Raw genomic sequence first — 87,283 nt, forward strand, 5'->3', positions numbered from 1 at the left:
TGGCAGTACGGATCCCCATCTTACGACCGCATGTCGGGCAATCAATACTGGTAAGCACCATCTGATTCGGGCGCATCCCACCTTCATCCGGATCTCTTTCCGCCTGGTCAAGCTGACGGGAGAAATCACCGAAGAAACTGTCCAGTACTTTCTTCCATTCCGCTTCGTGGTTTGCCACCTGGTCGAGACGGTCTTCCATCTGGGCGGTGAAATCGTAATTCATCAACTCACGGAAATTCTCTTCCAGACGGTCGGTAACAATTTCACCCATTTTTTCCGCATAAAAACGACGGTTTTCCACGCGCACATAGCCACGGTCCTGAATGGTCGAAATGATCGACGCATACGTCGACGGACGGCCAATGCCACGTTTTTCCAGCTCTTTAACCAGTGACGCTTCACTAAAGCGTGCAGGCGGTTTCGTGAAGTGCTGAGCAGGTGTCAGGTCGATAAGCGAAAGTACATCACCTGTGTTAACCGCAGGCAGCGTACGGTCTTCATCGCCTTTACGCAGTGCAGGCATGACTTTCGTCCAGCCATCGAACCGCAAAATGCGCCCGCGCGCTTTCAGGCGATAATCACCCGCGCCCACGGTTATGGTGGTGGAGTCGTATTGCGCCGGCGTCATCTGACAAGCGACAAACTGGCGCCAGATCAGCTGATACAGTTTCTGCGCATCAGTTTCCATATCTTTAAGGGCGTCAGCCTCAACACCAACATCGGAGGGGCGAATCGCTTCGTGCGCTTCCTGAGAGTTCTCTTTGCTGGCGTACTGGTTGGCGCTTTCCGGCAGGTATTTTTTGCCGTATTTTTCACCAATAAAGGTGCGCACCATGCTGACCGCATCCTGACTCAGGTTAGTAGAGTCAGTACGCATATAGGTGATATAACCCGCTTCGTACAAACGCTGGGCCATCATCATGGTTTTCTTCACGCCAAAGCCCAGACGGGTACTCGCCGCCTGCTGCAATGTAGACGTAATAAATGGTGCGCCCGGTTTGCTGCTGGTCGGCTTATCTTCCCGCTCAAGCACTGTATAGCGGGCTTTTTCAAGCAGGCTAACGGCCGCCATGGTTTGTTCGCGGTTAACCGGACGGAAAGGTTTATCCCCTTCGTGCGTCACCTGGAGCGGCAGAGAATCGCCACCGGGCGTTGCGGCATTGGCATCGACTTCCCAGTACTCTTCCGGAACGAAGGCTTTAATTTCGCGTTCACGCTCAACCACCAGACGCACCGCCACCGACTGTACCCGGCCGGCAGACAGGCCACGGGCTATCTTCTTCCACAACAGCGGAGAGACCATGTAACCCACTACACGGTCCATAAAGCGCCGCGCCTGTTGAGCATTCACACGGTCAATATTCAGCTCGCCCGGCTTTTCGAACGCCTGACGAATCGCATTTTTGGTAATTTCGTTAAATACCACGCGGCTATAGCGCGTTTCATCGCCGCCAATCACTTCCCGCAGGTGCCATGCAATGGCTTCCCCTTCGCGGTCAAGGTCGGTTGCGAGGTAGATATGGTCGGCTTTTTCAGCGAGCGATTTAAGCTCAGAAACCACCTTCTCTTTTCCGGGCAGCACTTCATAGTGCGCATCCCAGTTGTGCCATGGGTCAATGCCCATGCGATTGACGAGAGCGCCGCGTTCATCCTTTTTAGGCTTCTTAGCCGTTTTGGTGGAGGCAGAGTCAGCGCTCTTTTTAGGTGCTGAGCCACTGGTCGGCAAATCGCGGATATGGCCTACGCTGGATTTCACCACGTAGTCATTACCCAGATACTTATTGATCGTTTTGGCTTTTGCCGGGGACTCAACGATGACGAGAGCTTTACCCATATTCACCTTTACCTAATAAAATTCTTCCAGGAATACGTCGCACATTGATTCACCTTCCGCTGGCGACGAGCCAATGATATTGCGGTGGCGACAATGGATATCAACCCTTTTCTTGACCATAAGCGAAAGTAATCGCTAGCAGATGATTGAGTTAACAGGTTTTTTCGCTAGTCTGCGATACAGCACGACGATTTTATGGTCGAATGTCAAGCAAATCTGTTGCCAGATTGACGAAAGGGTCACACTGTACCTGATAAAATTTGTTACGCAACTTTATTAGCATGCAAAATCGAATCGCGCCAGCACTACCGTAACGGTAAACCCCTTGCCAGCGCAGGGAAAATTTGCCCCTGGGCCTTGTGGGGCGTAAACTTGTTAAATTTTTAAGGAGGGGCGAAATGGAGCCGAATAAGCAACCTATCGATCGTCAGTCTCTGCTTGAGCTGGCAAACCAACTCATTCGCGATCACGAAGACACGCTGTCCGGTATTGAAGCCACCGGCGTAAGCCAGCGCAACGGGGTGCTGGTATTCAGCGGAGAGTATTTTCTGGATGAACAAGGTCTGCCGACCGGGAAAAGCACCGCGGTATTTAATATGTTTAAATATCTGGCGCATGAACTGTCTGAAAAATACCATCTGATCGATTAAATAAAAAAGCGAGGCCGCAGCCTCGCTTTTTTATTTGTACTTGCGTTTACATCAGCGGTTTTTGTCCGCGCTGCCACCAGCGCATCAGCAGTCGGTCTGCACTCTCCGCGGCACTTCCAGTCAGACGATCAATGAGTTTTTTGCGCTGCTGATAGCGTAAGCCGATCACCTCATGGCTCTCAAACAGCCCCAGCAACAACTCGTCGCTGGTACCTACCGCGTCGACCAGCCCTTTTTCCAGCGCCTGTGAGCCATACCAGTGCTCGCCGGTCGCCACCTCTTCGATGTCCAGTTGCGGGCGCATCTGATGAACAAAACCTTTAAACAGGTCATGCGTTTCATTGAGGCTTTCGCGGAATTTCTGCCGCCCCTCTTCGGTGTTTTCACCCAGCAGCGTCAGCGTACGTTTGAACTGCCCGGCAGTATGCAGTTCGATATCAATCTCTTTGCTTTTCAGAAAGCGGTTAAAGTTAGGGATCTGCGCCACAACGCCAATCGAGCCAATAATAGAAAAGGGTGCTGCAACAATTTTGTCTGCCACACAGGCCATCATGTAACCACCGCTGGCGGCGACTTTATCGACCGCGACAGTCAGCGGAATCTGCTTGTCGCGCAGACGTTGTAACTGAGATGCCGCCAGCCCGTAGCCATGAACAACACCGCCAGGACTTTCCAGACGGACGACAACCTGATCTTCTGGCTTCACCAGCGTCAACACTGCGGTGACCTCTTCGCGCAGGGCGCCAACTTCATGGGCATCCATGCTGCCTTTGAAGTCCAGTACCCAGGCGCGTGGTTTATCAACCAGGGCCGTATCCCCGGACTTTGCTTTTGCTTTGGCCGCTTTCGCGTCCTGTCTGGCTTTTTTCTTTTGGGCTTTATGCCACAGTTTCTGCTGGTGGTTGTCCAGCAAGGCCACGGCTACCTCTTCCTGCATTTCCTTATATTGTTCACTCATGCGGGTAATGTGTAATTCCCCCCGCTGACGTTTGCGCTGTGTCAGATTAACAATAAGAATTGCGACTACCGCAATCGCGACCACAACAGTCGCAATTTTAGCCAAAAACAAACCATATTCAGACAGTAATTCCACGCATTCCACCTTGGTTCAGCCACTTAACGATCGCATCCAGTGTACATGAGCCTTTCTGGCACGTCTCGCATTGCCCCCCTTTCTGACAATCAGTCGACCAGTTTCAGCACATTCCGCTATACATTATGTCGGCTCACGCGAGACTCTCTGCCAGACTGATTGAAATCGCTTTCTGTTTCAGGCATAAAGCCAACACGATTTAAAAACGGGTTGAGACCAAGGAGTTAGCGTGCATTACCAGCCACAACGCGACCTGTTGCGAAACCACATTATTCTGGTCACCGGCGCCAGTAACGGCATCGGTAAAGAGGCGGCGCTAACCTATGCCCGCTACGGCGCACGCGTCATCTTGCTTGGGCGTAGCGAAGACAAACTGCAGTCGGTTGCCGCACAGATAGCATCAGAGGGCGGCCAGGCCGCCAGCCTCTTCACGCTGGATATGGCTATCTGTACGCCAGCAGATTGCCAACATCTCGCCGACAGGATTGCTGAACTCTATCCCCGACTGGACGGCGTACTGCACAACGCCGGCGTGCTGGGTGATGTGTGCCCAATGAGCGAACAGCAGCCTGCGGTCTGGGATAACGTTATGCAGGTTAACGTCAACGCCACCTTCTATTTGACCCAAGCGCTCCTTCCTTTATTACTCAACGCGGAAAGCGGCTCACTGGTGTTCACATCCTCAAGCGTTGGCCGCCAGGGGCGCGCAAACTGGGGTGCGTATGCCGCGTCGAAATTTGCCACCGAAGGTATGATGCAGGTACTGGCTGAGGAGTACCAAAACCGATTACGGGTCAACTGTATCAATCCGGGTGGTACCCGGACGCAGATGCGCGCCAGCGCATTCCCGAGCGAAGATCCGCAGAAATTAAAAACACCAGCCGATATTATGCCGCTCTATTTATGGCTGATGGGCGATGACAGTCGCCGCAAAACAGGCATGAGCTTTGATGCACAGCCAGGGCGAAAACCGGGGATATCACAATGAGTGAAGAACGTTACCAGCAACGTCAGCAGCGGGTCAAAGAAAGAGTCGATGCACGCGTGGCGGCAGCACAGGAAGAACGAGGCATCATTATCGTTTTTACCGGCAACGGTAAAGGGAAAACCACTGCCGCATTTGGCACGGCTGCACGTGCCGTAGGCCACGGAAAGAAAGTCGGCGCAATTCAGTTTATTAAAGGCACCTGGCCTAACGGTGAGCGCAATTTGCTGGAACCGCACGGGGTCGAATTTCAGGTGATGGCAACCGGGTTTACCTGGGACACACAAAACCGCGAAAGCGACACTGCCGCCTGCCTTGAGGTATGGGCACATGCACAGCGTATGCTGGCGGACGAATCGCTGGATATGGTGGTACTCGACGAATTGACCTATATGGTGGCTTACGATTACCTGCCACTGGAAACCGTGCTTGATGCGCTGGAAAATCGCCCAAAAAACCAGACAGTTATCATCACCGGACGCGGCTGCCATCGTGATATTCTGGAGATTGCCGATACGGTCAGTGAATTACGTCCGGTAAAACATGCTTTCGAAGCCGGCGTGAAAGCTCAGATCGGTATCGATTATTAAGACATCACTGGCTGCAGCCAGGCGATGAGCTGCAGCCTGGCTGTGATTTATCCACCGAGTCATCAATCTTCCAGCGTGACACTGTCACAGTCTTTCGCCACGCACAGTCTTTTCTGACATACAGCGGAAATTAGCTCACGCGGGAAAAGAGAAGACGTTTCCGGGGGAACTAACCGGAAACGTCAGAGGATTAGCCGTTGTTGTTACGACCACCGGAACGACGGTTGCCGGACGCCTGACGATTACCGGACACCTGACTGTGACGTTTCACCGCACGACGAATCTGATTGGCTTTCATACGACGACGATCTTTTTCGACTGCCACTTTTGATGCCGTTTCCGGCGGCAGCCCTACCAGCTCACGCAGGTAGTTGGTTTGGGCCAGATCCAGCTCAGTATAACCACCGCGCGGCAACCCTTTCGGCAGTGGAATGTCACCGTAGCGCACACGAATAAGGCGACTAACCTGTACGCCAACCGCTTCCCACAGGCGACGTACCTCGCGGTTACGCCCTTCTGTCAGGGTTACGTTATACCACTGGTTAATCCCTTCACCACCGCTGAACTTGATGGTTTTGAACGCTGCCGGGCCATCTTCGAGCTGTACGCCACGTGACAGTTCGCGCACTTTTGCCTCTTCAATCTGGCCGAATACACGCACCGCGTATTCACGTTCTACTTCACGGCTTGGATGCATCAGGCGATTCGCCAGTTCACCATCGGTTGTAAACAGCAACAGACCACAGGTGTTAACGTCAAGGCGACCAACCGCAATCCAGCGTGCGCCACGCAGTTTTGGCAGACGGTCAAAAACGGTCGGACGGCCTTCCGGATCGTTACGCGTACACAACTCGCCTTCTGGTTTGTAATACGCCAGTACGCGACAGATTTGTTCAGCGGACTCTTTCACCGAAATAAGATGCCCGTCGATGCGAATTTTCAGCGCCTGGGTAACTTCAACACGGTCGCCAAGCGTGGCAATTTTGCCGTCTACGCTCACTCTGCCTGCTTCGATGATGGTTTCAATCTCACGGCGGGAACCGTGGCCAGCTCGCGCCAGCACTTTCTGTAATTTTTCGCTCATAGAGCTTCCTCGGGTGTCGCCTTCACAGGCGTCGAATAGGGTCATCAGGCCACTGCGGCGCCTGTGAAATGGCCGCGTAGTATAGCGGCTTGCTTCATTATAGGAAAGGTTTAACGTCGCCAACGCCTTCACGGATAACGACCGGGGAATCATCCGTAAGATCAACCACCGTTGTCGGTTGCTGCCCCAGATAACCGCCATGGATAATCAAATCCACCAGCTTTTCCAGACGGTCTTTAATTTCATCAGGATCGGATTCGGTAAATTCGCTGCCAGGAAGCATTAACGAGGTAGAGAGCATCGGCTCGCCAAGGGTATCGAGTAATGCCAGCGCAATCGGATTCGCCGGAACACGCAGGCCGATGGTTTTACGTTTTTCCTGCAACAGGCGACGCGGAACCTCTTTCGTTCCTTTCAGGATAAACGTGTAGTTGCCTGGGGTGTTGTTTTTAATCAGACGAAAAGCCACATTATCGACGAAAGCGTAGGTCGACAGCTCAGACAAGTCGCGGCACATCAGGGTAAAGTTGTGACCATCCGGCAACTGACGGATACGGCAAATACGCTCCATCGCCCCTTTGTCTTCAATTTTACAGCCTAAGGCATAACCGGAATCGGTAGGGTAAACAATTACTCCACCTTTACGGACAATCTCAACGGCCTGGGTAATCAGGCGCGGCTGCGGATTATCCGGATGAATATAAAAAAACTGACTCATACTTCCCTCTCTTCACTGTTTTGCGGCTGCTCCCACTTGCTCCAGACGCCCTCCACATTGGCCGGTAACCACAGTTTGCGCCCCAGCTCAATCCATGGACATGGCTGATGGAAATCCGATCCCTGCGAGGCCAGTAAACCGAACTGGCGGGCATACCCGGCGAGTTGTTGACGTTCATTGGGAGCCTGCTGGCATTGGGCAACTTCCATCGCCTCTCCGCCGCCCTGGGCAAAATGCGCCAGCAGCCTTTTCAACCATTTAGCGGAGAGATCATACCGCCCCGGATGGGCCAGGACTGCTGTTCCGCCAGAATGATGAATCACTTCAATAGCTTGTTCTATTGTACACCACTGTGGTGGAACATATCCGGTTTTCCCTCGCGCAAGATATCTTTTGAAGACATCCGCCATATTGGAAGCTTTACCGCACTCCACCAGAAAGCGGGCAAAATGGCCGCGCGTGACGGCCGCGCCCTGCGCCAGTCGCTGCGCGCCTTCCCATGCCCCCGGAATATTAGCCTTTTCCAGTCGTTCGGCAATGAGTCTGCCGCGCTGCTGGCGCCGCTCATGCTGATCCTGTAAAAATGAACATAACGCCGGGTTTTCAATATCAATATTCAGGCCCACGATGTGGATCTCGTGATTTTCCCAGACGGTGGAAATCTCCACACCCGTAATCAATGTAAGTGCCAGTCCGGCGCGTTCAATTTCTTCACGCGCTGGGGGAATTGCGGCTGTTGTATCGTGATCGGTAATCGCCAGGGTCCCCACACGCATCGCAACCGCGCGGTGGACCAGTTCTTGTGGAGTCAGGACGCCATCGGAGGCAATAGTGTGGCTGTGCAGGTCATAAATAATCGCGTAATTCGTGTCGCTCAAAAGCGGCTCCCGTGGCCGATAAAACAATAACTGTGCCCTATCATAACGTTCTACGGCGATTTTCTGAAATCGAGGGTTGACTTTCCTCGCGCGAACCAGTTAACTAGTACGCAAGTTCACTCCACGAGGTATCCCTGATGAATATGCATTTTTCCGTAAACCGCTGGTGGCGCACTCCCTGACGTTGGGCAGTGTTTCACGTGCATATTCAGCACACCGATACCCGGCCCGCCAAATGAGCGGGCTTTTTTTTGAACATATTTATGAGAGCAACTATGCAAACGCAAAAACCGACACTCGAATTGCTCACCAGCAACGCGCTGTACCGGGAGAACCCGACCGCGTTATTCCATCAACTGTGTGGTGCGCGCCCGGCAACGTTGTTGCTGGAATCTGCCGATATCGACAGCAAAAACGATTTAAAGAGCCTGCTACTGGTGGATAGCGCGCTGCGTATTACCGCTTTAGGTGACACTGTCACAATCGAGGCACTGACCCCAAACGGTGCGTCCCTGCTGCCGCTGCTGGATGCCGCGCTTCCCGCAGGCGTTGAGAACACCATCCAGACCGATTCCCGCGTATTACGTTTCCCGCCTGTCAGCAACCTGCTCGATGAAGATGCGCGCCTGTGTTCACTCTCTGTTTTCGATGCCTTCCGTCTGTTACAGGGGCTGGTCACTGTCCCGGCTGATGAGCGCGAAGCGATGTTCTTCGGCGGCCTGTTTGCCTACGATCTGGTGGCCGGGTTTGAAAATTTACCCGCACTGAGCCATGACCGTCGCTGTCCGGACTACTGCTTTTATCTGGCAGAAACCTTACTGGTGATCGACCATCAGAAACGTCACACCCGCATTCAGGTCAGCCTTTTTTCCGCCGATGCCGATGAAAAAGCGCGCCTGACTCAGCGTATTGAAACACTGCATCAAGAATTAAACTTGCCACCTGCGCCATTGCCGGTTGAATCCGTCAGCAATATGCGCTGTGAATGTAATCAGAGCGACGAAGAGTACGGTGCGGTGGTGCGCCGGATGCAAAAAGCGATTCGCGCCGGTGAGATTTTCCAGGTCGTTCCGTCCCGCCGATTCACCCTGCCGTGCCCGTCACCGCTGGCCGCATATGAGGTGCTGAAAAAGAGCAACCCAAGCCCGTATATGTTCTTCATGCAGGATAACGAGTTCGCCCTGTTTGGCGCATCGCCGGAAAGCTCGCTCAAATATGACGCCACGTCACGCCAGATTGAAATCTACCCGATCGCAGGAACTCGCCCACGCGGCCGTCGCGCCGACGGTTCTCTGGATCGTGACCTGGACAGCCGTATTGAACTCGAAATGCGTACCGACCATAAAGAGCTTTCCGAGCATCTGATGCTGGTTGATCTCGCGCGTAACGATCTGGCGCGAATTTGTACACCAGGCAGCCGCTACGTGGCGGATCTGACCAAAGTCGATCGCTACTCCTTCGTTATGCACCTGGTGTCCCGTGTGGTGGGCGAACTGCGTCACGATCTGGATGTGCTGCACGCCTATCGCGCCTGTATGAACATGGGTACGCTCAGCGGAGCGCCGAAAGTACGCGCTATGCAACTTATTGCGGATGCGGAAGGCTCCCGTCGTGGCAGTTATGGCGGTGCGGTAGGCTACTTCACCGCCCATGGCGACCTGGATACCTGCATTGTGATTCGTTCCGCCTGGGTGGAAGACGGTATTGCCACCGTTCAGGCAGGTGCTGGCGTAGTACTGGATTCAGTACCGCAGTCCGAAGCCGATGAAACACGTAATAAAGCCCGCGCGGTTCTGCGCGCCATTGCTAAAGCGCATAACGCTCAGGAGATTTTCTGATGGCTGACATTCTGCTGCTCGATAATATCGACTCATTTACCTATAACCTTGCCGATCAGTTGCGCGCCAGCGGGCACAACGTGGTGATTTACCGTAACCATGTGCCGGCACAAACCCTGATTGACCGCCTGGCGACGATGAAAAACCCGGTGCTGATGCTCTCGCCAGGACCGGGGGCACCGTCAGAAGCGGGTTGCATGCCAGAATTGCTGACGCGCATGCGCGGCAAATTGCCGATTATCGGCATCTGCCTGGGGCATCAGGCAATAGTGGAAGCCTATGGCGGCTATGTCGGTCAGGCGGGAGAAATTTTGCACGGCAAAGCCTCCAGCATTGAACATGACGGTCAGGCAATGTTTGCCGGGCTGGCGAACCCGCTGCCAGTGGCACGCTACCATTCACTGGTCGGCAGCAATATTCCGGCAGGGTTAACCATTAATGCGCACTTTAACGGCATGGTGATGGCAGTGCGTCACGATGCGGATCGCGTCTGTGGATTTCAGTTCCATCCGGAATCCATTCTGACCTCTCAGGGAGCCCGTTTGCTGGAACAAACACTGGCCTGGGCGCTGCAGAAACTTGAGCAGACCAATACGCTGCAACCGGTGCTGGAAAAACTCTATCAGGCGCAAACCCTGAGCCAGCAGGAAAGCCACCAGCTCTTCTCTGCTGTGGTGCGTGGCGAACTGAAACCTGAACAACTGGCCGCAGCGCTGGTCAGTATGAAAGTGCGTGGCGAACACCCGAATGAAATCGCCGGGGCGGCCACGGCGTTACTGGAAAATGCCGCACCATTCCCACGTCCGGACTATCCGTTTGCTGATATCGTGGGCACCGGTGGCGACGGCAGCAACAGTATTAATATTTCAACCGCCAGTGCTTTTGTGGCGGCGGCCTGCGGTCTGAAAGTCGCAAAACACGGTAACCGCAGCGTCTCCAGCCGTTCCGGCTCGTCCGATTTACTGGCAGCCTTTGGCATTAATCTGGATATGAATGCTGATAAATCCCGCAGTGCGCTGGATGAACTGGGTGTCTGTTTCTTATTTGCACCGAAGTACCACACCGGGTTCCGCCACGCGATGCCGGTGCGCCAGCAGCTCAAAACGCGCACCTTATTTAACGTTCTGGGTCCACTCATTAACCCGGCGCACCCGCCGCTGGCGTTGATCGGCGTTTACAGCCCGGAACTGGTGTTACCCATTGCTGAAACCCTGCGCGTTCTGGGCTATCAGCGTGCGGCCGTTGTGCACAGCGGTGGAATGGATGAAGTTTCTCTCCATGCCCCGACGGTAGTGGCCGAATTGCGCGATGGCGAGATCAAAAGCTACCAGCTTACCGCTGCCGATTTCGGTCTGACGCCCTATCATCAGGAGCAACTGGCAGGCGGCACACCGGAAGAAAACCGTGACATTCTGACACGCTTACTACAAGGTAAAGGTGAAGCCGCCCATGAGGCCGCCGTCGCTGCAAATGTCGCCATGTTGATGCGTTTACATGGTGAAGAAGATTTGCAAGCTAACGCGCAGAAAGTTATGCAGGTGCTGCACAGCGGCGCCGCCTATGACAAAGTCACCGCACTTGCGGCAAGAGGGTAAAGAATGCAAACCGTATTAGCAAAAATCGTCGAGGATAAGGCGATTTGGGTAGCCGCCCGCAAGGAGCAGCAGCCGCTGGCCAGTTTTCAGAACGACGTGGTGCCGAGCACCCGTCGCTTCTACGACGCCCTGCAGGGTACGCGCACCGCGTTTATCCTAGAATGCAAAAAAGCCTCCCCGTCCAAAGGGGTGATTCGCAATGATTTCGACCCGGCGCGTATCGCCGGGGTATACAGGCATCATGCGTCGGCGATCTCTGTGCTGACTGACGAGAAATATTTCCAGGGCAGTTTTGATTTTCTCCCTGTCGTGAGCGGCATCGCGCATCAGCCGATTCTGTGCAAGGATTTTATTATTGACCCTTACCAGATTTACCTGGCGCGTTTTTACCAGGCCGATGCCTGCCTGTTAATGCTCTCGGTACTGGATGATGAGCAATACCGCCAGCTTTCTGCCGTAGCTCACAGCCTGAACATGGGCGTACTGACCGAAGTCAGCAACGAAGAAGAGCTGGAACGCGCTATCGCGCTCGGGGCAAAAGTGGTCGGTATCAATAACCGCGACCTGCGCGATCTGTCCATTGATCTGAACCGTACTCGTCAGTTAGCACCGCGCCTTGGCGCTGGGGTAACGGTCATCAGCGAATCGGGCATTAATACCTATGCCCAGGTACGTGAACTGAGCCATTTCGTCAATGGTTTCCTTATTGGTTCCGCGCTTATGTCTCATGACGATCTGGACGCCGCCGTTAAACGCGTTTTGCTTGGCGAGAATAAAGTCTGCGGCCTGACGCGTCCGCAGGATGCCCGGGTTGCTCATGAAGCGGGGGCGATTTACGGCGGCCTGATCTTCGTTGCCTCTTCCCCGCGTGCCGTCGACGTCGCACAGGCCCGCGCAGTGATGGCAGGCGCGCCGCTCCAGTATGTGGGGGTATTCCGTAATGCCCCTGTCGAAACCGTGTCGGCAAACGTGGAGCAACTGGGGTTAGTCGCCGTACAGTTACACGGCAGTGAAGACCAGCACTATATCGACACGCTGCGTAAGCAGCTGCCGGACAGCGTGCAAATCTGGAAGGCGCTGAGTGTGGGCGATACCCTTCCTGCTCGCAATCTGAACCACGTTGATAAGTATGTTTTTGATAACGGCCAGGGCGGCAGCGGTAAGCGTTTTGACTGGAACCTGCTGTCTGGACAAGCGCTGGACAACGTACTGCTCGCGGGCGGACTTGGCGCAGATAACTGCGTGGAAGCAGCCAAAACCGGCTGTGCCGGACTCGATTTTAATTCAGGCGTAGAGTCTGAACCCGGGAAAAAAGACGCCGATAAAGTGGCCTCGGTATTCCGAACTTTACGCGCTTATTAAGGAAGAAAAACCATGACGACATTATTAAATCCGTATTTTGGTGAGTTTGGCGGCATGTATGTGCCGCAAATTCTGATGCCTGCACTGCGTCAGCTGGAAGAAGCCTTTGTCAGCGCGCAAAAAGATCCTGAATTTCAGGCACAGTTCACCGATTTACTGAAAAACTATGCCGGTCGCCCGACCGCGCTCACCAAATGCCAGAACATTACTGCGGGAACCAACACCACCCTCTACCTTAAGCGTGAAGATCTGCTGCACGGCGGCGCGCATAAGACCAACCAGGTGCTGGGTCAGGCACTGCTGGCGAAGCGGATGGGTAAAACTGAAATCATCGCCGAGACGGGTGCTGGTCAGCACGGTGTTGCATCGGCGCTTGCCAGCGCCCTGCTCGGACTGAAATGCCGCATTTACATGGGTGCGAAAGATGTTGAGCGGCAGTCACCGAACGTTTTCCGCATGCGTTTAATGGGCGCAGAAGTGATCCCGGTGCATAGCGGCTCCGCCACTCTGAAAGATGCCTGTAACGAAGCGCTACGCGACTGGTCTGGCAGCTACGATACCGCACACTACATGCTCGGTACTGCCGCAGGTCCACACCCCTTCCCGACCATTGTGCGCGAATTCCAGCGGATGATCGGTGAAGAAACTAAAGTGCAGATCCTCGAAAAAGAGGGCCGCCTGCCGGATGCCGTCATCGCCTGCGTGGGCGGCGGTTCGAATGCGATCGGCATGTTTGCCGATTTCATTGAAGAGACCAGCGTCGGCCTTATCGGGGTCGAACCTGCCGGACACGGCATCGAGACCGGCGAACACGGCGCACCGCTTAAACATGGCCGCGTGGGGATCTATTTCGGCATGAAATCCCCAATGATGCAGACCGATGAAGGCCAGATCGAGGAATCCTATTCTATCTCTGCGGGTCTGGATTTCCCGTCAGTTGGCCCGCAGCACGCTTATCTGAACAGCACCGGTCGTGCGGATTATGTCTCCATCACCGATGACGAAGCGCTTGAGGCCTTTAAGACGCTGTGCCGCCACGAAGGGATTATTCCGGCGCTGGAGTCCTCCCACGCCCTGGCCCATGCGCTGAAAATGATGCGTGAAAACCCGGAAAAAGAGCAGTTGCTGGTGGTTAACCTGTCTGGCCGTGGAGATAAAGACATCTTCACCGTACACGATATTTTGAAAGCGCGAGGGGAAATCTGATGGAACGCTACGAGACACTTTTTAAGCAGTTGAAGGAACGCAAGGAAGGCGCATTTGTTCCCTTTGTCACGCTGGGCGACCCGTCACCAGAACAATCGCTGAAAATCATCGATACCCTGATTGAAGCTGGTGCGGATGCGCTGGAATTAGGGATTCCGTTTTCCGACCCACTGGCAGACGGCCCGACCATTCAAAACGCAACGCTGCGTGCCTTTGCCGCAGGCGTAACGCCGGGCCAGTGTTTTGAAATGCTGTCCGCGATTCGCCAGAAACACCCGACGATCCCTATCGGCCTGCTGATGTACGCCAACCTCGTCTTTAGCCGCGGTATCGATGAGTTCTATGCCCAGTGCGAGAAAGCGGGTGTCGACTCTGTACTGGTTGCCGACGTGCCGGTAGAGGAGTCTGCACCGTTCCGCCAGGCCGCGCTGCGTCATAATGTCGCGCCGATTTTCATCTGTCCGCCGAATGCCGATGACGATCTGTTACGGCAAATTGCCTCGCACGGTCGCGGCTATACCTACCTGCTCTCCCGCGCCGGGGTAACCGGGGCTGAAAACCGTGCCGCGCTGCCGCTCCACCACCTGGTCGAAAAACTGACCGAGTACAATGCCGCGCCGCCATTACAGGGGTTTGGCATCTCCGCACCGGATCAGGTAACTGCGGCAATTGACGCCGGTGCTGCCGGGGCGATTTCAGGTTCGGCTATCGTTAAGATTATTGAGAAGAACGTGGATAAACCTGCCGCGATGCTCGAAGAGCTTGGCGCGTTTGTGCGGGCGATGAAAGCCGGCACTCGTCAGTAATGCCTCCTGGCGCCCGGCACGTCGCCGGGCGTTTTACCCGCGAGCTATATGTGCAGCTATTTCTCCACCTGCCAAAGCAGCATCCATACATCCCGCGCCGCCCCATTCCATAGATGCTCCTTTTATCCGCTGATGCGTCTGTCTTTCTTATTCGTTTTGCACCGGGCTGTGGTTTTCCTTTTTTCACCTGACGGCTGGCTTTTAACTGCAACACAATCTTGATTCGCGGCGGCTGTCCCGGGGCGATTCTCCATTGCCAGGCCAACGTTAACACTTAATAATGTCGCGGATATGCAGGACACGGATGACAAGTATGCTCATCATCCGTCAGACGCTAATGTCTTTAATGGGAAGGATGTCCATATGCTTAATAGAGCCGCGTTAATAAGAGGCTGGTTTACCGTTGCGACTATTTTTACCTGCTTCACCCTTGGTAATTATATCGGGCATTACTATTTTGCCGGTTCACGTATTCCCTGGCTTATAGGGGTTATTGCCGCGATGGCTATCAACTGGGGAGCGTATGGCGTGTTGAAAAAGCTGACATGATCGAATCGTTGATAAAACTGGCCACTTGTCGGGCCAGTTTTATATTGCAGAAATCAGAAGCGATAACCTGCAGAGAACATAAATACCCACGGGTCGAGACGTGTACTTACACTTTGTTGCGCGCCTCCCGCTTTAAAGCGAACATCCGTATCAATATCCATGTACCAGACCGAGGCGTTAATAAGCCAGTTACGGTTTATCAAATAATCCAGCCCAACCTGTCCTGCCGCGCCCCAGGAGTTTTTGAGACTCAAATCAGAAAGGCCAGCTGATTTACCCGTATCGTTGAATTTCTCATCAAAGAACATGGTGTAATTGATACCCGCGCCAATATACGGGCGAACTTTACTGTTGGCATCACCAAAATACCATTGTGCCATCAGTGTCGGGGGTAAATGGTGAACGGTCGCGATATCACCGGTTGGGCCTGTTCCTACTTTATGACGAAACGGTGTTGCTGCCAGGAGTTCCACACCAACGTTATCCGTCGCCATATACGTCATGGTCAGGCCAAGCTGGGTATTATTATTGACGTGAAAACTTCCCAGACTCCCTAATACATTATCCGATCCCTCCGTCGGCCTGACGGTTGCGGAACCGGCACGCATGAAAAATTCACCAGCTTCATGCGCACAGGCGGCGCCCGCGGAAAGACTACTCAGGATCAATGCTGCCACGGCTAATTTATTCATATCCACTCCATGTATGTGGTTTTTCATAGGCGCCGTGAATATACCTATAAAAGAGTACATCGTGATCCAATCTGGATCACATTACATTCGCTAATTTAACATTTATTGATCTGAGTTAATTTTGGCTGTCATTTCCGATACTTAATTTTTGTATTTACATCAATTTTATCCTTTAAACGTGCCAAAAATATCGTCATCGCTCCCTCTTGCGGACACGTGCCAGTGGGTCTAATTTAATGAACTCCTATGAATTGATGCGTAGTGATTGCAGGTGTGTCATGAGTGATCTCAACCCGTGCATGTCGTGCGGAGCCTGTTGTGCTTATTTTCGTGTCTCTTTCTACTGGGCCGAGGCGGATGACGCTGGCGGCACTGTTCCGGCTCAGCTTACCGAGCCTGTCACCCCATTTTTACGCTGTATGCGCGGGACCAATCAGAAGCAAAGCCATTGCGTCGCGCTGGAAGGCGTTCCGGGTGAATCAGCGCGTTGCCGCATTTATGAGCAACGACCATCCCCATGCCGTGAATTTATGATGTCGGGGGAGAATAACGAGGCCAATGAGGCCTGCGATCGCGCCCGTGCGTATTACGGATTACCGCCGCTTTACAAAGATATGCTTTTCCATACATCCACGGAGGCTGCCACCGATGAGTCTTTCAGGGTACAATTGTGATGAATTTAACATTGCAGAACTCAAGGAGAGTGCATGTCTATCACGGCGAAATCCGTTTACCGTGACACGGGGAATTTTTTTCGTAATCAGTTTGTTACTATTTTGCTGATTGCACTTCTATGCGCGTTTATTACAGTACTGTTAGGACGTCTCTTTTCACCCAGTGACGCCCAGCTTGCGATCCTGAGTGAAGGCGATAACCTGGCGGGAAGGACAGATTTGTTCGATCTGGTCCGTAATATGACGCCGGAACAGCAACAGATTTTATTGCGTACCTCAGCGGCTGCCACATTTTCTGGTTTGATCGGGAATGCTATTTTGGTGGGCGGCGTATTGATGATGATCCGCATGATCTCAGCAGGCCAGCGCGTCAGTGCGCTTCGCGCTATTGGTGCCAGCGCACCTGTACTGCCTGCGCTGTTTATCCTGATTATGCTGACAACCCTTTTGGTTCAAATCGGCATCATTCTCATCGTACCTGGCGTGTTAATGGCCATTTTGCTGGCATTCGCGCCAGTAATGATTGTTCAGGATCGCGCGGGTGTTCTTTCGGCGATGCGCGGCAGTATGCGTCTGGGCTGGAATAATATGCGTCTGGTCGCGCCTGCGGTCATCGCCTGGTTGCTGGCAAAAATCGTACTGCTGATGTACGCACACAATTTAGCATTTCTCACGCCGGAAATCGGTGCAGTGGTCGCCAACACGGTGAGTAACATGATATCTGTAGCTTTGCTCATTTATCTGTTTCGCCTGTACATGCTGATACGTCAGTGATTTTTCGCCTGCGAAAGCAGGCAACTTAACGGAACCGTAGAATGAAGCAGTTTCTTGATTTTCTCCCACTGGTAGTATTTTTCGCTTTTTACAAGCTGTATGACATTTATGCAGCGACAACGGCCTTAATCATCGCTACGGCTGTTGTCCTGATTTACAGCTGGGTGCGTTATCGCAAAGTCGAAAAGATGGCGCTTATTACTTTTATACTGGTAGCCGTTTTCGGTGGGCTGACGGTTTTCTTCCATAATGACGAATTCATTAAATGGAAAGTCACGGTCATTTACGCCCTGTTTGCAGGCGCTTTGTTGTTTAGTCAGTGGGTAATGAAAAAACCGCTTATCCAGCGCATGCTTGGTAAAGAGCTCACACTGCCGCCGCTAGTCTGGGAGCGTCTCAATCTTGCCTGGGCACTGTTTTTCATCCTTTGTGGCCTGGCAAATATCTACATTGCCTTCTGGTTGCCGCAGAATATCTGGGTGAATTTCAAGGTATTTGGTTTAACCGCGTTGACGCTTATCTTTACCGTATTAAGCGGCATCTACATTTATCGCCACATGCCTCAGGACGATAAATCCTGAGTGGTGCATAAAAAGCCGGGCGCTGTCCGGCTTTTTTTTCCCACAGACCAGCTTATCTAATTGTTTTCAGCTATAAATCCATAGTAGCATCCCGCCAGAATTCCCCTTCTTTATTGATGAGATAATCATGTCTAACACTCAGGATGCACCGCAGGGCGAACTTGTCCTGCGCACACTGGCGATGCCGGCAGATACCAATGCAAACGGTGATATTTTTGGCGGCTGGCTGATGTCGCAGATGGATATGGGCGGTGCAATTCTTGCTAAAGAGATAGCTCATGGACGCGTGGTCACGGTCCGCGTCGACGGTATGAGTTTTCTGCGCCCGGTAGCAGTGGGCGACGTGGTGTGCTGTTATGCGCGTTGCGTGAAGCGCGGTAATACGTCGATTACCATTAACGTCGAAGTCTGGATTAAAAAGGTCGCCTCAGAACCTATCGGTCAACGTTATAAGGCTACAGAGGCACTGTTTATTTATGTTGCCGTAGATAACGACGGTAAGCCGCGGCCGCTGCCCGCGCAGGCATAAAAAAAGCCTCCATCAGGAGGCTTTTTTGCTTAATCCATTGTCGCGCCACCCTCCAGGCGGAAGATAATATTGACCGTGATACCGGTGCCCGGTTTGCCCGGTTCATAACGCCATTTACGCATGGCCGTTTTCACATCACGCTCAAACATATTCGCCGGTTGGGCTGAAAGTATCTCCACGTTGTCGATACGCCCGTCCGCTAATACGTCAAATTTCACGCGAACACGTCCTTCAATACGCAACGTTTGTGCACGCGGCGGATATAGAGGCTGGGGGCGGCTTAATGCTCGCGGGGCTGCCGGAACCGACGGCGCCGGTTTGCTGGCGACGGCTGGAGCGCTATTCATCACCTGGCGCGGTGGAGCATTACTTTCGACCGGTGCCGCCGGGCGGGGTTCTGCCGGTTTTGCTTCGCGCTTAGGCTGCTCAACTTTTTTCTCCGGTTTCGGCTTCGGTTTAGGTTTCGGCTTCGGTTCAGGTTTGTGGATCACCACCGGTGCCTCTTTTGGCGGCTCGGGGACAGGTTCCGGCTCGGGTTCAGGCTCAGGCTCTGCTACCGGTTCGGGTGGTGGCTGCACCGCCTGCGGCGGTTCCAGTTCTGCGGGAGTCACCATGGTCACCGTGATCGGCGAAGCAGGTGCAGGTAATTCAATAACCTGATGTACCGAGGCATACAAGATGGCGGCCACAACAGCGCCATGCATACCGACGGACAACAGTGTCGGCCAGGGAAAGCGACGGGGTAAATCGAGGGCCATTGAAGTCATAATCGTTTCAGTTGAAAAAGCAAAGCTAGATTCTAAATGCAAATAGCAATCATATTCAACCAGCCATCGCACCTGTCGGAGTTTTTGCGCGTATACGGTTAAAAAAAGCACTCACGAAATGGGGATATTCGCTCACCATCATCTTTGCATTGCAGCCATTTATGGATTCACATAACGTAGTGGTTTTCTCATGATGAAGGAGCCCTACCCGTGCTTTACGTTATTTTCTCGCAGGACGTTGCTGATTCTCTCGAAAAACGCCTTTCCGTGCGCCCGGCTCACCTGGCCCGCCTGCAATTGCTGCATGATGAAGGGCGCTTATTAACGGCAGGTCCAATGCCAGCCGTAGACAGTAACGATCCGGGTGCTGCGGGTTTTACCGGCTCTACCGTTATCGCGGAATTTGAATCTCTGGAAGCGGCGCAAGCCTGGGCCGATGCGGACCCGTACATTGCGGCTGGCGTTTACCAGCACGTCATCGTCAAGCCGTTTAAGAAAGTGTTCTGACTGTCAGAAATAATAAGGGGTAAAGTATGAATACCCCTTTATTTTATAAGCGTTTAATGAGCAATCGTTTTTGAGAACAAATTAATAATAACCACACCTGCAATAATTAACCCCATCCCCAGCATGGCCGGAAAATCGAGTTTCTGCCCGTGAATAATCCAGGCAACGGCACCAATTAATACAATCCCTACGCCGGACCAGATTGCGTAAATCACCCCCGTAGGTATGGTACGCATTGGGATAGTCAGACACCAGAATGCAATACAATAGCCGAGAATACTGATAACGCCGGGAACCAGACGGGTAAAGCTATCGGAACTTTTAAGCGCAGTGGTCGCAATCACTTCACTGACAATCGCCAGGGCGAGAAAAATAACTGCTTCTTTATTCATGGTTACCCACTATTGAAATTAACGTTTACTTAGCGCAAGGCGAGTTGCAAAGAGCAAAAATAGCACACCGGTTGTGCGATCCATCCAGCGTATAACGGCTTCTTTACGTAAAAATAAAGACAACGGGCGCGTCGCCGCGATTAGCAGAGTTGACCATATGGTTCCCAGCACCACATGAATCATCACCAGGCCAAAAGTCCAAATAATGAGAGGCTGCCCATGCGGAATAAACTGCGGCAAAAAAGAGACGTAGAAAATCCCCATTTTCGGATTCAGCACATTGCCTGACATGCCACGAATAAACCAGTTCTGCTTTTTCTCTTTTCCAGCAACAGAGAAAACAGCGGTACGTGGGCGAATGAGCATATTCAGTCCCAGCCAGCATAAATAGGCAGCGCCACAATATTTGAGAATGGAGTAGGCCAGTTCCGACACCGCAACTAATGTCCCGAGTCCGAAGGCAACGGCAGCCCCCCAAATGAGACAACCGGTATTAATACCGAAGGCGGCTTTAAATGCCTGACTTCGCCCCTCCACCGCGGCAGTACGCAAAATTAGCGCGGTATCGAGACCGGGAGTGAGCGTCAGGAGTGTCGCGGCAAGGGTAAAAGCAATCAAACTATCGATAACAGACATTCAGCGTTCACCCTTTAAGTCATAACCAGATAAAAAAACAATGGGCACCATAAAGATGCCCTGGACCATCAGAACCCGTAAAAATCAAAAACTAACGCATTACGATGCCGATTAAGGATACATTTTCTTATCGAGTGGATACGCATATTGCGACGGGACTGTCCTTCCAGCCAGCGCGCCTTGCGACGACTGGCCTGTCGGGACATACGCCAGCGCCCCACTTCCGTTCTACTACGCTTCATTTTTACGACTCTTTCCTGAAACAGAAGCCCCATTATAAACCCTGGTCGCCACCAGACCACCCCTTTTCAGCGCCGTTTTTATTTGCCAGATGAGTCCTTATGCGTAAACTCCTTATATCAGATTTTCAAAAGGATTTTTTGTTATGACAACCTTCTACACGGTTGTGAGTTGGCTGATCATTTTGGGCTACTGGCTGCTTATCGCAGGTGTGACGCTTCGCATCCTGATGAAGCGCCGGGCGGTTCCTTCTGCCATGGCATGGCTACTGATTATTTATATTCTCCCTCTGGTGGGAATCATTGCTTATCTGTCCGTTGGGGAACTGCATCTTGGCAAGCGCCGGGCAGAACGCGCTCGTGCGATGTGGCCATCCACCGCCAAGTGGCTAAAAGACCTTAAGACGTATCACCATATTTTCGCTACTGAAAACAGCAGCGTTGCCACTTCACTGTTCAAGCTCTGCGAACGGCGCCAGGGCATTGCGGGCGTGAAAGGTAATCAGCTCCAGCTTCTCACCTCCTCAGATGACGTTATGCAGGCATTAATCCGCGACATTCAGCTTGCCCGGCATAACATTGAGATGGTGTTTTATATCTGGCAGCCGGGAGGAATGGCCGATCAGGTCGCTGAATCCTTGATGGCGGCCGCGAGGCGCGGTGTGCATTGCCGCTTAATGCTTGACTCAGCAGGCAGCGTGGCTTTTTTCCGCAGTCCATGGGCCGATATGCTGCGCAATTCAGGTATTGAAGTCGTCGAATCGCTAAAAGTTAATCTGATGCGTGTATTTTTGCGTCGGATGGACCTGCGCCAGCACCGTAAGATGATCCTTATTGATAATTACATCGCTTATACTGGCAGTATGAATATGGTGGACCCCCGCTTCTTTAAACAGGATGCTGGCGTCGGTCAATGGGTCGATTTGATGGCTCGCATGGAAGGACCGGTCTCCACCGCTATGGGGATTGTCTACTCCTGCGACTGGGAGATAGAGACCGGTAAACGCATCCTCCCGCCGCCACCGGACGCCAATATCATGCCGTTTGAGCAGGCCAGCGGACACACCATCCACACCATCGCCTCGGGGCCCGGGTTCCCGGAAGACCTTATTCACCAGGCGTTGTTGACCGCGGTATATGCCTCGCGCGAATACCTGATCATGACGACACCTTATTTCGTCCCCAGCGATGACCTTCTGCATGCCATTTGTACCGCCGCGCAGCGAGGCGTTGACGTCAGCATTATCCTGCCACGCAAGAATGACTCAGTGCTTGTTGGCTGGGCCAGTCGGGCCTTTTTCACTGAACTGCTGGCGGCCGGTGTAAAAATCTATCAGTTTGAAGGTGGGCTTTTGCATACGAAAAGCGTGCTGGTCGATGGCGAGTTAAGTCTGGTGGGAACAGTGAACCTTGATATGCGTAGTCTGTGGCTAAATTTCGAGATTACGCTGGTTATCGACGATACCGGATTTGGCAGCGATCTGGCCGCTGTACAGGATGATTATATTTCGCGTTCTCGCTTACTGGACGCACGTTTGTGGGTTAAACGCCCATTCTGGCACCGGATTGCAGAACGACTGTTTTACTTCTTTAGCCCATTGCTGTAAAACGTGCCCAAACGATATTAAACAGGTAGTCATTATGGATATGGATCTGAACAACCGCCTGAGCGAAGACGAAACGCTTGAGCAGGCTTACGATATTTTTCTCGAACTTGCGGCGGATAATCTCGACCCGGCAGATATCATTCTGTTCAATCTTCAGTTTGAAGAGCGTGGCGGTGCGGAATTGTTTGATCCCGGCGAAGACTGGCAAGAGCATGTTGATTATGATCTGAATCCGGACTTTTTCGCGGAAGTAGTGATAGGCCTGGCGGATACCGATGGCGGCGAAATCAATGATGTATTTGCCCGCGTACTGCTTTGTCGAGAGAAAGACCATAAGTTGTGCCACATTCTCTGGCGCGAGTGAGGGTAAAAGAAAAGGCTGACTTTCGTCAGCCTTTTTTATTCAGAGCGGGTCGACCTTAAGACAGGAGACCGCGTGACGGAAGCTGCCTTCGAGAACCGGGCGCGTTTGCGCGCACTCGGGTCCGGCAATCGGACAACGAGTGCGGAACACGCAGCCCGATGGCGGATTGATTGGCGAAGGCAAATCCCCTTCCAGCAACTGAATCTGCTTGTTCTTTTCCAGATCCGGGTCCGGAATCGGCACGGCAGACATCAGCGCTTTGGTATAAGGGTGCTGCGGATTATGGTACACCTCGTCATAGGTACCCAGCTCTACAGCATGACCAAGATACATTACCAGTACACGGTCGGAGATGTGCTTCACCACCGCCAGATCATGGGCGATAAAGATCAGGGACAACCCCATTTCCCGCTGCAGTTTTTGCAGCAAGTTGACCACCTGCGCCTGGATAGACACGTCCAGGGCTGAAACCGGTTCGTCACAGATAATCAGCTTCGGTTCGAGGATCAGCGCGCGCGCAATGCCGATACGCTGACACTGGCCGCCGGAGAACTCGTGCGGATAGCGGTTAATCAGGTTCGGCAGCAGCCCCACCTTCATCATCATGGCTTTGACGCGGTCACGCACTTCCTGACGCGGCATTTTCGGATGATACGTTCTCAGCGGTTCCGCAATGATTTCACCAATCGTCATACGCGGGTTCAGAGATGCCAGCGGGTCCTGGAAAATCATCTGGATGTCGCTGCGCACATCGCGCCACTCATCGGGCTTCATACCGAGCAAATCTTTGCCCAGCCAGGCCACTTTACCGTCAGTAGCTTTGACCAGACCAATAATCGCACGGGCAAAGGTCGATTTCCCACAGCCGGACTCGCCCACCACGCCCAGGGTTTCCCCTTCATAGAGACGCAGCGTCACGCCGTGTACCGCTTTCAGTGTTTTGGATGGCTGCCAGAACCATTGCTTACCGTCTTTTATATCGAAATGAACTTTCAGGTCAGCAATTTCAAGGAGTACTTTTCTTTCTTCTGTCACGGCATTCATACCAGTTCCTCCACCGGCTTAAAGCAGGCGCGCAAACGTCCCGGGGCAAACTCCTCCAGCGGCGGAGCACTGTTACAGATTTCCATCGCATGCGGGCAACGGGGCTGGAACGGACACCCTTTCGGCAGCCGCAGCAGGTTCGGCGGGTTACCGGGGATGGTCAACAACTCTTCACCTTCAGCGTCAAGGCGCGGTACCGCATTGAGCAGGCCGATAGAATACGGATGTGCCGGGTGATAGAACACATCGCGTGCCGCACCATATTCCATGGTGCGGCCAGCGTACATGACCAGCACTTTGTCACAGATGCCCGCAACAACACCCAGATCGTGGGTAATCATAATAATGGCGGTGTTGAATTCGCGCTTAAGCTCATTGAGCAACGTCATGATCTGCGCCTGTACGGTCACATCCAGAGCGGTAGTCGGTTCGTCAGCAATCAGCAGCTTCGGTCGACACATTAGCGCCATGGCAATCATCACTCGCTGACGCATCCCGCCGGAGAACTCATGCGGATACATCTTCATACGCTTACGCGCTTCCGGCATTTTCACCGCGTCCAGCATTTTAACCGACTCTTCAAACGCTTCGGCCTTACTCATGCCTTTATGCAGCATCAGTACTTCCATTAGCTGCTCACCGACCCGCATATATGGATTCAGTGAGGTCATCGGATCCTGGAAAATCATGGAAATCTGTTCAGCACGCAGTTTATTCAGCGCATGCTCTGGCAAGTTCAGGATCTCTTTACCATTGAATTTCGCCGAACCACCAATACGGCCATTCGATGCCAGCAGGCCCATCAGGGCAAATGCGGTTTGAGATTTGCCCGAACCAGACTCACCCACGATCCCCAGCGTCTCACCGGCCCGCAGGCTGAAATTCAGGTCGTTTACCGCCGTAACGTCACCGTCAGGGGTTTTAAAAGTCACTCGCAGATCGTTAACATCCAGAAGAATGTCCGAATGCTGCTGCGCCTGTGGCGCCAATGAGGTTTCATGCTTGCTCACAACAGCACTCCTTAACGATCTTTCGGGTCGAGGGCATCACGCAAGCCATCGCCGATAAAGTTGAAACAGAACAGCGTCACCACCAGGAAGCCTGCAGGAAACAGCAGCAACCACGGAGAAACTTCCATCGAGTTGGCACCATCGCTGAGCAAAGCGCCCCAACTGCTTAACGGCTCTTGTGTCCCCAGACCAAGGAAACTGAGGAATGATTCAAACAGAATCATGCTGGGTACTAACAGCGAGGCATATACCACTACCACGCCCAGTACGTTAGGAACGATATGACGAATCACGATATTGCCTGTCGATACACCACCTACCTGAGCCGCTTCGATAAACTCTTTACGTTTCAGACTCAGCGTTTGACCACGGACGATACGCGCCATATCCAGCCAGGAAACCATACCGATAGCCACAAAAATGAGCAGAATGTTTTGACCGAAGAATGTCACCAGCAGGATGACGAAGAACATAAACGGGAAAGAGTTAAGGATCTCAAGCAGACGCATCATCACGGAGTCCACTTTACCGCCGAGGTAACCGGACAGGGATCCGTAAAGGGTGCCAAGGATAACCGCAACCAGCGCGGCTGCAATACCGACCATCAGCGAAATACGTCCACCAATGGCGACGCGCACCAGCAGATCACGCCCGGATGAATCCGTACCAAAATAGTGCCCTGAGGTCGTATCAGGGGCGCTGGACATCATGCCCCAGTCCGTATCGAAGTAACTAAACTGCGACAGCATCGGCGCGAGGGTCACGAAGAGTGCGATAAATAATAAGACAACCAGGCTGGCGACCGCCGCACGGTTGTGCATAAAGCGACGGCGAGCATCCTGCCAGAGACTGCGACCTTCTACTTCCAGTTTTTCACTGAAGTTTTCCAGCGCCTCGCTGTTTTTTTTACTTAACATCATGGCGTACTCCAGTGTTAATAACGAATTTTCGGATCGATAACGGCATACAGCACATCAACAATCGCGTTAAATAAAATAGTCAATGTCCCTACCAGTATGGTCAAACTTAATACCAGCGAGTAATCACGGTTTAATGCGCCATTCACAAATAGCTGACCGATACCCGGCAAACCGTAAATCGTTTCGATAACCATTGAACCGGTGATAATACCAACGAAGGCAGGCCCCATATAGGAAAGCACAGGTAATAATGCGGGTTTGAGCGCATGACGGAAAATAATGCGCCGCATCGGTAAACCTTTCGCCCGTGCGGTACGAATAAAGTTAGAATGCAGCACCTCAATCATCGAGCCACGCGTTATACGCGCAATGCTGGCGATATAAGCCAGAGACAATGCGACCATTGGCAGAATCATGAATTTTGGCGCGCCGCCATTCCATCCCCCGGCGGGTAACCATTTAAGCGTGATAGCGAAAATCATCACCAACAGCGGTGCGACAACGAAGCTCGGTATGACAACCCCGGTCATCGCCAGCCCCATCACGGAATAGTCCCATTTGGTATTTTGTTTCAGCGCGGCGATGACGCCTGCACTCACGCCAAAAATTACCGCCAGTAAAAACGCCGCAGCGCCTAACTTCGCGGATACAGGGAAGCTGGCAGCGACCAGATCATTCACCGTGTAATCTTTATATTTAAATGACGGCCCGAAGTCGCCGTGCGCAAGCTGTTTCAGATAGCTGGCGTATTGGGTCAGAATCGGATCGTTCAGATGGTATTTCGCTTCGATATTCGCCATTACTTCTGGCGGCAGCGTACGCTCACCGGTAAAAGGACTACCCGGCGCAAGACGCATCATAAAGAATGAGATCGTGATAAGAATAAATAGCGTCGGAATCGCTTCCAGACAGCGACGTAGGATAAATTTCAACATTGCCCGTACCTTCTGGCCTGTGCCTTTGTAGTGCGATGAAATAAGACACTGTGGGGCAGGATTATCCTGCCCCACTCATTGCCATTAATGCTTGATAATATACAAGTTTTTAACGTAGATATTATCCATCGGGTCTTTACCGGTATAACCACCCACCCACGGTTTCACCAGACGGGCGTTCACGTAGTAATACACCGGGACGATCGCAGAGTCTTTATCAAGCTGCTGTTCGGCTTTGGTGTAGAGCTCGGTGCGTTGCGCTTCGTCGGTCACTTGCAGCGTGTCGGCAATCAGCTTATCAAATGCCGGGCTCTTATAGTGCGCGGTATTGTTAGAACTGTCAGACAGCATGGTATTCAGGAAGGATGTCGGTTCGTTATAGTCTGCACACCAGCCTGCACGCGCCACATCAAAGGTGCCCTGATGACGGCTGTCAAGGAAGGTTTTCCACTCCTGGTTCTCCAGCTTGACGTCCACACCCAGGTTTTTCTTCCAGATAGAAGCAACGGCAATAGCCAGTTTTTTGTGCAAGTCAGATGTGTTGTACAGCAGGTTGAAGGTCAGCGGCTTGTCAGCCGTGTAACCTGCTTCTGCCAGCAATTTTTTCGCTTCTGCGTTACGTTTATCTTGTGACCACTTGAACCATTCCGGCTCAACCAGTTTTGCGCCGTCAGTATATGGCGGAGTGTAGCTGTAAGCTGGCAAGTCGCCCTGGTTTTTCACTTTGTTGACGATAATGTCACGATCAAGAGCCAGTTTCAGCGCAGTACGAACGCGTACATCAGTGAACGGCGCTTTCTGGTTGTTAATTTCGTAGTAATAAGTACACAGATATGGGTCAACGTGGACTTCTTTTGGAATTTCTTGTTTCAGTTTCTGGAACAGTTCAATCGGCATGTTGTTATAGGTCATGTCGATTTCACCGCTGCGATAGCGGTTAACGTCAGTCACTTCTGAGGAAATAGGCAGATAAGTAACCTGGTTAATCACCGTTTTTGCGTTGTCCCAGTAATTGGTATTACGCTCAAGCACGATACGTTCGTTGACCACCCAATCTTTCAGTTTGTACGCGCCGTTAGTCACGATGTTCGCGGGCTGGGTCCATTTGTCGCCGAATTTCTCGACAACGTTTTTCGGAACCGGGGAGACGGAAGGGTGTACCAACAATTTGTAGAAGTAAGGAACGGGTTCGCTCAGCGTAACTTCAAATGTATTGTCATCAAGCGCCTTTACACCCAGGTCTGAGGTTGGCTTTTTACCGGCGATGATGTCATCGATATTTGCAATGTGACCATATTGCAGGTAGCTGGCGTATGGAGATGCAGTTTTTGGGTCTGCCAGACGCTGCCAGCTATAAACGAAGTCATGTGCCGTAACCGGCGAGCCATCAGACCATTTTGCATCTTTACGTAGATGGAAGGTCCAGACTTTAAAGTCTTTGTTTTCCCACTTTTCAGCAACGCCAGCGCTCGGATGGCCTTCAACGTCAGAGACTAACAGGCCTTCAAACAAATCGCGGCTGACGTTTGATTCCGGCACACCTTCGATTTTGTGCGGGTCAAGTGATTGTACTTCTGAACCATTATTACGAACCAGCGTTTGCTTCTCTGCCAGTTGAACACCTGCAGGAACATCAGCCGCCATGGCTACATTACCTGCAATTAGCGCGGAGAGAATTCCAGCCGCTACGAGACTTTTTTTTGTGATGATGGACATTGTGTTGATACTCCACTCATTATAATTACTGACATTAATGCCAGCCTGTTTTGTCCCCTGAGGGGGCCTGTACAGCGCAGGAGCTTATGGCTGCTGTCAGGCATCGTTTACTGCTTGCTATCACCGACTTTATTTCTACAAGCCGCTCGGATGGCGCCCTTACGTCGATATCGTATACGTCTCCCCTGTCGAGACGTTTGTTTCTTTTGCCGGACGAGATTTTTATTTGAAAATAATTCTCATCTGCGCGTATTCTTATTGCAAATATAGGGCCGGAAAGTACCAAATGGCACATTACGTCGCCAATACAATTTGCAAATTTGTTAACTAATTCTCTTTTATTAGCGCTTTTATCCGCGTAACAAGAACGTCCGAACATGCTTAAAGAAAAAATTAGTCTTTTCAATCAGTCAGATAGATAGTAATTCGTCGTTGTTGTAACATTCGCAATGAGATTGCGCGTTTTTTGCACAAAAAATCAACATTCGATTATTATCTAGCACATTTGTCTGCCTGAGCGACGAAATTACTAATATCATTTCAATTATCTGACAGCAAGCCCCAGAGTATCGTGTGAGGGAAATAACAGTGTTGATGGATGAATTTATCGCCAGATGGCAATGTAACGAAATGTAATTAGTTGAAATTAAAGAACTTATTTAAAGCATGTTGATTTATTATATTTATGGTTTTTTCTGACTTTAGTTATATGATTTGCTGATAATGCTGCGCCTCCAACGCTCTGCGCAGCATTATTTTCACCGCAAGCAAGTTAATGCAGTAAGCCCGGAAATATTCCTTTTACACCTGCAACGATAAATTCAATACCCAGCGCCATCAGCAATAAGCCCATGATACGGGTGATCACGTTAATCCCGGTTTGGCCAAGAAGACGCACCAGCCAGGGGGCGATGCGAAACACGCCCCATGAACAAAAAGCAAAAAGGGCTATCGCGACTGAGAATCCAGCAAGATATTCCACGCTGTGATAGCGCGTCCCCCAGACAATGGTTGAACTGATTGCACCCGGCCCCGCCATTAAAGGTAAGGCTAGCGGCACAACGCCAATACTCTCTCTGATCGCTGTTTCTGATTTCTCCTGCTTATTCTGTTTATCTTCGCCCAGCTTACCGCTGATCATCGACATCGCGATGGTTACTACCAGGATCCCCCCGGCGATACGAAACGAGTCAATCGAAATACCGAACAACTGCAGAATCGCATCCCCCAGAAAAAGCGACGTCCAGAGAATGATGGCAACAGAAAGGTTCGCGGTCAGATTAGTTTTATTCCGCGCCCCGGCAGTTTGATAGCTGGTCATACTGATAAAGACAGGAATAATACCGATGGGGTTTACCAGCGCGAAAAGGCCGATGAAAAACTTAAACCAGGTTGGAAAGTCAAACAGTGTTTGAGTCACAGAGTGCTCCGCAGCAATGCAAGGCAAAGAGTTAAAAAGTACAGAAACAATAAGTCCCTGCTAAATATACGATTATTTGCAGCACAACTCACCCTAAATCCTGTCATATTCCCTACATCCTGGCATGTTATGCATTTGTACTAATTATGATAATGTTAGCTAGCGCCGCCCTTTTATCATTAACATTTGATACAAATGCCCAAAAATAGCCTGCTGAAAGGTGTCAGCTTTGCTGTAACTTGATTTAGATCACGTAATCGGTACTCAGAAGTGAGTACTCTTGGAGACGTCATCAGGGAGTAGAACCATCTGTTTTAATGATGTTTCGTTGAGGCTCTTTCAGTAAATCAGTTAGGTTGGGCATGGCGATAACTACTTGTTTTTCTGTAATTTACGCAACCTGCACCCGGTCTGTCTATACTGTCGTTTCGGACAGCTGGTTTACTAAAAGAGTTTAACATTATCAGGAGAGCATTATGGCTGTTACTAATGTCGCTGAACTTAACGCACTCGTCGAACGTGTGAAGAAAGCCCAGCGTGAATATGCCAACTTTACTCAAGAGCAAGTTGACAAGATCTTCCGCGCCGCCGCCCTGGCTGCCGCTGATGCCCGTATCCCTCTCGCTAAAATGGCTGTTGCCGAATCCGGCATGGGTATTGTCGAAGATAAAGTGATCAAAAACCACTTTGCTTCTGAATATATCTACAACGCCTATAAAGATGAAAAAACCTGCGGTGTCCTTGAGGAAGACGACACTTTCGGTACCATCACTATCGCTGAACCTATTGGTATCATCTGCGGTATCGTTCCGACGACTAACCCAACTTCTACTGCAATCTTCAAGTCGCTGATCAGTCTGAAGACCCGTAACGCTATTATTTTCTCTCCACATCCGCGTGCTAAAGATGCAACAAACAAAGCGGCTGATATCGTTCTGCAGGCTGCTATCGCTGCGGGCGCACCAAAAGATCTGATTGGCTGGATTGACCAACCGTCTGTTGAACTGTCTAACGCGCTGATGCATCACCCTGATATCAACCTGATCCTCGCAACTGGCGGCCCGGGCATGGTGAAAGCAGCGTACAGCTCTGGTAAACCGGCTATCGGCGTAGGCGCAGGCAACACCCCAGTTGTCATTGACGAAACTGCAGATATCAAACGTGCTGTCGCTTCTGTTCTGATGTCCAAAACTTTCGACAACGGCGTTATCTGTGCTTCTGAACAGTCTGTTGTGGTTGTTGATTCTGTTTACGACGCTGTTCGCGAACGTTTTGCGACCCACGGCGGCTACCTGCTGCAAGGTAAAGAGCTGAAAGCTGTTCAGGACATTATCCTGAAAAATGGCGCGCTGAACGCCGCTATCGTTGGGCAACCAGCATACAAAATCGCTGAACTGGCAGGTTTCACTGTTCCGGCAACAACCAAAATTTTGATCGGTGAAGTGACTGTTGTTGACGAAAGCGAACCTTTTGCTCACGAAAAACTGTCTCCGACTCTGGCTATGTACCGTGCTAAAGATTTCGACGATGCGGTAGAAAAAGCAGAGAAACTGGTTGCTATGGGCGGTATCGGTCACACCTCCTGCCTGTATACCGACCAGGATAACCAGCCGGCTCGCGTGCAGAAATTCGGCGCGGAAATGAAAACCGCGCGCATCCTGATCAACACCCCGGCCTCTCAGGGTGGTATCGGTGACCTTTATAACTTCAAACTCGCACCTTCCCTGACACTGGGTTGTGGTTCCTGGGGTGGTAACTCCATCTCTGAAAACGTTGGTCCGAAACACCTGATCAACAAGAAAACCGTTGCTAAGCGAGCTGAAAACATGTTGTGGCACAAACTTCCGAAATCTATCTACTTCCGCCGTGGCTCTCTGCCAATCGCGCTGGATGAAGTGATTACTGATGGTCACAAACGCGCGCTTATCGTGACTGACCGCTTCCTGTTCAACAACGGTTATGCAGACCAGATCACCTCTGTACTGAAAGCTGCTGGCGTCGAAACAGAAGTCTTCTTCGAAGTTGAAGCTGACCCGACGCTGACAATCGTACGTAAAGGTGCAGAGCTGGCGAACTCCTTCAAACCTGACGTGATCATTGCGCTGGGTGGTGGTTCGCCGATGGATGCGGCAAAAATCATGTGGGTAATGTACGAACATCCGGAAACCCATTTCGAAGAACTGGCGCTGCGCTTTATGGATATCCGTAAACGTATCTATAAGTTCCCGAAAATGGGTGTGAAAGCGAAAATGGTCGCTATCACCACCACTTCCGGTACAGGTTCAGAAGTTACGCCGTTCGCTGTTGTAACTGACGATGCTACTGGCCAGAAATATCCGCTGGCGGATTATGCGCTGACCCCGGATATGGCGGTTGTCGACGCGAATCTGGTCATGGACATGCCGAAATCACTGTGTGCGTTCGGTGGCCTGGATGCGGTAACCCATGCGCTGGAAGCGTACGTTTCTGTACTGGCGTCTGAGTTCTCCGATGGTCAGGCTCTGCAGGCTCTGAAATTGCTGAAAGAAAACCTGCCAGCGTCCTACCATGAAGGTTCTAAAAACCCGATTGCACGTGAGCGTGTACATAGTGCCGCTACCATCGCGGGCATCGCGTTTGCGAACGCCTTCCTGGGTGTGTGTCACTCCATGGCGCATAAACTGGGTTCACAGTTCCATATTCCACACGGTCTGGCCAACGCCCTGCTGATCGCGAACGTCATCCGCTATAACGCGAATGACAACCCGACTAAACAGACTGCATTCAGCCAATACGACCGTCCGCAGGCTCGCCGTCGTTACGCAGAAATCGCTGACCATCTGGGTCTGACTTCTGTCGGTGACCGCACTGCCGCGAAAATTGAGAAACTGCTGGCATGGCTGGAAACTATCAAAGCTGAACTGGGTATTCCTAAGTCAATCCGTGAAGCAGGTGTTCAGGAAGCTGACTTCCTTGCTCACGTTGACAAACTGTCCGAAGATGCGTTCGATGACCAGTGTACCGGTGCTAACCCGCGTTACCCGCTGATCTCCGAGCTGAAACAGATCCTGCTGGATACCTACTACGGTCGCGAGTTCAAAGAAGGCGTGGCAGCAGAAGTGAAAGCAGAAGCGGTTAAAACGGATAAAGCAGACAAAAAAGCGAAGAAAACCGCTTAATTGTCCTGTCTGGCATAACCCGCCTGATGGCTGACACCTGTCAGTAAATCAAATGGATCGGTTAAACGATCCGGCGGGTAGAAGATAAAAGCCCCATCAATTTTATGATGGGGCTTTTTTTATATTTGCCGCCCACCCTGGCGTTACCCTGAACTGTGCGGCCTCCTCCGCGCTCCTTTACCCGGTCCTCTGATTCGCCAGAATGACTGTATCAATACCATACCCTTAAGCATAAACGTCCCACAGAACGCGTAGCGTGGCTGATTATGGATATGTGAAACCGCAGATGCTAATACATCTGAGTATGCAGGACACTGCAATAAAGAAGAGATTGTCCGACTGGCGCACTGAAAACCAAACTGCCAGGACGTGTGCTCTGATTGTCGCTGTAACGTCGGATACAGCGTAATTGCGTGACACCACGCGGACAGTGTCCCAGGCGCAGAGTCTGAGGTTTTTATTCTCTGGCCTGGGGGCAGATTCTCGTGCCTGAAATCAATTTGCAGAACACGCAGACGTACAGGAGAGTTACCCTCTTATACGCGCCTGAATAGCAGCCAGAGAGCCTTCTGCAAGCGCCTCTTTATAATGTTTACGGCAAACGGACACATAGCGCTCATTACCGCCAATAACGACTTGCTCGCCCTCATTATATGGACGCCCCGTCTGGTCAAGTCGCAGCACCATACTGGCTTTACGTCCGCAGAAACAGATAGTTTTTAGTTCAACCAGTTTATCTGACCACGCCAGAAGATATTGGCTACCGATAAACAATTCGCCGCGGAAATCTGTTCGTAATCCATAACAGAGCACGGGAATATCAAGTTCATCGACGACATCGGACAACTGATATACCTGCTGGCGGGTTAAAAATTGACTTTCATCAACTAAAACGCAGTGGACAGGCTCGCGCTGGTGCTCAGCATTAATTTCATCTTTAAGGGATGTATTTTGGTTAAAAAGACGCGCCGGCGAGGATAAGCCAATTCGAGAACTTACCTTCCCTGCACCAAAGCGGTCATCAATTTCCGCTGTATAGACCAGAGTCCGCATGCCGCGTTCCTGATAATTGTAGGAAGACTGCAGTAAAGCCGTGGATTTACCGGCATTCATCGCTGAATAGTAGAAATAAAGTTGCGCCATCGCCCGCATGACCCCAATCAAAGTGTGATATTCCTTGTCAGGATTGTATCATATTTTAACGTAGCTCCCGGAATGCCCAATGCACACTTTACTTACCTTCCGTACATGTTTTCATCGATATGCTTCACGCTATTTCCTTTGGCAAGCTGTTGCTGCCAAAGAAACAAACAATAAGCGCACCGCGTCTTACCAGGGGTATAAAAAACAAGAAAATTCAGCGCCAGGCACAAGAAATTATTAATGTTTTATGCAAAACGACGCTGTTGTGAGCCCTAATAAAAAAGGTTGATATTTATCCATCGAAACTATAATTCGCATGAGATTAATCAGTTAAAAATGCCGATTAAACACCTGAGCCGTTCGGGTGATAATGCTTTCAATATGGCTTTTTTGTGCGGTTCTTCAAGAAAAATTTAAGTTAGCGATTTTTAAAAATGAGGTAAATAAAGAGGAAATTTGAATTCCTTACATTCTCACCTATTGCACTACTCAAATTAACGCTCTATTATTAGCTCAACAAACCACCCCAATATAAGTTTGAGATTACTACAATGAGCGAAGCACTTAAAATTCTGAACAACATCCGTACTCTTCGTGCGCAGGCAAGAGAATGCACTCTGGAAACGCTCGAAGAAATGCTGGAAAAATTAGAAGTGGTAGTTAACGAGCGTCGTGAAGAAGAAAGCGCTGCAGCTGCTGAAATCGAAGAACGTACTCGTAAACTGCAACAATATCGCGAAATGCTGATTGCTGATGGTATTGATCCGAATGAACTGCTGAACAGCATGGTCGCAGCTAAAACCGGAACTAAAGCTAAACGCGCTGCTCGTCCGGCTAAATATAGCTACGTTGACGAGAACGGCGAAACTAAAACCTGGACCGGCCAGGGCCGTACTCCGGCAGTAATCAAAAAAGCGATGGACGAACAAGGTAAAAAACTGGAAGACTTCCTGATCCAGGAATAATCCCAAGCCTTTATGAAAAATCCCGCCAATGGCGGGATTTTTTTTAACCACTTTTTTAACCATTGTTGCTAAACATATTGCGTGGGGATGAAGATAAACGTGTATTACTGATGCTATATACTCCCCCACTTTCCCATATCGATATTCCCAATCAGCATAATGATGTTCACGTTCATGGTCAGTCATCCCTGAGATAGCTACTGGCAATAAAAAAGCCGGAGTGATAAGCATCAATCCGGCTTTATTCCCTGCGACTAAAGCAGGTTAGGCTTTAGCGACACCGACCGCGTCTTCCAGCCAGGCTTTAAATTCTTTGCCAAGTACGTTATGGCGAATACCATATTCTACGAAAGCCTGCATATAACCCAGCTTATTGCCGCAATCGTGGCTTTTGCCTTTCATGTGGTAAGCTTCGACGGTCTCTTTCTCGATAAGCATATCGATAGCGTCGGTCAGCTGGATCTCGTCACCTGCTCCCGGAGGCGTTTTAGCCAGTAACGGCCAAATCTCTTCGCTGAGGACGTAACGGCCTACAACAGCAAGGTTAGACGGAGCAACATTCGCTTTCGGTTTTTCTACTACGCCAACCATCGGCACACTGTCACCGGGTTTGAGTTCAGCGCCTTTACAGTCAACAACACCGTATGCAGTCACATCTTCAACAGGCTCAACCATAATCTGGCTGGCACCGGTTTCATCGAAACGCTTAATCATTTCAGCCAGGTTATCCTGTGAAAGATCGGACTCGAATTCGTCCAGAATGACATCCGGCAGAATAACCGCAACGGGCTCGTTACCTACAACCGGATGCGCACACAGCACCGCGTGTCCAAGGCCTTTAGCCAGCCCCTGACGGACCTGCATAATGGTGACGTGCGGCGGGCAAATAGCCTGAACTTCTTCCAGCAGCTGACGTTTCACGCGTTTTTCCAGCATGGCTTCAAGCTCAAAGCTGGTATCGAAGTGGTTTTCGATCGAATTTTTCGACGAATGTGTAACCAGAACAATTTCGGTAATACCCGCAGCTATACATTCATTCACGACATACTGAATTAATGGCTTATCAACCAACGGTAACATTTCTTTAGGAATAGCCTTTGTCGCCGGCAGCATCCTGGTTCCCAATCCCGCAACCGGGATAACTGCTTTAGTCACTCTTGAATTTATGGCAGCCATTGAAAATCTCCTGGTCTGTTCACGCTTTGAGCATGTTCATGAATTAATTCGCATCTGAGTATATCAGTACCAGCGTAATGACCTGGTCTGAAAAGGACGCTATAACGCTTAATTAGGATTAATACGCAAAACTGTGGCGATAGTACCACTCGCCTTAAAAAGGAGGTAAAGCTATCTGCGCAATACGTTGCGATTGCTCATTCCGCAGACAACATTAAACGCAGACGACCACCAGCTCCCCATACCTGACACTGCCAGGCATCGCACCGTTGGCTCAATTGGTTCAGATAAGTATTTCCTAAGGTGCCCAACGGTACACCGTTACTGATTTGAATTTGGTGTTCGCCGGTATTTAATGTGGCATTAAGGCCTGCCGACACTAAAATAAGGTTCTTTAATTCGCTGTGATAATACCCTACCAACAGAGGGAACTGTCCGGGCAAATTTGCCTGACGGAGTAACTGGTTTACCTGTTTAAGTAAACTACCCATCTCGGGAAGTTTTTGATGTTGATGTGACAACTGTTCCTGAAGTAAACCGTTAAACAGCGCACGCAGTAATAATGCAGCCAGAACGCCATTATTCCCTGCCCGCGTCACATCAAGGCAATAAAAGGCCAGATCGCGCGATGATATTGGCGCGATATCAAGCACCAGGCCTGGCTGATCGGCAGAAACTAACTGACGATAATTAACCCGACACCCCGACATTTTCTGCTGAACCGGCGGCTGTAATTCCTGTAAAAGTTTGGCAGCCGCTTGCGGATTTTCTACCAGCGCATCCCAATCCTGAAACAGACGTTCTTCTTCTTCGACACGCGAATTAAACATATTGGGATAGAGACAGGCGAACACGGTCTCTTTAAGACGGTTAAGATCTTTAACTGGCTTAAGTAAAACGTCCTGCACACCTAAACGTAGCGCCTTCGCAATATCTGCCATGTTGTCGGTAGCGGAAATGACGAGCACCGGCATTTGATCGCCTTTATTGCGCAAATGTTCGACAAGCTTAAGACCATTCATTCTCGGCATGGCAATATCGCAAATCATGAGATCAGGGGAGGCATTGTTCAGCTGTTCGAGCGCTGAAACGCCATCATCCGCGACCAGTGTTTCCGCTCCCAGAGATGAGAGCCAGGAATCCAGCAGCGAGCGGAAGACGGGTTCGTCTTCAACGATCAGTATCTGTTTTCCTGCTAACGGCTGCGTCATCTTATCTCCCCTGCCCGACGATAAATAAATAGTGGCATGATCTATCAATAATCGCCTGTCAGAATTTGCTGAACTCGAATAAAAAAAACATACTCAGGCTATTGTCCTTACTAACGGTAGTAGTTCATCAATTTTCTTTTCAACAGCAAGTTGCCCCGCTGCGATTGCTGCCTCTGCCCGATGAAAATCAAGTGTCGAAATTTGTGGACAAATTGGCTGAATTAAAATATCGGGTGGATCGCCGGCCATTCGGTTGCGCTTAAGTCGATTTTCAAGCACCTGAATGGACGTGGACATGATTTCCATGGCTGTAGGTGCAACAACGGTGCGCCGGGCCTTCATTTTACTCAGTCTGTCCCGAAGGCGTTCATGCCAGCGTAAGTCGTCACTCTCTATGCCTTCTTGCGCCTCTTCCATTAACGTTGTCGATACTAAATCCTGCTGCATCAAATGCGCATCATGCTGCAAATCGACCGCAATAACGATATCAGCGCCAAGTGCGCGCGTCAGGGAAACAGGCACCGGATTCACCACTGCGCCATCAACCAGCCAGTAACCATTATGGGCGACGGGCGACATCAGCCCGGGCATGCTGCACGAGGCGCGCACCGCAAGATGAAGATCGCCTTCGGTAAACCATAGCTCCCGCCCGGTGCTGAGGTTGGTTGCTACGGCACCGAATTTCAACTGGCAATCAGTAAACTGCGTATCTGGCAGGACCTGCCGATAGTGGTTAAAAACGCGCTCGCCGCGCAATAATCCACCGCGTCGCCACGATGGATCCATAAGCTTGAGGACGTCCCAGTAACTGAAAGATCGCACCCACGCTTCCAGTTTAGGGAGTTTATTGCAGGCATAAGCGGCGCCCACAAGGGAACCTATTGAGCACCCCGCCACGACGTCAATTTTGATCCCTGCATGTTGCAATGCATTTATCACACCAATGTGTGACCAGCCTCTGGCAGCACCTGATCCCAGCGCCAACCCAATTTTAACCGTTCTCATTACCTGGATTTTTGTCCCCCGGAACGACTGGCGTAGCCACGAAGCTACAGCTCAGTTAACATAACGCTACTCTGGCTTATAGTGCCGTTATTTTTGTACAGGAAGCCGATTTTGTCTCAACTCTGTCCCTGCGGTAGCGCAGTCGAGTATAGCCTATGTTGTCAGCCTTATCTGTCTGGCGCACAGGTTGCGCCAAATCCATCACATCTTATGCGCTCCCGTTACAGCGCATTTGTGATGAAAGATGCCAACTATTTGGTTAGCACCTGGCATCCGGATTGCCATGCCGCCACGTTTCGTCCGGAAATTGAAGCGGGTTTCGACCGTACCCAATGGCTGGGTTTGACGGTGTTCGAACATGCCAGCGGAAAAAACGACACAGAAGGTTACGTCAGTTTTATTGCTCGTTTCAATGAGGATGGCAAAGCGGGAGCAATTATTGAACGTTCCAGATTCTTAAAGGAGAACGGCCGGTGGTATTATATTGACGGCACACGTCCGCAATTTGGCCGTAACGATCCGTGTCCGTGCGGGTCTGGCAAGAAATTCAAAAAGTGCTGCGGGCAATACGCCCAGCGATAACTCATAGCAAACACCATCAACAGGATTTACCCGGCAATGCATTCATTACAACGTAAAGTATTACGCACCATTTGCCCTGACCAGAAAGGTCTGATCGCGCGGATTACCAACATTTGTTACAAACACGAACTCAATATTGTGCAAAACAACGAGTTCGTTGATCACCGTACCGGTCGCTTTTTCATGCGCACTGAGCTGGAAGGTATTTTTAACGACTCTACCCTGCTGGCCGATCTGGACAGCGCGTTGCCGGAAGGTTCTGTTCGTGAACTGAACCCGGCGGGACAGCGTCGCGTGGTGATTCTGGTGACGAAAGAGGCTCATTGTCTTGGCGACTTATTAATGAAAGCCAATTACGGCGGGCTGGATATCGATATTGCAGCCGTGATCGGCAACCATGATACGCTGCGTTCTCTGGTAGAACGTTTTGATATTCCGTTTGAGCTGGTCAGCCATGAAGGACTAACCCGCGAAGAGCATGATGAACTTATGGCGCAAGCCATTGAAGCGCATCAACCGGATTATGTGGTGTTAGCGAAGTATATGCGCGTACTGACGCCGGGTTTTGTCTCCCGTTTTCCCAATAAAATTATCAACATTCACCATTCCTTCCTGCCGGCATTTATCGGGGCGCGTCCTTACCACCAGGCGTATGAGCGCGGGGTAAAAATCATCGGCGCGACGGCACACTACGTAAACGATAATCTGGACGAAGGCCCAATTATCATGCAGGACGTGATTCATGTAGATCACACTTATACTGCCGAAGATATGATGCGTGCGGGTCGCGATGTTGAAAAGAATGTTCTGAGCCGTGCGTTGTATCAGGTACTGGCGCAACGTGTTTTCGTTTACGGTAACAGAACGATTATTCTTTAATCGCTAACGAAATGAATTGATTAGCTTTAATCCGTTACGGATGAAAAGTACGCAAACGATTCAGTTTCGTTGAAGGAAAGCTTTACAGCGGCGCGTCATTTGATATGATGCGCCCCGCTTCCCGTAACGGAGGCCGGCCAGTATAAGCTTTACCCCGTGGTGGGGTTCCCGAGCGGCCAAAGGGAGCAGACTGTAAATCTGCCGTCATCGACTTCGAAGGTTCGAATCCTTCCCCCACCACCATTATTCACCACAGCAATGTGGTAACACCGACAAGTTATGCAGATGTTTGCACTTGCCGGGAAGGGTGAGGAGCAAAGCGACAAATCATCTTCTCCCCTCTTCAAAGCAGTACCCGACAATTTGAATTACCCCTGGTGGGGTTCCCGAGCGGCCAAAGGGAGCAGACTGTAAATCTGCCGTCATCGACTTCGAAGGTTCGAATCCTTCCCCCACCACCATCACTTCATGTAGCACCCAGCCCAGTCAAATCCACACTGTCATAAATTCTTTCGAACAGGGAAGGATGAGAAGCTTCGACTAAGGTTCGATTCGAGCGCAGCGAGAAAGCGTTGCCGCAGGCAACGACCCGAAGGGCGAGGAGCAACGCGACGAGTCATCTTTCCAGCACCACCAACATCATTACACTGGCGGCAAGCGGCGTTTTACCGGCGAGCTTTTCACAATAGAGGTGTTGCACTGGGCGTATTCCGCCAGGCCATCTAATAATGTGTCCAGTTGTTCAATGGAGCGGACCACCAGCCGGATAACAAAACAATCCTCCCCGGTGACCTTATCGCTCTCAATACACTCGGGCATCGCCTGAATGTATTTATCCACCTTCTGTAATAACCCCGGCAATGGGCGAACACGCACCAGTGCCTGCAGGGTATACCCTAACGCTGTCAAATTAACCCGCGCAGCGTATCCTTCAATCACCCCCTTTTCCTCGAGCCGCTTAAGCCTCTCCGCTGTACTGGGTGACGACAGGCCAACACGACCACTCAATACTTTCAGCGACATCCGTGCATCTTCCACCAGACACGCCAGAATGAGTCGATCAATTTCGTCGATAAGGCATTCCATTCTTTTCACCTAATTAATAAACGTTATTCCCGCATTCTACCTTACATCAACCCTGTAAATCCGGCCTGTCATTTTCGACAATAAAGACCACTATTGAGGAGGTGGTTTATGCAAAGCAGGCAAAAAGGCGTCTGGCAGATGAGCCTGGCGATGTTAATTTCCGGTTCCATCGGTGCATTCGTTTTGCTGTCGGGATTACCGGTCACGGAAGTGGTTTTCTGGCGATGCCTGATCGGGGTAATCACCCTGTTTATCTTTATCCGGGCGAGTAAACAGCCCTTTAGTCCATTGACTAAAGTGACGCTGGCATTAGCCATTGCGGGCGGTATTGCCCTGGTCGTCAACTGGTTATTGCTGTTTGCCGCCTATAGCCGTATTTCGATTGGCCTGTCGACTGTGGTCTACAATACGCAGCCGTTCATGCTGGTTTTAATGGGGATGGCGCTGGGCGAGCGGGTCAGTCTGGTGAAATGGGGATGGCTTTTGCTCGCCTTTGTCGGGGTGGTGATTCTGCTCTCCGGTGAGCTTGCATCCGGTCTTTCCGCACAGTGGTTTTCTGGTATCGTACTGGCCCTGAGCGCTGCTTTTTGTTACGCGCTGACTGCTATCATCACCCGTAAACTTACCGGGATCGCACCGCAGCATATTGCCTTTATCCAGGTGTTAACCGGGGTAATTCTCCTGCTACCACTGGCCCGCATACCCACCGTTTCCACGGACTTTCCGTGGCTGATTTTGCTCACGCTCGGAATTGTACACACCGGCGTGATGTACCAGTTACTCTACAGCGCTATTCAGAAATTGCCGACCCCCGTCACAGGTTCGCTCTCCTTTATATACCCCATCGTCGCGATTGTGGTTGATAAACTGGTTTTTGGCCATACGCTCAACGCTACTCAGCTGGCGGGCGGGGTATTGATTCTGTTTGCTGCCGCAGGTAATAACCTGGGCTGGGGGGAGAAAAAACCCCGCGAATGCGGGGCTGAAATCAGAATGCGGAGTTAGCGGCGCGCGCGGACAATCTGGTATTTGCGCGTCAGATATTCAACTGGCGCGCTCCAGATATGCACCAGCCGCGAGAACGGGAACAGCACAAACAGCGTCATCCCCAGCACCAGATGGAGACGATAGATGAATGCCACCCCGTCAAGGTGTGCAGAGGCCCCGCCGTGAAAAGTCACCACGGCCTGCGCCCAGCCCACCAGTTTCATCATTTCGCTGCCATCCATATGCTGCGCGGAGAAGGGGATCGTCAGCAGCCCCAACGCACACTGCACCATCAGCAATGTCATGATCAGAATATCGGCTGCCGTCGAGGTCGCGCGAATACGCGGATTGAAGAGCCGACGTTTCAGCAGCATGATACCGCCCACCAGGCACATCACACCGCTGGCCCCGCCGCCAATCATCGCCATTTTTTGTTTCACCTCAAGTGGCAGGAATGATTCGTACATCCAGTGCGGTGTCAGCATCCCCAGAAAGTGCCCGGCAAAAATGCCCAGGATCCCAAGATGAAACAGGTTCGACCAAATCACCATACCTTTGCGATCGAGCATTTGGCTTGAGCCGGCGCGCCAGCTGTACTGGCCGTAATCATAGCGCAGCCAGCTCCCCATCAGAAAAATCGTCCCGGCAATATACGGGTACATATCAAAGAAGAACATATTCAGGAAGTGCATTATTGCTGTCCTCCGGTTGTGATATTCAGATACTGCGGTGCGACAGCGCCAGCAAAGCGACGTTGATGTGCAGTAATGTCAGATTCGCCACACCCCTGTTCGGCAAAGAATTTCACCTGCTCTTCTTCCCAGACGGCGTCCAGCGCCTGCGGGGTATCATCACGCGCTTCATCGGCGATTTTTTCTGCCACTTTCTGTTGATCGATAGCGGTATTCGCCAGTTCAATAAGTGGGGTAAACAGCATCGCATAGTGACTTTCGCGCTGTTGTAGTCGTGCGCTCAGCAGCGCCAGAATCGGCGCAATATCCTGCAATCCGCCCAACGCCTCTGCCGGTGACAGTTGCGCCAGATACTCCAGATAAAGCGGCAGATGATCCGGTAACTCACGGCTATCAAGCTCAAGCCCTTGCCGGGCGTATTGCGCCAGCAGATCGACCATCGCCTGACCGCGGTCGCGGGATTCGCCATGGACATGCTCGAACAATAGCAATGAAGTCGCACGACCACGATCAAACAGCTCGCTGTAGCTTGCCTGGGCATCCAGCAGATCCTGGGAGGTCAATTGTTGCAGAAATTCGATAACCCCTTGCGACTGAGACGCCGTGAAGTGCGTTGATGATTGCAGTGCCTCCATCAGCTCCTGCTTATGCTGCCACAGGGCAGCATCCGGGTATTCCAGCAGGCGGGAAATAACGACCAGTTCAATCATAGGTGCGGCTCCGTTTTTACCGACACATCAATGGCATCGATTCGGCGGCTGTTGAACAGGTTGAATTTACTGTCTGAACCGTGGCAGCCGTCGCCAAAGGTAAAGCCGCAACCGCTCTTCTCAGGAAATGCTTCGCGCGCCAGTTCGCGATGGCTGCTCGGTACTACGAAGCGATCTTCGTAGTTGGCGATGGCCAGATAGCGGTACATCTCCTGCGCCTGCGCTTCGCTCAGCCCCACCTCTTCCAGCGCGCGGGTATCGACGACGCCGTCGACGGTTTCCGCACGTTTGTAGTGGCGCATTGCCAGCATACGCTTGAGTGCCAGCAGTACCGGTCCGGTGTCCCCTGCGGTCAACAGGTTCGCCAGGTACTGTACCGGAATACGCAGGCTGTCCACGTCTGGCAGAATACCGTTGCGGCCCAGCTCACCCGCATCTGCCGCAGACTGAATCGGTGACAGTGGCGGCACGTACCAGACCATTGGCAGAGTGCGATATTCCGGGTGCAGCGGTAGCGCCAGCTTCCAGTCCATCGCCATTTTATAAACCGGCGACTTTTGGGCGGCGTCGATAACACTCAGTGGAATGCCGTCATTTATCGCCTGCGCAATAACTTTCGGATCGTTCGGGTCAAGGAACACATCCAGCTGGCGCTGATAGAGGTCTTTCTCGTTTTCTGTGCTGGCCGCGTTTTCAATCGCGTCCGCGTCGTATAGCAACACGCCGAGATAGCGGATACGGCCCACGCAGGTTTCGGAGCACACTGTCGGCATCCCGGATTCAATACGCGGGTAGCAGAAGATGCATTTCTCGGATTTTCCGCTTTTCCAGTTGAAGTAGATCTTCTTGTACGGGCAGCCAGTGATGCACATACGCCAGCCGCGGCATTTATCCTGATCGATCAGCACAATGCCGTCTTCTTCGCGCTTGTAAATCGCCCCGCTCGGACAGGTCGCCACACAGGCCGGGTTAAGGCAATGTTCACACAGGCGCGGCAAATACATCATGAAGGTGTTTTCAAACTGGCCGTACATCGCCTTCTGGATGTTTTCGAAGTTTTTGTCTTTTGATAACTTCGCAAACTCGCCGCCCAGGTCATCCTCCCAGTTTGGCCCACGGGTGATCTTATCCATCCGTTGGCCGGTAATCAGCGAGCGCGGGCGGGCGATGGGCTGGTGTTTGCTGTCAGCCGGCGCGGTATGGAGCGTCTGGTAGTCATAATCAAATGGCTCGTAATAATCATCGATGGCCGGCAGATGCGGATTGGCAAAGATTTTTCCCAGCAGCATCGGACGGTTACCCATCCTCGGCTGCAGCTTACCGTTAACTTTACGGATCCAGCCGCCCTTCCATTTTTCCTGATCTTCCCAGTTAGTCGGGAAACCGACGCCTGGTTTACTTTCCACGTTGTTAAACCACGCGTACTCCATCCCTTCGCGGCTGGTCCAGACGTTTTTACAGGTGACTGAGCAGGTATGACAGCCGATGCACTTATCCAGATTCAGCACCATGCCGACTTGTGAACGAATTTTCATTTTACGCTCTCCTGTACCTGGTCATTACCTTCGCCATCTAACCAGTTAATGTTTTTCATCTTACGCACCACCACAAACTCATCACGGTTGGAGCCGACCGTCCCGTAGTAGTTAAAGCCCCAGGACAGCTGCGCATAACCGCCGATCATATGGGTAGGTTTCGGCGTAATGCGGGTCACCGAGTTATGGATACCGCCACGCTGACCAGTGATTTCTGAGCCAGGAATGTTCACGATACGTTCCTGAGCGTGGTACATCATGGTCATCCCGGCGGGAACGCGCTGGCTGACCACTGCGCGCGCGGTCAGGGCACCGTTGCAGTTAAAGACTTCGATCCAGTCGTTATCTTCGATCCCCAGCTCTTTGGCATCCGTCTCACTCATCCAGACAATCGGACCGCCGCGCCCTAAGGTCAGCATCAGCAAATTGTCGCTGTAGGTGGAGTGAATCCCCCATTTCTGGTGCGGCGTCAGGAAATTGAGCGCTTTTTCCGGATTGCCGTTGGACTTCTCGCCCATCACCTCTTTCACTGAACGGGTGTCAATGGGCGGACGATACACCAGCAAACTTTCACCAAAGTCACGCATCCACTGATGGTCCTGATACAGCTGCTGGCGACCGGAGAGCGTACGCCATGGAATGAGTTCATGAACGTTGGTATAGCCCGCGTTATAAGAGACATGCTCATCTTCAAGGCCGGACCAGGTCGGGCTGGAGATAATTTTGCGTGGCTGCGCCTGGATATCGCGGAAGCGGATTTTTTCCTCTTCTTTATTCGTTGCCAGGTGCGTATGGTCGCGACCGGTAAATTCACTGAGCGCCGCCCAGGCTTTTACCGCCACATGGCCGTTGGTTTCCGGCGCCAGAGTCAGGATCATCTCTGCCGCATCGATCGCCGTGTTTAGCATTGGCTGGCCTTTCGCCGGGCCATCTGCTTTGGTGTAGTTGAGCTTACGCAGCAGATCCATTTCGCTCTGGGTGTTCCAGGCAATGCCTTTACCGCCGTTGCCGATTTTCTCCATCAATGGGCCGATAGAGGTAAAGCGTTCGTAAGTCGCCGGATAATCACGCTCAACCGGAATCAGGTGCGGTGCAGTTTTACCGGGGATCAGGTCGCATTCGCCTTTTTTCCAGTCCTTCACCTCCAGCGGCTGCGCCAGTTCAGCGGCAGAGTCATGCAGAATTGGCAACGTCACCAGATCGGTCTCTTTACCGAGATGCCCCACGCAGACTTCGGAGAATTTTTTGGCGATCGCTTTATAAATCTCCCAGTCGCTTTTTGACTCCCAGGCCGGATCAACGGCCGCAGACAACGGATGAATAAACGGATGCATATCCGAGGTATTCATGTCGTCTTTCTCATACCAGGTTGCGGTCGGCAGCACGATGTCAGAATAGAGACAGGTACTGGACAGACGGAAGTCCAGCGTCACCACCAGATCCAGCTTGCCGTCGAGACCGTTATCTTTCCATTCCACCTCTTCCGGCTTCACGCCGCCCTGCTTACCGAGATCTTTACCCTGAATACCGTTTTCCGTACCCAACAGGTACTTGAGCATGTACTCATGGCCTTTACCGGAGGAGCCCAGCAGATTTGAACGCCAGATAAAAAGGTTACGCGGGTGGTTTTTGCCATTTTCGGGCTGCTCCGCCGCAAAATGCAGGGAGCCCTCTTTCAGGGATTTCACGGTGTAATCCACCGCCGACATACCTGCTTTTTTCGCCTCTTCGGCAATACGCAGCGGGTTGGTGCCCAGCTGCGGCGCCGATGGCAACCACCCCATCCGCTCAGCACGGACGTTGAAATCGATAAGGCTGCCGGTGTAGCGTGATTTATCGGCCAGCGGAGACAGTAACTCCTGCGCGGTAACGGTTTCATAGCGCCACTGGCTGGAGTGGTTATAGAAGTAAGAGGTACTGTTCATATGACGCGCCGGACGCTGCCAGTCGAGAGCAAACGCCAGCGGCTGCCAGCCGGTTTGCGGGCGCAATTTTTCCTGGCCAACATAGTGTGCCCAGCCGCCGCCGCTTTGACCGATACAACCGCAGAAGATCAGCATATTGATGATGCCACGGTAGTTCATATCGAGGTGATACCAGTGGTTCATCCCTGCCCCGATAATGATCATCGAGCGGCCATGGGTCTTGTTGGCGTTATCAGCGAATTCGCGGGCGATACGGATAATATTGGCGCGGGAAACGCCGGTGATTTTTTCAGCCCAGGCCGGAGTATAGGCTTTGATATCGTTGTAGTCTGTGGCGCAGTTTTCATCATTAAGACCGCGCTCCAGGCCATAGTTTGCCAGAGTCAGGTCATAAACCGTGGTCACCAGTGCGCTGCTGCCATCGGCCAGTTGCAGACGTTTAACCGGCAGTTTATGCAGCAGAACGTTTTCCAGCTCAACCTTGCTAAAGTGCCCGGTACCTTCGCCGCCAAAATAGGGGAAGCCAACGTCTGCAATCTCATCCTGGCGACCCAGCAGGCTAAGTTGCAGCTGCGTCTCAACACCGGTAGTGCCGTCACGCTGTTCAAGGTTCCATTTGCCCTTCTCGCCCCAGCGGAAACCGATCGAACCGTTCGGTGCCACCATGTCGCCGTTATCAGCGAAGGCGACGGTTTTCCACTGCGGGTTATTCTCCTGCCCCAGTGCATCCACGAGATCAGATGCACGCAGCATACGGCCTGCGGCGTAGTATCCTTCACGCGGTTCCAGCATCACCAGCATTGGCATGTCGGTATAACGACGCACATAATCGGTAAAGTACTGGCTCGGATTATCCAGGTGGAACTCACGTAGCATTACGTGGCCCATCGCCAGCGCCATTGCCGCATCGGTGCCCTGCTTCGGCGCCAGCCACAGGTCGCACAGCTTGGCGATTTCGGCATAATCCGGGGTTACGGCAACGGTCTTGGTGCCTTTGTAGCGGACTTCGGTAAAGAAATGGGCATCCGGGGTACGGGTCTGCGGCACGTTGGAGCCCCAGGCGATAATATAACTGGAGTTATACCAGTCAGCGGACTCCGGTACATCGGTCTGCTCGCCCCAGGTCTGCGGCGAGGCCGGCGGCAGGTCGCAATACCAGTCGTAGAAGCTCAGGCAGGTGCCGCCTATCAGCGACAAGTAACGTGCCCCGGAAGCATAGGAGACCATCGACATAGCCGGAATTGGCGAGAAGCCCGCTACGCGGTCCGGGCCGTACGTTTTTACGGTATAGACGTTAGAAGCGGCAATAAGCTCATTCACTTCCTGCCATGAGGAACGGACAAAACCACCGCGTCCGCGCGCCTGTTTAAAACTTTTGGCTTTCTCTGCATCTTCAATGATCGAGGCCCAGGCATTCACCGGGTCCGGGTGCTGCACTTTCGCTTCGCGCCATATTTTCATAAGGCGTTTGCGCATCAGCGGATATTTAAGGCGATTTGCGCTGTAAAGGTACCAGGAGTAACTGGCACCGCGTGGGCAGCCGCGTGGCTCATGGTCAGGCATATCCGGGCGTGTACGCGGATAGTCTGTCTGCTGGGTTTCCCAGGTGACGAGACCGTTTTTGACATAAATCTTCCAGCTGCAAGACCCGGTGCAGTTTACACCGTGAGTAGAACGCACGATCTTGTCGTGCTGCCAGCGTTGGCGGTATCCATCCTCCCAGTCCCGGTTTGTTTCGAGAAGCTGGCCGTGCCCATCGGCAAAGGTTTCGCCCTTCTGTCTGAAGTAGCGAAATCGGTCCAGGAATTTACTCATCGGGTTTCTCCTGTATGGAGCCTGACGGCTCTCTGATAAATCGACATTGCGCAAATTAGGGGTTACAGCATTTGCGGCGAAAGTAACGCTCTGAAAGGGGGGAAGAATTGATGGCGATCAAGCCGTAACGGCTTCATCACGGGAGCAAAATCATTTTCTACCTCTAAAATGGTAGAATATTTTTAAACATAATTTATTGATAAATAAGCAAATAAATTGAATTAAACGACGAAGAGCGTCAAAAAATACGCTAAGCAGGTATTAAGGAGTATATCCCCCTGTAGACGAGGCTTTTTCGCTGTGGTTAGTGAAAATACCGATAAGTATGTTGTAACTAAATGAAGACAAAAAAAGCGCGGGCCAGGCCCGCGCACAAGGATAATCAACATTTACCTAGTTTTTATTAGAATTCCGTCCGTAGATAGCCCAGGTGATCACCACACAGGCGATGTAAAACACCAGGAAGACTTTCATCGCGCCTGCCGGGGAGCCGGTGAGTGCCAGTGAAGTACCGAAGGCTTTCGGGATAAAGAAGCCGCCAATAGCCCCAATCGCTGAAATAAAGCCCAGCGCGGCAGCGGTTTCGGTTGCCGCCTCGCGCAATGCCATTGATTCACTGCCGCCGGATTTTTTCACGCGTTCCAGCGTCATCTTGCGGAAATTGACTGAGATCATCTGGAAGGTGGAACCACTGCCCAGCCCGGCCGTCAGGAACAGCATCAGGAAGACGCCAAAGAAGGCGATAAAATTCCCGCCTGCGCCATTCGAAGGCAGCGTCAGGAAAAGTAAGGCGCTAAAAATAGCCATCAGGATGAAGTTCACCAGCGTCACGCGTGTCCCGCCCAGGCGATCCGACAGTGCTCCACCAGCAGAACGGGCAAGCGCACCGATGAGTGGACCAAAGAAGGCGTAATGCATAATGACCACGTCCGGAAACTGGGTCTTCGACAACATAGCGAAACCGGCTGAAAATCCGATAAACGAACCAAAAGTTGCCAGATAGAGAAAGCTCATGATCCACATGTGCTTACGCTTTAACACAGGCAGCTGTGCTTTCAGTGACGCTTTCGATGCGGTCAGTTCGTTCATGCCAAACCAGGCGGCCAGGGTAAAGAGTGCCAGCAACGGTACCCATACCCATGCGGCATTGGCCAGGAAGATCATACTGCCATCAGGCTGTGCCACGCCCGTTGCGCCGAATACGGCAAACATCGAAAACGAAATCGCCAGCGGTGCCAGAAGCTGCATCACGCTCACGCCCAGGTTGCCAAAGCCGCCGTTAATCCCTAACGCGCTCCCCTGCTTCTCTTTTGGAAAGAAGAAGCTGATGTTCGCCATGCTGGAAGCAAAGTTCGCCCCGGCAAAGCCACACAACAGCGCGATGACAATGAATGTACTGAATGGGGTTGAGGTATCTTCAACCGCGAAACCCAGCCAGAGGCATGGGATTATCAGAATACCGGTACTGAATGCGGTCCAGCGACGGCCACCGAATACCGGGACCATAAAAGAGTATGGTACGCGCAGCAGTGCGCCCGAAACCGACGGTAAGGCTGTCAGCATAAAGAGCTGGTCGGTCGAAAACTGAAAGCCGACTTTGTTCAGGTTTACGGCAACAGCACTAAATAACATCCACACACAGAACGCCAGTAACAGACACGGGACAGAAATCCACAAGTTACGACTGGCGACGTGGTGGCCCTGGCGTTGCCAGAAAAGCGGATCGTCCGGACGCCAGTCGTTAATAACTCGGCCTGACACCCTTTGGGGGGTAGAAGAGTGGCTCATAGACACCTCTGGTTATTGATTTGACGAGGCCACATTAGTTTTTACAGCGCAAGGTAAGTTGATATAAATCAAAGGAAAAGTCTGCATAACACCGGACAAAAAGCGACCATGCTCATTAGTGAGTAGCTCCCTTTTCTAAAAAAAGTGTGGTTTTTCACCGCCCTGTAGCATTGTGAAAAAGCCCCTCTCCTTTTATGGATAAAGGCAACGATAAAGGGGTACTTCTTTATGAGTATGGGTATACCTCAGGGTATGGCGGACAATGTCGACCACTCTTTGTTTCTGCGCGCCGGAGTCTTGCCATCTATGCTTAAACGCCTCTTTACACCGCTCTCACTGGTCAACCAGGTCGCGTTGACAATGCTGCTGTCCACGGTTATCGGCGTGGCGGGCATGGCGGTTTCCGGCTGGCTGGTGCTTGGCGTTCAGGGCAGCGCCCACGCCATTAACAAAGCGGGATCGCTGCGCATGCAAAGTTATCGTCTGCTGGCGAGCGTGCCGCTGCGCCCGGCAGATGATGCCTTACTCCAGGAGATGGAGCAGACGGCATTCAGTTCTGAACTGGCCGATGTTGCCGAACGTGACGGACAGCAACAGCAGTTACAGGCGTTACAGTATTTCTGGCGCAACGACGTCGCTCCGGCCCTTAAAGAGGCTCAGGAACCGCAGGCCGTCACCGATAAGATTGCTACCTATGTTAATCGGATCGATACGCTGGTTACCGCCTTCGATCACAGCACCGAACAGCGCATGGCTCGCGTCGTGATCCTGCATCGGGTGATGGCCATCTTGCTGGGTTTACTGCTTCTCTTCACCGTCGTCTGGCTTCGTGCCCGCCTGCTCCAGCCATGGGAACAGCTACTGAAAATGGCCCAGGCGGTCAGTCAGCGTAACTTCACCCGACGGGCACAAATCAACGGACGCAATGAGATGGCGACCCTGGGGACAGCGCTGAATAATATGTCGGAAGAGCTGGCGGAAAGTTACGCCGTCCTTGAACAGCGCGTTCAGGAAAAAACCGCCGGGCTTGAGCAAAAAAACCAGATTCTCTCTTTTCTGTGGCAGGCCAACCATCGCCTGTATTCGCGCATTCCGCTGTGCGAACGGCTATCACCGGTACTTCACGGCTTGCAAAATCTGACGTTGCTGCATGATATCGAGTTGCGCGTTTACGACATGGAAGATGAGAAAAACCATCAGGAATTCACCTGCCACTCGGATATCTCCTGTGATGATCGGGGGTGCTATTTATGTCCGCGCGACATCCACCCCACCCCGGCTGGCGGCAGTTCAACACTGAAATGGCGTCTGGCGGATAACCATACGCAGTATGGTTTGCTGCTGGCGCAACTGCCCAACGGCAGGCATCTTAACCATGATCAGCAACAACTTGTCGATACGCTTGTTGAGCAGTTAACCGCGACCCTGGCGCTGGACCGCCACCAGGAACACCTGCAGCAGATGATGGTGATGGAAGAGCGTGCCACCATCGCCCGGGAACTGCATGACTCCATCGCACAGTCACTCTCCTGTATGAAGATGCAGGTCAGTTGTTTACAGATGCAGGGCGGCAGCCTGCCTGAGACCAGCCAGCAGTTGCTGGGGCAAATACGCACCGAACTTAATACCTCATGGGCGCAGTTGCGTGAGCTATTGACGACATTCCGCTTACAATTAACAGAGCCCGGACTGCGTCCGGCACTGGAATCCAGTTGCCAGGAATACAGCGCGCGCTTTGGTTTCAGGGTCCAACTGGATTATCAACTCCCTGCGCGTCTCGTGCCTTCGCACCAGGCAATCCATCTGTTGCAGATTGCCCGCGAAGCATTAAGCAATTCGCTAAAGCATTCTGGCGCGACTGAGGTCATCGTCTCGGTCGTCCAACAGGAAAAACGAGTAATATTGCAGGTTCGCGACAACGGCTGTGGCGTGCCGGAAAACGCAGCGCGAACTAACCATTATGGCTTGATTATCATGCGCGACCGCGCGCAAAGCTTACGTGGCGATTGCCAGGTGCGACGGCGTGAGTCCGGCGGCACCGATGTGACCGTGACGTTTATTCCCGAAAATCTTCTCTCATCTGTACAAGGAGATAATTATGACTAACCAGGAACCGGCTACCATTTTGCTCATCGACGATCACCCGATGTTGCGTACCGGCGTCAGGCAACTTATCAGTATGTCGCCTGAGATCACCGTTGTCGGCGAAGCCAGTAATGGCGAACAGGGTATCGAGCTGGCAGAGGAACTGGACCCGGACCTGATACTGTTAGACCTGAATATGCCTGGGATGAACGGCCTTGAAACGCTGGATAAACTGCGGGAGAAAACGCTGTCGGGTCGCGTGGTAGTATTCAGCGTCTCGAATCACGAAGAAGATGTTGTCACGGCCCTTAAACGCGGTGCCGATGGTTATCTGCTCAAAGATATGGAGCCGGAAGATTTACTCAAAGCCCTCCAGCAGGCTGCGGCGGGCGAGATGGTTCTGAGCGAAGCGTTAACCCCCGTGCTCGCGGCCAGCCTGCGCGCTAACCGGGCAACCTCCGACCGTGACATCAGCCAGTTAACTCCGCGCGAACGCGACATCCTTAAGCTCATCGCGCAGGGTCTGCCCAATAAAATGATCGCCCGTCGTCTGGATATCACCGAAAGCACGGTAAAAGTGCACGTAAAACATATGCTGAAAAAAATGCGCCTTAAATCCCGCGTGGAAGCTGCGGTCTGGGTCCATCAGGAACGCATTTTTTAATTTTCAGGCGCCATCAGATCCCAGCCCGGTGCGGCATCGGAGGTGTCAACCAGCGGTGCCGTCAGTGTCAGCACAATCTCATTGGACGAGACGCGCTGACCCTTTTCATCTTCGGCAATAACCGCCAGATGCCACTCGTTAGTTGCCCCTTCGCTGTTATCCCATTTCGGCATAATAATCGACCAGCCGTCCGTACTACCGGAACGCGCGGGCGGCGTGAGGCTAAGCTGTTGGGTATCCCCCTGCCAGCGTAACTCACGAATTCCGTGCGTACTGCGAATATCGAGTTTCAGAGGCACCGTTTCGCCTGGCTGCAGATCCCAGGGCGGTGTGGCGAGGAATACTGAAAGCGTCTTACGCTGACGGTATTCAAAGACCGGAAGCGTATCCCGCACCGGATTATCATAACGGCTGCCGCGCAAAGACGGCTCTTCTCCCAGTTGGCTGGCGGAAAGTTGTTTCCACAGAGGAACACCAAACCGATAATTCAGTTTTAAACCTAAATCGTTCTGACTTTCGCCGTTTTCCCCCTGTTTATGGTGCGCCGAGAACGTAACCAGGGGAACCGGCGTATAATCAAGCCCCACTTTTACCGCCAGCGGATTACGATAACCGGTTCCGGAGTCGAATAGATCCACGCTCTCACCAAAGTATTGTTCCAGACTGACGCTGGTATCAAGCTGCTGCCAGAAAGGTAAACGCGCCTGAGCGGTAATGTCATAGCCGCGAGCCATACGTTGCTGGAGTGTTGCCGAGCGATATGTCCAGTCGCTGAGCGGCTGATAGTAGTTGGCAGAAAAACGCAGCGATTGCCCCCATACTTCCGCCCCCAGACCTGTGCGGGCAAGGTTTTCATCGATCAGATTGTCATAGAAGGTGTTATAGCCCAGCAGCCAGTCACCGGTAATCCAGCGCTGTCCGATACCCACGTTACCTACCAGGCCGTCGTCCTGTTGTGTCAGGCCAAGCTGACTCCAGCTAAGGTAACGGGAAGTATCCTGTAAAGGGATAAACCAGTCGCCATGGCTACCGTTGAAGCCCCCGTCGTCATCAACTTTGACATCTATAGTCGCTCTGCCCCATGGCGACAGCCAGGACTCCACCTGCTGGTTTACCTCATCGCTCACCACATCACGCAGTTGACCAAAAGCGAACTGGCGCGCCTGCGCCCCCGCATCCAGCCCGTTGTCTGTCATGCTGGCTTCGCCAAAGGCTTTAGCCATTTCGGCCAGGTGTTTTTCACTGTTGCCTTTATCCGGAGCCATACCGAGATCGGGCAACGTATCACCATCATTATCAAACGGATGTTGAGCCTGCTGAACATACCAGGACTGCGGGGAGGTCTGTAAACCACTAACCGCACTTCCCGCCAGCGGCAAGAATAAAAGCAGTATTGGGGAAGAGGAAAACCAGTGCATCACGTTTGTAGGGGGTCGCTCCAGGCTGGAAATGATCGCCAGTCGTTCAGGTTAGCGGCTTTGGACGCCAATTTCAGCTTTTGCGGAAATTTCAGGAAAATCCTTATCCCCCCGCCTCGCCGGACTACATTTAAATAATCGCTGACAAATGAGAAAAAACGAATGACTCAGACACTAAGATGGGCAGTGTGCAGTTCTCTGTTGTTCTGTGCCGTGTCGGCCAGCGCAACCGACATTTTCCAGCTGCAATCTCCGGCCTTCGGTGATAACGCGCTGATGGAAAAAAAATATGCGGGCAACGCCAGCAGCAATCCTAACTGCACAGGAGAGAATGTTTCACCGGCGCTGGTGTGGAATAATCCGCCAGCTAAAACGCAGAGTTTCGCTCTGGTGGTGCATGACCCGGAAGGCGCGATGGGACTTGGCGTGACCCATCTGGTGGCCTATAACATTCCCCCTTCTGGCACCGGTTTTGCCGAAAATGATCTGCGTGACGCAAAAGGCTATACCGGCGGTAAAAATACCCCCGGTACCCTGCAATGGTATGGCCCTTGCCCACCTCCGGGTAGCGGCGCGCACCATTATACTTTCACCCTGATTGCCACCAGCCTCGCACCGGATCTCCCCAAAGGGTTAACCCGGGAAGAACTGTTTGCCAAACTCAAAGGCCACACCCTGGGCGCGGCGGGGCTCATTGGCCGCTTCGGACAGTAGCGCTTTTAATTCGGGCAGACAGGAGCCGCAGTTCGTGCCGCAGCGCAGGGCGTTTCCCAGCGCTGCGGTGCTGTCACAGCCTGCGGCAATAGCGGCGTGAATCGCATTTTCCCCCACACTGTAGCAACTACAGACCGTGCGCCCTGGTGCGGGTGAGCAGGATGGCGACTGCCCTGCCAGCAGGTTATGTCGCGCTTGCGCCGTTGCTGGCGCGGTGATAAATGCCTGCGAAATGACGTCATGCGCAATAACAGGAAGCCGCGTATCGCTCCACCACCCCAGCATTAATTGCCCGTTATCCCAGGCCAGCAGATTTCTCACCGTACCAGCGCGGACAGTCTGCATCTCCCATCCTTTCGTCTGACACCAGGTCGTCAGCCAGGCCACGGCATCACCACTGCCCGCCAGCGTAAAATGGAAAGCGCCGTCCGTCGCTTTGCGTACCCAATAGAGATCAGCGGGTAGTTCCGGCATTTCACGCGCATATAATTCGCCTTGCCAGCCAGGCTGCCAGGCTGCTATGCGCACCGCCGTTTGTTTGCTTTCCGGCTGCCCGGAATGCGGATCGCAAACAGGGGCCACCAGCACGTTAACCTTTCCCTGACGGGCAAAGCAGTGGTTCCAGTGCATCGGGGTGAAGAGTTCGCCTTCGCGCTGCCCGTGGTGAATACGCGCCCGAGCCACCATAACGCCACGGGGAGAGCTAATATGCACAAGATCCCCCTCACACAGCGAAAAACGGGCAGCATCAGCCGGGGAAATCTCGACCACAGGTTCAGCGATATGCTGCATCAACCGTGCAACCGTACCGGTACGGGTCATCGTATGCCACTGGTCGCGGATCCGCCCGCTATTGAGCAAGAGCGGATAGAGCGTCGTCGGTTGCGCCATCGCGCGCACGGGCGATACAGGTACGGTGCGCAGATGCCCGGAAGATCGCCAGCCACGGCGTAACGCTTCCGGGGTAACGCTCCACTGGTGTGGTTCCAGCCTGTCCCACTCCTCAAGGGTTAACCGGGCAAGCTCGCTGATATCAAACGCCCGCATGCCGTTGTTTTCAAAACCGGAGAGCGCCGCGTGCTCTGAGAAAATCTCATGGGGGTGTTGCCAGGCAAACGCGGGGCCGAAACCGAGTCGTTGCGCGATCTGCGCGATTATCCACCAGTCAGCTTTTGCCTCGCCTGGCGGGGGTAAAAAGGCCCGCTGGCGAGAGATACGTCGCTCAGAATTGGTCACCGTGCCATTTTTCTCTCCCCATGCCAGCGCCGGGAAACGGATGTGGGCATAGCGGCTGGTATCGGTGTCGGCTACCACCTCAGAGACAATCACCAGCGGACAGGCCGCCAGTGCGGCGCATACCGCATGGCTGTCCGGCAGCGAGACTGCCGGATTGGTGCCCATTATCCACACCGCTTTCACCTCGCCGCGCCCGATGGCTGCAAACAGGTCCACTGCCATCAATCCCGGCGTTTGTGCCAGTCGCTCCGTCCCCCAGAAACGCGCCACTCTGGCAAGGTCCGCCGCCTCAAAATTCATGTGCGCCGCCAGTTGGGTCGCAAGGCCCCCCACTTCACGCCCCCCCATAGCATTCGGTTGTCCGGTCAGGGAAAACGGGCCGCAGCCTGGACGGGCAAATTTACCGCTGGCGAGATGCACATTAATGATGGCATTACACTTATCGCTGCCACTTGATGACTGGTTAATTCCCATGGTGAACAGCGTCATCGCCCGTGGCGCGGTGATAAACCAGTCATAAAATGTTGTGACAACGTCACGTGGCAGCGCGCAAAATGTCGCTACCACTTCTGGTGGCCACTCATGCGCGGCGGCCAGCGCCGCGTCACCCTCCTCGAAATCAACCAGGGAACCAGTACCCGCAGCGATCATATTTAACAGACCGACAAACAGCGCTGTGTCACTCCCCGGTGCAAGCGGCAGATGGAGGTCGGCAATCGCGCAGGTGGCAGTGACGCGCGGGTCGATAACCACCACTTTCAGCGCCGGGTTATCATGCTTTGCCTGCACAATTCGCTGATAGAGCACTGGATGGGTCCAGGCGGCATTTGACCCCACCAGCACCAGCAGGTCACTCTTTTCAATATCTTCATAGCTGCACGGCACGACATCAGCGCCAAAGGCGCGCTTGTAACCCGTGACGGCAGAGGACATACACAACCGTGAGTTGGTGTCGATATTTGCCGCACCAATAAAGCCTTTCATTAGCTTATTAGCGGCATAATAGTCCTCGGTCAGCAGTTGTCCGGATGCATAAAACGCCACAGCCTGCGGGCCAAATTCGCTGATAATGGCATTCAGGCGCTCCCCGGCAGTATCCAGCGCCGTCTGCCAGCTTACCGTCTGATCATCGACCTGCGGGGCCAGCAGCCGCCCCGCTAACCCGGTGGTCTCCCCGAGCGCAGCCCCTTTCACACACAGGCGGCCATAGTTTGCCGGGTGCGCGCTGTCACCCGCAACGCTCACCCCATTTTCTGCAACGGTCGCAACCACGCCGCAGCCCACACCGCAGTATGGGCAGGTAGTGCGGGTACTCATGACGCCTCCGCGCGCATCAGCAGAACCTGATTGCCGACCCACACTTTTCCGCCTTCCACTTTGACCGGCCAGGCGCGGACCGCCGGTTCGCCACTTTCCGCATAGCAGCCATCACGCAGGCGGATACGCTGTTTATAGAGCGGCGATATCACCAGCGGCTCTCCGTTGGTGTCGCCCAGGATCCCTCGCGACAGGACCTGGGCATTGCTGCCCGGTTCGTGATTATCGAGGGCATAAATGGTTTCGCCAAAGCGGAACAGCGCAATTTGCCGCTCGCCCAGACGTGCGCCAATCCCCGCCTGTTCAGGTATAGCGGCGATATCACAAATAACCTGCCACGGTCGCCACGGCAACTGCCCCTCTGGCTGTTCTGCTGCCAGCGCGAGCTGCGGCTGGTCGCGAACAACCTCACGGTGTACGGTTTCGTCCGGCTTATCACTGTTTACGAACGAGCGGAACAGCGCCAGGCGGTCGGGATCGTTAAGCGTGGTCTGCCATTCACACTGATAACTGTCCACCACCCGCGCCATCTCTTCTTCCAGTTCAGCCGCAATCTCCAGGCTGTCGTTCATAATGACATCACGCAGGTAGTCGATGCCGCCCTCCAGATTATCAAGCCAGGTGCTGGTGCGCTGCAGGCGGTCAGCCGTGCGGATGTAGAACATCAGGAAACGGTCAATGGTACGGATCAGCGTGGCCTCATCCAGATCACTGGCAAACAGATCCGCATGGCGTGGTTTCATGCCGCCATTACCGCAAACATAGAGATTCCAGCCTTTCTCTGTAGCTATCACTCCCACATCTTTCCCCTGCGCTTCTGCACACTCGCGGGTACAACCGGACACCGCCATTTTGATCTTATGCGGGGCACGCAGGCCCTTGTAACGATGCTCCAGCGCCACCGCCAGCCCGGTAGAGTCCTGCACGCCATAGCGACACCAGGTCGAACCGACGCAGGATTTCACCGTACGCAGCGACTTGCCATAGGCGTGCCCGGTTTCAAACCCGGCATCCACCAATTCCTGCCAGATGGCAGGAAGCTGCTCCAGGCGTGCGCCAAAGAGATCGATACGCTGACCACCGGTGACTTTGCTGTAAAGCTGATAGCGTTTGGCTATCTGCCCGATGGCAATCAGCCCATCCGGCGTGACCTCGCCGGCAGGCATACGCGGCACAATGGAGTAGGTTCCGTCTTTCTGAATATTGGCGAAATAACGGTCATTGGTATCCTGCAGCGGCAGGTGCGCCGGTTTGAGCAGATATTCATTCCAGCAGGAGGCCAGAATCGACCCGACCAGCGGCTTACACACCTCGCAGCCCTGCCCGTGACCATAACGGCTTATCAACTGTGCAAAAGTACGAATATGGTTGACGCGCACCAGATGGTGGATCTCCTGGCGCGAGTACGGGAAGTGTTCGCAGATATCTTTTTTCACTTCCACACCCTGCGATGCCAGCTGATGTTCCATTACCTGTTTCACCAGCGCGCTGCAACCGCCACAACCGGTGGCCGCTTTGGTACAACTTTTGATTGCCCCCATGTCGGTGGCACCCGTGCTGACCGCCTGGCAAATATCCCCTTTACTGACGTTATGGCAGGAACAAATCTGTGCGCTGTCCGGCAATGCCGCCACGCCGAGCGCTTTGGGTGCGCTTCCTGCAAGCGCTGGCAGGATCAGGCTTTCCGGCTGCGCAGGCAGGGCCAGCCCGTTGAGCATGGTTTGTAGCAGCGTGGCATAGTCGCTGGCATCCCCTACCAGTACGCCACCGAGCAGTTGTTTGCCGTCTTCGCTGACCACGATTTTTTTATAAATTTGCGCCGGGCCGTCGGTCCACTGATAACTCAGGCAGCCCGGCGTGCGCCCGTGAGCATCGCCGAATGACGCCACGTCAACACCCAGCAATTTGAGTTTTGTGCTCATATCCGCGCCGGAAAATGCCGCCGCTTCGCCGCTAAGATGAGCCGCCACCACTCGTGCCATCTGATATCCCGGTGCCACCAGACCATAGACTTTGCCCTCCCATACCGCGCATTCACCAATAGCGAAGATGTTTTCATCTGAGGTCTGGCACAGTTCATTAATCGCGATCCCGCCGCGTTCCCCGAGGCGCAATTCCCCGCGACGGGCGAGCGCATCTTGCGGACGAATCCCGGCGGAAAACACCACCATGTCGGTTGTCAGGCTCTCACCATCGGCAAAATTAAGTGTCAGCGTGTCGCCGTTCGCCACGATTTCCCGGGTCGCCTTGCTGGTATGAACCTGTACCCCCAGCGCGGTGATTTTTTTGCGTAGCATGGCGCCGCCCTGTTCATCGAGCTGGACTGCCATCAGCGCCGGGGCGAACTCCACCACGTGGGTTTCCAGCCCCAGTTGTTTTAAAGCATTCGCCGCTTCGAGTCCCAGCAGCCCGCCGCCAATCACGACACCACGGGTGGCGCTTTTCGCACGGGCGGCAATCTCATCCAGGTCATCCAGGGTGCGATAGACAAAACAGCCGCTGGCATCATGCCCCGGTACTGGCGGTACAAACGGGTACGAACCGGTCGCCAGCACCAGTTTGTCCCAGCGCGTCTCATGACCCTGCGCGTCCCGCACCACCTGCAACACGCGGTCGATTTCAGTAATGGTCTGGTTAAGACGTAACTCAATGCCATGCTGGTCAAAAAAATCCTCCGCGACCATGGAGAATGATTGCGCGCTGCGCCCGGCAAAATACTCGGATAAATGTACGCGATCGTAGGCGGCATAACGTTCTGCACCGAATACCACGATGTGACAGGATTTATGCAGGTTGCGGCTCACGCACTGTTCCAGAAAATGGTGGCCGACCATACCGTGTCCGACCACAACCAGAGTAGGTTTTGTCATCTTTGAGATCCCGGCAGCCGCTGGCTGCGCTGTAAAGCTGTCGAAAAGCCAGCCCGCCTGCGGCGGTTCCGGCGTATTTAATCGTTCGGTGAGTGCGGCCGCGCTGGCGCAATCGCCCAGCAGCAGTGCGCCGCATAGTCTGTTTTCCCGCACCAGCAGACGCCGGTAATGGACGCTGAGGGGATCGAGGCTGGCCCAGATATCATCGCCATCGTGCGCCTGAATCTCCCCGACGCTGAACAGGTCGATGCCGGTCACTTTCAGTCGCAGCCCACCCGCCTGCCAGTGAAAATCCGTCTCAGGCGTGCCGAGCAGACGCGCGGCGAGAATGTCGGCCTGCTGTAAACAAGGCGCTACCAGCCCCCAGGTTTGCCCGGCGATTTCACAACATTCACCAATGGCGCTCACCCCGGCGATAGCGCTACGCAACTGACCGTCCACGACGATACCGCGCGCACAGGGAATACCGCAGGCCTCGGCAAGAGCTATCGCGGGACGCACCCCGGTGGTCATCACCACACGGCCTGCCGACACAACGCGCCCGTTGGTCAGTGTGACGCTATCGCGGGTGATGTGGCTGATGCTGGCGGACAGTTCGCAATCAATACCGCGTTCGCGCAGGTGCGCCGCCAGCAGTTCCCCTGCCTGGGCGTCAAGCTGTTGTTCCATCAGCCATTCGCCCCGGTTAACTAACGTGACGTTGTCACCGTGACGGCGCAGCGCTGCCGCCGCTTCAACCCCCAGTACGCCCCCACCGAGGACAACAACCGGCCCGCTGCCTGCCAGAATGGACTGCACATCGCTGATACGGCGAAAGCTATGGACATGCGGTAAGTCATGGCCCGGTACGGGCGGGATAACGGGGGTCGAACCGGTGGCAAACACCAGCTCGTCCCAGGCCAGTTCACGTTGGGTGGTGATAACCCGGCGCGCCTGCACATCAACCCGGGTGACCGTCTCCCCAGTCAGTACCCTGATGCCGCGCGCCTGATACCACAGAGCATCATGCAGGAGGGTGTCGCTGAACGTTTTCTCTGCCCCCAGCACCGGCGACAGCTGGATGCGGTTATAGGCATGTCCCGGCTCGTCGCCAATCATCGTGATGGCATAGCGGTCAATGCCCGATTCGCTGAGTTTTTCAACAAGGCGGGTGGCCGCCATGCCGTTGCCAATGATTAACAGTCGCAGGGTCATTTCGCTCACCTCAGGCCGCTTTCGGCTGTTTTTCATAGAGGAAATGGAGGATCTGCTGGCGCAGGTGGTGATAACGGATGTCATCTGCCAGCTGTACCCGATTGCGCGGACGCGGCAGCTTGACGTCAAGTATTTCCCCGACAGTCGCCGCCGGACCGTTGGTCATCATCAGCACCCGATCAGAGAGCAACACCGCCTCATCCACATCATGGGTAATCAGTACGATGGTGGTGTTCAGCGACTGCTGGATCTGCATGACCGCATCCTGCAGATGGGCGCGGGTTAACGCATCAAGTGCGCCGAACGGCTCATCCATCAGCAGCACTTTGGGTTTCATGGCCAGCGCACGGGCGATACCGACACGTTGTTTCATCCCCCCGGAGATCTCTCCCGGACGTTTGTGCAGCGCGTGGCCCATTTGTACCCGATCCAGATTGTGCTCAATCCACTCCCGGCGTTCCGCTTTGTTCATGGTGCGGCGGAACACCTGATCCACCGCCAGCGCCACGTTGTCAAAACAGGTCAGCCACGGCAGCAAAGAGTGATTCTGGAACACGACCGCCCGCTCCGGGCCGGGCCCGGCGATTTCCCGGTTATCACACAGTAACCCCCCTTCGGTGGGGAGCGTGATACCGGCAATCAGATTAAGTAAGGTGGATTTTCCACAGCCTGAGTGACCAATCAGGCTGACCGTTTCCCCTTCATGAATATCGAAAGAGACATTTTGCAGCGCCACAAACTCGCCACCCGCAGTGGAAAAACGCTGGCTCACCGCCTGCACCTGAATAATCGGTTTTTTGCTCATTTTATTTCTCCTGCCAGCTAAAGCGACGTGCCACCAGCATTAGCCCCTGCTCAAGCAGCAGGCCAACGACACCGATAATGACAATGGCGATTAAAATGTTTTCCACATTGAGGTTGTTCCATTCGTTCCAGATCCAGAAACCGATCCCCAGGCCGCCGGTGAGCATCTCGGCTGCGACAATCACCAGCCAGGCGATACCTATCGATAAACGGACGCCGGTGAGCACGGCGGGCAAGACCGCCGGGAACAAAATACGGCGCATGACTGTCCATTCGGACAATTGCAGAACGCGGGCCACGTTGAGGTAATCTTGCGGAATGCGACGCACCCCTTCGGCGGTATTAATCACCATCGGCCAGATAGAACAGATGAAAATGGTCCAGCTTGATGCCGGTTCTGCTTTCTGGAAAAGCAGCAGACCAATCGGCAGCCATGCCAGCGGGCTGACCGGGCGGAGCAGCGCAATCAGCGGGTTGAACATCCGCGCCAGAAAGATAAAACGGCCAATCATAAAGCCCAGCGGGATCCCGACCACTGCCGCCAGACCAAAACCGATAGCGACACGCTGCAATGAAGCCAGCACATTCCAGCCGATCCCCATGTCATTCGGCCCATCCTGGTAGAACGGGTCGGCAAACAACGTCAGTGCCGAATCCAGCGTGCTGAGCGGTGTGGGAAAACCTTTGCTGTTGATTGCCGCCAGTTCCCAGGCGATAAGCAGCAGCCCAAGCCCCAGCAGCGCGGGAACAACACGTTCGGCTACCGCGCGTGTTTTGCGCGACAGGGCTGGCTTGCGGGTGCGTACTTTCACCGGTGGCAAGGTAATCACTTCGCCCGGAATGGACGGTGGCGTAATGCGCTGTGTGTTCTGTTGATGTGTCATATCAGGCCCCTGTTCGTTGAATGTCGAAACGTCTGGCGTAGTGCTCCGGGTCGGTACCGTCCCAGCGAGAGCCATCCATCAGCGTGCTGGTTCGCATAGTCTGCGCAGGCGGCGTGATCCCCCCGATAGCCGTGGCGGCATCTTTCCAGATATCGATACGGTTGATGCGGCTGGCGATGGCGGCATAATCCGGTGCGCTTTTCAGCAGTCCCCAGCGGCGGAACTGGGTTAAAAACCACATGCCGTCGGAGTGCCACGGATAATTCACCTGCCCGTCGCTAAAGAAGCGGATAGCGTGCGCGTCCTGCCAGCGCTTGCCCGCACCGTTGTCGTATTCACCGAGCATGCGCCCGGTCAGATACTGCTCTTTGGTGTTGAGCCACGCCCGACGCGAGAGAATGCGTGCAGTTTCACGGCGATTATCATCAGAAGCATCAATCCAGCGGGCTGCCTCCATCACCGCGCAGACCAGCGCGCGGGCGGTGTGCGGATTTTGTTCGACCCAGGCGCTGCGTGTGCCGAGAATTTTTTCCGGATGATCCGGCCACACGGACTGGCTGGTCGCGGCGGTAAATCCGATGCGGTCATTAATGGCACGGGCGTTCCATGGCTCCCCTACGCAAAAACCGACCATGTTACCGATCCGCATGTTCATCACCATTTGCGGAGGCGGTACCACCACCGTGCGGATATCGGTAAAGGGGTTAATCCCCGCGCTCGCCAGCCAGTAATAGAGCCACATGGCGTGGGTGCCGGTCGGAAAGGTATGAGCAAAGGTGTATGTCCCGGGTGCGCTCTGCCCAATCATTTTTTTCAGGCTTTCACCATCGGTGACGCCTTTATCCAGCAGGTCAGTGGAAAGGGTGATCCCCTGGCCGTTCTGGTTGAGGGTCATCAGGTTGGCCATCGACTGGGTTTTTCCTGCGATCCCCAGTTCCAGGCCGTACAACAAGCCATACAGCACATGTGCGGCATCCAGTTCACCGGAGACAAGTTTGTCGCGCACCGCCGCCCAACTGGCCTCTTTGGTGGGCACCAGGGTGATGCCATATTTTTTATCGAACCCTTTCAGAGCGGCAATGACCAGCGGCGCACAATCCGTCAGTGGAATAAACCCGACACGAACGGTGGTCAGTTCCGGTTTATCGGAACCTGCCGCCCACGCTGCCTGCATCAGACCGGGCATTAGCATCGCACCGCCCAGTGCTGCACCTGCCTGTAGAAAACGCCTGCGCGTTAATGAAACCGATGAATCGCCCATACCCACTCCCGAAGCAAAAAAAAAGCGCCCGTTGATGCTTTCGCACCAATGGACGCCTTTATCCGTATGGTCAGTGAACCGCCGTTGGTTCCCCGCCACTGTTGTAGTCACTTACACCCGATAACAATGCAACCGCTATGCCAGGTCTAAAACCGCTGTTTTTAGCGCTTTTAAAACGTTTTCAGGATTTTTTCGCACTGCTCATGTGCAGGAAATGCCCGCTGAATGTGCAACTACTCCTTAGGTGTTAGAGGCCATAATGCCCGCACAGTAAGCAGCGCGCGGGCGATTTCGACCATGCGCTGATTCTTGTCCATTGCCATTTTACGCAGACATTGCCAGGCCTGTTCTTCGCTCATGTTCTGGTGGTTCATCAGGATGTTTTTCGCTTTATCTATCAGCGTCCGTTCCTCCAGAGAGTCCTGTAGCGACGCCAGTTGCGCACTAAGCTGTTCCAGTTCACGGGCCTGCTGGCGCACCAGGGGCAGGAGTTGTCTGTCGAGCCGCCCGGAAAGATGGTCGCCCGGTGTTTCATCAAGCCAGGTATTGACGTTAACATCGTCATCCTCTTCCAGCATGGACGCCGTGGTATGCATCAGTTCATTGATCAACACCTCTTCCAGCGCACGCAGATGTTCCAGCCTCTGGGTTTGCAGCGCGAACCAGCGTAGCGCCCCTTCTCCGCCATCTGCGGGGGGCACGCGGGTGCAGGCCTGGCGGCGAAGCTGCTCAATCTCCAGCCCGGCGGTGCATTCGCGGGCAAAGATCGCGCCGACATCAGGCGCGGCGAGAGACAAAAAAGCCTCAAAACAGGGCTGCTGACCATCAATTCGGTCCACCAGTGACTGGCGAAGTGCATCGCTAAACGCCGACTGGGTAAAGCCAATCGCCCCCAGCGCACGCTCTTGTCCTACCAGCTCTTTTCCCTGCATAAAGCTATAAAGCGCTACCAGATGTTTAACGATTCTGGGATCGTCCACGCTGTCGTTAAGCTGCGGAATAATGCTTAACAGATGACTAATGGTGCGGATGAATTGCGCCATCGCCTGCTCCGCCGTTATACGCCGGGTTTTTATCTGTTCGCGTAACTGCGGAAGTTGTTCCAGACATCCAACAGCAGCGGCAATACGGTGGCATAATGCGCTACTGGCAAGTGGCCTGAGCGTGGCAAGCAACGGTAAAAACGGCGTGATGTTCTCATCGGCAAGGGCGCTGCTGGCGCGACATTCCAGCGCGTAAAGCTGCCCTTTTGAACACAGCCAGATATTCGATGCACCGCGTTCGCACTGCAGCGTATGGGTCAGATGGCTGATTTTCCCCGCCAGCACGCCAAGCTGGGTGAGCTGGTAAAGCTGTTGTTTCTGGACCTGACGCGCGTAGCGAAACCAGTCGGTGGCGTCGGGTGTCGCATCAGTATAATTAATCATGCTTACTCTCCGTGGCTCTCTGCTGGGGAGAAATAAGCAATAACCATGCCTTATCGAAGGAGTGAAGATGCAAAAGATTGTGATTGTCGCCAACGGCGCGGCGTACGGCAGTGAATCCTTATTTAACAGTTTGCGTCTGGCAATCGCCCTGCGCGAGCAGGAAGCCGACCTCGATTTACGCCTCTTTTTAATGTCTGACGCGGTAACAGCCGGGCTGCGCGGGCAAAAACCCGCCGAGGGGTACAACATTCAGCAAATGCTGGAAATCCTTACCGCGCAAAACGTACCGGTGAAACTGTGTAAGACCTGTACTGACGGCAGGGGTATTACTTCACTGCCTTTAGTGGATGGCGTGGCGATTGGCACCCTGGTCGAACTGGCACAGTGGACGCTGGCAGCCGATAAGGTGCTGACCTTCTAATGCTCGCCTTTCTTTAATACTTTTTTCTTATGGATGTCGCTCTGGCATCAAGTTTGCCTGCTGTGCTGCCGATAGGCATTAGAGACAACACAGCAGGTACTTATAAATATGTTCAGGTCAATTCGTGCTCGTATCATTGCAGCAACGGCGGGCTGTCTCGCTATTGCTCTTCTTCTCAACACTGTTATTAACTACCAGGTAACCAGCCAGCATAATCAGTACGCTCAGCAAGACATCCTCACCAGCACCAGCGGTAGCCACAGCCTCGCCATCAGTGACTGGGTTAGCAGTAAAACAACCGCCATCGCCTCCCTGCAGAAAGTGGCATTAACTGACGATCCCGTTCCGGTATTCACCCAGATTGCGCAGGCTACTGGCTTTATCAACGTCTATGTAGGTTACGCCAGTAAAACGGCCAAATTCTCCAACCCGGACGGTGTGCCTGCGGATTATGACCCGACCATTCGCCCCTGGTATCAGCAGGCCGCTAAAGCTGATGCCCCGATCGTCACCGCGCCTTATGTCGATGCAGGCAGCGGGAAACTGGTGGTCACCTTCGCGGTGCCAGTCAAAGAAAACGGTACGCTTAAAGCGGTGGTCGCAGGTGATGTCTCAATGGACAGCGTGGTGGCCAACGTACAGGGTATTAAACCCACCCCCAACAGCAGCGGGTTGTTACTTAACAGCGATGGCAGTGTGATTGCCGCCAACGATGGCAAACTGACGCTCAAACCGTTTGGCGAGGCCATCAGGGACGTGCAATTTGCCGATCTGCAAGCCGGGAAACCGGTAACTGGCCTCTTTGCCGGCGCAGAAAAAGCGTTTCTTGCCACCAAAGTCAACGGCACCAACTGGCTGTTGGTTGTTGCACTGGACAGTGCGGACTCTACCGCGGGCCTGCGCGCGCAATTAAAAGCCTCTGCCGTTTCGCTGATTGTACTGGTCGTGCTGGCCGGCGCCCTTATGCACTGGATCGTCGCGACTATGCTCAAACGTCTGATCACCATTCGTGACGCGATGAACGCCATCAGCAGCGGCACGGATGACCTGTCACAGCGCTTACCGGAACAAGGTAATGATGAAGTGGCGCAAATCGCCCATGCGTTTAACGCCTTTAGCGACAAACTGTCCGTGGTGATGGTTAAACTGCGCGATTCCAGCAATTCCGTTCAGCAGGCAGCACAAGAAATCGCGGCAGGTAACCAGGATCTGTCAGAACGGACAGAACAGGCGGCTTCCAGCCTGCGCGAGACTGCCAGTGCGGTTGAGCAGATCACCGCCTCAGTTGCCTTGTCGACCGATTCCGCCGCCCAGGCCAACGACCAGGCGCATACCGCCTCTGAGGCTGCATCACGCGGGGGTAAAGTGGTATCGCAGGCAATTTCAACCATGCAATCTATCGAAGTGGCTTCGGCCAAAATCGGTGATATTACCAGCGTGATCGACGGTATCGCTTTCCAGACCAATATTCTGGCGCTAAACGCCTCGGTCGAAGCAGCCCGTGCGGGCGAACAGGGGCGTGGTTTCGCGGTTGTTGCCGGCGAGGTGCGTAACCTGGCCAGCCGCAGCGCGCAGGCGGCGAAGGAGATTAAGTCGTTGATTGATTCGACAACAGACAGCGTCGCAACGGGTTCCCGCTACGTGCGTCTGGCCGGGGAAAGCATGGGGGAAATAGTCTCAAGCATCGACAGCGTCTCGGTCATCATGCGTGAAATCACCGTCGCCACTAACGAGCAGATGAAAGGCATCCAGGAAATCAATCATGCAGTCATCGATCTTGACCGTATGGTGCAGCAAAACGCCGAACTGGTGATCCAGTCAGCTGCCGCCGCAGGTGCGTTGCAGGAGCAAGCGGGCGAGCTTGCTGAAACTGCCGGTCATTTCCGCATTTAATCTTATGTCGGCGCGTTTTTGCCTGAATTTAACGCGCCGACACAATCCCCAGCCGAATTTTGTCATTATTGTTTAATCGTTACGCCATTTTTTGATCAAAGTCAGCATCTGAATCCCTCCCCTTTGGTGTTATGCAACGAGTGAATTGTGAACAAAGTCACGCACGGGATCATCCCGCAGGGAGTGCGTTGTCGATACATACGGGGTTTAAAACAATGGCGTTGGTAAAAACAAGTTTGAAGTTATTTGGTGGGGATACAGTGGTAGTACGTTGTTCTGAGAACTGCCATATTCATCTGATGAGCGAAAAGAGTCAGGCCGCAAGTCAGACGGATGTGTTAAGCGTTCAGGATCGTGCCAGTGCGTATCTGGCGGTGCCTTACAGCGGCATCTGGAATGTGCTGATCGATAGTCACAGCCAGTCGCTGGAACATTCCATCAGTTACGTTCCAGCATAAGTTAGCATCATAATCAGGCGAAACCAGGTTGCATCTCCGGACCTGGTTTTTCTCCCTCCAGCAGCAGACGCACTCTTCCCACCAGCTCGTTCAGGCAATCATCCTGCATACCCAGTTTAATGAGCTCCTGTTCAAGCGAGAACAGATATTGCGCGTTAGTACCGAGCGGGCCGCTCGCAGAGGCAATAAGGGGGGCAATTGTCTGTGCACGGGTATCAGATTCATATAGCGGATGGCGAGGGTCCATAATAAACACCAGCGCATTCACCGTACGCCCGTCATCAAGCTCAAGCTTACGCCAGCTCGGCAGGTAGCAGCCGGTGATCATCTCACGCTTCCACAACAGAGAAAGCTCGTCGTGTAGTGTCGATTCTGCCAGGCGATAGGCCACACCAGTGGTGCGTCCGCCCTCTTTTAGTGCAAGCATACGTCCGGGCTGACAGGCGCTGCCGCGTCCCGCCGTCAGACGTAAACAAAATGCGCGATGCCAGCCGGGAAGTGTCCCCGTACAGGATTCGTCATATTCCAGAGCCGGGTTCCACATCAATGAACCGTAACCAAAAATCCATACCGGGCCGTCATCCGGGCGGCAAGCCAGCGTCGCAGCAAGCGATGCTGCTCGTTGTTCCGCCGACCATAACAGCGATTCCTCAATGTCTCCAAACGCCGTTTTACAATCTGCCTTCATCAAGAAATCACGCGTCAACATCTCTTTCTACCTCCGCCACTGCCCGCTTCCTTGCGACGACTTTACTGCTGCTTCCCTTGCACTTTTCAATGACGATATGCAATTCACAGGCCGTTTTCAAGTGAACTCTACAGGGCGTACGGAGGATGGCGAGAAATTATGTTGGCATTAAAAGAACGCGGCTCGCTATTTCATAGAGTTATCGTTTTTTATGCCATTTATCATCTTCGCCTTTTTCATAATCATTTTTTACCGCCGCCCAGGCCACGCGGTGCGCGGTCTCTTCCCGACTGGCATCACCGCGGCGATCGTCTTTATCTTTATATTGCTCCCAGGCGCTATTAAAGGCTTCTTTATAGATTTCCTGAGCGTGTGCTGGCAGGACATGTTGTACGCTGTCGGGTAAGTCTGATTTCGTTTTATAGGGCATCGTTTATACCTCCTTAAGTAAAAACTTAAGTCTGGTTTATTCTTCCCGTCTTATCCAACTCAATAATGTTTTCAACGCCGAACAAAAATCATCTTTTTGTATATTAAGCATTTTTATGAGAAAACCGCAATAAATACCCGTCTGACATAAGAAGATTCGCATGACGTAAAAAAGCGTAAAAAAGGGATAATGAAAGACGAATGTTTGTTATTTTATGCGCCCTGAATTTCTTTCTATAATTACAAATACCTGCTGGTTGGAGATCAACAATGACAACAACGCACGAGGCGGTTAAAACCCGCCACAAGGAGACTTCGCTCATTTTCCCGGTTCTGGCACTGGCAGCCCTGCTTTATTGGGGAAACAGTCAGTCGCTGCCAGTGATAATCGGAATGAATGCTCTGGCCCTGGTAGGGATTCTTGCCAGCGCATTTAGCGTCGTTCGCCACGCCGATGTTCTGGCTCACCGTCTCGGTGAACCCTACGGCTCATTAATTTTAAGCCTTTCTGTCGTTATTCTTGAAGTGAGTCTGATTTCTGCGTTAATGGCAACAGGCGATGCTGCGCCAACGCTGATGCGCGATACTCTTTATTCCATCATTATGATCGTTAGCGGTGGTTTGGTCGGCTTCTCGTTATTGCTCGGTGGGCGGAAATTTGCCACGCAATATGTGAACCTGTTCGGCATCAAGCAATATATGATCGCCCTCTTTCCGCTGGCCGTAATTGTACTGGTCTTCCCGGTGGCTTTAGAAGGCGGCAATTTCACGACCGGACAATCATTACTGGTCGCCCTTATTTCTGCCGCTATGTATGGCGTCTTTCTGCTGATTCAAACGAAAACGCATCAGAGTCTGTTTGTTTATGAGCACGAAGACGACGGCGACGATGATGATCCGCACCACGGCAAACCGTCGGCGCACAGCAGTGGCTGGCACACCGTCTGGCTGCTGGTGCATTTGATTGCCGTTATTGCTGTCACCAAGATGAATGCCAGTCCGCTGGAAAATCTGCTGACTGAAATGAATGCACCGGTTGCTTTCACCGGCTTCCTGGTTGCGCTGTTGATTCTCTCCCCTGAAGGATTAGGCGCCCTGAAAGCAGTGTTAAATAATCAGGTGCAGCGGGCGATGAATCTCTTCTTCGGCTCAGTTCTGGCGACCATTTCGTTGACAGTACCGGTTGTAACGCTGATTGCCTGGATGACGGGAAATGATTTGATGTTTGGCCTGGGTAAGCCGGAACTGGTGGTGATGCTGGCATCATTGATGCTGTGCCATATTTCGTTTTCAACAGGTCGCACCAATGTACTTAACGGCGCCGCCCATCTGGCGCTGTTTGCGGCTTATCTGATGACAATCTTTGCCTGATGCTGATAAGGGCGTCAGCCAGCAACGGGGCGCTCTTATTATCCTTCTGTGCTGGCCTGGCTTACCAGGTCAGTAACAGCAAGTGACTCATTGGTTTTGAGCGGTACTTGCGCATCACCATTCCAGGCGGTGGCCTCAATTGAGGTGCGCTCAACTCTGTTTTTTGGTCACCAGTGCAGCACAGGCAAATTTCCGTTCACTATTTTCGCTGCCCTCAGTTTCATAAGCTCAACTGTTCACTGCCACATCATCAGGGAAGCAGGCTTTGAGGTAAAAAAGGTAATGAGTTTATAAGAAGAAGAGAAAACAGGGTATTGACGGGAAGGTGATCAGAAATTAACAACACCGTTCACGCAGATGTGAACGGTGTTTTCTACGACATAATTAATTGCTGGTGTCCAGCTCATCGAAGCTTTTCACCAGATCATCAATCGCTTTGATCTGTTTGAGGAAGGGCTCCAGTTTATCCAGCGGCAGTGCGGACGGGCCATCACATTTCGCGTTCGCTGGATCCGGGTGCGCCTCAATAAACAGACCCGCCAGACCTGTCGCCATACCCGCGCGAGCCAGTTCAGCCACCTGGGCACGACGGCCACCAGACGCTGCGCCAAACGGGTCGCGGCATTGCAAAGCATGCGTCACATCGAAAATAACCGGCGAGTTGCCAGAGACCTTTTTCATCACGCTAAAGCCGAGCATATCAACAACCAGGTTGTCGTAACCGAAGTTGCTGCCACGATCACACAGGATAACTTTGTCATTACCGCCTTCATGGAATTTATCCACGATATTACCCATCTGACCAGGGCTTACGAACTGCGGTTTTTTTACGTTAATAACGGCACCGGTTTTCGCCATAGCTTCGACCAGATCGGTCTGGCGCGCCAGAAATGCCGGTAACTGAATCACGTCAACCACATCAGCGACTGGCTGAGCCTGACTGGCTTCGTGAACGTCGGTGATCACTTTTACGCCGAAGGTCTGTTTCAGCTCCTGGAAAATTTTCATCCCTTCTTCCAGTCCAGGTCCACGGTAAGACTTGATGGAGGAACGGTTTGCTTTGTCAAAAGAGGCTTTGAACACATACGGAATACCCAGCTTCTGGGTAACAGTCACGTAGTGCTCACAAATACGCATAGCGAGGTCGCGGGACTCCAGCACGTTCATACCGCCAAACAGAACAAATGGCAGATCGTTCGCAACATTGATGTCGCCAATGCTAACCACTTTTTGTTTCATATAATTCCCTTATCAAGATTCAGTCTATTAATTCAGTTTAGTGCAGTGTAATTTGCTTGTGCGAAATGGTGTTGATTTGCGCACGGATCATCTCGCTGATGGGATCCTCAGGACACTGCTCTACGAAGTAATTCAGGTCGTGCAGCGCAACATGATCGCACTCGAGTTGCGCATAAATTAAGCCACGATCGCGGATCTCATACGGGTCTTCCGGGTTAAACTGCAACAAGGCTTCACTGGCACGCAAAGCCAGTTCCATCTGTTGCTCTTCCATTAACGCGGATTTCAATGTATCCAGCAGCTTACGGATAACCTCCGCGTTATCTGCCTCATCAAGATCCTCATTAAACAACTCAGCAACAGGGCTGATATTGCCCTTGAGCCAGACGTCCAGCGTATGCTCATCCAGCGTGTCGCCATTAAATGGGTTAATCAGCCACATTTCTCCGTCCAGCCACTCAGCGCGCAGAATGAGTTGCGTCGGGAAAATCACCGGCATCAGCGGTATGTCCAGATGCCCGGCCACCCATAGCAGAATGGCGCCCAGCGACACCGCGCTACCCTGTCGGTTTTGCAGGACTTTATCCAGCCACAGCGCATCCGACAGACGGTACACGCCGCGGGTGTCTTTAAAACCCCATTCGCCGTAAAACAGCTCAAGAAGTTTCTCCAGCTGCAAATCCTGCGGTTGAGCCTGACTTATTTCTTCACGCGCCAGACGGATCAGACGCTCAAGTTCGTCGTGCACGAACTGCGAGGGAAAATCATCACGAATCAATTCAGATATCAGGATCATTCCATCGCACAATGGTGCTTTGTTAAATTCGAAATCGGCTAACGACCGCATGTCTTACCCCAGTATCGGTATCTTTGTGGCGGCGAGTTTAATGATGATGTACAGCACCACCAGCCCCAGCAAAAACGCAATAAACCCCGTTTGCTGGCTGCGCGGACGATGTCGCCCCAGCGCAATGAAACCCAAAACGATGTAGATGATAACGCCAAACAGCTTTTCCGTCAGCCATGCGCCATTAGCAGTAAATGGGATATAGCGCGTTACAACGATAAGCCCGAGGCCGCTGAGCAATAGCAGCGTGTCCACTGCGTGAGGCACGACCCGTACCCAACGCGCCTGAATACGGTGATTATTCGTGAAGCGCCACCAGTAACGCAGCACGAACAGGCTAATGGTCAGAACCACCGTGGTCAAATGCAGGCTAATCAGAAATGTAAACGCACTCATCTCCTGTTACTCCTGTAACGGCAGACGCCCGAGCGTCAGACGCTCGTTATCACCATAGTCCCGGCAGGTTTCCACCTGCACATATCCCTGGTCGCCAAACAGCGCGCGTACCGCTTCCCCCTGCTGCCAGCCATGTTCCAGTAACAGCCAGCCACCAGCACGCAAAAAGCGCCTTGATTGTGCGATTATCCACGCCAGGTCCGCAAGTCCTTCTTGTGCCGCAACCAATGCGGAACGCGGCTCAAAGCGTACATCACCCATAGCGAGATGAGGGTCGTGCTCATCAATGTAAGGCGGATTACTGACAATCAGTTCAAACTGCTGCCCTTCAAGAGCACTAAACCAGTGACTGGTCAGAACCGTGACGTTCGCTATCCCTGAATGTTCCGCATTACGCTGGGCCAGCGCGACTGCATCGGGCATCACATCGACCGCAGTGATCTGGCAATCAGGCCGTTCACTGGCCAGCGCCAGCGCGATAGCGCCGGTACCGGTACCCAGATCGAGGATCCGACACGGTTGTTCCGGCAGACATTTTAGCGCCTGTTCAACCAGACACTCGGTATCCGGGCGCGGAATCAACGTCGCAGGTGAGACAAAGAGCGGCAAAGACCAGAATTCGCGTACGCCCACCAGATGCGCGACCGGTTCCCCCCGTTCACGACGAGCCAACAGATCATCAAGCTGCGCAAGTTCACTGTCCGTAAGCTCTGTTTCGCCGAAGGCAAGGATAAAAGTACGCGCTTTTCCGGTCACGAAACCCAGCAGAATCTCCGCATCCCGGCGCGGGCTTTCACTTTGCGACAGCTGACTTGTCGCGCGACGCAACCAGTGCTGATAGTCCATCAATCCTGTCCGGCCAGGGCTGCCAGTTGGTCGGCCTGGTATTCCTGCACAATCGGCTCAATGAGCATATCCAGCTTGCCTTCCATTACTTCGTCCAGACGATAGACCGTCAGGTTGATACGGTGATCGGTCACGCGACCCTGCGGGAAGTTATAGGTGCGATTACGATCGCTGCGATCGCCGCTCCCCAGCAGGTTGCGACGCGTTGACGCTTCCGCCTGCTGGCGTTTGGCAATTTCAGCCGCGCGAATACGTGAACCCAGGACAGCCAGCGCTTTGGCTTTGTTTTTATGTTGAGAACGTTCGTCCTGACACTCCACCACGATGCCTGTCGGCAAGTGGGTAATACGAATGGCGGAGTCGGTGGTGTTAACGTGCTGCCCGCCTGCTCCGGATGAGCGGAAAGTATCAATGCGCAGATCGCTCGGGTTGATGTCCGGCAGCTCGGCTTCCGGCAATTCTGGCATCACTGCCACGGTGCAGGCGGAAGTATGGATGCGTCCTTGCGATTCGGTTGCCGGTACACGCTGCACGCGATGGCCGCCGGATTCAAATTTCAGACGGCCGTAAACCCCGTCACCACTGACTTTAGCAATGATCTCTTTATAGCCACCATGCTCACCCTCATTGGCGCTCATGATCTCTACACGCCAGCGACGCGACTCGGCATAGCGGGTATACATGCGAAACAGATCACCTGCGAATAACGCTGCTTCATCACCGCCAGTTCCGGCACGCACTTCGAGAAAGGCGCTGCGTTCATCATCAGGATCTTTAGGGAGCAGAAGAATTTGCAATTGTTGTTCTAACTGTTCGCTTTTTTCTTTTGCATCGCGTAACTCGTCCTGCGCCATATCGCGCATTTCCGGGTCTTCGAGCATCAATTGTGCGGTTTCGATATCTTCCTGAATCTGTTGCCAGTCAGTAAAACAGCGCGATACGTCGCTTAGTTGCGCATACTCTCTGGATAAGGCGCGGAATCGCTCCTGATCGGCGATGGTTTGCGCGTCACCCAGCAGCGCCTGAACTTCTTCATGACGCTCGTGTAGGGCTTCCAGTTTGGCAACGATAGAAGGCTTCATAGGCGTAAATGCACCCTGTTATTAGAGATTGTTGTGCTACTCCAGCCCGAGGCTGTTGCGCAGAATATGCAGGCGCTCATCATCCCCGTCACGGGCGGCCTGCTGAAGAGATTTGGTTGGTGCGTGGATCAGGCGATTGGTCAGTTTCCAGGCCAGATCCTGCATAATGGCCTGCGCGTCGCCACCTTGTTCAAGGGCGGCCAGCGCTTTGGCAGTCAATTCATCACGAACCTGCTCAGACTGGCTGCGATACTCGCGAATGGTCTCACTGGCGCTTTGCGCACGCAGCCAGGCCATAAATTCGCTTGTTTCCTGTTCAACAATAGTTTCAGCCTGCACCGCCGCCGCTTTTCGTTGCGCGAGGTTGTGTGAAATGATGCTCTGTAAATCGTCAACACTGTAAAGATAGGCGTTCGCCAGTTTACCCACTTCCGGCTCAACATCGCGCGGGACGGCGATATCCACCAATAACATCGGCTGGTTACGACGCGCCTTCATTGCCCGCTCGACCATACCTTTACCAATGATCGGCAACGGGCTGGCGGTAGAGCTGATGACAATATCGGCGTCTTTCAGGCGTGAATCGATTTCGCTGAGGGAGATCACTTCCGCCCCCACTTCATCCGCCAGAACCTGCGCACGTTCACGGGTACGGTTGGCGATGATCATCTTCTGCACTTTATGTTCGCGCAGATGACGCGCCACCAGTTCGATGGTTTCCCCCGCGCCGACCAGCATCACGGTGACCGAAGCGAGTGATTCAAAGATCTGTCGGGCCAGCGTACAGGCGGCAAACGCAACCGAGACCGCACTGGCACCAATGTCGGTTTCTGTGCGTACGCGTTTGGCGACGGAAAAGGACTTCTGGAACATGCGTTCGAGTTCACTGGCCTTCAGATGGCCGCGGTTAGAATCAGCAAACGCTTTTTTCACCTGGCCCAGAATCTGCGGCTCGCCCAGCACCAGCGAGTCCAGCCCGCTCGCCACGCGCATTAAATGGCTGACGGCATCGTTATCATGGTGCCAGTAAAGGCTGTTACGCAGTTCTTCTTCACTGATCTGATGGTAATCGCATAGCCAGCGGACCAGGGATTCGTGAAGGTTTTCCTGCTCTTCAACGCTTAAATAAAGCTCAGTACGGTTACAGGTCGACAACACCACGCCGCCTTGCACCATCGGCTGCGCAAGCAGGCTGTCCAGCGCCTGGTCGAGCGTATCCGGCGAAAACGTAATACGTTCTCGCAACGAAACGGGAGCCGTTTTGTGGTTGATGCCGAGCGCCAGAAGAGTCATGTGAGCAGGAATAGTACCAACGTTGATAAGGTTAGACTGTGCGCATCATACAGGATGCGCGAGGTCAATAAAAGAGAGCGCCTCCTTTTGGAGTAATCGGTAATTTAATGATTTAAGACAACTTGAACGTAGACGCTATCCCTGCCCGGCGCTAGCATTAAGAATATTTACTGTAACGCACCTCAAGGATTCGTCATCATTATGACTTTGCCGGACTTTCGCCTTATTCGTTTGCTGCCGCTGGCAAGCCTCGTACTGACTGCCTGTACCCTCAACGCGCCAAAAGGACCGGGCCAGAGCCCGGATGCCCCTCAGTGGCGTCAACATCAGCAAGAAGTCAGCAAATTGAACCAGTTTCAGACACGTGGCGCTTTCGCCTTCATCTCCGATGAGCAGAAAGTTTATGCCCGCTTTTTCTGGCAACAAACCGGACAGGATCGCTATCGTTTGCTGCTGACTAACCCGTTGGGTAGCACGGAACTGGAGCTTAATGCCCAGCCTGGCGCAGTAGAGCTGGTCGATAACAAAGGCAAGCGCTACACCGCCACCGATGCGGAAGAGATGATTGGTAAACTGACCGGAATGCCCATTCCGCTTAACAGCCTGCGTCAGTGGATTCTGGGCCTGCCCGGCGACGCGACGGATTACAAGCTCGACGACCAGTATCGCCTGAGCGAGCTTAACTACAGCCAGGGCGGCAAAAACTGGAAAGTGGTCTATGGCGGTTATGATAGCGATACGAAGCCTGCACTGCCCTCCAGTCTCGAGCTGAGCGACGGTGGACAACGCATTAAGCTCAAAATGGATAACTGGATTGCGAAATGATGATGCGCTTTCCCGCACCGGCAAAACTTAATCTGTTTTTATACATCACCGGGCAACGGGCTGATGGCTATCACACGCTGCAAACCCTGTTTCAGTTTCTGGATTACGGTGACACCTTAGGCTTTGAATTGCGAACAGATGGCATTATCCGGTTATTAACCCCTGTTGCGGGCGTGCCGGATGAAGAAAATCTCATCGTTCGCGCAGCCCGTTTGTTGATGCGAGAGGCGCAAAAGAGGGGGCGCCTGCCTGAGGGCAGCGGAGCGGACATCCAGATCGACAAACGCCTGCCGATGGGGGGAGGATTGGGTGGCGGTTCTTCAAATGCGGCTACAGTGCTGGTGGCGCTTAATCATTTGTGGCAGTGCGGTTTAACGGTTGATGAGCTGGCAGAGCTTGGATTGACACTGGGGGCGGATGTACCGGTATTTGTCCGGGGACACGCTGCGTTTGCCGAAGGTGTCGGCGAGATACTTACCCCGGCACAACCTGAAGAAAAATGGTATCTGGTCGCCCATCCTGGCGTCAGCATTCCTACCCCGACAATTTTCAGCGATCCGGAATTGCCGAGAAATACACCAAAACGGTCAATAGAAACGTTACTAAAATGTGAATTCAGCAACGATTGCGAGGTTATCGCAAGAAAACGTTTTCGTAAGGTTGATGAGGCGCTTACCTGGCTGCTAGAATACGCGCCGTCGCGCCTGACTGGCACAGGGGCCTGTGTTTTTGCTGAATTTGACACAGAGTCTGCTGCTCTTCAGGTGTTAGAGCAAGCCCCGGCATGGCTGCACGGTTTTGTCGCTCGAGGTGTAAACCTCTCGCCTCTCGCCAGCGCCCTCGCCGGGCAAGCTGAGTACCGGTGACAACGTCACTTGTTCCAGACGTTGCATCGCGCTCTTTAATACACCGCATGGATAGAATTATGTCTGAACCGCACATTTATGGCTTATTCTATCCACCAATGGACGCATGCCTGAGGTTCTTCTCGTGCCTGATATGAAGCTTTTTGCTGGTAACGCCACCCCGGAACTAGCACAACGTATTGCCAACCGCCTGTACACTTCTCTCGGCGACGCCGCTGTAGGTCGCTTTAGCGACGGCGAAGTCAGCGTACAAATTAATGAAAATGTACGCGGTGGTGATATTTTCATCATCCAGTCCACTTGTGCTCCAACGAACGACAACCTGATGGAATTGGTTGTTATGGTTGACGCCCTGCGCCGTGCTTCCGCAGGCCGTATTACCGCCGTTATTCCTTACTTTGGTTATGCACGACAGGACCGCCGCGTGCGCTCTGCACGTGTACCTATCACCGCAAAAGTCGTCGCGGATTTTCTCTCCAGCGTTGGCGTTGACCGCGTCCTCACCGTTGACCTGCACGCTGAGCAGATCCAGGGCTTCTTTGATGTGCCGGTTGATAACGTATTCGGTAGCCCTATTCTGCTGGAAGACATGCTGCAACTTAATCTGGATAACCCGATTGTAGTTTCTCCGGACATTGGCGGCGTTGTTCGCGCTCGCGCTATCGCAAAACTGCTCAACGATACCGATATGGCTATCATTGATAAACGTCGTCCGCGTGCGAACGTTTCTCAGGTTATGCATATTATCGGTGACGTCGCTGGTCGTGACTGTGTGCTGGTTGACGATATGATCGACACCGGCGGTACGCTGTGTAAAGCTGCGGAAGCACTGAAAGAGCGTGGTGCTAAACGCGTATTTGCTTACGCGACTCACCCGATCTTCTCTGGTAATGCGGCAAACAACCTGCGTAATTCCGTCATTGATGAAGTGGTCGTTTGTGACACTATTCCGCTGACGGATGAGATCAAATCGCTGCCAAACGTGCGTACGTTGACCCTGTCTGGCATGCTGGCCGAAGCGATTCGCCGCATCAGCAACGAAGAATCCATTTCCGCAATGTTCGAACATTGATTGGAATCGGCACAAAGACCCGCTGCGGCGGGTTTTTTTATTCCTGTGTTTTATTTGTATGACTAATTAATATTGAGCATACAAATTAGTATTGGTGATATTTGACCAGGGATTAATTATCTGTGAAACGACTTTTTTCTCCACACGTCATGCCATTCAGCGCCATTATCGAAGCTTGCTGGAAGGAAAAATATAGCCTCGCGCGTTTCACTCGCGACCTGATTGCCGGGGTAACGGTTGGCATCATTGCCATTCCGCTGGCCATGGCGCTGGCCATTGGCAGCGGCGTTGCGCCGCAATACGGACTCTATACCGCCGCTGTCGCCGGTATCGTTATCGCCCTGACCGGGGGCTCGCGCTATAGCGTATCCGGCCCCACCGCCGCTTTCGTCGTCATTCTCTATCCGGTATCGCAGCAATTTAGCCTCGGTGGCTTGCTGGTGGCGACATTAATGTCAGGGGTCTTTTTGATTCTCTTTGGCCTCGCCCGTTTTGGCCGCCTGATCGAATACATTCCCGTCTCCGTCACGCTGGGCTTTACGTCAGGTATCGGGATTACCATCGGTACCATGCAGATAAAAGATTTCCTCGGTTTGCAGGTTGCCCATATGCCGGAACACTATCTGCAAAAAGTCGGCGCGCTGGCAATGGCGCTACCGAGTATTAATATCGGTGATGCAGCCATCGGGGTCGTCACTCTCGGTACTCTGATCCTGTGGCCACGTCTGCGCATTCGCCTGCCTGGGCATTTACCGGCACTCCTTGCCGGTTGTGCCGTAATGGCGCTGGTTAATCTGTTGGGTGGTCATGTCGCCACCATTGGTTCTCAGTTTCACTACATTCTGGCAGACGGTACCCAGGGCAACGGCATTCCACAATTGCTGCCACAGCTTGTCCTGCCCTGGGATCTGCCTGGCTCTGGCTTTACCCTGAGCTGGGCCTCTTTGCAGGCGCTGCTGCCTGCCGCATTCTCAATGGCGTTACTTGGCGCCATTGAGTCTCTGCTCTGTGCGGTAGTGCTTGATGGCATGACCGGGACACGCCATAAAGCCAATAGCGAGTTAATTGGCCAGGGGCTGGGTAATATTGTCGCTCCCTTCTTTGGCGGCATCACTGCCACCGCTGCCATTGCCCGTTCAGCGGCTAACGTCCGCGCCGGAGCGTCGTCGCCGGTCTCAGCCATCATTCATTCGGTTCTGGTGATCCTTGCCCTGCTGGTGCTGGCGCCTCTGCTCTCATGGCTGCCATTGTCCGCCATGGCCGCACTGCTGCTGATGGTGGCATGGAACATGAGTGAAGCACATAAGGTGGTCAACCTGCTGCGTCGTGCGCCGACAGATGACATTATCGTCATGCTAATTTGTATGTCGCTGACCGTGCTGTTCGATATGGTTATTGCCATTAGCGTGGGTATCGTTCTGGCGTCGCTATTGTTTATGCGTCGTATCGCGCGTATGACCCGTCTGTCGCCCGTCAATGTGGACGTGGCTGACGATATTCTGGTGCTGCGCGTAATTGGCCCACTGTTTTTCGCCGCTGCCGACGGCCTGTTCACGGAACTGGAGTCAAGAATTGCAGGCAAACGGGTAGTGATACTGAAATGGGATGCGGTACCGCTACTTGATGCGGGTGGGCTTGATGCCTTCCAGCGTTTTGTAAATCGCCTGCCGGAAGGCACCGAACTGCGCGTCAGTAATCTGGAGTTTCAACCGCTTCGCACCATGGCGCGGGCAGGTATCAAACCCATACCAGGCCGTTTGTCGTTCTGGCCAAATCGTGACGCGGCGTTAGCGGATTTATAATGTACCGGATGCCCCGTAGCTCTTGCGCATCAGGGCATCCACCGCCTGCTGCAGCCATTGCAGCAGGTCTGGCGTCACCCAGGTTCCTTTCATAAGATGGGGTTCCTGCTGCATCGACAGGCGAAACTTCTGCTGGGTTTGCGGATCGGTTCCGGCATAAGACTGAAACAGCTCCAGCCATGCGTTTGCCAGCTCCAGCGCCTCTTCTGACTGCGGATCAAGCCCCTCAAGTGCCGCCTGGCGAATCCGACTGACTAACGGCGGCCATTCCATCATTCGTTCAAAATAATGCGCCCGGGTAAACGCCATCTCTTCTGGCGTCAGATAGCGCTGCCAGATAGCCAGCTTGCTTTCACCGAAACTGCGGGTGATGAAATTGATCGTCTCGTCATCAATGCCGGTCTGTTCACGCATTTGCGGCTCAACCAGGTGCATCTCGTTGAGCCGGGTTAAGAATTCCGGCCTGCGGGCGGTATCTTCCTCCAGGCGCGTCATCCAGCGTGTAGCCAGATTCATCGCCTTTTCATCATCAACCGGGCACCCCTGTGCCATCAGCGCTTTGGCTTCCGCCACCATTTTCGCCCATTCGCGGCTGCGTTCTTCGTCATGAGCGGCAAACGGCAGTTCACGCAACTCCTCAGCACTAAACCAACGATCGTACATATTCGTTAACTCCAGAGTCAGTAACCAGGACTCCAGGTCAGGTTCCGCCCCGCTTTCCATTCCACGCTTTAACATAAGCAATTGCTGGCGCAATGTCTGGATCGTGCGCATTTGTGCATCCAGCAGGCTGATTTGTTCATCAAGCAGAACAGATAGCGGACGCGTCTCCCGCGCCAGGTAATCCTTGATTGCTGCCAGCGCCATACCCGCCTTTGCCAGTACCTGGATCATATGCAGGCGCTTCACGTCAGCGAGATTGTATAAGCGGTAACCGGCAGCGCTTCGGGTGGAAGGCGTAAGCAGTCCGATATGTTCGTAGTGGTGCAGTGTACGGACAGTGATCCCGGCACGACGTGCCAGTTCACCTGCTTGAATTAACATAACGGCTCCTTTTCTTCCCCTTGAAATACACTCTCGGGCCTAACGTTACGTAAGGGTCAAGAAAAAAGCCAAAAAAAACGGCTTCCTGAGGAAACCGCTTGCATGTGATGTTATAGGTTAGCTATGGCCGTGTCCGTCACGGCGGCAGCGTTTGTCATAATGGCGCACCCACCAGTACTTATCACAGACTTGTTCATGTCCACCAATGCGTGCACCTGCAAGCCAGAGTACGGCCCCGACAAAAATGCTGAAAATTGCACCGTGGGCGAAGAATTGCGGCAGATTAAGCTGCGGCAACTGATTCAGGACAGAGTACCCCACGCCGACTACCATTACGACTAACCCCAGGCCCATAAGCACATTACCGAGTAACGAAGCGTTTTTGCGTTTCATGGTGTCACCTCCGGAACGATGGGTTGAATGGGAATAACCCCAATGCTTGTGGGTAAAGTATAGACAGGGGGGGTTATGGCGATTGCGTGTACGATCACAATTACACATATTAAGACCACATATATTTACAAATAACTCACTGAACTACTTGTATTTCTAATGGTTCATGTAAGTAATCATTGCCCTTTTCCCCGTTTCGTCCAGAGAACTTTGTCATCATGCGCCACACGACGTAAACTACGCGCCAGATATTGACCTGGTCAGGAATAAAAAGTGACGATTAAACTGATTGTCGGGCTGGCAAATCCCGGCGCGGAATATGCCGCGACACGCCATAACGCAGGTGCCTGGTACGTGGATCTGCTGGCTGAACGTTTTCGGGCTCCGCTACGTGAAGAACCGAAGTTTTTTGGTTATTCCTCACGGATTAATCTGGCGGGCGAAGATGTGCGCCTGCTGGTCCCCACGACCTTTATGAATCTCAGCGGCAAGGCCGTTGCCGCTATGGCAACTTTTTATCGCATCAACCCGGACGAAATTCTGGTGGCCCATGACGAACTGGACTTACCGCCGGGCGTGGCGAAATTCAAATTAGGCGGTGGTCATGGTGGCCACAACGGGCTGAAGGACATTATCAGCAAGCTTGGTAATAACCCTAATTTCCATCGTTTGCGCGTGGGAATTGGTCATCCGGGCGATAAAAACAAAGTTGTCGGTTTTGTGCTGGGTAAACCGCCTGTTTCTGAACAGAAATTGATTGACGAAGCGGTAGATGAAGCGGCACGTTGCACGGAAATCTGGCTGAAAGACGGTCTGACCAAAGCAACTAACCGCTTACATGCCTTTAAGGCCCAGTAACAGATACCATCTGCCATTTTTGCCGCGCGATACAACGGTTACGTGTATAATAGGCAAAGTTATTAACTTTTATGCAATCTGTTTTATATAACGGGTTGATTATTCAGAACTTAAGGTAATCACATCATGGGATTCAAATGCGGCATCGTTGGCCTGCCCAACGTAGGTAAATCCACCCTGTTCAATGCGCTCACCAAAGCAGGTATTGAAGCGGCTAACTTCCCCTTCTGTACCATTGAGCCGAACACCGGTGTCGTACCAATGCCCGATCCGCGTCTGGACAAGCTGGCGGAGATCGTCAAACCACAGCGTATTCTGCCAACCACGATGGAGTTTGTGGATATCGCCGGTCTGGTTAAAGGCGCATCCAAAGGTGAAGGCCTGGGTAACCAGTTTCTGACCAACATTCGCGAAACCGAAGCAATAGGTCATGTAGTACGCTGCTTTGAGAACGACAATATCATTCACGTGAACAATAAAGTGGATCCAGCGGATGATATCGAAGTTATTAATACCGAACTGGCGCTGTCTGACCTGGATACCTGCGAGCGCGCCATTCATCGCGTGCAGAAAAAGGCCAAAGGCGGCGATAAAGACGCAAAAGCAGAACTGGCTGCGCTGGAAAAATGTTTGCCGCAGCTGGAAAACGCAGGCATGCTGCGTGCGCTGAAAAACCTGACCGAAGAGGATAAGGCCGCGATCAAATATCTGAGCTTCCTGACGCTCAAACCGACCATGTATATCGCGAACGTTAACGAAGACGGTTTCGAAAATAACCCCTACCTCGATAAAGTTCGCGAAATCGCCGATGCCGAAGGTTCTGTTGTTGTTGCGGTGTGTGCTGCGGTTGAGTCCGATATTGCGGAACTGGATGATGCAGAACGTGAAGAGTTTATGGCTGAGCTGGGTATTGAAGAACCGGGGCTGAACCGCGTTATCCGTGCCGGTTATCAGTTGCTGAACCTGCAGACGTACTTCACTGCGGGCGTGAAAGAAGTTCGCGCCTGGACTATCCCGGTCGGCGCAACCGCTCCACAGGCCGCTGGTAAAATCCACACGGACTTCGAAAAAGGCTTTATCCGTGCGCAAACCATCGCTTATGAAGACTTCATCACTTACAAAGGTGAGCAAGGGGCGAAGGAAGCGGGCAAAATGCGCGCAGAAGGTAAAGATTACATCGTGAAAGATGGCGATGTGATGAACTTCCTGTTCAACGTCTAAATAAAATTTGTTGTCTCATGAGGTGTCAGAACATCTCATGAAGCTCACAAAACCCGCTAAAATCCACGCACTTGCGTGGATTTTTTTATTCCATATTGTCTCACGTGATCTCATGTAAGCGCAGTCTAAAATGAGTACACAGATGAGTACTGTCCGTTTCCATTACCATTTCAGGTGAGTACCCAGCGGTAAAGCTCGCCGAAGCTCGCGAGAAATGCGAGCAAGCGCGTAAGCAAGTCGCAGATGGAGTTAGCCCGACACAGGCTCGTCAGTTAGATAAGATCCGCAAGGTCAATGACGCTTCTAACACCTTTGAGCTGATCGCCAAAGAGTGGTTGCAGATGAAAGACTGGGCCGAAATTACCAAAAAACGCCGACTGGATATGCTAGAACGTGTGGTTTTCCCCGCAACCGGTAAGCTCCCTGACAGAGAGATCACCCCACACCACATTCTTAAAATTCTTCAGGAAACCGCTAAACGCGGCGCTCCGACTGTTGCCGCTGAAGCGCGACGTACCATTTCATCGGTTTTCGAGTTGGCAGTGGCAACGCTCAGAGCTGACAGCGATCCTGTCTGGCCTGTACGCAAGGCGCTTCCGGCGAATAAGACACAGCATAAACAGGCATTGAATCCACAGCAAATCGGGAAGCTATTAAGCTGTTTTGATAACAGTCGCGGCTCATATCAGGTTAACTATTGCATGTGGCTAATGTGGTGGACGCTGGCGCGGCCAGCCGAAGTCACAGAAGCTGAATGGGCAGAATTCGATCTCGATAATGCACTATGGACCATTCCGGCGACGCGCATGAAAGCTCGCAGGGAACATGTTATTCCCCTCCCCTCCCAGGCCGTCAACATGCTCAGAACGCTACAGGGATTAACCGGGCATCGACACCACCTCTTTCCTAGCCGTGATAACCCGCGTGGCCCGATGACCTCGCACTCGCTGCGTCAGCTACTTAAAAGCCTCGGCTGGAGTGGAACTTACAGCCCACATGCAACCCGAACCACAGGCAGCACACGGTTAAACGAGATGGGCTATCGGCATGATGCTATCTAAGCTCAGCTTGCGCATGCTGATACCAACAATGTTCGCCGCCCGTACAACCCTGCGACCTATCTTGATGAGCGTAAAGTGATGATGCAGGAATGGGCTGATAAGCTTGATGGATGGGTGAGCAGCACTGACATCAGTGTTGATGTTTCATAAACGCTGATGCATTGGTGTTTCTTCATTGATTCATATAATAAATTTTTGATTATTTTAAATAATCTATAACTCTAGCTACATTGCATGTAGAGCATGAATAACAGATGTTGATTAACCTCAATTAAGCATCACTATCAGCCGCCGAAATTTTCACATGCCCTGGCTTGATATTGCTGACAGGAGATATCCAGGCGCTGCGTGGCCATCTGTGTTGTCAGGTGCCGGTCGCCCCCCTGAATGATTTTAAGTCGGTTAAGTTCATTCAAAGTAAAAAACTCCGCTGCATGAGCTGTCATCAGGATCCCTTGAGGGTAAATCTACGTGACGGACATCTTAACTTAGCCCATAACGGACATTACAACTTTGCTACTACATAGATGATGTGCATACTCTGTCTTATGTTAAATTTAGTCCACCACTCATTTAGTTCATGAAACATCCCCACTGAAGATGATGTCCATTTTCAGAAAAAGTTTGAGCTAATACACGTTATCAGTTCAGC

The 87,283-nt window shown here is 52.9% G+C and carries 77 protein-coding genes, 2 tRNA genes, 1 other RNA gene, 2 pseudogenes and 1 other annotated feature (1 of these 83 only partly in view); of the genes and pseudogenes, 38 read left to right on the plus strand and 44 right to left on the minus strand.

What is annotated here, in order from left to right:
- On the minus strand, positions 1 to 1,834 hold the 5' portion of the coding sequence (topA, locus tag AAIG39_RS07475) for a type I DNA topoisomerase (protein ID WP_090084575.1). 764 nt of this gene lie to the left of the window's left edge; 1,834 of the gene's 2,598 nt are visible here — the first part of the coding sequence; its start codon is at positions 1,832 to 1,834; its stop codon lies off the left edge, out of view.
- A 398-nt stretch (positions 1,835 to 2,232) separates the two neighbouring features.
- Between topA and AAIG39_RS07480 the strand changes: the two genes are divergently transcribed.
- Positions 2,233 to 2,484: a YciN family protein gene (locus AAIG39_RS07480; RefSeq protein ID WP_047370485.1), complete on the plus strand. Its 252-nt coding sequence runs from the start codon at positions 2,233 to 2,235 to the stop codon at positions 2,482 to 2,484.
- Positions 2,485 to 2,530: 46 nt separating this feature from the next.
- On the opposite strand, the gene sohB is transcribed toward AAIG39_RS07480, so the two are convergent.
- Positions 2,531 to 3,577: a protease SohB gene (sohB, locus tag AAIG39_RS07485; RefSeq protein ID WP_343193543.1), complete on the minus strand. Its 1,047-nt coding sequence runs from the start codon at positions 3,575 to 3,577 to the stop codon at positions 2,531 to 2,533.
- 229 nt (positions 3,578 to 3,806) lie between these two features.
- Here sohB and AAIG39_RS07490 point away from each other — a divergent pair, with 229 nt between their 5' ends.
- Positions 3,807 to 4,565 carry a YciK family oxidoreductase gene (locus tag AAIG39_RS07490; RefSeq protein WP_249568873.1) on the plus strand — a complete coding sequence of 253 codons (759 nt, stop codon included), beginning with the start codon at positions 3,807 to 3,809 and terminating at the stop codon, positions 4,563 to 4,565.
- Positions 4,562 to 5,152, plus strand: coding sequence for a cob(I)yrinic acid a,c-diamide adenosyltransferase (gene cobO, locus AAIG39_RS07495; protein WP_343193544.1), 591 nt, complete (start codon positions 4,562 to 4,564; stop codon positions 5,150 to 5,152). Before AAIG39_RS07490 ends, cobO begins: the two co-directional genes overlap by 4 nt.
- Positions 5,153 to 5,342: 190 nt before the next feature.
- Here the strand turns inward: cobO and rluB are convergent, their stop codons facing one another.
- From rluB to rnm, 3 genes are all read right to left on the minus strand, one after another.
- Complete coding sequence (rluB, locus tag AAIG39_RS07500) at positions 5,343 to 6,236, minus strand: 23S rRNA pseudouridine(2605) synthase RluB (protein WP_090084615.1); 894 nt, start codon at positions 6,234 to 6,236, stop codon at positions 5,343 to 5,345.
- 97 nt (positions 6,237 to 6,333) lie between these two features.
- Positions 6,334 to 6,954, minus strand: coding sequence for an L-threonylcarbamoyladenylate synthase (locus tag AAIG39_RS07505; RefSeq protein ID WP_090084617.1), 621 nt, complete (start codon positions 6,952 to 6,954; stop codon positions 6,334 to 6,336).
- Positions 6,951 to 7,832, minus strand: coding sequence for an RNase RNM (gene rnm, locus AAIG39_RS07510; RefSeq protein ID WP_249568875.1), 882 nt, complete (start codon positions 7,830 to 7,832; stop codon positions 6,951 to 6,953). Before rnm ends, AAIG39_RS07505 begins: the two co-directional genes overlap by 4 nt.
- Before the next feature lie 158 nt (positions 7,833 to 7,990).
- Positions 7,991 to 8,085: a sequence feature (Trp leader region), on the plus strand.
- Between the two features lie 22 nt (positions 8,086 to 8,107).
- On the opposite strand from rnm, the gene AAIG39_RS07515 reads away from it, so the two are divergent.
- The 6 genes from AAIG39_RS07515 to AAIG39_RS07540 all read left to right on the plus strand — a co-directional run bounded on the left by AAIG39_RS07515 (position 8,108) and on the right by AAIG39_RS07540 (position 15,188).
- Complete coding sequence (locus tag AAIG39_RS07515; protein WP_343193545.1) at positions 8,108 to 9,670, plus strand: anthranilate synthase component 1; 1,563 nt, start codon at positions 8,108 to 8,110, stop codon at positions 9,668 to 9,670.
- Positions 9,670 to 11,265 (plus strand): bifunctional anthranilate synthase glutamate amidotransferase component TrpG/anthranilate phosphoribosyltransferase TrpD, encoded by a 1,596-nt coding sequence (gene trpD / locus AAIG39_RS07520; RefSeq protein ID WP_249568877.1) that lies wholly within the window; start codon positions 9,670 to 9,672, stop codon positions 11,263 to 11,265. The genes AAIG39_RS07515 and trpD overlap by 1 nt, the downstream gene beginning before the upstream one ends.
- Before the next feature lie 3 nt (positions 11,266 to 11,268).
- Positions 11,269 to 12,627, plus strand: coding sequence for a bifunctional indole-3-glycerol-phosphate synthase TrpC/phosphoribosylanthranilate isomerase TrpF (gene trpCF, locus AAIG39_RS07525; RefSeq protein WP_343193546.1), 1,359 nt, complete (start codon positions 11,269 to 11,271; stop codon positions 12,625 to 12,627).
- Positions 12,628 to 12,639: 12 nt separating this feature from the next.
- Positions 12,640 to 13,833 carry a tryptophan synthase subunit beta gene (trpB, locus tag AAIG39_RS07530; protein WP_079497527.1) on the plus strand — a complete coding sequence of 398 codons (1,194 nt, stop codon included), beginning with the start codon at positions 12,640 to 12,642 and terminating at the stop codon, positions 13,831 to 13,833.
- Positions 13,833 to 14,639, plus strand: coding sequence for a tryptophan synthase subunit alpha (gene trpA, locus AAIG39_RS07535; protein ID WP_090084624.1), 807 nt, complete (start codon positions 13,833 to 13,835; stop codon positions 14,637 to 14,639). Before trpB ends, trpA begins: the two co-directional genes overlap by 1 nt.
- Positions 14,640 to 15,002: 363 nt before the next feature.
- Complete coding sequence (locus AAIG39_RS07540; protein ID WP_090084626.1) at positions 15,003 to 15,188, plus strand: hypothetical protein; 186 nt, start codon at positions 15,003 to 15,005, stop codon at positions 15,186 to 15,188.
- Positions 15,189 to 15,241: 53 nt separating this feature from the next.
- Here the strand turns inward: AAIG39_RS07540 and ompW are convergent, their stop codons facing one another.
- Positions 15,242 to 15,880 carry an outer membrane protein OmpW gene (gene ompW, locus AAIG39_RS07545; RefSeq protein ID WP_090084627.1) on the minus strand — a complete coding sequence of 213 codons (639 nt, stop codon included), beginning with the start codon at positions 15,878 to 15,880 and terminating at the stop codon, positions 15,242 to 15,244.
- A gap of 278 nt (positions 15,881 to 16,158) precedes the next feature.
- Here ompW and AAIG39_RS07550 point away from each other — a divergent pair, with 278 nt between their 5' ends.
- The 4 genes from AAIG39_RS07550 (at position 16,159) to yciA (ending at position 18,438) form a co-directional block, all read left to right on the plus strand.
- The gene (locus tag AAIG39_RS07550; RefSeq protein WP_343193547.1) at positions 16,159 to 16,554 is read left to right on the plus strand and encodes a YkgJ family cysteine cluster protein; all 396 of its coding nucleotides are present in this window, start codon (positions 16,159 to 16,161) and stop codon (positions 16,552 to 16,554) included.
- A 33-nt stretch (positions 16,555 to 16,587) separates the two neighbouring features.
- Positions 16,588 to 17,328, plus strand: a complete 741-nt coding sequence (locus AAIG39_RS07555; RefSeq protein ID WP_343193548.1) for a YciC family protein — start codon at positions 16,588 to 16,590, stop codon at positions 17,326 to 17,328.
- 41 nt (positions 17,329 to 17,369) lie between these two features.
- On the plus strand, positions 17,370 to 17,909 hold the full coding sequence (locus AAIG39_RS07560) for a septation protein A (protein ID WP_343193549.1): 540 nt from the start codon (positions 17,370 to 17,372) through the stop codon (positions 17,907 to 17,909).
- Positions 17,910 to 18,036: 127 nt separating this feature from the next.
- Positions 18,037 to 18,438, plus strand: coding sequence for an acyl-CoA thioester hydrolase YciA (gene yciA / locus AAIG39_RS07565; RefSeq protein WP_047370508.1), 402 nt, complete (start codon positions 18,037 to 18,039; stop codon positions 18,436 to 18,438).
- 29 nt (positions 18,439 to 18,467) lie between these two features.
- Here yciA and tonB read toward each other — a convergent pair whose 3' ends face one another.
- On the minus strand, positions 18,468 to 19,196 hold the full coding sequence (gene tonB, locus AAIG39_RS07570) for a TonB system transport protein TonB (RefSeq protein ID WP_343193573.1): 729 nt from the start codon (positions 19,194 to 19,196) through the stop codon (positions 18,468 to 18,470).
- Between the two features lie 219 nt (positions 19,197 to 19,415).
- Here tonB and AAIG39_RS07575 point away from each other — a divergent pair, with 219 nt between their 5' ends.
- A complete protein-coding gene (locus AAIG39_RS07575; RefSeq protein ID WP_090084635.1) occupies positions 19,416 to 19,712 on the plus strand; it encodes a YciI family protein in 297 nt (98 codons plus the stop codon).
- A gap of 53 nt (positions 19,713 to 19,765) precedes the next feature.
- Here the strand turns inward: AAIG39_RS07575 and AAIG39_RS07580 are convergent, their stop codons facing one another.
- The 3 genes from AAIG39_RS07580 to AAIG39_RS07590 all read right to left on the minus strand — a co-directional run bounded on the left by AAIG39_RS07580 (position 19,766) and on the right by AAIG39_RS07590 (position 20,982).
- Complete coding sequence (locus AAIG39_RS07580) at positions 19,766 to 20,104, minus strand: SMR family transporter (protein ID WP_090084637.1); 339 nt, start codon at positions 20,102 to 20,104, stop codon at positions 19,766 to 19,768.
- 18 nt (positions 20,105 to 20,122) lie between these two features.
- The gene (locus AAIG39_RS07585; protein ID WP_090084638.1) at positions 20,123 to 20,740 is read right to left on the minus strand and encodes a LysE family translocator; all 618 of its coding nucleotides are present in this window, start codon (positions 20,738 to 20,740) and stop codon (positions 20,123 to 20,125) included.
- Positions 20,741 to 20,808: 68 nt separating this feature from the next.
- Positions 20,809 to 20,982, minus strand: coding sequence for a YciY family protein (locus AAIG39_RS07590; RefSeq protein ID WP_139223051.1), 174 nt, complete (start codon positions 20,980 to 20,982; stop codon positions 20,809 to 20,811).
- A 143-nt stretch (positions 20,983 to 21,125) separates the two neighbouring features.
- Between AAIG39_RS07590 and cls the strand changes: the two genes are divergently transcribed.
- Together cls and AAIG39_RS07600 are read left to right on the plus strand one after the other, a co-directional pair.
- Positions 21,126 to 22,586, plus strand: a complete 1,461-nt coding sequence (cls, locus tag AAIG39_RS07595) for a cardiolipin synthase (RefSeq protein WP_090084641.1) — start codon at positions 21,126 to 21,128, stop codon at positions 22,584 to 22,586.
- Positions 22,587 to 22,620: 34 nt separating this feature from the next.
- Positions 22,621 to 22,950 carry an HI1450 family dsDNA-mimic protein gene (locus tag AAIG39_RS07600; protein WP_343193550.1) on the plus strand — a complete coding sequence of 110 codons (330 nt, stop codon included), beginning with the start codon at positions 22,621 to 22,623 and terminating at the stop codon, positions 22,948 to 22,950.
- Between the two features lie 39 nt (positions 22,951 to 22,989).
- On the opposite strand, the gene oppF is transcribed toward AAIG39_RS07600, so the two are convergent.
- The 6 genes from oppF to AAIG39_RS07630 all read right to left on the minus strand — a co-directional run bounded on the left by oppF (position 22,990) and on the right by AAIG39_RS07630 (position 29,995).
- A complete protein-coding gene (gene oppF, locus AAIG39_RS07605; protein WP_343193551.1) occupies positions 22,990 to 23,994 on the minus strand; it encodes a murein tripeptide/oligopeptide ABC transporter ATP-binding protein OppF in 1,005 nt (334 codons plus the stop codon).
- Entirely contained in the window at positions 23,991 to 25,004 is a 1,014-nt protein-coding gene (oppD, locus tag AAIG39_RS07610; protein WP_090084645.1) for an ABC transporter ATP-binding protein, read from the minus strand. Before oppD ends, oppF begins: the two co-directional genes overlap by 4 nt.
- An 11-nt stretch (positions 25,005 to 25,015) precedes the next feature.
- Positions 25,016 to 25,924 (minus strand): oligopeptide ABC transporter permease OppC, encoded by a 909-nt coding sequence (oppC, locus tag AAIG39_RS07615; RefSeq protein WP_090084646.1) that lies wholly within the window; start codon positions 25,922 to 25,924, stop codon positions 25,016 to 25,018.
- A 14-nt stretch (positions 25,925 to 25,938) separates the two neighbouring features.
- Positions 25,939 to 26,859: an oligopeptide ABC transporter permease OppB gene (gene oppB / locus AAIG39_RS07620; RefSeq protein ID WP_047370517.1), complete on the minus strand. Its 921-nt coding sequence runs from the start codon at positions 26,857 to 26,859 to the stop codon at positions 25,939 to 25,941.
- Between the two features lie 84 nt (positions 26,860 to 26,943).
- Entirely contained in the window at positions 26,944 to 28,575 is a 1,632-nt protein-coding gene (gene oppA / locus AAIG39_RS07625) for an oligopeptide ABC transporter substrate-binding protein OppA (protein WP_090084648.1), read from the minus strand.
- Positions 28,576 to 29,347: 772 nt separating this feature from the next.
- On the minus strand, positions 29,348 to 29,995 hold the full coding sequence (locus tag AAIG39_RS07630) for a YchE family NAAT transporter (protein WP_047370519.1): 648 nt from the start codon (positions 29,993 to 29,995) through the stop codon (positions 29,348 to 29,350).
- A 476-nt stretch (positions 29,996 to 30,471) separates the two neighbouring features.
- Here AAIG39_RS07630 and adhE point away from each other — a divergent pair, with 476 nt between their 5' ends.
- Positions 30,472 to 33,153 carry a bifunctional acetaldehyde-CoA/alcohol dehydrogenase gene (adhE, locus tag AAIG39_RS07635; protein WP_090084649.1) on the plus strand — a complete coding sequence of 894 codons (2,682 nt, stop codon included), beginning with the start codon at positions 30,472 to 30,474 and terminating at the stop codon, positions 33,151 to 33,153.
- A gap of 528 nt (positions 33,154 to 33,681) precedes the next feature.
- On the opposite strand, the gene tdk is transcribed toward adhE, so the two are convergent.
- Positions 33,682 to 34,296: a thymidine kinase gene (tdk, locus tag AAIG39_RS07640; RefSeq protein ID WP_090084651.1), complete on the minus strand. Its 615-nt coding sequence runs from the start codon at positions 34,294 to 34,296 to the stop codon at positions 33,682 to 33,684.
- 551 nt (positions 34,297 to 34,847) lie between these two features.
- Here tdk and hns point away from each other — a divergent pair.
- A complete protein-coding gene (hns, locus tag AAIG39_RS07645; RefSeq protein WP_090084653.1) occupies positions 34,848 to 35,261 on the plus strand; it encodes a histone-like nucleoid-structuring protein H-NS in 414 nt (137 codons plus the stop codon).
- Between the two features lie 264 nt (positions 35,262 to 35,525).
- On the opposite strand, the gene galU is transcribed toward hns, so the two are convergent.
- The 3 genes from galU to rssA all read right to left on the minus strand — a co-directional run bounded on the left by galU (position 35,526) and on the right by rssA (position 38,653).
- Positions 35,526 to 36,437 (minus strand): UTP--glucose-1-phosphate uridylyltransferase GalU, encoded by a 912-nt coding sequence (gene galU / locus AAIG39_RS07650; RefSeq protein ID WP_090084654.1) that lies wholly within the window; start codon positions 36,435 to 36,437, stop codon positions 35,526 to 35,528.
- Positions 36,438 to 36,634: 197 nt separating this feature from the next.
- Positions 36,635 to 37,648, minus strand: coding sequence for a two-component system response regulator RssB (gene rssB / locus AAIG39_RS07655; RefSeq protein ID WP_090084656.1), 1,014 nt, complete (start codon positions 37,646 to 37,648; stop codon positions 36,635 to 36,637).
- 93 nt (positions 37,649 to 37,741) lie between these two features.
- Complete coding sequence (rssA, locus tag AAIG39_RS07660) at positions 37,742 to 38,653, minus strand: patatin-like phospholipase RssA (RefSeq protein ID WP_090084658.1); 912 nt, start codon at positions 38,651 to 38,653, stop codon at positions 37,742 to 37,744.
- A 111-nt stretch (positions 38,654 to 38,764) separates the two neighbouring features.
- On the opposite strand from rssA, the gene AAIG39_RS07665 reads away from it, so the two are divergent.
- From AAIG39_RS07665 to AAIG39_RS07685, 5 genes are all read left to right on the plus strand, one after another.
- A complete protein-coding gene (locus AAIG39_RS07665; protein ID WP_090084659.1) occupies positions 38,765 to 39,235 on the plus strand; it encodes a YchJ family protein in 471 nt (156 codons plus the stop codon).
- A 36-nt stretch (positions 39,236 to 39,271) separates the two neighbouring features.
- Positions 39,272 to 40,114 (plus strand): formyltetrahydrofolate deformylase, encoded by an 843-nt coding sequence (purU, locus tag AAIG39_RS07670; protein ID WP_090084660.1) that lies wholly within the window; start codon positions 39,272 to 39,274, stop codon positions 40,112 to 40,114.
- Positions 40,115 to 40,272: 158 nt separating this feature from the next.
- A tRNA-Tyr gene (locus tag AAIG39_RS07675) sits at positions 40,273 to 40,357 on the plus strand.
- Positions 40,358 to 40,490: 133 nt separating this feature from the next.
- Positions 40,491 to 40,575, plus strand: a tRNA-Tyr gene (locus tag AAIG39_RS07680).
- A gap of 44 nt (positions 40,576 to 40,619) precedes the next feature.
- Positions 40,620 to 40,750, plus strand: a non-coding RNA gene (locus AAIG39_RS07685) — RtT sRNA.
- A gap of 6 nt (positions 40,751 to 40,756) precedes the next feature.
- On the opposite strand, the gene AAIG39_RS07690 is transcribed toward AAIG39_RS07685, so the two are convergent.
- Positions 40,757 to 41,200, minus strand: coding sequence for an Lrp/AsnC family transcriptional regulator (locus AAIG39_RS07690; RefSeq protein ID WP_090085099.1), 444 nt, complete (start codon positions 41,198 to 41,200; stop codon positions 40,757 to 40,759).
- 108 nt (positions 41,201 to 41,308) lie between these two features.
- On the opposite strand from AAIG39_RS07690, the gene AAIG39_RS07695 reads away from it, so the two are divergent.
- Positions 41,309 to 42,205, plus strand: a complete 897-nt coding sequence (locus AAIG39_RS07695) for a DMT family transporter (protein ID WP_343193552.1) — start codon at positions 41,309 to 41,311, stop codon at positions 42,203 to 42,205.
- On the opposite strand, the gene narI is transcribed toward AAIG39_RS07695, so the two are convergent.
- From narI to AAIG39_RS07720, 5 genes are all read right to left on the minus strand, one after another.
- On the minus strand, positions 42,202 to 42,879 hold the full coding sequence (gene narI / locus AAIG39_RS07700; RefSeq protein ID WP_090084663.1) for a respiratory nitrate reductase subunit gamma: 678 nt from the start codon (positions 42,877 to 42,879) through the stop codon (positions 42,202 to 42,204). The two genes, AAIG39_RS07695 and narI, sit on opposite strands and share 4 nt — an antisense overlap.
- Positions 42,879 to 43,589, minus strand: a complete 711-nt coding sequence (gene narJ / locus AAIG39_RS07705) for a nitrate reductase molybdenum cofactor assembly chaperone (protein ID WP_343193553.1) — start codon at positions 43,587 to 43,589, stop codon at positions 42,879 to 42,881. Before narJ ends, narI begins: the two co-directional genes overlap by 1 nt.
- Entirely contained in the window at positions 43,586 to 45,124 is a 1,539-nt protein-coding gene (narH, locus tag AAIG39_RS07710; protein ID WP_343193554.1) for a nitrate reductase subunit beta, read from the minus strand. Before narH ends, narJ begins: the two co-directional genes overlap by 4 nt.
- Positions 45,121 to 48,864: a nitrate reductase subunit alpha gene (locus tag AAIG39_RS07715; RefSeq protein WP_343193555.1), complete on the minus strand. Its 3,744-nt coding sequence runs from the start codon at positions 48,862 to 48,864 to the stop codon at positions 45,121 to 45,123. The genes narH and AAIG39_RS07715 overlap by 4 nt, the downstream gene beginning before the upstream one ends.
- A gap of 393 nt (positions 48,865 to 49,257) precedes the next feature.
- Positions 49,258 to 50,652 (minus strand): NarK family nitrate/nitrite MFS transporter, encoded by a 1,395-nt coding sequence (locus tag AAIG39_RS07720; RefSeq protein ID WP_090084670.1) that lies wholly within the window; start codon positions 50,650 to 50,652, stop codon positions 49,258 to 49,260.
- Positions 50,653 to 50,958: 306 nt separating this feature from the next.
- Here AAIG39_RS07720 and narX point away from each other — a divergent pair, with 306 nt between their 5' ends.
- On the plus strand, positions 50,959 to 52,758 hold the full coding sequence (gene narX, locus AAIG39_RS07725) for a nitrate/nitrite two-component system sensor histidine kinase NarX (protein ID WP_343193574.1): 1,800 nt from the start codon (positions 50,959 to 50,961) through the stop codon (positions 52,756 to 52,758).
- Positions 52,751 to 53,401, plus strand: coding sequence for a two-component system response regulator NarL (gene narL / locus AAIG39_RS07730; protein ID WP_090084672.1), 651 nt, complete (start codon positions 52,751 to 52,753; stop codon positions 53,399 to 53,401). Before narX ends, narL begins: the two co-directional genes overlap by 8 nt.
- Here narL and AAIG39_RS07735 read toward each other — a convergent pair.
- The gene (locus AAIG39_RS07735; RefSeq protein ID WP_249568996.1) at positions 53,398 to 54,819 is read right to left on the minus strand and encodes a YchO/YchP family invasin; all 1,422 of its coding nucleotides are present in this window, start codon (positions 54,817 to 54,819) and stop codon (positions 53,398 to 53,400) included. The two genes, narL and AAIG39_RS07735, sit on opposite strands and share 4 nt — an antisense overlap.
- A 162-nt stretch (positions 54,820 to 54,981) precedes the next feature.
- On the opposite strand from AAIG39_RS07735, the gene AAIG39_RS07740 reads away from it, so the two are divergent.
- Positions 54,982 to 55,533, plus strand: coding sequence for a YbhB/YbcL family Raf kinase inhibitor-like protein (locus AAIG39_RS07740; protein WP_090084675.1), 552 nt, complete (start codon positions 54,982 to 54,984; stop codon positions 55,531 to 55,533).
- Here AAIG39_RS07740 and AAIG39_RS07745 read toward each other — a convergent pair.
- From AAIG39_RS07745 to nasR, 6 genes are all read right to left on the minus strand, one after another.
- Entirely contained in the window at positions 55,453 to 58,086 is a 2,634-nt protein-coding gene (locus tag AAIG39_RS07745) for a nitrate reductase (RefSeq protein ID WP_343193556.1), read from the minus strand. The genes AAIG39_RS07740 and AAIG39_RS07745 overlap by 81 nt on opposite strands.
- Positions 58,083 to 62,150, minus strand: coding sequence for a nitrite reductase large subunit NirB (gene nirB / locus AAIG39_RS07750; RefSeq protein ID WP_343193557.1), 4,068 nt, complete (start codon positions 62,148 to 62,150; stop codon positions 58,083 to 58,085). Before nirB ends, AAIG39_RS07745 begins: the two co-directional genes overlap by 4 nt.
- Positions 62,151 to 62,160: 10 nt before the next feature.
- Positions 62,161 to 62,955 carry an ABC transporter ATP-binding protein gene (locus AAIG39_RS07755; RefSeq protein ID WP_343193558.1) on the minus strand — a complete coding sequence of 265 codons (795 nt, stop codon included), beginning with the start codon at positions 62,953 to 62,955 and terminating at the stop codon, positions 62,161 to 62,163.
- A 1-nt stretch (position 62,956) separates the two neighbouring features.
- Positions 62,957 to 63,838 carry a nitrate ABC transporter permease gene (gene ntrB / locus AAIG39_RS07760; RefSeq protein ID WP_090084681.1) on the minus strand — a complete coding sequence of 294 codons (882 nt, stop codon included), beginning with the start codon at positions 63,836 to 63,838 and terminating at the stop codon, positions 62,957 to 62,959.
- Position 63,839: 1 nt separating this feature from the next.
- Positions 63,840 to 65,099 carry a CmpA/NrtA family ABC transporter substrate-binding protein gene (locus AAIG39_RS07765; protein WP_249568895.1) on the minus strand — a complete coding sequence of 420 codons (1,260 nt, stop codon included), beginning with the start codon at positions 65,097 to 65,099 and terminating at the stop codon, positions 63,840 to 63,842.
- 233 nt (positions 65,100 to 65,332) lie between these two features.
- A complete protein-coding gene (gene nasR, locus AAIG39_RS07770) occupies positions 65,333 to 66,526 on the minus strand; it encodes a nitrate regulatory protein NasR (RefSeq protein WP_343193559.1) in 1,194 nt (397 codons plus the stop codon).
- A gap of 67 nt (positions 66,527 to 66,593) precedes the next feature.
- Between nasR and AAIG39_RS07775 the strand changes: the two genes are divergently transcribed.
- The 3 genes from AAIG39_RS07775 (at position 66,594) to AAIG39_RS07785 (ending at position 69,298) form a co-directional block, all read left to right on the plus strand.
- A complete protein-coding gene (locus AAIG39_RS07775; RefSeq protein WP_343193560.1) occupies positions 66,594 to 66,947 on the plus strand; it encodes a DsrE/DsrF/TusD sulfur relay family protein in 354 nt (117 codons plus the stop codon).
- A gap of 108 nt (positions 66,948 to 67,055) precedes the next feature.
- A complete protein-coding gene (locus tag AAIG39_RS07780; RefSeq protein WP_090084688.1) occupies positions 67,056 to 68,840 on the plus strand; it encodes a methyl-accepting chemotaxis protein in 1,785 nt (594 codons plus the stop codon).
- A gap of 215 nt (positions 68,841 to 69,055) precedes the next feature.
- On the plus strand, positions 69,056 to 69,298 hold the full coding sequence (locus AAIG39_RS07785; protein WP_343193561.1) for a DUF1883 domain-containing protein: 243 nt from the start codon (positions 69,056 to 69,058) through the stop codon (positions 69,296 to 69,298).
- 13 nt (positions 69,299 to 69,311) lie between these two features.
- Here AAIG39_RS07785 and AAIG39_RS07790 read toward each other — a convergent pair whose 3' ends face one another.
- Together AAIG39_RS07790 and chaB are read right to left on the minus strand one after the other, a co-directional pair.
- Positions 69,312 to 70,007, minus strand: a complete 696-nt coding sequence (locus tag AAIG39_RS07790; protein ID WP_090084689.1) for a gamma-glutamylcyclotransferase — start codon at positions 70,005 to 70,007, stop codon at positions 69,312 to 69,314.
- 178 nt (positions 70,008 to 70,185) lie between these two features.
- Complete coding sequence (gene chaB, locus AAIG39_RS07795) at positions 70,186 to 70,416, minus strand: putative cation transport regulator ChaB (RefSeq protein WP_090084691.1); 231 nt, start codon at positions 70,414 to 70,416, stop codon at positions 70,186 to 70,188.
- Between the two features lie 269 nt (positions 70,417 to 70,685).
- On the opposite strand from chaB, the gene chaA reads away from it, so the two are divergent.
- Complete coding sequence (chaA, locus tag AAIG39_RS07800) at positions 70,686 to 71,786, plus strand: sodium-potassium/proton antiporter ChaA (protein WP_090084693.1); 1,101 nt, start codon at positions 70,686 to 70,688, stop codon at positions 71,784 to 71,786.
- Positions 71,787 to 72,170: 384 nt separating this feature from the next.
- Here chaA and kdsA read toward each other — a convergent pair whose 3' ends face one another.
- From kdsA to hemA, 6 genes are read right to left on the minus strand one after another with little or no spacing between them, the layout of a single operon-like run.
- A complete protein-coding gene (gene kdsA / locus AAIG39_RS07805; RefSeq protein WP_090084695.1) occupies positions 72,171 to 73,025 on the minus strand; it encodes a 3-deoxy-8-phosphooctulonate synthase in 855 nt (284 codons plus the stop codon).
- Positions 73,026 to 73,062: 37 nt separating this feature from the next.
- Positions 73,063 to 73,872: an invasion regulator SirB1 gene (gene sirB1 / locus AAIG39_RS07810; RefSeq protein ID WP_047370550.1), complete on the minus strand. Its 810-nt coding sequence runs from the start codon at positions 73,870 to 73,872 to the stop codon at positions 73,063 to 73,065.
- 3 nt (positions 73,873 to 73,875) lie between these two features.
- A complete protein-coding gene (sirB2, locus tag AAIG39_RS07815; RefSeq protein ID WP_343193562.1) occupies positions 73,876 to 74,268 on the minus strand; it encodes an invasion regulator SirB2 in 393 nt (130 codons plus the stop codon).
- Between the two features lie 6 nt (positions 74,269 to 74,274).
- Complete coding sequence (gene prmC / locus AAIG39_RS07820) at positions 74,275 to 75,114, minus strand: peptide chain release factor N(5)-glutamine methyltransferase (protein WP_343193563.1); 840 nt, start codon at positions 75,112 to 75,114, stop codon at positions 74,275 to 74,277.
- A complete protein-coding gene (gene prfA / locus AAIG39_RS07825) occupies positions 75,114 to 76,196 on the minus strand; it encodes a peptide chain release factor 1 (protein ID WP_090084699.1) in 1,083 nt (360 codons plus the stop codon). Before prfA ends, prmC begins: the two co-directional genes overlap by 1 nt.
- A gap of 36 nt (positions 76,197 to 76,232) precedes the next feature.
- Positions 76,233 to 77,489 carry a glutamyl-tRNA reductase gene (gene hemA / locus AAIG39_RS07830; protein WP_249568898.1) on the minus strand — a complete coding sequence of 419 codons (1,257 nt, stop codon included), beginning with the start codon at positions 77,487 to 77,489 and terminating at the stop codon, positions 76,233 to 76,235.
- Positions 77,490 to 77,690: 201 nt separating this feature from the next.
- Here hemA and lolB point away from each other — a divergent pair, with 201 nt between their 5' ends.
- The 4 genes from lolB to dauA all read left to right on the plus strand — a co-directional run bounded on the left by lolB (position 77,691) and on the right by dauA (position 82,054).
- Entirely contained in the window at positions 77,691 to 78,314 is a 624-nt protein-coding gene (lolB, locus tag AAIG39_RS07835) for a lipoprotein insertase outer membrane protein LolB (protein WP_090084702.1), read from the plus strand.
- Entirely contained in the window at positions 78,314 to 79,180 is an 867-nt protein-coding gene (gene ispE / locus AAIG39_RS07840; RefSeq protein ID WP_425503280.1) for a 4-(cytidine 5'-diphospho)-2-C-methyl-D-erythritol kinase, read from the plus strand. The genes lolB and ispE overlap by 1 nt, the downstream gene beginning before the upstream one ends.
- Before the next feature lie 124 nt (positions 79,181 to 79,304).
- Positions 79,305 to 80,252: a ribose-phosphate diphosphokinase gene (prs, locus tag AAIG39_RS07845; RefSeq protein WP_090085106.1), complete on the plus strand. Its 948-nt coding sequence runs from the start codon at positions 79,305 to 79,307 to the stop codon at positions 80,250 to 80,252.
- A gap of 122 nt (positions 80,253 to 80,374) precedes the next feature.
- Positions 80,375 to 82,054, plus strand: a complete 1,680-nt coding sequence (dauA, locus tag AAIG39_RS07850) for a C4-dicarboxylic acid transporter DauA (RefSeq protein ID WP_343193564.1) — start codon at positions 80,375 to 80,377, stop codon at positions 82,052 to 82,054.
- Here the strand turns inward: dauA and AAIG39_RS07855 are convergent.
- Positions 82,049 to 83,098 carry a MerR family transcriptional regulator gene (locus AAIG39_RS07855; protein WP_343193565.1) on the minus strand — a complete coding sequence of 350 codons (1,050 nt, stop codon included), beginning with the start codon at positions 83,096 to 83,098 and terminating at the stop codon, positions 82,049 to 82,051. The two genes, dauA and AAIG39_RS07855, sit on opposite strands and share 6 nt — an antisense overlap.
- A gap of 117 nt (positions 83,099 to 83,215) precedes the next feature.
- Positions 83,216 to 83,491 (minus strand): stress-induced protein YchH, encoded by a 276-nt coding sequence (gene ychH, locus AAIG39_RS07860; RefSeq protein WP_090084710.1) that lies wholly within the window; start codon positions 83,489 to 83,491, stop codon positions 83,216 to 83,218.
- Positions 83,492 to 83,764: 273 nt separating this feature from the next.
- On the opposite strand from ychH, the gene pth reads away from it, so the two are divergent.
- The 3 genes and pseudogenes from pth to AAIG39_RS07875 form a co-directional block, all read left to right on the plus strand.
- Complete coding sequence (gene pth / locus AAIG39_RS07865) at positions 83,765 to 84,349, plus strand: aminoacyl-tRNA hydrolase (RefSeq protein WP_090084711.1); 585 nt, start codon at positions 83,765 to 83,767, stop codon at positions 84,347 to 84,349.
- Between the two features lie 126 nt (positions 84,350 to 84,475).
- Positions 84,476 to 85,570 carry a redox-regulated ATPase YchF gene (gene ychF / locus AAIG39_RS07870; RefSeq protein ID WP_090084713.1) on the plus strand — a complete coding sequence of 365 codons (1,095 nt, stop codon included), beginning with the start codon at positions 84,476 to 84,478 and terminating at the stop codon, positions 85,568 to 85,570.
- Positions 85,571 to 85,743: 173 nt separating this feature from the next.
- Positions 85,744 to 86,781: pseudogene (locus tag AAIG39_RS07875) on the plus strand (tyrosine-type recombinase/integrase); the annotation flags it as partial.
- Positions 86,782 to 86,927: 146 nt separating this feature from the next.
- Here the strand turns inward: AAIG39_RS07875 and AAIG39_RS25680 are convergent.
- A pseudogene (locus AAIG39_RS25680) lies at positions 86,928 to 87,077 on the minus strand (ISNCY family transposase); the annotation flags it as partial.
- Positions 87,078 to 87,283 lie beyond the last annotated feature (206 nt).

It is taken from the genome of Phytobacter palmae (genome assembly GCF_039409775.1).
In the GTDB taxonomy this organism is placed as follows: domain Bacteria; phylum Pseudomonadota; class Gammaproteobacteria; order Enterobacterales; family Enterobacteriaceae; genus Phytobacter; species Phytobacter palmae.

What these genes read in the sequence shown, in the direction of transcription:
- AAIG39_RS07480 (WP_047370485.1), top strand. Translation starts at nt 2,233, where the DNA reads ATGGAGCCGAATAAGCAACCTATCGATCGTCAGTCTCTGCTTGAGCTG.
- cobO (WP_343193544.1), top strand. Translation starts at nt 4,562, where the DNA reads ATGAGTGAAGAACGTTACCAGCAACGTCAGCAGCGGGTCAAAGAAAGA.
- rluB (WP_090084615.1), bottom strand. Translation starts at nt 6,236, where the DNA reads ATGAGCGAAAAATTACAGAAAGTGCTGGCGCGAGCTGGCCACGGTTCC.
- AAIG39_RS07505 (WP_090084617.1), bottom strand. Translation starts at nt 6,954, where the DNA reads ATGAGTCAGTTTTTTTATATTCATCCGGATAATCCGCAGCCGCGCCTG.
- AAIG39_RS07515 (WP_343193545.1), top strand. Translation starts at nt 8,108, where the DNA reads ATGCAAACGCAAAAACCGACACTCGAATTGCTCACCAGCAACGCGCTG.
- trpD (WP_249568877.1), top strand. Translation starts at nt 9,670, where the DNA reads ATGGCTGACATTCTGCTGCTCGATAATATCGACTCATTTACCTATAAC.
- trpCF (WP_343193546.1), top strand. Translation starts at nt 11,269, where the DNA reads ATGCAAACCGTATTAGCAAAAATCGTCGAGGATAAGGCGATTTGGGTA.
- trpB (WP_079497527.1), top strand. Translation starts at nt 12,640, where the DNA reads ATGACGACATTATTAAATCCGTATTTTGGTGAGTTTGGCGGCATGTAT.
- trpA (WP_090084624.1), top strand. Translation starts at nt 13,833, where the DNA reads ATGGAACGCTACGAGACACTTTTTAAGCAGTTGAAGGAACGCAAGGAA.
- AAIG39_RS07540 (WP_090084626.1), top strand. Translation starts at nt 15,003, where the DNA reads ATGCTTAATAGAGCCGCGTTAATAAGAGGCTGGTTTACCGTTGCGACT.
- ompW (WP_090084627.1), bottom strand. Translation starts at nt 15,880, where the DNA reads ATGAATAAATTAGCCGTGGCAGCATTGATCCTGAGTAGTCTTTCCGCG.
- AAIG39_RS07550 (WP_343193547.1), top strand. Translation starts at nt 16,159, where the DNA reads ATGAGTGATCTCAACCCGTGCATGTCGTGCGGAGCCTGTTGTGCTTAT.
- AAIG39_RS07555 (WP_343193548.1), top strand. Translation starts at nt 16,588, where the DNA reads ATGTCTATCACGGCGAAATCCGTTTACCGTGACACGGGGAATTTTTTT.
- AAIG39_RS07560 (WP_343193549.1), top strand. Translation starts at nt 17,370, where the DNA reads ATGAAGCAGTTTCTTGATTTTCTCCCACTGGTAGTATTTTTCGCTTTT.
- yciA (WP_047370508.1), top strand. Translation starts at nt 18,037, where the DNA reads ATGTCTAACACTCAGGATGCACCGCAGGGCGAACTTGTCCTGCGCACA.
- tonB (WP_343193573.1), bottom strand. Translation starts at nt 19,196, where the DNA reads ATGGCCCTCGATTTACCCCGTCGCTTTCCCTGGCCGACACTGTTGTCC.
- AAIG39_RS07580 (WP_090084637.1), bottom strand. Translation starts at nt 20,104, where the DNA reads ATGAATAAAGAAGCAGTTATTTTTCTCGCCCTGGCGATTGTCAGTGAA.
- AAIG39_RS07585 (WP_090084638.1), bottom strand. Translation starts at nt 20,740, where the DNA reads ATGTCTGTTATCGATAGTTTGATTGCTTTTACCCTTGCCGCGACACTC.
- AAIG39_RS07590 (WP_139223051.1), bottom strand. Translation starts at nt 20,982, where the DNA reads ATGAAGCGTAGTAGAACGGAAGTGGGGCGCTGGCGTATGTCCCGACAG.
- cls (WP_090084641.1), top strand. Translation starts at nt 21,126, where the DNA reads ATGACAACCTTCTACACGGTTGTGAGTTGGCTGATCATTTTGGGCTAC.
- AAIG39_RS07600 (WP_343193550.1), top strand. Translation starts at nt 22,621, where the DNA reads ATGGATATGGATCTGAACAACCGCCTGAGCGAAGACGAAACGCTTGAG.
- oppF (WP_343193551.1), bottom strand. Translation starts at nt 23,994, where the DNA reads ATGAATGCCGTGACAGAAGAAAGAAAAGTACTCCTTGAAATTGCTGAC.
- oppC (WP_090084646.1), bottom strand. Translation starts at nt 25,924, where the DNA reads ATGATGTTAAGTAAAAAAAACAGCGAGGCGCTGGAAAACTTCAGTGAA.
- oppB (WP_047370517.1), bottom strand. Translation starts at nt 26,859, where the DNA reads ATGTTGAAATTTATCCTACGTCGCTGTCTGGAAGCGATTCCGACGCTA.
- oppA (WP_090084648.1), bottom strand. Translation starts at nt 28,575, where the DNA reads ATGTCCATCATCACAAAAAAAAGTCTCGTAGCGGCTGGAATTCTCTCC.
- adhE (WP_090084649.1), top strand. Translation starts at nt 30,472, where the DNA reads ATGGCTGTTACTAATGTCGCTGAACTTAACGCACTCGTCGAACGTGTG.
- tdk (WP_090084651.1), bottom strand. Translation starts at nt 34,296, where the DNA reads ATGGCGCAACTTTATTTCTACTATTCAGCGATGAATGCCGGTAAATCC.
- hns (WP_090084653.1), top strand. Translation starts at nt 34,848, where the DNA reads ATGAGCGAAGCACTTAAAATTCTGAACAACATCCGTACTCTTCGTGCG.
- galU (WP_090084654.1), bottom strand. Translation starts at nt 36,437, where the DNA reads ATGGCTGCCATAAATTCAAGAGTGACTAAAGCAGTTATCCCGGTTGCG.
- rssB (WP_090084656.1), bottom strand. Translation starts at nt 37,648, where the DNA reads ATGACGCAGCCGTTAGCAGGAAAACAGATACTGATCGTTGAAGACGAA.
- rssA (WP_090084658.1), bottom strand. Translation starts at nt 38,653, where the DNA reads ATGAGAACGGTTAAAATTGGGTTGGCGCTGGGATCAGGTGCTGCCAGA.
- purU (WP_090084660.1), top strand. Translation starts at nt 39,272, where the DNA reads ATGCATTCATTACAACGTAAAGTATTACGCACCATTTGCCCTGACCAG.
- AAIG39_RS07690 (WP_090085099.1), bottom strand. Translation starts at nt 41,200, where the DNA reads ATGGAATGCCTTATCGACGAAATTGATCGACTCATTCTGGCGTGTCTG.
- AAIG39_RS07695 (WP_343193552.1), top strand. Translation starts at nt 41,309, where the DNA reads ATGCAAAGCAGGCAAAAAGGCGTCTGGCAGATGAGCCTGGCGATGTTA.
- narI (WP_090084663.1), bottom strand. Translation starts at nt 42,879, where the DNA reads ATGCACTTCCTGAATATGTTCTTCTTTGATATGTACCCGTATATTGCC.
- narJ (WP_343193553.1), bottom strand. Translation starts at nt 43,589, where the DNA reads ATGATTGAACTGGTCGTTATTTCCCGCCTGCTGGAATACCCGGATGCT.
- narH (WP_343193554.1), bottom strand. Translation starts at nt 45,124, where the DNA reads ATGAAAATTCGTTCACAAGTCGGCATGGTGCTGAATCTGGATAAGTGC.
- AAIG39_RS07715 (WP_343193555.1), bottom strand. Translation starts at nt 48,864, where the DNA reads ATGAGTAAATTCCTGGACCGATTTCGCTACTTCAGACAGAAGGGCGAA.
- AAIG39_RS07720 (WP_090084670.1), bottom strand. Translation starts at nt 50,652, where the DNA reads ATGAGCCACTCTTCTACCCCCCAAAGGGTGTCAGGCCGAGTTATTAAC.
- narX (WP_343193574.1), top strand. Translation starts at nt 50,959, where the DNA reads ATGCTTAAACGCCTCTTTACACCGCTCTCACTGGTCAACCAGGTCGCG.
- narL (WP_090084672.1), top strand. Translation starts at nt 52,751, where the DNA reads ATGACTAACCAGGAACCGGCTACCATTTTGCTCATCGACGATCACCCG.
- AAIG39_RS07735 (WP_249568996.1), bottom strand. Translation starts at nt 54,819, where the DNA reads ATGCACTGGTTTTCCTCTTCCCCAATACTGCTTTTATTCTTGCCGCTG.
- AAIG39_RS07740 (WP_090084675.1), top strand. Translation starts at nt 54,982, where the DNA reads ATGACTCAGACACTAAGATGGGCAGTGTGCAGTTCTCTGTTGTTCTGT.
- AAIG39_RS07745 (WP_343193556.1), bottom strand. Translation starts at nt 58,086, where the DNA reads ATGAGTACCCGCACTACCTGCCCATACTGCGGTGTGGGCTGCGGCGTG.
- nirB (WP_343193557.1), bottom strand. Translation starts at nt 62,150, where the DNA reads ATGACCCTGCGACTGTTAATCATTGGCAACGGCATGGCGGCCACCCGC.
- AAIG39_RS07755 (WP_343193558.1), bottom strand. Translation starts at nt 62,955, where the DNA reads ATGAGCAAAAAACCGATTATTCAGGTGCAGGCGGTGAGCCAGCGTTTT.
- ntrB (WP_090084681.1), bottom strand. Translation starts at nt 63,838, where the DNA reads ATGACACATCAACAGAACACACAGCGCATTACGCCACCGTCCATTCCG.
- AAIG39_RS07765 (WP_249568895.1), bottom strand. Translation starts at nt 65,099, where the DNA reads ATGGGCGATTCATCGGTTTCATTAACGCGCAGGCGTTTTCTACAGGCA.
- nasR (WP_343193559.1), bottom strand. Translation starts at nt 66,526, where the DNA reads ATGATTAATTATACTGATGCGACACCCGACGCCACCGACTGGTTTCGC.
- AAIG39_RS07775 (WP_343193560.1), top strand. Translation starts at nt 66,594, where the DNA reads ATGCAAAAGATTGTGATTGTCGCCAACGGCGCGGCGTACGGCAGTGAA.
- AAIG39_RS07780 (WP_090084688.1), top strand. Translation starts at nt 67,056, where the DNA reads ATGTTCAGGTCAATTCGTGCTCGTATCATTGCAGCAACGGCGGGCTGT.
- AAIG39_RS07785 (WP_343193561.1), top strand. Translation starts at nt 69,056, where the DNA reads ATGGCGTTGGTAAAAACAAGTTTGAAGTTATTTGGTGGGGATACAGTG.
- AAIG39_RS07790 (WP_090084689.1), bottom strand. Translation starts at nt 70,007, where the DNA reads ATGTTGACGCGTGATTTCTTGATGAAGGCAGATTGTAAAACGGCGTTT.
- chaB (WP_090084691.1), bottom strand. Translation starts at nt 70,416, where the DNA reads ATGCCCTATAAAACGAAATCAGACTTACCCGACAGCGTACAACATGTC.
- chaA (WP_090084693.1), top strand. Translation starts at nt 70,686, where the DNA reads ATGACAACAACGCACGAGGCGGTTAAAACCCGCCACAAGGAGACTTCG.
- kdsA (WP_090084695.1), bottom strand. Translation starts at nt 73,025, where the DNA reads ATGAAACAAAAAGTGGTTAGCATTGGCGACATCAATGTTGCGAACGAT.
- sirB1 (WP_047370550.1), bottom strand. Translation starts at nt 73,872, where the DNA reads ATGCGGTCGTTAGCCGATTTCGAATTTAACAAAGCACCATTGTGCGAT.
- sirB2 (WP_343193562.1), bottom strand. Translation starts at nt 74,268, where the DNA reads ATGAGTGCGTTTACATTTCTGATTAGCCTGCATTTGACCACGGTGGTT.
- prmC (WP_343193563.1), bottom strand. Translation starts at nt 75,114, where the DNA reads ATGGACTATCAGCACTGGTTGCGTCGCGCGACAAGTCAGCTGTCGCAA.
- prfA (WP_090084699.1), bottom strand. Translation starts at nt 76,196, where the DNA reads ATGAAGCCTTCTATCGTTGCCAAACTGGAAGCCCTACACGAGCGTCAT.
- hemA (WP_249568898.1), bottom strand. Translation starts at nt 77,489, where the DNA reads ATGACTCTTCTGGCGCTCGGCATCAACCACAAAACGGCTCCCGTTTCG.
- lolB (WP_090084702.1), top strand. Translation starts at nt 77,691, where the DNA reads ATGACTTTGCCGGACTTTCGCCTTATTCGTTTGCTGCCGCTGGCAAGC.
- ispE (WP_425503280.1), top strand. Translation starts at nt 78,314, where the DNA reads ATGATGCGCTTTCCCGCACCGGCAAAACTTAATCTGTTTTTATACATC.
- AAIG39_RS07855 (WP_343193565.1), bottom strand. Translation starts at nt 83,098, where the DNA reads ATGTTAATTCAAGCAGGTGAACTGGCACGTCGTGCCGGGATCACTGTC.
- ychH (WP_090084710.1), bottom strand. Translation starts at nt 83,491, where the DNA reads ATGAAACGCAAAAACGCTTCGTTACTCGGTAATGTGCTTATGGGCCTG.
- ychF (WP_090084713.1), top strand. Translation starts at nt 84,476, where the DNA reads ATGGGATTCAAATGCGGCATCGTTGGCCTGCCCAACGTAGGTAAATCC.